Genomic DNA, 89,919 nt, shown 5'->3' with positions numbered 1-89,919 from the left:
AGGTTCGATCCACGCTTCCTCCCCACGGTCGGTCGCCCTTCCGCAGTTGCGCTTCACTTCGCTCGCCATGACCAGCTTACGGTGGGACTTCCACCCACAAGAATGCGCCCATGCTGGGCGCACAACAAGAAAGGGCGGCATCGCTGCCGCCCCACGGATTTCCGACAAGAAACCTCAAGCCGCCCGGGAAGCCTGCGGGCGCGAATGCTTTACGCCGTCGATGCGGAACTGCTGAACAAGTTGAAGCAGGGCGTCGGCCTCTTCGGCAAGACGGCGGCTCGCCTCGGTGGTTTCGCCGACCATTGCGCCGTTCTGCTGGGTCATCTGATCCATACGGTTGACCGAGTTGTTGATGTCCTGCAGGGCCGCCGATTGATCCTGGCTTGCGGTTGCGATCATATCGACATGCTGGCTGACGCCGGTGATCTGCTGACTGATGGCCGCCAACACCGCACCCGCCTGTTGTACCAGACCGGCCCCGGAGCTTACTTCCTGGCTTGACTGCGTGATCAGATCCTTGATCTCGCTCGCCGCTCCGGCGGATCGTTGGGCAAGCTCGCGGACCTCCTGAGCCACGACGGCAAAGCCCTTGCCGGCCTCGCCTGCGCGCGCTGCCTCGATCCCGGCATTCAGCGCAAGGAGGTTGGTCTGGAAGGCGATATCGTCGATCACCTCGATGATCTGTTCGATTTTCCGCGAGGCCTCCTCGATACGCCCCATGGCGGCGACTGCGTTGTTGACCACGGTGCCGGAATTGTCGGCGCTCTTCTTGGTCTCCGAAACGGCGTGATTGGCTTCGCGGGCACGCTCGGCCGAAGACCGCACCGTTACCGTGATTTGGTCCACTGCGGCAGCGGTCTCTTCCAGCGAGGCTGCCTGGGTTTCGGTTCGGCGCGAGAGTTCGGTCGATGAATGGCTGAGACCGGCACTGCTCTTCTGGATGGAGAGCGTGCTTTCGCGGATATCGGAAAGAGTATCGCGTAGCCGGACGATAGAGCCGTTGAAGTCGTTGCGCAGTTGTTCAAGCCTGCCTGAGAAAACAGTCTCGATCGTGGTCGAGAGATCGCCCTGCGCCAAGCGGGATAGAGCCGCCGCCAGCTCGCTGACCGCAATATCGATCTGCTGATCGACACGTTGCTTTTCCTCATCGCTCCGGCGACGTTCCGCCTCTGCTTCGCTGCGCTCCTCCACGCTTCGACTTTCGATGAGCCGTTTTTCGCGGGCTGCGTCGCGGAACACTTCCAGCGCACGAGCGATGTTGCCGAACTCGTTGCGGCGCGCGGTATAAGGGATCTCGACCGCATCATTTCCGCCGGAGAGCGTGCGGACCGTGCTGGTCAGTACACCGAGCGGGCGGAGCAAGCTCCTCAGCGTGAAGAAGCTCACAAAGCCGATCAGGACGAGTGCAGCAACCGAACTGCCGACAATGACATAAGCCGAGGAGGCGATGTGATCGAAGTAGACCTCCATGGGGATGCCAATGAACAGGAGGCCTGTAACGGCATTGGAGGCGTTGGTAATCGGAAAATAGCCGGTCATGAAATCGCGGCCGAACAAGACGGCCGGGCCGAAATAGGCTTCACCGCGGGCAAGGAACGGCTGCGCCGGGTGTTCCGCGGCAAGCTTGGTGCCGATAGCACGTTCGCCCTTCTCCGTTTTCACGTTGGTGGAGACGCGAACATAATCGCTGCCGCGCTTTTCGAAGAGGGTAGCAACGCCACCGATAGCTCCGGCCGTACGGTCCACCAGGTCATGGTCACTCAGAACTCCATCCCCCTGAAGCACGCGGGAAACGAAACCGTCGCGGATTTCGCTCTTGGCGCCGGGCAGCTCAAGCTCGTAGAGCAGGCTCATGGTGCGAACCGCCTTATGGGCATCTGCTTTCGCCGTTTCCATGATATCGCCGCGCAGATGCACGTAGGCGAGACCGCCAACCGCGGCAATCGCGACGAAGATCATGAACAGACAGAAGAAGGCGATCCGCGATACGACGGACGATGGAAAAAATCTCGACATGCCCCAAGCCTTCCCTGTGGGATAAAGACAGTCGGATTATTATGAGCAATCTTTAAAATTTTACTGAACCAGTGGAATTCAAGATGCGACACCGCTTCAGTGAGTCATGCAGAGCAATGGCTGCGGAGAGCCAGCTTCTTTAAATTGCTTTCAAGCGATTAGTGAAAAAACGCCGGAAGGGAGAGAAGAGCTGCCATAGCCCCGATCGAGATCACCAGAAGCCGCAACCGCTTCTGCCTGGCGTCGTCCTTGACGAGTGCGATTGCAATTGCGCGGGCACGGCGGGTTTTCTGCATGAATCCTGAACCCCAAAAACGGTTGCTCTCGACGTCCTGCCGCGACCCGACAGGCTGCGTATACCAGCTCTTAACCACAGGATTTTGCTGGCATTAAGGCAGGATGAGGGAGGTATATTAAGAAGTGCTGAATCACTCACTACGACAATGCTTCCCCGCAAACATGGCCTGATGCCCAGGCCCACTGGAAATTATAACCGCCGAGCCAGCCGGTCACATCAACGCATTCGCCGATAAAATAGAGACCGGGCACCACCTTCGCCTGCATGGTCCTGGAATCCAGTTCGGATGTATCGACGCCGCCAAGGGTCACCTCCGCCGTCCTGTAACCTTCCGAACCGGCAGGCCGGATCGTCCAATTCTGTATTGCAGCGGCAAGCCCTGCGATCGCCTTGTCCGAAAGATCCGCCAGATGTCCCGTCACGCCTCTCGTCTCGACAAAAAATTGCGCCAGCCGTTTGGGCAAAGCTTCTGCAAGCACCGTCTGCGCAGCCTGCCTGCCGTTGACCTTGCGCGCTGCTTTAAGCATGGACGCAACATCCAGGTCCGGTTCGATCACCAGGGTGATGTCGTCTCCTTCCCGCCAGAAGGAGGATATCTGCAGGATGGAAGGGCCACTCAGGCCGCGATGAGTAAACAGCAGCGCTTCCCGGAAAGCCGTCTTGCCGTGTCGTACCTCCGCCGCCACCGAGACGCCGGATAGCGGCGACAGTCTCTCCAACAGGTTCGGGTCGAGCGTCAGCGGCACGAGCGCCGGACGTGTTTCGATGACCTTCAGGCGGAACTGTTTCGCAATCTCGTAGGCAAAGCCGGTTGCCCCCATCTTCGGAATCGATTTGCCGCCCGTCGCAACGACGAGTGCTGCTGCTTCCACGGCACCTTCAGACGTTGCGATGCGAAAGCCATCCGGAGTCTTTTCGATCGAAGTGACCTGCTTCTGCAGTTCGAGGACCACTCCTGCCGCCTGCATTTCGATGAGCAGCATGCGAATGATGTCTTTGGCGCTTTCGTCGCAGAAGAGCTGCCCGAGCGTCTTCTCATGCCAGCCGATCTTGTGCGCCTCGACCATGTCGAGGAAATCGCGCGGCGTGTAGCGGGCAAACGCCGACTTGGCGAAATGCGGATTGGAGGACAGATAATTCCTGGCGCTGGCATGGATGTTGGTGAAGTTGCATCGCCCGCCGCCGGAGATGCGGATCTTCTCCCCCGGCGCCTTCGCATGGTCGAGCAACAGGACCGAACGTCCGCGGGCTCCGGCTCGGATCGCGCACATCATCCCTGCGGCGCCTGCGCCCAAAATCACCACGTCGAATTTTCGCGTCACCCGGCGCTCCATCGTTTCCCCGTTGGCTCTTCGCCATCCCCGGCGCCAAAGTCAATGACGCCCCCTCGCCAAGCGCCAATCCGTGGCTATGATGGGAACTTCGATCAACCTCACTCCGGTGTGTCATGCCGCGCAAAAAAGCCAATCCCGCCCCCGCAACCGGCACCGTGCTCAAAGCAGCCGCTGCCCAACCGACGCTCACCTCCCTTCGAGGCGTGGCGGACTGGCGGGAGGCCACCGCGTGGCTGAGAGCGCGGGGGATCGAGGATGTCGAATGCATCACACCCGATCTGGCCGGCGTTCCGCGCGGCAAGATGATGCCATCTTCGAAATTCACGTCGAATACTTCGCTTGCGCTGCCCTCCGCCCTTTACCGCCACACAATCTCAGGTGAATATCCCGAAGAAACCGGCACCTTCCGTTACGAGCCGCGGGACAGCGACCTGAAGCTGATGCCTGATCTGTCCACTCTCGCGGTCGTTCCGTGGGAGACGGACCCGACGGCGCAGGTGATCTGCGATATCGTCGATACGGATGGCAAGGCTGTGGCCTACACGCCGCGCAATGTGTTGAAGAACATTGTCAGGCTTTACGAAGAACGCGGCTGGAAACCTGTCGTAGCCCCGGAAATCGAATTTTACCTTGTCGCCAAAAACGACGACCCTGACTATCCCCTGCACCCGCCGAAAGGCCGGTCGGGCCGTTCGATCCTCGGTGGCCAGGGTTATTCGATTGCCGGCATCAATGAATTCGACGAGCTGATCGACGACATCTATCACTTTTCCGAAAAGCAGGGGTTGGAGATCGACACCCTCATTCATGAGGAAGGTCCGGCGCAACTCGAGATCAACCTGCGCCATGGCGATCCGATCGAACTCGCCGACCAGGTTTTCATGTTCAAGCGGACGATCCGCGAAGCAGCCCTGAAGCACGGGATTTACGCCACCTTCATGGCCAAACCGATGCAGGGCCAGGCGGGTTCGGCGATGCACATCCACCAGTCGGTGGTCGACATCAAAACCGGCAAGAACGTCTTCTCGAACCCGGACGGCTCCGCCTCGAAGGAATTTTTCCACTTCATCGGCGGCATGCAGACTTATGTGCCCAAGACGCTCGCCATGATGGCTCCCTATGTGAACTCCTACCGCCGCCTGACGCCCGACATGTCGGCACCGGTCAACAATGCCTGGGGCTACGATAATCGTACCACCGCCTTCCGTGTGCCAGTTTCGGACGCGAACGCCCGCCGCGTCGAAAACCGACTGCCGAGCTCGGACGCCAATCCTTATCTGGCGCTCGCGGCGTCGCTCGGCTGCGGCCTGCTCGGCATCATGAACGGGATTGAGCCGGCGCCGCCCACGGAAGATACGGCCAACGAAGGCTCGATCGATCTGCCTCGTGGCCTGCTCGAAGCCGTATCGTTGCTGGAATCAGAACCAGCCCTGGCGCAGGTCTTCAGCCCCGAGTTCATAGGCCTCTATGCGGGCGTCAAGCGTGGGGAATTTGAGACCTTCATGCAGGTCATCAGCCCGTGGGAGCGGGAATTCCTGCTTCTCAACGTGTGAGGGCTGGTGTTTTGGACAAGTGGCAGAGCCCGATAGCGCCGGGGGTTTCCTGGTATCAGGCAACCGTTGGCGAACGACCGACCTATCCCGCCCTCGACGAATCGAAGACGGTCGATGTCGCGATCGTCGGCGGCGGCTATACCGGGCTTCAGGCCGCCTACAACCTCGCCAGGAGCGGTATTTCCACCACCCTGATCGAGGCATATCGCCTCGGCGACGGCGCTTCGGGACGCAATGGGGGGCAGATGGGCACCGGCCAGCGCTGGTGGCCGGAAGAATTCGAGAAGGAGTTGGGCTATGAACGCTCGAAGGCGCTCTTCGATATGGCGGAGCATGCCAAGCGCCATCTTCTCGATTTTGCCGATGTTCACGGCATCGACATGGATTACATGCCGGGGCAGATGAATGTCGCCCACAAGCCGGGACACGAGAGGGAATATCGTGCGAATGCCGAGATTGCCGCCGAGCGCTACGCCTATCCCCATATCTCGTTCATGGAGGCCAGGGAAACTGCCGAACGGCTTGGTACAGGCGACTATTACTGCGGCGTCCGGGACACGGGCACGGGCCACATTCATCCCCTGAAGCTCTTGATCGGTCTTGCGCGTGTCGCCAAGGCGGCGGGCGCTCAGATCCATGAGATGACGAAGGCCAGAGCCATCCGGCGGGCAAGCGGTAAAATTATGGTAGACACACCGTCCGGAACGCTGACGGCCGACCGGGTGTTGATCGCCACAAACGCCTATGTCGGCGAACTGGAACCTGTCACGTCCGCACACATCATGCCGATCGGCTCCTTCATCGCAGCCACGGAACCGCTCGATGATTTTCCAACGGTCATTCCGGGCGGCGAGGCGGTGGCCGATTCGCGATTCGTCGTGAGATATTTCCGCAAGTCGCGCGACAACCGTCTCCTGTTCGGAGGGCGCGAGGTCTATTCCTCTCGCGACCCGAAAGATACTGCGCAGGCCATCCGCCAGCAAATCATCGCCACCTATCCGAGCCTGAAAAACATTGCGATCACGCATGCATGGGGCGGCAATGTGGGAATCACGATGCCGCGCCAGCCTTTCGTGCGCGAAGTCATGCCGGGTGTGACCTCGATCGGCGGTTATTCCGGTCACGGCGTCATGCTGTCAAACTATTGTGGCAAGCTCTATGCTGACATGATTTCCGGCAATGCGACCGAACTGGATCAACTTGCCGCACTGGATGTTCCCGCCTTTCCAGGCGGGCGTCATATGCGAACGCCGTTGCTTTTTCTGGCCCTCACGTGGTTTGCGCTGCGCGACAGGCTCTGACAAGCAAGCGACCCTACGAGGTCCTCAACATCAATTCGGGCTAGCCTTTTTAAATCGATTAGATTAAGTATGCCCCCAACCATCCAGGACGAAAGAACAGAGATGAGCAGCCAGATCATCCCAGTCGAAGCCTTTGATTGCGTCGTGTTCGGCGGAACCGGCGACCTCGCAGAGCGCAAACTCCTGCCGGCCCTTTACCACCGTCAGGTGGAGGGTCAGTTTACGGAACCAACCCGTATCATCGGCGCTTCCCGCAGCAATCTCTCACACGAAGATTATCGAAAATTTGCTCAGGACGCATTGAAGGAGCACCTGAAGAAGGGCGAATACGACGAGGCTGAAGTTCAAAAGTTCTGCCAGCGGCTCTACTACGTCTCGATCGATGCCAAGTCCGATCAGGGCTGGGATGCGCTCAAGAAGCTCATCGATGATGGAAAAGAACGGGTGCGCGTTTTCTATCTCGCCGTTGCGCCCGGCATCTTCGGAGCAATTTCCGAAAAAATCCGCGACCACAAGCTAATCACGAAAGCAACCCGGATCGTCGTGGAAAAGCCGATTGGCCGCGATCTCGCCTCAGCGCTCGAACTCAACGATACGATCGGCAAGGTTTTCCGCGAAGAGCAGATCTTCCGTATCGACCACTATCTCGGCAAGGAGACGGTGCAGAACCTGATGGCGCTGCGATTCGCCAACGCGCTCTACGAGCCGTTGTGGAATGCCGAGCATATCGATCACGTGCAGATCACGGTTGCGGAGGCTGTCGGGCTCGAAGGCCGCGCCGGTTATTACGATACGGCCGGCGCGCTGCGCGACATGGTTCAGAACCATATCCTGCAGCTTCTCTGCCTTGTCGCCATGGAAGTCCCTTCCTCGATGAATTCGGAATCGGTGCGCGACGAAAAGCTCAAGGTGCTACGGGCGCTGAAGCCGATCACCGAAGCCAATGTCGAACAATTCACGGTGCGAGGCCAGTACCGCGCGGGCGCTTCAGCCGGCGGCCCCGTTAAGGGCTATCTCGACGAGCTGGAAGGCGGCGTCTCCAATACCGAGACATTCGTGGCCATAAAGGCCGAGATCGGCAACTGGCGCTGGGCCGGCGTGCCCTTCTATATCCGTACAGGCAAGCGGCTCGCGAACCGCGTCTCCGAGATCGTCATCACCTTCAAGCCGATCCCACACAATATCTTCGACAATGCTGCGGGCCGAATTGCCGCAAACCAGCTGATCATCCGCTTGCAGCCGGATGAGGGGGTGAAGCAATCATTGATGATTAAGGACCCAGGTCCCGGCGGAATGCGGCTTCGCGAGGTTTCGCTCGACATGAGCTTTGCGGAAGCGTTCGCGGTTCGCAATCCCGACGCCTATGAGCGGCTCCTGATGGACACGATCCGCTCCAACCAGACCCTTTTCATGCGCCGTGACGAGGTGGAAGCCGCGTGGCGCTGGGTCGACCCGATCCTCAAGGGTTGGGAAGCAACCGGCCAGCAGGTGCAGGGCTATACCGCCGGAACCTGGGGACCCAGCCAAGCGATCGCGTTGATAGAACGGGATCACCGCACCTGGCACGAAGGCTGACGATAGGAAGGGCGAGACCGGGCAATGACCGCGAACCTGCATGACTTTCCCGATGCCGCAACACTTGCTGCCGCCCTGGCGGACGAGGTTGCGGCACGCCTGGCCGCCGCGATCCGCGAACGGGGGATCGCGTCCATCGCAGTCTCTGGCGGTTCCACACCGAAAAAGTTCTTCGAGACGCTGTCGGCGCGCGATATCGATTGGAGCAAGGTCACGGTCACTCTGGTCGACGAGCGTTTCGTACCGGCCGACAATCCGCGCTCCAACCATCTTCTGGTCGCGACGCATCTCCTGAAGGACAAGGCTGCGACGGCGAAGTTCATCCCGCTTTATTATGATCGACCCTCAATCGACGAAGCTGCGGTCGCGGCAACAGATAAGACGGCGGGCATTGGAAATCCTTTCGATGTCGCCATCCTCGGCATGGGAACCGATGGCCATACGGCCTCGTTCTTCCCGCACGGCAATAATCTCACGAAAGCGCTCGATCTTTCTGGCCCTCGCGGCGTTCTGACCATGGAGGCGGAAGGTGCTGGCGAGGAGCGGTTGACCTTCTCCTTTGCAAGCCTTTCGGACGCGCGTTTCCTGGTCCTTCATATCGAAGGTCAGGGCAAGCGGGACGTGCTGGAGAAGGCGAAGGCCGGTTCCGACGAAGCGGAGATGCCAATCCGCGCCGTGCTCAATCACGCTGCGTCGCCGCTAGAGATCTACTGGGCGCCGTAAAGGCGCAGGATTTTCAACAGGAGCAATCCCGGTCGGCTTTCGCCATTCCCAAGCCGGGCTTGACGGATGAGGACAACACCCATGGCCGCCCATTCCAGCATCGAGGCTATCACCGCCCGCATCGTAGAACGATCAAAGCCGCACCGTGAGGCCTATCTCGACCGCGTCCGGCGAGCGGCATCGCGAGGCCCGCACCGGTCGACACTCTCCTGCGGCAATCTCGCACACGGTTTTGCGGTCTGTTCCCCCGCCGAAAAGGATGCGCTCGCGGGCGACGTCGTTCCGAACCTCGGCATCATCACAGCCTATAACGACATGCTCTCCGCCCACCAGCCCTACGAGATCTTCCCGCCGATCATCCGGGAAGCCGCCCGGGAGGCAGGCGGGATCGCGCAGGTTGCGGGCGGCGTGCCGGCTATGTGCGACGGTGTCACCCAAGGGCAGCCGGGCATGGAACTATCGCTGTTCTCGCGGGATGCGATCGCCATGGCGGCCGGCATCGGCCTTTCCCACAACATGTTCGACGCAGCAGTCTTCCTCGGCATCTGCGACAAGATCGTACCCGGCCTGGTGATCGCAGCGCTGAGCTTCGGCCACCTGCCCTCCGTCTTCATTCCGGCAGGCCCTATGACTTCGGGTCTACCGAACGACGAGAAGTCGCGCATCCGGCAGCTCTATGCGGAAGGCAAGGTCGGCCGCTCAGAACTTCTCGACGCCGAGTCGAAGTCCTATCACGGCCCCGGCACCTGTACCTTCTACGGCACCGCAAACTCCAACCAGATGCTGATGGAAATCATGGGCTTCCACATGCCCGGCGCTTCCTTTGTCAATCCGGGTACGCCGCTGCGCGAAGCATTGACTCGAGAAGCCGCCAAGCGGGCGCTCGCCATCACCGCCCTCGGCAATGAATTCACACCAGCCGGCGAGATGATCGACGAACGTTCGGTGGTCAACGGCGTCGTTGGCCTGCACGCCACCGGCGGCTCGACAAACCACACGCTCCACCTCGTCGCCATGGCGCGCGCGGCCGGCATTCACCTGACATGGCAGGACATCTCCGACCTTTCGGATGTCGTCCCCCTGCTCGCCCGCGTCTATCCGAACGGTCTGGCGGACGTGAACCATTTCCACGCCGCCGGAGGCATGGGCTTCCTCATCAAGCAGCTCCTGAAGCAAGGCTTCTTGCATGACGACGTTCGCACCGTCTTCGGCCACGGCCTCGATGCCTATACCGTCGAAGCGAAACTCGATGCTCAAGGCCAGGTGGTGCGGGAGCCGGCACCGGCCGAAAGTGGAGACAAGAAAGTTCTGTCGACCATAGAGACACCTTTCCAGTCCACCGGCGGGCTGAAGATGCTGACCGGCAATCTCGGCAAGGCCGTCATCAAGATTTCCGCGGTAAAGCCGGAGCGCCACATCGTCGAAGCGCCGGCCATTGTTTTCCATGATCAACAGGGGCTGCAGGACGCTTTCAAGCGCGGCGAACTCAACAAGGATTTTGTCGCAGTCGTCCGCTTTCAGGGGCCGAAAGCAAACGGCATGCCGGAACTCCATCGTCTTACGCCTCCGCTGGGCGTGCTGCAGGACCGCGGCTTCAAGGTGGCGCTCGTGACTGACGGGCGCATGTCAGGTGCCTCGGGCAAGGTGCCGGCGGCGATCCATATTACCCCGGAAGCTTCCGACGGCGGACCCATCGCCAAGATCAAGGACGGAGACATGGTCCGGCTTGACGCCGTCGCAGGTACGCTGGAGGTACTGGTGGATGCGGGCGAGTTTGAAGCGCGGACGCCTGTTGTCGCCGACCTTTCGGGCAACGAGTTCGGCATGGGCCGAGAGCTCTTCGCCGCATTCCGCCGCAATGTCGGTCACGCGGACCAGGGTGCAAGCGTGTTTGCATAAATGAATGGGCGGCCAGAGTCGCCCATCGAAAATTTCCGACTTCACCAGGATCGGATGTCGAGCGTCCGGTCGCGATGGTTGGGATGGGTCGAAAACACGAAAATCCGGTCCATCTCCTTCTGCGTGAGAAGGCGCAGGAAACGGACTTCGATCGTGTTGTTGGCATTGGTGCGCATCAACAGGCAGCCGACCTTGGTGATCCGCGCATCCGGAATATCGAGGTAAAACTGCTGAGGCAGATTGTACTGGGTCAGGATACCGATAACGGCGCTGCTCTGGGAAATGCGCAGCACGTCGCAGCGGCGCTGCGCCATGTTCATCACGCCTTTTTCCGTATATTCGATGCGCGCCGCATTCATCGTGTCTTCCATCTTGAACCGGGCTTCCCGGTCGTACATGAAAGACTCTTCCTTACTCAAAAAGTGATTTTTGTTTTTTGGAGCCGCACTCACGACGTCCCTCCTTCGTTTATGAGAAGAAGGCTAGCCGGTGAAATTTAACAGAGCGTTTTGAAGTCTCAATCCAGAACAATTCCCAACAACGCTCGGTGGTTTATAGTAAACGGCGGCTTATCCCTTATTTCCGATAGCTCTTACCTTCTGCATCAAAAAGGTGCAGCTTCGCAGGGTCGGCGGCAAAGCGCATAGCGTTCCCCTTCTTCGCGTTCAGAATTCCGGGAATCTTGGCGATAATCGGTTCCTGGTCGGCAAGCCCCTCAATGTAAAGCAACGTTACTTCTCCGAGGGCTTCGACGATCGAGACCTGCCCTTCGAAAAGATATTCCTCGCCAGTCGCGATCGAAAGATCCTCCGGGCGCACGCCGAAGCTTGCAGCCTTGCCTTTTTCAGTAGCGGCAGTCGCGATCGGGAGACGCACCGACTTGCCGCCCCTCAGTGATACGGTGGTGGTCTCGCCAGTCTCGGTTATCGTTGCAGGAATGATGTTCATCGCCGGCGAACCGATGAAGCGTGCGACGAAGAGGTTGTGGGGACGCTCGTAAAGCTCGAGCGGTGCCCCCACCTGTTCGATACGCCCGGCCGAGAGTACAACGATACGGTCCGCAAGCGTCATCGCCTCCACCTGGTCGTGGGTGACGTAGATCATCGTGGTATCGGGCATCGCCTCGTTGAGTTTGGCGATCTCGATGCGGGTCGCCACCCGAAGCGCGGCGTCGAGGTTGGAGAGCGGCTCGTCGAACAGGAAGACCTTCGGATTGCGGCAGATGGCCCGGCCGATCGCCACGCGCTGCCGCTGCCCGCCCGAGAGCGCCTTCGGCAACCGGCCGAGATAGGGCGTGAGCTGCAGGATGTCGGCAGCCGAGCGGACGCGACGGTCGATCTCCTGCTTGCTTTCCTTGGCGATCCGCATGCCGAAGGCCATGTTGTCGTAAACCGTCATGTGCGGATAAAGCGCGTAGGATTGGAAAACCATGGCGATGCCGCGGCGCGAAGGCGGAACCTCGTTCACCAACTGATTGTCGATAAACATTTCCCCGCCTGTGATGCTCTCGAGACCTGAGATCATCCGCAGCAGCGTGGATTTTCCGCAGCCTGAGGGCCCGACGAAAACCACGAACTCGCCCTGCTTGATGTCAAGGTCGATGCCGTGCAGCACCTTCACCTGACCATAGGCCTTGCGGATATCCTTAAGCACGACACCAGCCATGTTTCCCTCCCGTTTTCGTTAGGCGTGGCGGGCGAAGAACGCCCCCCAGGCCGGTAGTTCGATGCGTCGGCCTTCGAGGCCGCTTTCAAATCCATGCCCCGTCAAAATCTCCCAGTCGCCGATAGGCAATTCCGTCGAGGTCTCGCTTGGGCTCATATTGAACAGGCAAAGCACGGTCTCGTTGCCGTACTGCCGCTTGTAGCCGAGCACCGGCCCATCTTCCGGCAGGAAGGCGATATCGCCCTTTGCAAAGGCCGGGTGCTGCTTGCGGAACGCCAGAAAGCGACGGTACTGCTCCAGCACGGAAGCGGGGTCGCCATATTGGGCGCCGACGGCGCGGAGCTGATGTTCGACGGGGATGGGCAACCAGGTTCGCTCGGCGGTCGAAAAACCGGCCTGCAACGCCTGTGCGTCCCACACCATGGGGGTGCGGCAACCATCCCGCCCCTTGAATTCCGGCCAGAACTGAATGCCGTAGGGGTCTTGCAGATCGGCATAGGCGATATCCGCCTCGGTGAGGCCGAGCTCCTCGCCCTGATAGATGCAGACCGAACCGCGTTGCGTCATGAGGATCGCAGCCGACATCTTTGCATAGCCGTCGCGGTCAAGAAGATCGTGGCCCCAGCGGCTGACGTGACGCACGACGTCGTGGTTCGAGAAGGCCCAGCATGCCCAGCCGTCCGGCGCGGCGACCGAGAAGGCGTTCTGCACTTCTGCGACACGCGCAGGCGTCAGCGGATCCGGCGCCAGGAACTCGAACGCATAGCACATCTGCATCTTGTCGGTGCCGGAGGTATATTCGCCAACGATCTCAAGGCCCCGCTGGCTGTCGCCGACCTCACCGACAGCGGCGATCGCCGGAAACTCGTCAAGCACGGCCCGAAAGCGTCTCAGGAATTCCAGGTTTTCAGGCCGGTTCTTGTCGTAGACATGTTCCTGGAAGTTATAGGGGTTTACTGCCGGTGCAGTGGATGCATTGCGCCGCGAGGGATCAAGCGCCGGGTTGTCGCGCAGTTCCTTGTCGTGGAAATAGAAGTTGATCGTATCCAGACGGAAACCATCGACGCCGCGCAACAACCAGAAACGGGTCATGTCCAGGAGCGCATCCTGTACTTCCGGATTGTGAAGGTTGAGGTCCGGCTGCGATGTCAGGAAGTTGTGCATGTAATACTGCATGCGCGTCGGATCCCAGGCCCAGGCGGATCCACCAAAGATCGACAACCAGTTGTTCGGCGGCGTTCCATCCGGTCTTGCATCGGCCCAGACATACCAGTCGGCCTTGGGATTGAAGCGGCTGGACCGGCTCTCGATGAACCATGGATGCTGGTCGGAGCTGTGGGACATCACAAGATCGATCATCACCTTGATGCCAAGCCGATGGGCTTCCGAGATCAGACCGTCAAAGTCGGAGAGCGACCCGAACATCGGATCGACATCGGTGTAGTTCGAGACATCGTAGCCAAAGTCCCTCATGGGTGAGGGGAAGAACGGCGATATCCAGATCGCATCGGCCCCGAGCGCGGCGACATGCGGTAGGCGCGCAGTGATACCCTTCAGGTCACCGATGCCGTCGCCGTTCGAATCCTGGAAGGACCGCGGATAAATCTGATAGATGACCGCCCCACGCCACCAATCCTTGTCCAGCTCCGCGGGTTTTTCGTGCGAAATGATCATTCAATATCCTGTAGTTGACACAATAAGCCTGCGGCTCAGCCGCCCTTGACCGAGCCGGCAAGCAATCCGCGGACGAGATACCGCTGAAGTGCAAAAAAGACGATAATCGGCACCACAATCGTGATGAAGGCGGAGGCGGTGAGAATTTCCCACTTTCCGCCCATGGAGCCCAAAAGCGCATTGAGAGCGCCGGTCAGGACAAGCTGATCCTTGCCTGTACCGAGAAAGACCATGGCGACCAGAAGGTCGTTCCATGTCCACAGGAACTGGAAGATGGAGAAGGATGCCAAAGCCGGAAACGACAGCGGCAGGATGATCTTCACGAAGATCTCGAAGTCGCTCGCGCCGTCAACCCGGGCGGATTCGATAATCTCCCTCGGCAGGCCTGCGATGTAGTTGCGCAGAAGGTAGATCGCAAGCGGCATTCCGAAGGCCGAGTGGGCAAGCCAGATGCCCGCATAGCTGCGCGACGGCACCCCGAACAAGTTGCCGATCTCGTTATACATCCTGAGAAGTGGAATGAGGGACATCTGCAAGGGCACGACGATCAGCCCGACCACCATAGCAATGATCAGCGCACGCCCGGGAAATTCCATCCAGGACAGCGCGTAGGCGGCAAAAGCGGAGATCAGGATCGGGATGATGGTCGCAGGGATCGCGACCGTCAAGGAGTTGACGAAAGACTGTCCAATGCCCTGCGAAGTCAGGACGGTCCGGTAGTTGTCGAGGGTAAAGGAGGGCGGCGCCGCAACGGAAAGATAGACGCGCTTTCCACGCTCGCCGTCGAAGGGAGCATTCTTCGTATAGACGTAGCTGCCGTCCTCGTTGATCGTCAGCATCTCGCCGTCGCCGAGGTCGGCCGCCTGCCCGGCTTCGAATTCCGTCGGCGCCGCGACGCGCGTGCCGAAGGCGCGAACCGCCCCGCTCTGGCCTTGCTCGAAGACTGAGCCGGAAATCACGTAGTTCGCCCCCTCCTGTCTGGCGGTGGACGGCTCGCCAAGGCGGGCAGCACTTGTCTCGGCAGCGCCGGTGAATGCCGTCCACCAGCCCGACGCGGCGATCTGGCCTGCATCGCGGAATGAGGTGACGAGGATGCCGATGGTCGGGATAAGCCAGATGATGCAGATCACCAGGACCGACAAATGGACGATGAGGCGCGGGAGCCCGATACGGCGGAGGCTGACGGCAGGGTTCATCTCAATGGCCTCCCATTTCCTTGTTCGCCTGGCGGATATTCCAGATCATGATCGGCGTTACGGCGGCCATGATGATGAGCGCGATGACCGCGCTTCGTCCGCTGTCCCCCCCGCCACGGAACATCCAGTCGAACATCAGGTTCGCCAGGACCATGGTGTTCCACTGGCCGTTCGTCATGGTCAGCACGATGTCGAAGACTTTCAGAACGAGAATCGTGATGGTCGTCCAGACGACGGCAATCGTGCCCCAGATCTGCGGCACCATGATTTTCCAGAAAATCTGCCAGCCGCTGGCGCCGTCGATGACGGCGGCCTCAATCGTCTCCTCCGGGATGCCGCGAAGCGCTGCCGACAGGATGACCATAGCAAAACCGGTCTGTATCCAGATCAGGATCGCCATCAGGAAGAAGTTGTTCCAGAAGGGAAGCGATATCCACACCTGCGGATTGCCGCCGAAGAACTGCACGACAGCATTCAGGAGGCCGATCTGAGTCTCGCTGCCGCCGCGATATTCGTAGATGAATTTCCAGATGACGGAGGCGCCGACAAAAGAAATCGCCATTGGCATGAAGATCAGGCTCTTGGCGAGATTACCCCACCAGATCCGATCGGTCAGCACGGCGATAACGAGGCCGAAGAAGGTGCAGGCCGCCGGTACCACCGCCAGCCACAGGATATTGTTGAAGATCGATTGGCGGAACTGCGCGTCTTGGATGGCCCAGCGATAGTTCGCAAGACCAACGAAATTTCCGCCCGACCGGTCGTAAAAGGACAAGACGAAGGTCGCGACTACCGGATAGACCAGATAGACGACCAGCAGGATGAGGGCCGGCCCCAGAAACAGCCAGGGGCGAACCACCGCCCGCCGGTTGAGGTTCACCGAGGCCGCATGGACATTATCCACCGGAACCGGAAACACGAGTTGCAGAATCTTGTCGGAGAGCCAGTAATACAAGGCACAGATGAAAACGCCGGCGATCACAACGCCGACGGCTGAAACGACCTGCGATATCATGCCTCTCCCCTTTTCACCGATTTTTCCGGATTTTTCTGAAGGCACCGCGCCGAAAAACCGGCGCGGCGAATTCTCGGATTTATGTTCGGAGGTTTACTTCAGGCCGTCCCAAGCCTTCTGTATGTCGGTCGCAACCGTTTTGGCGTCCTTGCCGCCGACATAGTCGACCATGCCGGTCCAGAATGCGCCGGCGCCGATCTTGCCCGGCATCAGGTCGGACGCATCGAAACGGAAGGTCGTTGCCGTGGTCAGAAGCTCACCCTGCTTCTTCATGACGTCGTTGGCGTATGCATCAGGATTAGCGCCCTTGAACGGCGTCAGGAACGACGACTGCGCCATCCAGACCTCGTGAGCAATCGGCGTCTTCAGGAATTCGATGAAGGCCTTGGCGGCTGGTGAATCCTTGGTGATGGCAAACATCGTACCGGCGCCGAGAACGGGCGTGCCAAGCTCGGGCTTGGAGGCGTAGGTCGGCAGGTAGAAGAAGTCGGCATCGGTGCCGAGCTTCGTATCCGGCGGGAAGAAGGACGGCACGAATGATGCCTGGTGATGCAGGTAGCATTTCGGCGGAATGCCGAAGAGACCCTTCGGGCTGTCGCGGAAGTCGGTGGAGGAAACTGCCGCAACACCGCCGCTGACATATTTCTCATTCTTGGCGAACTTGCCGAACTCTTCGATCGCGCCCACTACGGCCGGATCGTCAAACTTGATCTCGTTGCTTACCCACTTGTCATAAGTTTCCGGAGTCTGGGTGCGCAGCATCATGTCTTCGACCCAGTCGGTCGCCGGCCAGCCTGTGGCGCCCCCGGAGCCAAGGCCGATGCACCATGGAACGCCGCCATCCTCAACGATCTGGTCGCTGAGCTTGATCAGTTCCTCCATGGTCTTGGGTACCTCGTAGCCCGCCTCTTCGAAGTTTTCAGGCACATACCAGACCATGGATTTGAAATCGGCCTTGAATGGGAAGCCGAAATAGGCCTCCTTTCCATCCTTGCCCTTATAGGTGCCATACCGGATCCAGCCCTCGCCTGCACCGTAGTTCTGCTTCACCCAGTCGGCGTTTTCCTGGCCGAGCGGCGTCAGAAACCCTTTGGTGGCCAGATCGGCCAAAAGGCCCGGCTGAGGAATGATCGCGATATTCGGGGGCGAGCCCGCTTGCGTATCGATGACGATCTGCTGCTCGTAGTTTTCCGAGGAGGAATATTTGCCATTGATACCGGTCGCCGCATTGAAGTAGGCCAGAACGCTGTTGAACAGTACCTCGTCCTCGCCACGCCAAGGGCCGAATAGCGTCAGATTCTGCCCCTTGAGGTTGGCATTGGCGGCTTTGAAATCCTCGTAGCTCTTCCAGTTGAAGCGCGCGTCCTGACCCGGCGCAAACTTGAGTTCCTGGGCGGCTGCGCTTCCTGCGAGAACGACCGCGAGCGCCGTACCGATCCAAAATGGTGTCTTCATGAAACTACCCTCCCATTGTCCCGGCTTCTTCTACCCAACCGAGAGTTCCAAAACATGGAAAGAGATTTAACGCTCTTGCCGAGGAGTCAACCCCCTCCGGCAGCGGCATTCAGAATATTTTAAATCGATTAAAATCTGGGTGCGGTTTTTCCGGCGGCGCGATAGGCGGCGATTGCCGTGTTGGCCATCAGCATTGCGATGGTCATCGGGCCGACGCCACCGGGAACGGGCGTGATGGCTCCGGCGATTTCTGCTGCATCCACATAAGAGACGTCACCAACAAGGCGGCTCTTTCCGTCACCCTTGTCCGGGGCCGGCACGCGGTTGATGCCGACATCTATCACTGTAGCTCCCGGCTTCACCCAATCCGCCTTGACCATCTGCGGCCGTCCCACGGCAGCAACCAGGATATCGGCATTGCGGCAGACCGAGGCGAGATCCCTCGTCTTGGAATGCGCCATGGTCACGGTCGCATTGGCGGCCAGCAGCAACAGGCCCATCGGCTTGCCGAACAGGTTGGAGCGGCCGATGACGACGGCGTTGAGGCCGGAAAGATCTCGGCCGTGGATGCGGTTGACGAGCAGCATTGCGCCGGCCGGCGTGCAGGAAATAAGGCCCGTTTCCAAGTCTCCGGTCGCGATCTTGCCGGCATTGACGACATGCAGGCCATCGACGTCCTTTTCCGGTGAAATCGAAAGGATTACCGGTTCCGCCTTCAGATGCTTCGGCAGAGGAAGCTGCACGAGAATACCGTGGATCGCTGGATCGGCATTCAGCCCGGCGACGAGCTCTTCAAGTTCTTCCTGCGTCGTCTCTTCAGCAAGGCTATGCTGGATCGAGTTGAATCCGCACTGCTTGGCCATCTTGCTCTTGGAGTTTACATAGGCGTGGCTTGCCGGATCGTTGCCGACGATGACGACCGCGAGCCCCGGCTTAACGCCCGTTTCACTTTCAAGAGAAGCGGTCGCCTCGGTTACGGCTGCAATCACGGATGCTGCTGCCTCTTTGCCATCGATCACTACAGCCACGCGTCACCCTCCCGCTTGAAACCGCCGCCAATCTACAAAGCGGGTATCGGTCGGATTTGCCCGCCAACGCCCTATGCTGGTCGCAGACGGCAAATGCAAGCTGATTCGATGTCGCGGATGTCCGTTATTACAACGTCGACCCGCGGCGGGCGGAATAGAACTGAACCCTCTCCCGAAGCTCCGTCATGTTACGGCGCAATTCGCGAACCTCTTCAGCTTTTCGAATATCCTCAGGGGAGGATCGCGCCGCACTATAAGACGGCGGATAGGCACTCCCGCCCGACATAACGGCCGCGACCAGCGGCGGCAGGTCAATCTCGCGCGACGGTCTGCGGTTGGCGATCAGCATCTCGCGGATCTGCTCGGCAAGCGGCACGTCATTGGCAGGCGCCGCGTAGCGCGTTTTTCGGCGAAATGCCGGAAGATCCCGCTGAGGTTCGTAATAGTCGGCATCGTCCTCATCCTCGAGCGTCTCGACCAGGTCGACAGCCTCGAGCTCCCTGTGGGCTGGCTCGGGCTCTACGGCAAAATCGAAAGCGGGCTCCTCGTCCATCTCGTCCGACCCGGAGCTGCGACGCGTGAGGCCAGAGAGAGCAAGGCCAAAGCAAAGGCCAGCTACGGCACCGGCGGCTGATGCCTGCATCATCGACAGGCCCGCCGGCTGCGCGACCTCTGCCGTCGCCGGGCTTAGGATTTCGACCTTGGCGACCGGCAGCGCCGCCTGGCCTTCCGACCGGTGAAGAGCATCGAGATAGTTCTGGCGCGCCTCTTTTGCCGCTTCTTCAAGCGCTGCGAGTCTCGCCGCAGACTCGGCTATTTCCTTGTCATCCGGTTTTCGGGATTGCTTGTTCTTCAGTTCGGCTAGGCGCCGGGCAACAGCCGTCTCCTGTTGGCGAAGCGTCGAGGACAGTTGCTTCAGGGCCTTCTGGATATCCAGTCGAACCTCCCCCAGCGCAGCCTGCGCGGCGAGAAGGCGCGGGTGGCGCGGACCGAGATTGCCTGAGAGCTGGTCGACGGCGAGCTTCGCCTCGACATGCCTTTGGCGCTGGTATTCAAGGCCGGTATAATCCAGATTATCCGGCAGCGGCTTGTTGAGCACATCTTCCAGCGTCATGGCGGACGCTCGTGCAGCTGTGATCTTGAGGTCCGCGAGTTCCGCCTGCACCTCGGCGACTTCTGCGACCAGCTGCTTTTGTTCATTTTGGCTGCGACGCAATTCGGCCAGCTTCTGTCCGCCGGTCTCCTCTGCGAAACCGGCAAGCGCCGCCTCCGCGCGTTCGAGTGTCTGACGGAGCTTTTCGACCACGGGCTCCGACGTGGCGGCGCCTGCGACTGCAAGTTCGCCGCGGAATGTGTCTCCCAGCATGTTGGCGATTTTTGCCGCCTCGCCAGGATCCTCAACGGAGGCCGAGATCACAACTTGGTTCGTCCCTTGGTCATACCCGACCGTAAGCGCCTGCGAGAGCCGTTCACGCAGCCGGTTTTCGGCCTGCGAGACCGTCATTTCGCTACCGGAAACGATATCCGAGACGACCCGAACGACGCTCGGGCGATCCACCCCGAATTCGCTGTTATCCCGAAGGTTGAGTGCGCGGATAAGATTGTCGAGAACCTGTTTGGAACGGAGCGCTTTCAAGGCTCCCTCAACCGCGTCTTCGCTGGCTGCTTCGACTTTCAGCCGGGTGGTTGCTTCATAAGTTTGCGGGAGGCCATCGCCGAGCAGCAATGGCAGAGCTCCGCCAACCAGCATCGAGGCGCCCGTTTTCCACAGCGTCCACCGCATGCGGGAAAAGACAGAGCCAAGACCGGACCGCAAAGCGCCCGGCCTGGAATCCTGCTCTTCAACGATTTTCGCCGACTGGTACATGGGGCGACCGCAATAACCGTGCTCTCGGCATCCCCGAGGTTGCCGTTGATTAAGGCAGTCTAAATTTTTACGGCAAATAAAGAGTTAACTTCTGATGCCGATGAGGGACTGAGGCAGCAGCCCGCTGCTCCTGCGCCTGTCCCGAACTGGTTTGTTCTTGAGAAAATCGGTGAGACCGGCTCCTGCGAATATCGTCAGTCCAGCATGACCCGCTGCAAGCCAGCGCGCGATCCGGATTTCCTGCGCCGCGGTCGCTGCATCCACGATAATGAAGTCCAGAGCCGGAAGTACTTCCTGTCCCGGACTAACCACAATGATCTCATGCCATGGCGCATGGCGGGCAAAGTGCTCTCGCAATACCCTCAGGCGGGCAATGTCCTCGCCGGCAATACCGATCCGGTAACTCTTTTCGAGGAAAGTCAGGAGCGCAGGAAGGAAGGTGGTTGCCGAAAACCGTTCAGGCGCAGACCTCTCGCATATTCCGCTCGCCAACATCCCGAAAACACGGCCGCCACTCGGTAACATCAGACGATGGCCGAGCTCGCTTCGGTAGGCCGGATCGATGAGCTGGCGCAAGAAGCTGCGACCATCGAGAAAGGCAAGTGCAGTCCGGTTGCCTCGCAACGAGACTATCCCTTCGACAAGGCTGAGCGCTGCGTCCCAGCCAAGGTCACACACCTGCAGCCCGAGCAGGTTCCCGGGCCGAGGCGATATCTGGAATTCTCCCGATGCGTTCATTACTGCGCTCAACAATGGGAAGGCCAATCTCTTCCAACGTTAAACAGAGCGCTCTGAACCCACCTTTAAATTGATCGCTAAAATGCGAGAGATCCGTGCGTTTTCGGGAATCGTGGAACAAAAAAGCCGGCATGTCGGCCGGCTTCTTCTTCAATAATTTTAACCGAATTGGCTAATGGCCCGCAGATTTCGGCTCCTCGACCTTCACCCCTTCGACAATCTTCTTGCCGGGATTTGGGTTCTTGTTGCCACGGGAGGCGTTGTTGCGGATGTCTTCTTTAGAAAGGTAGTCGAGTTGCTCGACCAGCACTTCCGCCACAAGGCCATCACCCAGTCTCTTGTTCAGGTCGTCCTTGATCGTCGAACGAAATTTTTCGAGTTCGAAGGCGCCCGGTTTGCTGAGATCGACCATCTTGTTGCCGATCAGCAGCGTAAAAAGCTCGTCGGTGGTCAGCTCCGTCATTGGAAGCTTAACGCCCTTGATCTTCTCCTTGTCCATCATGAACGAGACACGGCTGAGGAAGTAGCCGCTTATCGCTCCCTCCGAAATGACCGGAATGGTGATCGATTCGCCCCGGACCAGTTCGAGAAGTTCCTTCTTCCTGGCTTCCTCGTCGACCGGCGCAGGCGCAGCCGACATCTGCACAGAGAAATACACCGCCCCGAGCGTGACGATGCAGACCCATAGACCGGTAAGAAGGAGTTTGACCATCAGACTTCGCCGTAGGTGAACTGTTCCTGAGTGTAGGTGCCGTCGCCATCCGCATCGCGCGCCGCATTCTTCAGGAGATCAGCAACCGTCCGCACCGCATGCAGATGCGCCTCGACCCGCCGCGCGTTCAGCGCCAGCTTGGCTTTCAATCCATGCATCTGGTCGATGTAGCCGATCGCAAGTTCTCTCGGATCCGTGCCGCGGAACAGCATCGTCAGCTCGTAAAGGCAGCGGCTCTTGTGAGCATTCGACACCTTGAGGTCGAATTCGGGATCACGACCGATCCGCTGATTCTCGTTGTCGATTATCATTTCCAACCGGCCAAGCACGGTCTTGATGCGATAATCATTCGAAACGACTTCCATATCTTCTGCCCCAGTCTGATTCATTGTCAGGCCTCGTTCGTCTTGCCGACGCCGAGAACCTCACGTTCGAAATCCGTAATCATGCTCATTGCGCGGCTCCGGTCATTTTCGTCGGTGGTCGCGTTTACCGCGCCCTGCCGCTCAGCCCGGTCGAGCGCCTGCGAATACATCTGTTCGGCAATGCCGATGCCGCCCTTCTGGGACATCTCGTCGGCGATCTTTTCCGCCATCATGCTCTTCCAGAATTCACCGGCAGAGCCCTTGCCGTAAACCTCTTCGGTTTCCTTCGGCAGCATGGAATTTACGAAGTTCTGCAGAATGGAGGCTTCGAACTTGCGATATTCGTCGGGCATCTCGGCCGCACGCTTCGGCGCTTCGGCATTCCCGAGACCGGCTTCAGTGGCCGGCGTATCGATCATCTTCATGGCCGCGCCGAAACCCTTGCCAACTTCCGCCAGGCTGGTCGCGGCGAAAGCCGCCTTGTTCGCCTTCAGTTTGGCCTGGGCTTCTTGCACGGCAGTCGGGTCCGCGGCACGTACGACGTCCAGGACCAGGTCGGTCGGAGGTGAAATCGCCACGCGAGCTCCTTTCGTAACGCCACGAGACGCATTCCAGGAACGCGCTCATCGACGGCTGCAATTTGAAACGGTGCAGTATCCCGTCCGAACCGAATTCGTGCCGGGTCATCTGCGTCATGAGGAGACTATGGCTCTCGAAGCTTGCTGGAGGCTGGCGCCTATTTGATCATCTGCGAGCCGAGGGTGATCTCGATGAGTTCATAAATGGAGTTGTCGGCGGCTTCGCGATCCTCATGATCGCGCGCATCCTTCATATTGTCTTGCAGGCGGTCCGCCTTGGTCCGCTCCTTCAGCACCTTCATTTCCTGAAGCTGCTGGACGCCAGCAAGCTGGCGCTCCTTGGTTGTCAGGCGCCCAAAGCGCTCGGCATATTGCTGCGAGAACTGACGGTGGATCGGATGCATGGACCCGATCGCGTCGATCACTTCTTCCATGGACTGATTGACCTCCGCGCGATGCCGAGTGGTCGCAGCGAGTTCATGTTCCGCCATCTTCTCGATATGCCGCTGGACCGCCACAAGGCGCTTGAGCTTTTCGGAACGCTTCACTGGACCGGCCATGCCGCTCTCCTAGAAAGACAGGAAGATCGGCGCAAACCCATCCGCGTATTGCCGGATGAGAGCCGCGATCGACAGATAGAGAAGGAAAAGCCCGCCCATGAGAAGGAAGGGCGTCGAGATGAAATACACCGGGATCTGCGGCGCAAGCTTGTTGACGAGACCGACCGCCACGTTGAACATCAGGCCATAGATCAGAAATGGGCTTGCCAGCCTCAGCATGATTATGGTCGAGGCGCGCAGGGTGTCGGTCAGCGTGATCAGCATCTTTTGCGAATCAATGACCGCGCCGACGGGCGTAGCCGTATAGGAGTCGATCAGCGCGCGGAACACCACGTGGTGGAAGTCCATCATGAACAGTAAGAGGAGACCGCTCAGCGTCAGCAGGTTCGTGAGCTGGTTTTCGTTCGTGTCTTCCAGGACATCATGCCCCCCTGGTGCCGTAAAGCCGATCGCCATGGTCAGGATCGAGCCCGTGAACTGCATGCCGAGCGTATAAAGCCGGGCAATCAACCCGTAAACGATGCCGACCATCGCCTCCGTGAAGATCAGCCCGATGAAAGTTGCACTGGGGGATGAGGCTTTCGGATAGATCGTATCCCACAGGACCGGCAACATCGCCATGGACAGGGCGACGGCTGCAAACAGTCGCACCTGAGGCGGCACGCGCGCGCTTCCAAAGCCCGGAAGTACCATGACGCACCCACCCATTCGGCAGAATGCCAGAAAAAGTGCGAGTATGGTCCCTTGCGGGTCGGTTATCATCTGAGAATCGTCCTTTGCGGACAGTCTAAGGGTTTTCGAGACGGAATAAAACGTTCCGCCTCGAAACGCTTCCTCACGAAATGGCGCCGAGGATCTTGATCTCAAGCCCCTTGGCGAGCTCCACATGGGAGAGGACCGGCAAGGTGGCGAACAGCCGCTCGATGATCATGCGCACATAGGAACGGGTCTCCGGCGAGGTGACGAGGACAAACGGCAGGCCGCGGTCCATGAATTCGCGGATGACCTTCGTGGCCTGCTCGCTAAACTCTTCGAGCGTTCGCGGATCGATATCGAATTCGATAACCTCGCCCTTGTTATCGCGCTTGAGCGCTTGATGGAAGAGCATGTCCCACTTGTTGCCGAGCCGGAGCACGCGCAACACGCCATTGTCTGCAAGATCGCCGCACAGTTGCTGCGCCATGCGCACGCGTACGTGCTCCACGATCTGCTCGGTCTTTCGGACGTGCGGTGCAAGTTCCGCCACGGCTTCGAGAATGAGATGAAGGTTGCGGATCGACACGCGTTCGGCCAGCAACAGTTTGAGCACCGCCTGGAGGCCCGAATAGGACATATGCGACGAACAGATCTCGTCGGCGAGCTTCTTGTATTCCGGATCGAGACGCTCGATCAGGATCTTGACGTCCTTATAGGACAGAAGCTGCGGCAGATTGTTGCGGATGACCTCCGACAGATGCGTCAGCACGACCGAGACGTTGTCGATCGGGTGGAAGCCTTCGCGTTTCAGGTCTTCTGCAAAAGTTTCCAGGATCGAAACCGCCGGCATGCCGAAGGCTGGTTCGCGGATTTCGTCCCCCGGAATGCTCGGCTTGCGGCCCGATCCGGTAACCACCAGGACGTCGCCGACACGCAGCGTGTTTGAAGCGATCGTCGTACCGTGAATGCGGATGCCATAGGACTTTTCCGGTATGGCGATATCGTCGGTAACCTTGATCTCCGGGACCACGAAACCATACTGGGTGGCGAACTTCTTGCGCATCTTGCCGACGCGGAAGGCGAGTTCCTGATGGGCACCGAGGAGACGCGTGGAAACCTGCTTGCCGAGGGCGAGCTCGATTTCCGCAGTCTTGAGGACCGACTTGACGGAATCCTTCTCCGCTTCCTTGGTCTGGACAACCTTCTTCTCCTCGTCTTCACGACGAGCCTTGTTTTCCGCCTCGATGCGCCGCGGCACGAGCCAGGCGCCGAAGCCCATAAGAGCACCGAGCGTCATGAATGGCAAAAGCGGCAGGCCGGGAACAATGGCGAGAAGCGCCATAAGGCCGGCAGACACTGAAAGAGCGCGCGGATAACCAGCCAGCTGATCGACGACGGCCTTGTCGGTCGATCCTGCCGTACCGCCGCGGGTGACCAGAAGGCCTGCTGCAAGCGAAACGATGAGTGCCGGGATCTGGGATACGATACCGTCGCCAACCGACAGCTTGACGAAAACGTCCGCCGCCTCGCCGATTTCCATCCCGTGGCGGAAGTAGCCGATGATGACGCCGCCGAAAATATTGATCGCGGTGATGATGAGACCGGCGATCGCATCGCCGCGCACAAATTTGGACGCACCGTCCATGGCACCGAAGAAGGAGCTTTCTTCCTCGAGCTCCGAGCGGCGGCGCTGCGCCTCTTTTTCATCAATGATGCCCGCCGACAGGTCAGCGTCGATCGACATCTGCTTGCCGGGAATGGCGTCGAGGGTGAAGCGGGCGCCGACTTCCGCGATACGGGTAGCACCCTTGGTGATGACGATGAAGTTCACCGTTACCAGGATCATGAAGACGATCACGCCGATGACGAAATCGCCCGACATGACGAGGCTGGAGAACCCCTGGATGACATTGCCTGCCGCCCCGTGGCCTTCATGCCCATGTGAGAGGATCACGCGCGTCGTCGCGATATTCAGCGACAAACGCACCATGGTGGCGATCAGCAAGATGGTCGGGAAGGAGGAGAAATCCAACGGCCGCTGGATCCACAGCGAGACCATCAGGATCAGCACCGAGAAGGCGATCGAAAATGCCAGCCCCACGTCGATCAGGAACGGCGGTATCGGCAGGAACAGGATACAGAGGATGGCGACGATGCCGAGAGCAAAGCCGACATCGCGGCCGCTCGGGGTTACCTTCGGAATGGATAAAGCAGGTGGTTGCGCCATGGAGGTCCCGTCTCTTCATGAGATGGCGGCAGGACATGCTCCTGCCAGTTTCACGTCATGACTAAACGGCGAAGCTTGCGCGAAGGTGGGGCGGCAAACCGAAAGCGGATGCAGCCGGTCAGAAACCGGACTGGACCCTCGAAAAAACCAGATTGGCAAAAAGATTGATCTGGCTACCGATGAATGGCGCGGTGATGCCGATCGTTACCAGGATGGCAACGATCTTCGGTACGAATGTCAGCGTCATTTCCTGGATCTGCGTCAGTGCCTGGAGAAAGGCGATCGCCACACCCACGACCATGGCTACCAGCACGGCCGGACCGGAGGCGATCAGGACCGTCCAGATAGCCGCCTGCATGATATCAAGGGCATCCGCCTCATTCATCGCGCTCGTCCGATTCGCGTGTGACTCGATCAGCTACTTTTATCGGTATCGTCGTTATCCGTCGAGCCGTCGGTCGTATCCTTGGTGCCGGCCGTCAATGGCGTGTCGGAAAACACGACGCCGGCCTGGAGCAGGATCTTTTCGTTCTTGTCGGTGATGGCAACGACGCCATCTGCGTAGACTTCGACTTCCTTGACCTTGCCGGTCATCGTGTCGTCGGCGCTCTTGACATATTTGCCGATGAGGTCGGTGGCGCGGGTCAGGGCTTCCGCCTGAAGCATGCTCTTCAGGTGGGTATTCGTCTGGATCGACTGTTCGACCTGCGAGAACGTTGCGAGCTGGGCGATCTGTTCGCTCGCATCCATCGGATCGGTCGGATCCTGATACTTCATCTGCGCAATTAGGAGCTGCAGGAAGTTGTTGTAGTTGAGGCTGGCCTTATCGGAGGCATTTGTCGACGAACCCGCATTCGCCCAAGGATTGGCGGTTGCCGAGGAAATTGGATCTACCGCCATGGCGCGATCTCCTTGCGGATGCGTTCGACGGTTGCCGGCGCGATTTCCTGATTGTTCAGAATGCGGTCTTCCACCGGATAGAGGGCGCGGATCGCTTTGAGTGCATCGAAGGCGCGGCCTGACGCGACCATGCCGTCAATCCGCTTCAGTTCCGCCAACACCTCATCGTCATGGAAGCAGGTCAGCAGCATGGCCACCGATTTGCGGAACAGCGTCATCGACTGCTCCTTGCCTTCGGGGTTGATCAGCATCATCTGAGCTATGAAGTAGAGCTGCCTGAGCGGCGTGGTCGCATCCTCCGGCTGAAGAACGTGGTTTTCCAGCAAGAACGTGACGTCGTTGAGGAATTCCAGCGCGACCTTTCGATCAACGCGCAGCACGGCGCCGTTGATGAAGATCCTTTCGCCGGACTTCAGAGAGATGCGAAGCGTACTTTTCATTTAAGTCCATCCCTGATGATGGTGGTCACGTCTATAATGCCCTGGAAATTCGTCGACTCGCGTTTCCGGATCTTTTCGCATTCCTTCAATATCCAGATAGCGATAGAGATCAGGTCGGCGCGCAGTTCCGTCGCCAATTCGTTGTCCGGTTGTTTCAGGTCCTCAATGAACCTGATCCACACACGCCGGGTATAAAAGAGAGCCTCGACCGTCGTGCGCGTATAATGCCCATCGTCGCGGGCCGCCGCCAACAATTCGATCGAACGATCGAGGGCCTGCCGTTCACGATCCTTGGCGTTTGCAACGCCATCCTCCATGATCTCGGCATATGAAAACTGGTACATTCATGTATCCTTCTTCATGAGCCTTCCTTTAGTCATCAAAGGAAGTTGGCAAGGCTCAACTGCTGTATCTTTGCCGTTACCGTATATGCGGTTTCCAGAAGCGTCTTCAGTGCGTTGAGACGAGTTGCAGCTTCCTCCGGATCGACATTCTCGAGGCCGATCAGGCCTTTCGTCAGAATATCTTTCTGCGCCTGCAACCTTTCCTCAGCCTTGGAGACGCGTTCGGTATAAATACCGATTGTAGTCCGCTGCTGGTTAATACTATCTACACCGTTCATCGCTTCGCTGATGACAGACCGTGTCCGCGCGCCAACCGCCTGGCGGGCCTTGTCGTCCATGTTCGGCTGCAGCAGCTCCAGCGACACGATGGAGGCGAAGGCGAACTTGCGCATGCCTGCCTTATTGGCGTTGGTGGAGCTTTCCACCACTTCGCTCTGGCTGATGCGGCTCTTCATGTTTTCGTCGCTGGCGTCCGAGAAAAAGGTCGTCCAGAAATCCTGGCCGGCAAGAGCCAGCGGATGCGGCGGGCTGGTGAGTGGAGCGGTGCCATCGAACTTCTTCCCGAGGTCGTCGAGGAAGGTATTCATCTCGGTCTCTGTCATGACCGACAGGCTCGCGATGCCGTTTGTCGTCATGTAGTGGTTCAGCTCGGTATCGAATGCCGCCTTGGCGGGCGATCCTGCTGCGAAATAATCCTCCATCGGCTTCACGTCGGTGTTGATGCCGGCAAAGATATACTCACCCTGGACCGAGGTATTCGCAAAATTGGTGAAGGCGTCGAGGGCGGACTGCATGGTCGTGCGGGCCGTGGCGAGGCTCGTCGCGTCCGTGGAGTTGCCAAGGGTCAGAATTGCGCCCTGGATATCGAGCCCCAGCTCGTTCATCTTCGACAGGGCCAGTTCGGCGCTTTCCAGCCGCTGAGTGGCGAGCGCTGCCGTGTTGTAGAGCGATTCGATGCGGGTGATGTCGCGAGACAGATCGAGGGCGCGGGACGTATTGGCTCCCAGCGCGACGCCGAGATCCGCATGCTTCTGCGTGACGGCTTCCTGGTTCGCTTTCACCATCTCGCGCTGGACGCCTGAAATGGCGTTTCGCATGGTCGTCTGAATGGACAAAGTGGAAATGAAAGAGGTCTTCATGATCAGCTCGCAATATCCAACAGGGCCTGCATCATCTCGTCGACCGTCGCCATCAGCTTGGTGCCGGCCTTGTAAGACTGTTCGATATCAAGCAGCAGCGACAGTTCCTCGTCGAGACTGACGCCCGTGCTGCTGGAATAGGCCTCCAACGTGCGGGTCAAAAGTGCGGTCTTGGTCTCATCGGAGGCCGTTGCTGTACTGCGAAGTTGTTCCAACCAACCCATGGAATCTGCGGCGAAGGAAAGAAGGTCCGGAGCGTCCGCGATTTCCGTGTTGGTATCGAAGGTCAACGGTCCTTCGAGGCTTTCATTATACTTGTCCAACAGGTCGGCGTAGCTGCTGCCGCCGCTGGTGTTGACAACGTAAGCAACGCCGTTGATGCCGCCATCACGCAGTTTGTCGGGTGTGCCCGCAGGAGGAACGACGATCGGATTGACGAAAATTCGCGATGCGATCCCCGAGACGATGGTGCCTGCAGCCGGAATGGCGGTCTGCTGAACCCCGGCACTATCCCTATAAGTGAAGAGACCGGTCTGAGGAACAAGGGCGCCGGTTGGCCCGGTCTCGGCAAAAACGGTGATCAGTCCCCTTGCGATTTCGTCAAGTTGGCACTGGAATATCGGGGCGACCGTGTCGCGGACCTGCATCAGCGCCTGGAGCGATCCTTTGGCTGTTGTATTGCCGGACACACCCGGCTTCAGCGCCACTCCGTCGATATAGACGCCGTTTCCGACCGTGGAGGCATCGAAAGCCGCGGTCGCCTGGAAGGTAACCTTGCGGGGCACGGCCTCGAACAGCGTCACGCCTGCCGAGGTGTAGAGCACCATGTCGTTGTCGCCGCGGACGTAGGAGGTTACGCCGACGATTTCGGAAATCTTCTTGAGAAGCCCATCGCGCTCATCGAGAGCGTCGTTTGCGTCAGCGCCGCTCGCGGTCGCGTTCTTGACCTGATTGTTGACCGCCTCGAACTTGGCAAGCAAAGCGTTCAGCGTATCGACGTCCTGCTTGATCTGGTCGTCGGCGTCCTTGCGAATCTGCTGAAGCTTGTCGGCCGCGGTGTTCAGACCGTTCGCAAGATCCTGCGCGGTGGAAATGACGGCGCCACCCAGGCCGGTATCGTTTGCCTTGGAGGCAAACGCGTCCAAATTGTTACGAAACGCGGTAATGAGTTTGGCGGGGGAAATCTCGTTGTCGTTGCCCCCCATCAGGTTCTTGATCTCGGTGAGACCAGCCAGAAGTGTCGCCTGGCCGCTTGCAACTGAAGAGCTCTCGATCGTCTGGCGCAGGAGCGGAGAGTTCTGGGCCCGAACGATCTCGTCGATCACCGCCCCGTTGCCGCCGGTCACGACCACCGCGGAGCGGCGGACGTAATCCGGGTTCTGTGCATTGGCAATGTTCTTCGACACCACACCGGACTGCGTGCCGGAGTTGGTGAAGATGGACTGCGCCGTGGACAATGCTGATGCAAGCGACATTTTTTACTAACCTCTTGAGACTTATTCTCTCGATCGTCCCGTCCGGTTATCTCTTCAGGTTGATGAGGACGTCCATCAAGTCTGAGCCGGTCTGAAATACTTTGGAGTTCGCCGTGTAGACGCGCTGCGATTCGATCATCTCGGTGAGCTCGCTGGCGATATCGACGTTGGAGCTTTCCAGAGCACCAGAATAAACCTGGCCGAAAGAGCCGCTTTGCGGGAAGCCAATGGTGACGACGCCGGAGTCATTGGTCGGCAGATAAACGTTGCCGTTCTGAGGCAGCATCTTGTCAATCGCCGGAACCGTGGCCAAAGCGACCTGGTAGATCGGGCGACGGCCCCCATCCTGATAGACCGCCGTGACAAGACCATCACCACCAATCTCGACGTCTGTGATCGGGCTCGGCGCATTGCCGTCGATGATGCCCTTGCCAGGCGTGAAGTCGCTGGCAAACTGCGTCATGTCGGACATATCGATATTGATTGTTTGCGCCGGGGTCGCACCATCGTTGGGATCGGTGATGGTGAGGGATGTAGGCGAGGCCGGTGCAGTCGTCTTCAGCTTGTTGGTGTTCGGATCGAACACCAACGTCACCGTCTGCTGCACGAGCGTCGGAGCCGTTGCGGTAGCTGCGTATGGGAAGCCGCCGTTCGTAGACTGATCCTGACGATAGACGCTGACTTCCCAGGTATTGGTAGCGGTCTTGGTGTAGTAGAAATCGTACAGGACCTTGGCACCGGCATGATCATAGGCGGTGAGCGAGCTCTTGTTGGTTATGACCGCGGTGGCGGTGTTCGCGCTTGGACGATTTGCAACGACGGCGACCGCGTCGGCTTCCTTGTCCAGGTTGGCCGGGAAGCTGCCCTGGCTGGATGGCGAAGAAACCAGACCAAAGTCATTGATGTTGATCGCTTCGAGACCATTGAAGCCGTTGACGACAGCGGCCGGCGGGTTCGAGCCGTAGGGATAGCCCATCAGCTGATAACCGGCAGTGTTGACGAGGTAGCCGTTGGCATCCTTCTGGAAGGCGCCGGCGCGGGTCAGATAGGGAGAGCCATTCTGGTCGCTGACGATGAAGAAGCCTTCGCCCTGGATGGCAAGATCGGTGTTCGACGTTGTGTACTGGATACCGCCCTGTTCGGCGATGCTGTAGCGGACATTGGTTTCCACACCGCCCGACGAATAGGAACCCTGGGTGGAGGGCAGAACCAACGAAGAGAATGCCGTTGATGCACGCTTGTAACCGGCTGTGCTCGAATTGGCGATGTTATCGCCTACCGTGCCGAGGCGATTGGCCTGGGCATTCATACCAGAGACGGCCGTTTTCATCGTGCCGAAAATGCTCATAGGAAATCTCCGCTTTATCTGATGGAGAGAGTAGGATGCGGGCCTTGCGTGAAGCTGTCTGCTTTCCGTGTCCGCTGAAAATAAGCGGCAAGGCCCTTCTGAAATATCAGTTCCAGTCGATGCAATAGCCAAGGAAACGCTTGGAATCGACCGGATCGAAGCCGAGCTTCTTACGCAGTTTCTTGCGCAGCTTGCTGATATGGCTTTCGACGACGTTCTCTTCGACTTCCTCGTCGAAGATGCCGTAGATGGCATTGAAAATCTGCGTCTTGGAAACACGCCGGCCACGGTTGGAGACCAGGTATTCCAGAATGCGCCGCTCGCGGCGCGGAAGTGCGAAAACTTCGCCTTCGATTTCCGGGTCACGACCATCGGAGAATACCCGGATGGGACCGATATCGGTGAAGTTCGCGATTGCCTTCAGACGACGGCGGATTGCTGCCGCACGTGCCAGGATTTCGCGGGGATGGACCGGCTTACGCACCACGTCATCGACGCCGCTATCGAAGAAGGCAAGGGTTGCTTCCAGGGACGGAGCGTCGCTGACTGCGATCACCGGCGCCATGGACCGGTCCCGGATTGCCCGCGGCAGTTCAAGCGTCCGCTCGCCCTGACCGATCAGAAAGGCCTCGACCGCCGCGATGTCCGCATCAGCTGCCGTATTGACCCATTCGCCGAATTCTTTTGGATCAAACCCCGTGGACGGAATTCCTTCGCGTCCAAAAAGAGAAGTGTATCCGTCTTTCACGAGCTCACGCTCATCAACCACTACGATCATTCGCCGCCTCCGAATCAGTTGTGGTACCTCGATTGACCTATGGGTACGAATCGCGGGAATCGGAGACAAGCTGTGTGAAATTAACCAAACAAATTAATAGTTGATTAACCATTGGCGTGCGATTTGCACTAGATATAGTGGGTAGGCACTTTTGCGGCACAAATTTTTAGTGGAAAAATTAACACCTCTTCAAGAAGTGCTTGCGCTGCCATTTTCGCCATATTTCGTCAACCGCACAATTTTGCGATTCTTTTCGCGAGGCGCTCGCCCTCAGGTTGCGGGGTTATTGCAGAAGCGAGAGGCGTTGGTCGTCCAGTTTCCGTACCCTGTGGCGACCAGATTGCTGATCACACGGCAGACATATCTCTTCTGAGCAGGATCATTGTTAGGTCCGGCGTGGTATCTTGCTACCGCCATTGTCCATGTCTCATGACGGTCGTGCAGGTTGCGCAGGAACTTTGCCGCATACTCCACATTGCGCCTCGGATCGAACATCTCTTCTGGAGACGAGAAGTTCTCGCCGTGGAAATGATGATTGATCTGCATGCAACCGATGTCGATCAACTTCATCCCCTGTCGCTTTGCCGCATAAAAGGCGGTGATAGCCTCCTGCTGGGAGGCAGAAAAATAGGCTTTGCCTTCCACGTTCATAGCGAACGGGCTGAGGCTCCCTTTGCGTCCCGTCTCGGTCAGTCCGACCGAGTAGAGAATGCCTTCCGGGATCCCATACTTGGCCGCCGCAGCTTGAATCTCGCGCTCGCAAGCTCCGGGGTTAACCGGAGCCCGGGGAAAGACCGGCGCGCTGGCTGCTGTCGGAGCCCGAGGAGCAACCTGCGTGGATGCGCTGAAAAGAGATCCGGCGGGCGCCTCAGAGGTAGAGATCGCCAGGGCGAGCGCTGCCAGAAGGCGCACCTGCCGTGCTGTCCGAAGCCGCATCATTCGTATTCCTCGCTCCTGGCTCAGCCGATTGGCGGTTTCCCGTCTGCTCCTGGCCGCGTCCGGCGGCAGAGCCCTGCCGACCGCCGTCAGCCTGGGCCTGCGGACCTGCCTGACCTTGCTGCCCCTGTTGGCCGCCGGCGGCTTCCGAATCCGCTGTTGGAGCAATGCTGATGGTTACCTGTTCGACGGCAAAGCCCTGGGCGCGAAGTGCGTCGAGGATACCGCTGCTGTCTTCGCTGAGCTGCATGTAGGCGGCTCGCGTCTCGACGGTGAGGTGCACGTTCAGCGCTTCCCCATGAAGCCTCAGCATGGCCGTCACCGATCCCAGATCATGCGGGTTCATCTGCAGCTTGAGCGTATTGACCACCGTACCGGTGCTGGTCTGCGCCGCGATGTTGGAGAGCTCGGAGCTCGGATGCATCGCCGCCGCCCATTCGGAATTGCCTGAAAGCATCGCCGTGAGATTGGCACTGTTCGAATTTTGTGCGAGGCCCAGGAACCGTCGCGACTCGAGTACGGTGACGTTCTCGGCAGCTCCATTCGATGAAGCCTTGAATTCCACGGTCGGACGCTCGCCGCTACGCTCGTCAACGGTCATATTGAGGCTCTGGCCGTCACCGCGGGCATTGGTGAAGCGGAACTGGCCGGTCCCGGGAACGCTCGTCTCGCCATCAGTCGGCATCGAAAGCGGATCCGAGGACGCGCTGGCCGCCAAACTGAAGCGTCTGGTTTCGTCAACGCCGCTAATCCCAGCAGCCTCGGCACGATCTTCCGCACCCTTCTGCCGCTTGCCCTGAGACCCCGCCGTGTTCTTCGGCATCGCGGCCTGAAGTTCACTCGCGGCTACCTCGCCGCCCAACAACGACAAGACGTCGGCAATCTTGCTGTCGTCGGCATCCAGAATGGAGAGATCGAGACCTGGGTCTGCCTCTTCAGGCTCAGCCTGTTCGCTCTTGCCGTCGGGTTTGCGGGCGGCGGCCAGTTCATCCGATTTTCGGACAATGGCCTTGGCGGTGACGAGCGCATCGCGAAGCTTCTTCTCCGCCGGCGTCAGCTGCTTTTCATCATTTGCCGTAGCAACCTTGCTCACCGCATCGAGCACGCTTTCGCTTCTCTCCAGCGTGCGCCGAAGGCTTTCGGGGCGGAGGTCGATGATGGGTTTGCGCGTTGCGGGCTTTTCACCAGCGGCCACGCGATCACCCTCAGCAGGCTCCCCGTCATCCGACATGTCGCCATGGCGCTGAGAAGGCACGTCTTGATCCAAACCCGAAAGGGCGTCGGAGAAGCCGTTCGGTGATGCATCGGCGCCCTTTCGGCCGGCGACAGCTTGTTTTGCCGACGAAGCCGCATCGGCTGCGCCGGTCTTGCCACCCAGAATGTCGGTAATCATTTGGACGGACTCTCCTCCATCAGCATTTCATCGATAGCATTCAATTTCGAACGACCACTATCGACGTATGTCTGGAAGGCCGGATCGAATTTGACAGCGGTGCCGGCCGTCGGATTTTCCGAGGCGGAGGCAGGCCCAGCGATCTCATTTCTGGGCAACGCGACTGGGGATTTCGCGTCTTCTGTGGTGGTCACTTTGATTGCTTCGTCTTGTGCGAAGCTTTCCTCTTCCGGCTTGCTAACGACCTGTTCGGCAATCGTTTTTGCCGCTCGGCGCAGGGCCTTGTCACGGACCGAAAGCGTCTCTTCGGGGACGTCGCTTATGGCCTTCATGGCTGCATGAACATCATTCGTCGGAATGCCGGCGAGCCCGCCGTAGAGCCGCGCGAGTGCCTCGGGCACGGGATTTCCCGCCAGTGCTTCGGCTTTTGTGGAGGCGAGGCGAGCAAGATCGTTATTGCCGGCGATGGCGGCTGCGCGGGCAATCCTGAGGAAGACCTCCCGGCGACGGTCTGCATCCATAAACTCGATCGCCCCGTCTACGTCATTTTCCGTGATCGCACCGAAATGGGAAACGACAAGCTGCACGAAGAAATCGGCGAATTGACTGGCATAGGGGGAATGAACGAAACGACGGGCGTATCGGCGCGAATAGGAAAGCGCCTCTTTCACCATATTGGCGTCGACCGTAATGGCCACCGAACGGCGAAGAGCAGCTTCCTCTATGATGGTACCGGGCGCCGTCAACCGTGCCCAATCGTAAAATCCGAGTGCTGCCTTCGGATCATTCACAACCGCCACATTGCCGCTGACCAAAGCGAGGTAGGGGCCGAGCTTCTCGTCGCGGTATTCCCTGGTCATCTCTCCCAGGCTCTTTGCGACCAGAGTGCCCTTGCCGCTGAGATATTTTCGGAGAGCCTCCGCCACGCGATTGTCGAAATTGCCGGCGATGTCGCGCGAGGCGAGATATTCGAGCGTTTCGGGATTGCCGCCGCTCATGGCATAGATCAAGGCGGCATCGACATTGCGCGGATCCTCGAAGACCGAGGGGTCGGCGGTTCTCAAGCGCTGGTCGATCGTGGCAAGCATGAAGCGCTGCATCTCCGCAGCGGAGTGATCGCCGAGGACAACGGAATCCTGCACGAACTGGAGCGAACGAAGCATGGCGTAGGGCGGCAGCTCGATACGGTCCTGCGCAAACGCCGGATGCGTAAGAGCTGAGCCCAGGACCAGAGCAGCCGTCAACAGGGACCGTATGCCCGCAAGCGCCATATTATCCCTCGTCCGCCTGGAGCAGGATTTCAATGCGGCGGTTCGCGGCGGCAAGGGGATCATCGGCCACCTGAAGCCGCCTGTCGGCAAAACCCGAGACCTGCTTGACGCGGTCTTCAGTCAGCCCGCCGTGCACCAGCATGTAATAAGCGCTATGGGCGCGGGCCATCGAAAGGCGCCAGTTGTCGTTCTGGCCACCTTTGAACTGGCGGCCGTCGGTATGGCCGCGAACGATGACGCTGCCTTTGCGATCCTTGAGGATCTGCCCGAGCTTTTCCATCGCCAGAACCATTTCCCGACGAGGCACGGCAGAGCCGACGTTGAACATCGGATCATCGGCCTGATCAGAAATGGTGACGAGCAGGCCACCCTCTGCCGGGGTCACGACCAGCCCCTCGGCAAGCTTACCTGCGACGCCCGAAATCTGCTTTTGGATTTCCTCGCGAAGCTTCTCGGCGGCCTCTTCTTCCGCCTTGGAGCTCTTGAGGGGTTCTCCGGGCTCGGCTTTCTCGGATTTATCGGCCTGGGTCTTGTCGAGTTGCGTCGGATCTGGCCGTGGCGTGGGTAGCGCAACAGCCATTTCTGTCGGCGGCACGCCCGCATCCTGTTGAGTTGCAGTTTGAACAGCTTCCGCGGTCGGACCTTCGACCGGGCTTCCCTTCACAGACTTGTCGGAACTGTCAGCACGCGCAACCTCGATTTGCCGCGTCCAGAAATCCGGATCGAACGGGTCGCGATAGGCTTCACCGCCGTCGGCTCCGGTCGCAGGGCCGGACTCGCTTGCGCCACCCTCACCTTTCGCGCTGACATTGGCCTGCTGGCCTACTTCCTGGGCGATCTCGGCGAGAACCGAATAGGGATTTTCAAAGAAGTCTGCTTCGGAATAGTTTGGTTCGTCGCCGGAAGTCGACGTCATATCTTCGCCGGTCGCGGCCGCCGACCCCTGCACGTCCGCATCCGCCTTGACCCGCGAACGCTCGCCGCTCTCCTGTCCCTCTGCCGCATCGACGGGCTTCTCGAGCCCTTTCTCGGCCGGCGTCTCGTCCGAGAGCTTTATGGGGTTGAAATAGCTCGCCATCGAGGCCTTCGTTTCCTCGTTGGCGGCATTGACCAGCCACATGACGAGGAAAAATGCCATCATCGCGGTCATGAAGTCGGCATAGGCGATCTTCCAGGCACCGCCATGATGGCCGTCGTCGTGCCCGCCGCCATGTCTCTTGACGATGACGACTTCGTTCTTGCCGTGATGGTGGTTCTCGGCTTCGCTCATGCCAGTACTTTCTTCAGACTTGCGGACCACGCCGACATGCGAGTCACAAGCGCCGACTCACCGATATCAACCGAGATATCCAGATCGGGCGCTTCAACATGGCGCAGAAGAGGCGCGGATGCGCCCAGTGCGGCCTTGAGCTTTTCGAACAGATGCAGCGGTCCACGAACGTTGACCGTTCCGACATCACCTTCGAGCACGGCATCTCTGAGGAGGTCGGCCATATCCGAAACCGCTTTGGCGACCAACGCTTCGTCGAGAAGCGGCGCCAGAATTCCCGCCGTCTGGTCGCTGACCGCCTGGGCTGTAGCCGCGGCGATTTCCTGAAGTCCGGCAGCGATCGAGGCCGCGGCTTCAGCCTCATATCTTTCGCGAAGTGCCGCAATCTCTTCGGCATGCGCTGCGATAAGCGCCTGACGCTCCTCCTCGAAACGCTGCTGCAATTCCTCAGACGCCGCCTCGTGACCCCTTGAATAGGCTTCCGCGCGTTCGGCCTCGATATCTACGGGGGCTTCAACCACAGCGGGAAGCGCCAGATCTTCGTCGAGGCTGCCAGCAAAACCATCCGCCATCAACGGCAAGGGAAGGGACTGCGGTTCACTGAAGTCCTTCAGGTAGCGTGCGAGAGAAGCGCTCATCGGGACACTCCCCCCACTGCCACGCTCCTTCGCGCGCCGCTCGTCATGAGCGGGCGGAAGAAGCCAAATGTCGCCGCTGCAATCATCGTATCATCCCGATAAAGTTGCTGTTCATTCATCCGCAGCAGGATCTCGCAAAATCCTCCGGATCGTAGCGAAACGGTAGGCAATCAAACTTGCGCGAGGATGAAGATGGCGCATCGCGTCAACCTCAAACGACCGGCTCGGCGAGACATCAAACGGATCGATCGCGACGTATTACTGCCGGAACAGCTGGAGAATGTTTTCGGCGTTGGTATTGGCGATCTGGAGCGACTGTATGCCGAGTTGCTGCTGGGTCTGGAGCGCCTTGAGGCGGGTCGATTCCTCGTTCATGTCCGCATCCACCAGACGGCCGACACCCTTGTCGATCACGTCCGTCAGGGAGGCGACGAAACCTTCCTGCAGGTCGATACGCTTCTGGATCGAACCGAGACTGGACGCCGCGCTGGTCATCGCCAGGAGCTGCTTGTCCAGGAACCGTTCCAGCATGTCGAGCACAGCTTCATTATCGGGAGCAGAACCCGGCACCATCGTGTTCATCTGTGACGCAACATCGGCCAACTTGTCCAGATTTACGGATACGACCGAAATATCGAGCTTACGATTGTCGAGGTTATTGGCGGGTAAAACAACGAAGTAGTAACTCGTACCCCCATTCTGGTGAACAGGAGTTGTGACTGCCGGTGCCGTGGCAGGGTCTGTCGTCGTGACCCGGGCCCACTGGCCCTCGGCAACTTTCATGTAGGAGTTGCCACCCACCGTATAGATGCGCGCGTCGGCAACGTTGGTGTCGGCACCCAATGCGGTCAACTGGCTTTCGGTGAAGAATGGAACGGCGTAGTCTGCTTCGGTCGAGACACCGGCATTCGTGGTGACGACGGTGACGGCCGTCTCGGTTTCGGCCACAAAGCGGACGGAGGAATCAAGAATACCAATCTTTCCGCCGTTCAGATCGAATAGAACGGTGCTCGAATCCAACGTATAATCGACGGTCTTGACGGCGACTTCACCCGATGCGGTTCGGGTAAACGACGCAACCACCTGTTTTACGACTGGCTTTTCCTGGGCATTGGTGCCGCCATCGCTGACATAGTCCTGGAGCCAGTTCTCGCCGGAGAAGGTGGCGGAATCGGCAATACTCTTCAACTGCTCCTGAAGCTGGGTGATTTCTTCCTGGATCTTGTTGCGGTTGGCGCCGACGCCATAGGCAGCGACGATCTTGGATTTGATTTCCATGACCGTATCGATGGCGCTTTCCATTGCGGCATAGGCGGTATCCACCTTTGCCGCACCGAGTCCAAGCGCGTCTTGAATCGTCGACAGTGCGTGGTTGTCGGAACGCATCGTCGTGGCAATAGACCAATAGGCCGCATTGTCTGCAGCCGTCTGAACCCGCATGCCGGAAGACACCCTTGCCTGGGTGATTTCCATGTTGCGGTCGATTCCGCGCAGGGTCTGCAGTGCCGCCATCGCGGCAGTATTGGTCAGGATACTCGTCATTGGCCGTGCCTCGGTCAGATATTCTGAGGGATCCGGAGTAGTTCACCGGAAACGACGAGAGGCATCATGCTTACCGCCTCTCCACATCAGTGATGGGGGCGGCCTGTCGTTCTTAACAAATCGTTAACGCGACAGTTATCAAAGGCAATCCTGAATTGGCAAGCTGTTAAAGCGCCGTCGAGGCCTTCGCCCGACGGTCGTGCAGGTTTCGCGCAAGCCACACGGCGAAATGGGAAAAACCGCGCCTCCTTCGAGACGCGGTTTTCTTTCCTGAATATTGCTGCTGCCGTGTCAGAGCGGGACGAACCGCTCCTAGCCAAGAGCGCCGCTTACTGACGGAAGAGCGACAGAATATTCTCGGAATTGGTGTTGGCGATCGAGAGCGACTGGATCGCAAGCTGCTGCTGGGTCTGCAGGGCCTTGAGCCTGGTCGATTCCTCGTTCATGTCCGCATCCACGAGACGGCCGATGCCGCTATCGATGGAGTCGGTGAGCTTGGAGACGAAGTCCTCCTGCATTTCGATGCGCATCGAGATCGAGCCGAGCTTTGCCGTCGTGCTGGTGAGCGCTTCAAGCTGGGCGTCGACGAAGGAAATCAGGGCATCCATGATGAAGGCGTCATCGACGTCCGTGCCCATGCCGAGGTAGGTCGCAGACGCGCTGTTGCGATAGTCGTCGAGCGTGGTGATGTCCAGTTCGGAGACCGAAACCCCCTTGGTGTAGGTGATCGACGCATTGGTGGCGACGAGGGCGTTCGTGTCGATGTCGTAGCCGCCGGCCGTGCCGTTGTAGACAGCGTCGACGAAGCCGCCGCCAATCTTGATCAGGTAGTCCGCGTTGGTGCCGCTCAGCAGGTTTCCGCTGGTATCGGCCTTCGCCCAGACATTGCCGCCGATTTCCACCCACTTGGCAGTGGTGTCGCTCATCGCATTTGTGTTGATCCTGGCGTAGCGATCGTTGCCGAGAGTATCCTGAACATCGCGGAAACCCTTGAGCATGTTGGCGTCGAGTAGGCCTGCGTCACCGCCGGAAAGGTCGAAGAGAACCGTGGTTTCGTCGAGCTTGATCGGGATAGGCTGCACGGCAACATTACCGTTGGCGTCGCGAGTGAACGAACCGATCACCTGCTTGAGAACCGGATCGCTCGCATAGATCTCGCCGGTCGTGGCATTGGTGCGGCCACCGATATCCGCCTGCAGCCAGTTCTCACCGGAGAAGGAAGCGGAAGAAGCAATGCTCCGGAGCTGGTCCTGCAGCTGAGAAATTTCCGACTGGATCTTCGACTTGTCGACACCGGCTTCGGAGGCGGCAACGAGCTTGCTCTTGATCTCGGTGACGACGTCGACGACGGTTTCCATGGCGGCGTAAGCGGTGTCGACCTTGGCAGCGCCGAGACCGAGAGCGTCCTGGACGGCAGAAAGTGCACCGTTGTCCGAACGCATGGTGGTCGCAATCGACCAGTAGGCGGCGTTGTCGGAAGCGGTTCCGACGCGCAGGCCGGTGGAAACGCGCTTCTGCGTATCTTCCATGTCGACGCCGAGCGAGCGGAGGGTCTGGAGTGCAGCCATAGCTGCGGTATTCGTAAGAATGCTGGTCATCTTGTGCCCCTTGATTGGCTAGAAGAAAGGGACATTCCGGATTTCACCGGTGAACGAAGGCTCGGCCTGATGCCTGTTAACCTCTTTTTCGTCTTGGTTAACCCTTCGTTTCGATGAGCCCAGTTAAGGGGCAAATGGTTAACAAAGGTTAAACCGTCTTTACCGAAGTTAATAAAAAATGGAGAACATATAAAAAAAACCGCGCCCCGGAGGGCGCGGCCTTTCAAGCGATAAGCTTCTGTTGCTTTTCCGATTAACGGAAGAGCGACAGGATGTTCTGCGAGTCCGAGTTGGCAATCGAAAGCGACTGGATCGCCAGCTGCTGCTGGGTCTGCAGGGCCTTGAGCTTGGTGGACTCTTCGTTCATTTCGGCGTCGACGAGGCGGCCGACACCGCTGTCGATCGAGTCGGAGAGCTTGGAGACGAAGTCTTCCTGCATGCCGATACGCATGGAGATGGAGCCGAGCTTTGCAGCAGCGCTCGTCATCTTCTCGAGCTGACCGTCCGTGAAGGAGATCAGGTAGTCCATGAGCTGCTCGTCGGAGACGTTGGTGCCGTCGCCCATGCCGAGGTTCTTGGTGTCACCGGCCTTGCGGTAGTCGTCAAGCTTGGTGATGTCGAGTTCGGAAACCGACAGACCCGAGGTGAGCGTGATCGAAGCGTTGGTGGCGATCAGGGCGTTGGTGTTGACCTGATATTCGTTGGCCGTTGCGCTGAAGACTGCATCGACAAAGCCGCCGCCGACCTTCATCAGGTAGGTGCCGTTCGAACCGTCGCTGTAGACGCCGAGCGTATTGCCCTTCTGCCATACGTCGCCGCCGATGTCTCTCCAGACAGCAGAGGTGTCGTTCAAGGCCGCAGTGTTGACCTTGGCGTAACGATCGGCACCGAGGGAGTCCTGAACCTGACGCATGCCCTTCAGAGCGTTGGCGTCGAGGATGCCGGCGTCACCACCGGAAAGGTCGAACAGAATGTTCGTTTCGTTGAGCACAACATTGACGGTCTTGACCGAAACGTTGCCTTCGGCATCGCGGGTGAAGGAACCGACGATCTGCTTGTTGATGTCGTCGGAAGCGTAGACAATGCCGGTAACAGCGTTGGTCTTGCCGCTGATGTCGGCCTGCAGCCAGTTTTCACCGGAGAAGGAAGCCGAAGAGGTGATGCTCTTCAGCTGCTGCTGCAGCTGCGTGATTTCTTCCTGGACCTTGGACTTGTCGACGCCCGGTTCGGAAGCGGCAACGAGCTTGTTCTTGATTTCCTGGACGACGTCGATCGCCGATTCCATGGCGGCATAAGCGGTGTCGACCTTAGCGGCGCCGAGGCCGAGAGCGTCCTGGACGGCAGAGAGAGCGCCGTTGTCCGAACGCATGGTGGTTGCGATCGACCAGTAAGCAGCGTTGTCGGAAGCAGAACCGACGCGCAGACCGGAGGAAACGTGAGCCTGCGTCTTCTCCATGTCGGAGCTGAGCGAGCGCAGGGTCTGGAGTGCAGACATGGCTGCAATGTTGGTGAGAATGCTAGTCATTTATGAGTGCCCCTTGAGTGGCTGATTACGAAAAGGGACATTCCGGAAACACCGGGGAACGGAGGGCAGCATCATGCTTGCTAACCAGTTAATTTGTTTGGTTAACTCACCGTTTCGATGGCTCTAGGTAACCTCAATATAGTTAATGAAGATTGAAGCCGATTTAGAAAAATAAAAAAGCCGCGTCCGAATTCGGACGCGGCCCTTTTCCGGGTCCATGGCGCGGTCAGCCTCCGCGCCATTTCGCCTGTTTCGATTAACGGAAGAGCGACAGGATGTTCTGCGAGTCCGAGTTGGCAATCGAAAGCGACTGGATCGCCAGCTGCTGCTGGGTCTGCAGGGCCTTGAGCTTGGTGGACTCTTCGTTCATGTCGGCGTCGACCAGGCGACCTACACCGCTATCGAGCGAGTCGGAGAGCTTGGAGACGAAGTCTCCCTGCATCTCGATGCGCTTGGAGACTGCACCGAGCTTTGCAGCGGCGCTCGTCATCTTTTCGAGCTGGTTGTCGACGAACGAGGTCAGAGCAGCGATCAAGTCATCGTCGGAGACGTTGGTGCCGTCGCCCATGCCGAGGTTCTTGGAATCACCAGCCTTGCGGTAGTCGTCAAGCTTGGTGATATCGAGTTCGGCGACCGAGAGGCCCGAGGTGAGCGTGATCGAAGCGTTGGTGGCGATCAAGGCGTTGGTGTTGACCTGATATTCGTTGGCCGTTGCGCTGAAGACCGCATCGACGAAGCCGCCGCCGACCTTCATCAGGTAGGTGCCGTTCGAACCGTCGGTGTAAGCGCCGAGCGTATTGCCCTTCTGCCATACGTCGCCGCCGATATCTCTCCAGACAGCGGTGGTGTCGTTCATGGCCGCGGTGTTGACCTTGGCGTAACGATCGGCACCGAGAGAGTCGGTAACCGTGCGCATGCCCTTCAGGAAGTTTGCGTCGAGGATGCCGGCATCGCCACCCGAAAGGTCGAACAGAACGTTCGATTCGTTGAGCGTGACGTTGACGGTCTTGACCGAAACGTTGCCTTCAGCGTCGCGGGTAAAGGAGCCGACGATCTGCTTGGCGATGTCGTCAGAAGCGTAGACGACGCCGGTTACAGCGTTGGTCTTGCCGCTGATGTCGGCCTGCAGCCAGTTTTCACCGGAGAAGGAAGCCGAAGAGGTGATGCTCTTCAGCTGCTGCTGCAGCTGGGTGATTTCTTCCTGGATCTTCGACTTGTCGGCGCTGGATTCGCCGGCGGTTACGAGCTTGTTCTTGATTTCCTGAACAACCTCGATCGCAGCTTCCATACCGGAATATGCGGTGTCGACCTTGGCGGCGCCGAGGCCGAGAGCGTCCTGGACGGACGAAAGAGCGGCATTGTCCGAACGCATGGTGGTTGCGATCGACCAGTAGGCTGCGTTGTCCGAAGCCGAACCGACGCGCTGGCCGGTGGAGATACGGCTCTGCGTGGATTCCATGTCGGAGCTGATGGACCGCAGCGTCTGGAGAGCGGCCATTGCGTTAACGTTGGTAAGAATGCTTGCCATGATTCAAGTTGTCCCTTTGAACGAAATACTGTGGGGGGACATACCGGGCTAAAAAATATACCGGTCACTTCGGTCCGGCATCATGCCAACTCGGTTCCTTCAGCGAAGAGATACCAAACCCGTCGTGTGAGGAGAAATCTGGCAGCCAATCCTTGCCAAGTTCTTTAATTCGGGTTCCAGCGTCAGGCCCTCTGTTCCCATGGTTAACGGGCGGTTATCGCCCTTCCCCTCCGTCAACAGGACGGCTTCAAGCAAGCTTCGCCGGTCATCATGAGCAAGGAGGCCGCTCCGCCCTTGCGGCTGTGCGGCTATGATTTGGAGTGCGAAGACTTGAAAAGCCTGAAGACACAACGGGAATATGTGGCCGCCCAAAAGAGCTTCGACAAGGCCGAATATTATCACGTGCTGGGCATCCTGAACCGATTGCTGGACGTCGACAAGGATCCGAGGCACTACGCATTGCTGGGCGCGACGCTGGTCAAGCTGCGCATGAAGACGGAGGCCGCACAGGCGTTCCAGGTCGCAGGCGAACAGGAATCCCGTCATCGGCTGAAATATCTTCGCGAGGCGATGCGGCTTCACTTCGCCAATAACGACGACATCAGCCTCTTGCGCATCGGCGCTAAGATCCTCAACGAGGCCCTTGCCGACCCGGACATGGCGATGTTGATGTCCGGCGCACTGATGCGCCAGGAGATGGACGGCATCGAGGCGTTCCAGAAAACGCTCGCCGAAAGCGACAATGCCGAGCACCGCCGCTTCTCGATCCGTTCGATCCGTCTTGCGACCAGGACGGAAGCCGAACACAAGCTCATCGTCGATACCTTCGAGCGCGAGCCGGAAGACAAAATCCTGCGCAACTACTACCTCACGATCATGCGCGATGTGAACAACTACGAGGTCATCGACAAATACGACCCGATCCTCGAAGAGGAAATCGCGGCAGGCCGGATCGAGCCCTTCCTCGACGAAATCTCGCTTTACAATATCCGCTGGTGCACCAATGAAAAGGTCAACGCGATCGCAGGCGCTGCGCGGGTCAGGAAGCCTGCGGGCATCACCGCCAGACGCCATGCGATGCCGCATAACTGGGGCGACAAGATCCGCGTCGGCTACCTTTCGGCCGACCTATGGACCGACCATGCGGTGATGAAGGCCTTCCGCGGCGTTCTCGAAGCACATGACCGCAGCAAGTTCGACATCACGCTCTTCTGCAATGCCAGCGAGAAGACCCTTAAGGACAGCAATGCCGCCGTGCGCGAAAACTGGGGGCGCATCGTTTCCATCCGCAACATGACGGACGACGAAGCGGTGGAGGCCGTCAAGGCCGCGAACATTGACATCCTGGTCGATCTCCAGGGCCATACCGCCGAAACCCGCGTCCCGATCATGAACCAGCTGACAGCGCCCGTTCATGTGACCTGGCTTGGATATCCCGGCACCGTGGTCAACGTCGACATCGACTACCTGATTGCCGACCGCACCGTCGTGCCTGAGACATCTTTCCCGAATTACTATGAAAAGATCTGCTGGATGCCGGAGACGTTCTTCCCGAATGATGCGATCCACCGGTCGCTGCCCAGGAAGATCGATCGCAGCATGTGCCGGATGCCGCAGAACGCCTTCATCTTCTCGTGCTTCCATACCCACTGGAAGATCAGCCGGACAACGCTCGATCTCTGGATCCGCATTCTCAAGGCGACCCCCGGCAGCTACCTCTTCCTGATCTGCAAGGAAACCTTCGGATCGCGCAAGAACCTGCTCAAGGGCTTCACTGACGCCGGCATCGCCAGCGAGCGCATCCTTTTCGGTGACCGTGTGCTGGATTATTCCGCATATCTCGACCGCATCGCGCTTACAGACCTCGGATTGGATACCTATCCCTACAACGGACATACCACCACGTCCGAAAAACTCTGGTGCGGTCTGCCGATGCTGACCTTCAAGGGCGTGAACTTCGCCTCGCGCGTTAGCGAGAGCCTGCTCAACGCCGTCGGCCTTCCGGAAATGGTCTGCGACACGACCGACGACTACGTGAACCGCGCCGTGCACTATTTCAAGAACCGGGAAGAGCTTCAAGAAATCCGCACACGGCTTGAGGAGAACCGCTTCATCAAACCGCTCTTCGATGCGGAGCGCTTCTGCCGTCATCTGGAAACGGGCTATGAAATGATGGTCGACCGGGCAAAGGCCAAGCTGAAGCCGGACCATTTTGCGGTTCCGGCCCTACCTCCGCGTGAGGCGCCTTTCAGCACACGCACCGCGTAAACAAAATGGCGGGGCCGTCCCCGCCATTTCTCTATCACCCGAAGGACCGGATAAGGCTTCCCACGAGCAGGTTCCAGCCGTCGATCAAGACGAAAAAGAGAATCTTGAAAGGGAGTGAGATCGATGTCGGCGGCAACATCATCATGCCCATCGCCATGGTGATGGCAGCAACGATCATGTCGATCACCAGGAAGGGCAGGATGATCAAAAAACCGATTTCGAAGCCGCGCCGGATTTCCGACAGCATGAAAGCGGGGATCAGGACGCGATAGTCGATCGCCTCAGGAGTACCGACCGACTGGCCCCGCTCGCGAGCGATCTCGACAAAAAGCTCCAGGTCCTTGTCTCTGGTATTGGCGGACATGAAAACCCGAAAAGGCTCGGCAATTCGCTGCACCGCCTCCGCTTCCGTTACCTGGTTCTGAAGAAGCGGCTGGACACCTTCGTTCCAGGCGCGATCAAATGTGGGCGACATGACATAGAAGGTCATGAACAGCGCCATCGAGATCAGCACCATGTTGGAGGGTGCCGTAGCAAGCCCCATACCTGATCGGAGAATCGAAAACGCGATCACGAAGCGCGGAAAGCTTGTGACCATGATCAGGATGCCGGGCGCGACCGACAGGACCGTCAAAAGCCCGAAGGTACGGATGATCCAAGCAGCAGCGGAACCATCCACCGGCAGATTGAGAAGATCCGCAGGTGATTGTTGGGCGAGCGCAAGCCCGGGTGTCGCGATCAGCGCGACGAGCAGATAGATCAGCCGAATCATGCGATCATGAGGGTCCTTTACACTCCCTTCGATAGTCACCCTCGCCAACCGCGGTCAACAGATTACCGGCCCGTACCTGCGGTCGTGAACAGGAAGATGGCCGTATTTGGCCGATCGACCCCGGTTCGTCTCTGTTTCGAGATCCCGTGAGGCTTCAGTTTTGCACAAGTCTCGACCGTTAGCGTCTGCTCAGAAATCTCATGATGGCGGGAGCCTGAACACGAATCAGTTGTGGAAATACTGCCGCTGTAAATCGCGACGCAGCGAGAACTTGCCGCAGTCCTGCATCATATCAACATCGCCAAGCCGCTTCCGGTCAGCGACAGACCAGGCGGCTTGAAACCCCCGATCGAGGAAATCTAAGTGAATTCCATCAAGCTCAGCATCTGCATCCCAACCTACAATCGCGCTGCTCATCTGCGCGCATGCCTGGGGCGCATCAAGGAATTTCAGTTCGACTTTCCCTATGAGATCATCATTTCGGACAATGCATCCACCGACAACACCGGCGAGGTGGTTCAAGAGCTCTCGGCCGAATTGCCGATCCGCTATTATCTGCGGGCGGAAAACAACGGCCCGTTCGTCAACGTGAACGGGACGTATAGACGCGCCCACGGCGAATATTCCGTGTACGTGGCAGATGACGACCGCCTGATCTTCGAAGGTCTCCTCAACGCGCTGAAGTTCATGGACGAGAATCCCACCGTCAACGTGTGCCACGCCCCGTGGTGGACCTATGACGGTATCCTCGAAAAGGACATGGATATCTTCTATCAGCTCGAGGAAGATACCATTTTCCGCCAGCGCAGTTTCGGTGAGGTATTCAACTTCATCTACAACAAGCACATATTCCCGGAAATCGCCGTATTCCGCACCAGCGCGCTCAGGACGACCTGGGTGCCACGCGACATCTGCTTCTATGCCTTCCCGCTTCTGGCGCATTTCCTGGATCAGGGCGACATCGCATTCCTGAAGCAGCCATTCTACCGGCAGGTGATTCGTTCCGAGATCGGCCGCGACCGCCCCCAGGGCGGCCACGAAATCGCAATGTCCGGCTGGGACCAGTATCGCGGCGGCCTGGAGTATTTCCTCTACTTCGGCATCAAGCGCGGGCAGATCTCCCGGGACGACAACGACAAGTTCACCCAGGAATATATGTGCCGGATGTTCACGCTGATCCGCATGACCGTGGCGCTCCGGCTGCTGGTCGCGTCGCGGCAATTCGTCAAGGCCTATGAAATCTACACCCGCATCGTCTTCGGTGGACTGGACAAGCATCCCGAAGTGGTTGCGGCGCGCGACGGGCTCATGCTCGCAGCCGCCCTCGAAACGCTTGCCTGGCAGGTCAACGCTGCCGGCGGCATCGAAAACCTGATATTGCACGGCTTCCTCGACACGATCATCCTCAAGGAAAGAATCCGCAAGGTGAACTTCCCAGCGCGGATAGAGATCATCGATGATCCCGTGGAACCGACCAAGGATTTCATCAGCAAGACGGCCGTCCTGGTGTTTTCGCCCGAACAGCGCGACCGTTATCTGGAGCAGGGATACGAGCCCAACCTTGTATTTGCCCAGGAAGACTTGATACAGACCATCCTCTTGTAAGATAGCCGGCCCGAAAAAGGCTGACAGGATATCGCGGGATCTCGATCGAGGGAGCGGATCCCGCCCCCTGCAGGCAGGGAGAGAAAGAATGAAAGCTGTTATTTTGGCCGGTGGGTTAGGGACCCGCATTTCGGAAGAGACACATCTCCGGCCCAAGCCGATGATCGAAATCGGCGGCCGCCCAATCCTGTGGCACATCATGAAACTCTATTCCGCCCATGGTGTGAACGAGTTCATCATCTGCTGCGGATACAAGGGATATGTCATCAAGGAGTATTTCGCGAACTACTTCCTGCACATGTCGGACGTGACATTCGACATGGCCTACAACGAAATGCAGGTTCACCGCCGCAGTGCCGATCCATGGAAAGTGACGCTGATCGACACCGGCGAAGCCACCATGACCGGCGGCCGCCTGAAACGCGTCGAGGAATATCTCCGCAACGAAGAGAGCTTCTGCTTCACATACGGTGACGGTTTAAGCGACGTGAATATCACGGAGGTGGTGAAGTTCCATCGCACCCACGGGAAGATGGCAACGGTCACCGCGGTTCATCCTCCGGGCCGCTACGGCGCCCTGGAGCGTTCCGGCAATCAGGTGACGGGCTTTGTGGAAAAGCCGCGGGGCGATGGCGGCCTGATCAATGGCGGCTTCTTCGTACTTTCGCCGAAATGCATCGAACTCATCGAAGGGGACAACGTGCCGTGGGAATCGGCGCCTATGTCCACATTGGCAGCGATGGGCGAAATGATGGCCTATGAGCATGAAGGTTTTTGGCAGCCGATGGATACGTTGCGCGAAAAGAATCTTCTCGAAGAGCTCTGGGCATCTGGAGATGCACCGTGGAAGATCTGGCCGTGACCGGAGGCGCACTCCCGAACCCCGGCTTCTGGGCAGGCAAGCGGGTCCTTCTCACAGGACATACGGGCTTCAAAGGCGCCTGGCTTTCCATCTGGCTGAAGCGGCTCGGTGCGGAGGTGACCGGCATTTCCTTGCCTCCGGAAACCCAGCCGAACCTGTTCACCCTTGCCCGTCCCGATCTTGCTGCAAGTCATTTCCAGGATATCCGGGACGCCGGGAAGCTCGCCGAACTGGTTAAAGCGGCTTCACCTGAGATCATTCTGCATCTCGGAGCCCAAGCCCTGGTTCGTCCGAGCTATCAGGATCCGATCGGCACATTCGCAACCAACGTGCTGGGGACAGCAAACGTGCTCGAGGCAATTCGCTTCGTGGAAACGGCACGCGTCGTCGTGGCGATCACCACCGACAAGGTCTATCGCAATCTTGAGCACGCCTTCCCCTATCGGGAAACCGACCATCTCGGCGGACACGACCCCTATAGCGCCAGCAAGGCCGCCTGCGAGATCGTGATTTCGAGCTATCGGGATTCGTTTTTGCGGGAAAAAGGCGTAGCAGTCGCCAGTGCTCGGGCCGGCAATGTCATCGGCGGCGGCGACTGGTCGGCGGATAGGCTATTACCGGATGCAGTCCGTGCCTGGCAGTCGGGCAGTGTATTGCAAGTGCGGCGGCCGGAGGCAAAACGCCCCTGGCAGCACGTCCTTGAGCCCCTGTCGGCCTATCTCGTATTGGCGGAGCGGCTCTGGGCCGATCCGTCACTTGCAGATGCATTCAATTTTGGGCCGGTCAGCCACGAGGCAGCACCCGTTCGCGAGGTTATCGAGATTGCCCGCGCCTCCTACGGCCGCGGCGATGTGCATTATGGCGACGGCACGGAAGGCCCGCACGAGGCCGGTTGGCTTGCACTGGAAACAGCCAAGGCGCGGCATATCTTGGATATCGAGCCGCGCTGGTCGCTGACAGAGGCCGTCGACCGGACCATGAAGTGGTATCGCGCGCAGCGGGATGGCGCCGATGCGCGCGTGCTCTGCGAAACCGAAATCGCCGAATACGAGGCACGCCCTTGAGCCGCTTTACAGTCACCGATCTGCCATTCGCCGGCTTGAAGCTCGTCGAGCGGCAGAACCTCGGTGATTCGCGAGGCTTCCTGTCGCGCATGTTTTGCGCGGAGGAGCTGGCGACTGCCGGTTGGATCAAACCGATTGCCCAGATCAATCTCACTATGACAGCACGCAAAGGCACCTTGCGCGGCATGCATTTCCAGCAACCGCCGCATTCGGAAATGAAGCTGGTCAACTGCATCCGCGGCGCGGTGTTTGACGTGGCCGTCGACCTGCGGGCGGGATCACCTACCTTCCTGAAATGGCACGCCGAAGAACTGTCGGAGGGCAACCGTCGCTCTCTTCTGATCCCCGAGGGTTTCGCGCACGGCTTCCAGGCGCTGACCGATGATTGCGAGCTTCTCTATCTTCATTCGGTGCCCTATGCTCCCGGCTCGGAAGGCGCACTGAATTCACAAGACCCAACGCTCCATATCAATTGGCCGCTCGCTGTCACCGAGATGTCGGAGCGGGACCGAAACCATCCATATCTGACAGAGAAATTTACAGGACTGATCTCATGAAATGCCGCCACTGCGGTAGCGCGCTTCGCTGCGACTTCCTCGATCTTGGCTTCGCGCCGCCGTCCAATGCCTATTTGGCGGCAGAGGACCTTTCCAAGCCGGAAGTCTATTTCCCGTTGCGGCTCAAGGTCTGTGAGGAGTGCTGGCTTGTGCAGACGGAGGATTACGCCTCTGCCGAATCGCTGTTCAGCCCCGAATACGCCTATTTCTCGAGTGCCTCCTCGAGCTGGCTCGTCCACGCGGCGCGCTATGTCGAGATGATCACCAGGCGTCTCGGCCTTGGACAGCAGAGCATGGTCATCGAGGTCGCTTCGAACGATGGATACCTGCTCAAGAACTTCGTGGCGGCCGGCATTCCCTGCCTCGGCGTCGAGCCGACCGACAGCACGGCGGATGCTGCCGAAAAGCTCGGGATACCGGTGCTCCGGGAATTCTTCGGGGAAGCACTCGGCAAGCGGCTCGCCGATGAAAGCAAAGGCGCGGACCTTATCCTTGGAAACAACGTCTACGCGCATGTGCCCGACATCAACGATTTCACCAAGGGGATCAAGGCGGCGCTCAAGGCCGGCGGCACGGTCACGCTCGAATTTCCGCATGTCATGCGGCTGATCGAGCAGAACCAGTTCGACACCGTCTATCACGAACATTTCTCCTACCTTTCCCTGTTCACCGTCGGAAAGATCTTCGAAAGCGCCGGTCTGCGGGTGTTCGATGTCGAGGAGTTGCCGACCCATGGCGGAAGTCTGCGCGTCTATGGATGCCATGCGGACGATCCGCGTCAGACGACCGACGCCGTCACGACACTGCTTGCCGAGGAAGAAACACGAGGCCTACGCAGTTCCGCAGTCTACGCGGACTTCCAGGTGAAGGCCGAGAAGGTCAAGAACGACGCCCTCGCCTTCCTCATCGAAGCCAAACGCGCCGGGAAGACGGTGGCGGCCTATGGCGCTGCCGCCAAGGGAAACACGCTCCTCAACTTCGCGGGCGTCAAGCCGGACCTGGTGCCCTTCGTCTGCGATGCAGCGGCGGCCAAGCAGAACAAGTTCATGCCGGGCAGCCATATCCCGATCCTCCATCCGGACGTAATCTCCGAGCGGCGGCCCGACTATGTCTTGATCCTGCCCTGGAACATCGCGACGGAGGTTCGTCAGCAGCTGGCGACTCTTGCCGAGCAGGGCACCAAATTCGTCACCGCCGTGCCGGATCTGAAAATTCAGTAACGCCGCTTTCCGTCTCCCTCAGCAGGGATAACGGAAAATCACGAAGGTAAGAACCGTGATCGAAATCCACCCGTCAGCACGAGTAAGCTCACTTGCGGATATCGAGGATTCGACGCGCGGCACGAAGATCGTGGTCGGCGAGAACAGCGTGATCGACAGTTTCGTCAAGATCAAGCCCGCCGGCGGCAATGGCGATCTCACGTTCGGCCGGTTCTGCTACATCAATAGTGGTTGCGTCTTCTATACCGGCAATGGCATCGAATTCGGCGATCATGTGCTCGTTGCGGCCAACTGCACCTTCGCGCCCGTAAACCATGCCTTCAAGGACAAGGATCGCCTGATTCGCGAACAAGGCTTTCAACCGACCCGGGGCGGCATCCGCATCGAGGACGATGTCTGGATCGGTGCCAATGTGGTGATTCTGGATGGTGCACACCTGCGCAAGGGCTGCGTGATCGCGGCAGGCTCGATCGTTCGGGGGGAAGTCGCACCCTATACGATCGTCGGCGGCAATCCGCTCAAGGTTCTGGGGCATCGCGAATGAGATTCACCGTTCTCGGCGCATCGGGATTTGTCGGACGGCACGTCGTACGGTTTCTGCGCGCGGCCGGTTACGAGGTAATGCCCGTTTCGCGGGACAATTTTGGCGAAGCGCGTGGAGATCTGGGGCACTGCATCTACGCCATCGGGCTAACGGCAGATTTCCGTACCCGTCCTTTCGATACGATCGAAGCGCATGTGACGCTTGCAGCAAACCTCCTGCGCGATGCCGATTTCCAATCGTTCCTCTATCTCTCCTCGACCCGGATCTACGCAAACAGCAGCGATACGCTAGAAGACGGCCTGCTTTCCGCACACCCTTCCAACCCTTCCGACCTCTACAATCTTTCCAAGATGACCGGGGAATCGATCTGCCTGTCGTCAGGGCGGCCGGGCGTACGCATCGCGCGGCTTTCCAATGTCGTAGGCCCGAACGAAGCGGGTTCTGACACATTTGTCGGCGAGCTTTGCCGGGAAGCACAGCAAGGCCATATTCAGCTCCGCACCGCGCTCGATTCTGCGAAAGACTATATCTGGATCGATGACGTGTCCCGCCTGCTGGCCGAGATCGCCATCGCAGGCAGGCAGGCAATATATAATGTGGCGAGCGGCACCGATCTCAGCCATCGGGCGTGGGTTTCTGCCATCGCCAATGCGACGGGTTGTTCCTTCGCCGTCGACGAGAATGCCCCGACCACCAGTTTCCCACCGATCTCCACGGCCAGGATCAAAGACGAATTCGGTTTTACGCCCTCGCCCGTCCTCGATTTCTTGCCATTGGTCCTCAACCGCGAAGCAGCGTAATAGTTGCTGCAAGGCGCACGATAGAGAAGGTAGACACACATGAACCCGATCGAACAATTTCAGCAGGAGCGCAGGGCGACCGCGGAAGGCTATGCCAATGATCAGGAATTTCTTGGGCTAAGCTCTGCCTGGCGCGAGATGTCCATGGCCAAGCGGTATGTCTATAACTTCGATTGGCTCGGGCGCCCGATCATTCAGTATCCGCAGGACATGCAGGCGATCCAGGAGCTCATCTGGGCGACCCGCCCCGACCTTGTGATCGAAACGGGCATTGCCCATGGCGGCTCGCTGATCCTTAGCGCGTCGATGCTTGCGCTGCTCGATATGTGCGATGCCATTGAAGCGGGCACGACGATCGATCCCAAGAAATCAGATCGCAAGGTGATCGGCATCGATATCGACATCCGCACCCATAATCGCGAGGCGATCGAGACCCATCCGATGGCAAGCCGCATCCAGATGTTCGAAGGATCGTCGGTCGCAAAGGAGATCGTCGATGCGGTGCGCGAAGCCGCGGCTCCCTACAAGCGGGTGATGGTCTGCCTTGATTCGATGCATACTCACGAACACGTGCTTGCCGAGCTCGAAGCCTATGCACCACTCGTGACGCCCGGCTGCTATTGCGCGGTGTTCGATACCTTTGTCGAAGACCTGCCGCGCGATTTCTTCAAGGATCGCCCCTGGAACCCCGGCGACAATCCGAAGACCGCCGTTTTCGAGTATCTGAAAAGCCATCCGGAATTCGAGATCGACAAATCCGTCGAAAACAAGCTGCTCGTCACCGTCGCTCCCGACGGTTTCCTGAAGCGGGTGCGATAGTCCGCTCTTCACAGCCCTTCCGGAACATCCGGAAGGGTATCCTTGGACAAAACAAAACCGGCCTGACGATGTCAGGCCGGTTTTGTCGTCGATAGTGGAATGGCGTTATTCCACCACGAAAGATCTGAGCATGATCTTGCTGACCTTGCCTTGCGAGCGAAGATCGACGCGTTCCTGGAGGTCGTCCTTCAGGTATTGGAAGCCGCGCGGCCCCTCGATCTGCTGCAATGAGACGGTCCGCATGTAGGCGAGAATATCCTGATGGATATCTTCAGCGAGGGGCAGTTCCGGCGCGCCCTTGAAGGCGAGCGCCACCTCGAGGCGGATCCAGTTCTCGGACGGATAGGCGAGATTGGTGGTGATCGGCTCAAGGAGAACGACGCCCGCAGCTTCCGTGGAGATATGAGGCAGCCCCTCCTCCTTCTTGCCTTCGCCATGTTCGCCGCCAGCGGCGGCTTCTTCATGCTGCGCTTCGGCCGCCGGATCCTTGGGCGCGATCATTTTGCCGACGAACCAGCCGCCGCCGGCGCCGACAAGCGTGAGGACGGAAAGGCCCGCGATCAGCATTACGGAGCCACCCTTCTTCTTGCCACCGGCTTCGCCTGCCTGTGCTTCTTCCGCCATGGTCTTCAAACCCTCAAAAAGAGATCTCTATACGATACCGTCAGAAGGGCGAGAACAGGTCGACGACCTGCTGGCCGACCGGAGGCTGCTGAACTTCCATCAGACGGCCGCGGCCGCCGTAGGAGATGCGGGCTTCGGCGATCTTGTCGTAGGAAATGGTATTCTGCGAATCGACATCCTGCGGCCGCACGATGCCCGCCACGTTCAGGATGCGGATCTCGTGGTTGACGCGGACTTCCTGGGAGCCGCTGATCAGGAGATTGCCGTTCTCGAGAATGCCGGTGACCACTGCCGCGACCAGCAGCTTGAGGGATTCGGACCGCTTCGTCTTGCCCTTTCCTTCCGAATCCGTGCTCGAATTCGACCCAAGGTCGCCGGTCGCTTCCGCTTCCGGCGTCCAGCCGAAGAGGTTGCTCACGCCGAGCTCCCATTTCAGCCCGGTCGAGTTGGTGCGGCTGCGTTCGGTCTCGTTGTCGAAGGTCGCCTTGTCGTTGATCTTGATGTCGACCGTAAGGATGTCACCGACGTTCAGCGCACGTGCATCCTTGAACAGCGCCGCCTGGCTATCGCTCCAGAGCGAATAGCCGCTTGCAAGCTGCCGCGGCTGCTTCGGATAGGAGGACATCTGCGGCGTCTGCGCATATTGCAGGCCGCTGCCGATCGGACTCATCGACGGCGCATTGCCGATCTCCCTGATCGTCTGGCTTTGGCAGCCGGCCAGAAGGAGAACGGCCATGATGGCTTGAATGCGTTTCGTCATGAGGGCGCTTTCGGAGTATTGGGACGTGCTTTCGAGGTATTCGGATCGGTTGCGCTGGAAATGATCGTGGAGATCATGCCGGCTTTTTCCGGATCCATTTCACTCAGGAAAAGAGCGGACTGACGCGCCGGGAGCTGCATGATGATCGCCGCGGCAATCTCCATTCGCATCTCCTGGAGCTGCGGAGCCGCGGCGTCGGGTTTCATGGTCTTGAACATATCAACGAGGCCGGCCTGGGCGCGCGCAAGGAAGTCGTTGCGGCGCTTCAGCCAGTCCTGGTATTCGGCGGTGCGCTGCTCGAGCGCCTCTATCCGGGCGTCCACGTCCGCCTGCAGCTTTTCGAGCTCCTGCTTCTGCAGCAGATAACGCTGGTCCCGCGCCGCATCGGCGATGTTGGTGCAGAACTTCTGGATCTCGTCGTTGGTGGACGCTTCAGAAATCGTCGCCGGCTGTTGCGCACCCACCTGGGAGACCAACGTAAGGACCGCCGCTGCCGTCAGGACACGTCGTGCAAGCGTCTTGGATACGGATATGGTGAACAGGGTCTCGGTCATTGCAGGACGAGCTCCGCTTGAAGGGCACCGGCAGACTTGATGCCCTGCAGGATGGCGATAATACCATCCGGCTTAACGCCGATGCTGTTGAGGCCGGCCACAAGGGTCCGCAGATCAGGGCCGTTCAAGATCGCGACCTGCCCGCCATCCTTCATCGCCATGATGTCCGTCTGCTCCTGAACTGCGGTCTCGCCGCGGGAGAAAGGCTCAGGTTGAACGATCTGCGGTGTTTCTGTGACCTGCACGGTCAGGGTGCCGTAGCTCACCGCCACGCGGGATACTTTGACATCCGCCCCGATGACGATCGTGCCGGTGCGCTCGTTGACGACAACTTTTGCCGGGGTATCGGTCTCGACCACCAGATTTTCGATCTCGGCCATCAGACGGGTCAGGTCCGCAGATTTCGGCTTCTGGACAATGACTTCCTGGCTGTCGCGCGGTTCCGCAACCGGACCGCCGTAGCGGCGGGACGCAAAGGCGTTGACGCTATCGGCAATTCGTACCGCTGTCGAAAAATCGGGATTGCGCAGCTGCAGGACAAGATTGACCGAGTCCTTGAACTTGGACGGCAGTTCACGCTCGATGATGGCACCGTTTGGAACGCGGCCGGCAGTCGTAACGCCTTCGGTCAGCGTCGCGGCCTGACCCTGGGCGGAAAAGCCGGAAACGATCAAGGCGCCCTGGGCAACCGCGTAAATCTGGCCGTCAGCGCCGGAAAGCGAAGTCATGACCAGGGTGCCGCCGCGCAGAGAGGTGGCGTCGCCGAGGGAGCTGACATTGACGTCGATGCGGCTGCCCGGGCTTGCGAAGGGGGGCAGGTTCGCCGTCACCATTACAGCGGCGACGTTTTTGGCGTTCGCCTGGCTGCCCTGCATTGAGATGCCGAGGTTCTGCAGCATCGCGCGCATCGACTGATCGGTAAATGGAGAGGAGCGCAGACTGTCGCCGGACCCTTGAAGACCGACGACGAGGCCGTAACCGATAAGCTGGTTGTCGCGGCCGGACTGCAGTGAGGCGATATCCTTGATGCGCGCGTTATCGGCGGATGCCGGCACCGCCCATAGAAGCGATCCCATCAGGACAAGAGCGGGGAATAGCCAGTTCTTTTTCATTTCGCCATCACCTGTACCGTGCCGTCAGCCATGACGGTGCCGCTGACCGTGACGCCCGAATCGGTGTTGCGCACGCGGATGACATCGCCGACCGCGGCATTCTCAAGCGGCGAACCCGAGGCCGAGATGGTCATGTTGCCGATTGAGAAGGTCAGGCGGACAGAGGAACCCCGCGTCACGGCAAATGCCTCGCGCAACGCAGAGACCGAAATGGTTCGCCCCGGCAGCAGGGTACGCTTGGCTACCATGCCGACAACTTCGTGGGAGGAGCGGGCGTAATCGCCCGAGAGATTCGGATTGGTGACCTCGACCTCTTCGACCTTGCCGGCGGAAATTTCCTCGCCCGGATAGATGGTCGAGGTCGGCACGACCGCCGTTCCCATTCCGGCAAGAGCGGGCGAACCCGCTCCGGCAAGGAGAGCAGCCAGCAAAGGCATAGCCAGCCTGGCCCCGATCGCATTCTTCCGGCGAAACCTCATGTCTCCCGTCTCCTGTTATTATTTCAGGTTCTTACTGACGATCTGCGCCATCTCATCCGCGGTGGTAATGACCTTGGAATTCATCTCGTAAGCACGCTGGGCTGAAATCAGGTCGGTGATTTCCTTGACGGCATCGACGTTCGACGATTCCAGATAACCTTGCTTCAGATAACCGAAGCCTGGATCTTCCGGCGCGGCAACGATCGGCTCGCCGGATGCCGCGGTCTGTGCAAACAGGTTGTCGCCGAGCGGCTGGAGGCCGGCCTCGTTCACGAAGTTGGCAACCGTCAACTGACCGATTTCGGTGAAATCGCTGGAACTACCGACGCGGACCATGACCTGGCCGGTACGGGTGATCTGGGTTTCACTCACATCCGCCGGAAAGGTGATGTTCGGCACGATCGCATAACCGTCGATCGTGACGAGCTGCCCTTGCGCATTCTTGTTGAAGGCGCCGGCGCGGCTGTAGAGCGTCGTGCCGTCCGGAGACTGGACCTGATACCAGCCGCGGCCGACTATCGCGACGTCGAGGTCGTTTTCCGTATGCGACAGTTCACCCTGGGTGTGGATGTTACGAACGGCGGAGGTTTGCACGCCAAGACCGATATTGGCGCCTTCCGGCACGATCGCCTGGTTGGCACGGTTCGGAACGCCCTGAGCCCGCTCGCTTTGATAAAGCAGATCGGAAAACTCGGCACGCGCGCGTTTATAGCCCGTGGTGTTGATGTTGGCGATGTTGTTCGCGATGACTTCGAGATTGGTCTGCTGGGCATCCATGCCCGTTGCTGCGACGGAAAGCGCTCTCATGTCTTCGTCCTCAAAACTTTAGATCTGCATTTTCGTGATTTCGAGATAGGCCGAGACGATCTTGTCGCGGAGCGACATGGCCGTCTGAAGCGATTGCTGTGCTTCCAGCACCGCATCGACGACTTCACGGGTGTTAGCCTTGCCCTGTATCCCCTTGAAGGACATTGCTTCGGCGCCCTTCAGACTATTCATGGTGTCGGTCGCCATGTCGCCCAGAACCTGGGCGAAGTTCATGCCGGTATTCTCGCCGGGCGTCAGCGATGTCGTGCCGAGCGCCGATCCCGTCGTGGAGCCGATCTCATCGATGCCGTTGCCGAGCGAAAGAGAGCTAACGTTTTGAATTTTTTCGATCATTGTCCGGCCTTCAGAAGGTCAATCGTCGCAGCGATCAATTCGCGCGTCTGCTTGATGGTCTGGATGTTGGCTTCGTAGGAGCGATTGGCTTCGCGCATGTCCGCCATCTCGATCAGCATGTTGACGTTGGGCATCTTGACCATGCCCTTCTCGTCTGCAGCCGGGTTGCCCGGGTCGTATTCCAGAGCGAATTTCGAATTGTCGACGCCGAGCTTCTCGACCTCCACCACGTCGACGCCGCTTGCCTTGTCGAGTTCGGCACCGAAGGTGATCGTCTTGCGACGGTAGGGGTCCGCACCGGGCGTATCTCCGGTCGAGCGGGCGTTGGCGATGTTTTCGGAAACGATGCGCAGGCGGGTCGCCTGTGCTTCCATTCCCGATCCAGCGATCTTCAGCGAGGCTGAAAGCGGATCCATTTGCTTACCTCTTCACTATCATCAGCATCATGCTGTGAAACGACTTCACCAGACCTGTGCTCAGTTCGTATTGGCGCTTGATTTCACCCGTCTTCGACAGCTCATCGGACAGCGAGACGGTATTGCCGGATTCCTGGACGCCGATCTCTTCGTTCAGTTCCGATTCCTTGATTTCGACCTCGTCGCTGATGTTGTTTGCAGCGAAGTGGGAGGCATGGGTGCGAGCCATCGGAACATATGTCTGCTCGAGGACGGCATCGAAGGGCGATACGTCCTTCGCCTTATATTTTGGCGTATTGGCGTTCGCGATATTGCCTGCAACCACCTCCTGGCGCACGGAAAGCCACTCGGCCTGACGTGATGCCATTTCAAAGAGCTGAATCGGTTGCATAGGCTTCTCTCCATTATTTGCCTGAAGCCTAGGCTGGTAACCTTGCGTCGGACTTACGGTCGCGACGTTTGCGTGTCCTGATAGACTTGTCCCGTGGATGTGATGATCACCCATTTGCCGTCACGCTGCTCGAGCGTGGCGAGCTTGCTGTTATCGGGCAGGATCGAACCGACGCGGACCATGTACATGCCCGCGCCGTCCTCGATCAAAGCACGGCCGTTGGCGACATGCAGCAGCTTGAAGCCGCTCTTTCCCGGAAACGGCTGCTCTTCGCGAAAAGCACCCCTGTCACGCGCTTCGCCCACCGATGAGGTGGTGGCGGTCGTCAGAGCATCGGTAGGTTCGGGTGGAGCCGGCCAGTCCTCCTTGGAGCTGTCCGTCATGGCGAGCGGCGAGACATTGACGACCGGACGTCCCGCGCCAGGAGGCAGGTCACGAGTGCGTCCGAGCTCCGTGGTGCGGATGCCGAACTTCTCCTCGTTGAAGAAGACATACCAGGGGAAAGAAGCGGAGGCCGCTGCAAGCGCCACACCAACGGCAATCAGGATCTTGTCGCCAAGCCGCGAGGCGGCCTTTGGCGTTCTGTGCGGAGGTGCGGCCTCGTCTTCGTGGTGTAAGTCGCTCATCCCACAATCACCTTCTTGCTATGGCGGATGGCGGAGTGCCCTGCCCCGCAGCAGCCCGCAGTGCGTTCGCCAGGTCCGCATAGGCGTCGAGAGCCGGCTTTTCCCCCGGCGTCTGTTTCAGGACCTCATAGATGACCGGCACCTGCTTGATCGCCATGTCGAGGTCCGGATCGCTGCCGGCGCGATAACCCCCGATCAGGCGCAGGTCGCGCGTTTCCTCGTAGCGATGCACGAGCGATTTCAGACGTGCGACCAGCTTTTCCTGGTCATCCGTCCACGCCTTTCGGGCCAGACGTGAGATTGAGGCAAGCGGATTGATCGGCGGATAGCGCCCTTCCTCTGCAAGCGAACGGTCGAGCACGATATGCCCGTCCAGAATACCGCGGGTAGAGTCCGCAATCGGGTCATTGTGGTTATCGCCGTCGACGAGGATCGAGATGATTGCGGTGATCGTGCCCGTTCCCTCGACGCCCGGACCGGCGCGCTCCAGCAGGCGCGGCAATTCCGTAAACACCGACGCCGGATAGCCACGGGCGATCGGCGGTTCGCCCGACGCGACGGCGACTTCCCGAATGGCATGGGCAAAACGCGTCACGCTGTCGGCGATGAACAGCACGTTGTCGCCCTGATCCCGGAAGTGCTCCGCAATCGTAATGGCAACCAGCGGCGCCATTTTCCTCAGCATCGGGCTTTCATCGCTGGTCGCGACGACAGCGATCGATTTCGCCATGTTGTCGCCAAGCGTATCCTCAATGAATTCACGCACTTCGCGGCCACGTTCGCCGACCAGCGCGATCACCACCTTGTCGAAGGCATCGGCCCGAGCAAGCATGGACAGCAAAGTCGATTTACCGACACCGGAACCGGCAAAGATGCCGAGACGCTGACCGAGGCAGAGCGGCGAGAAGATATCGATTGCCCTGACGCCGGTCTTGAAACCGGTCTCGACGCGGCTGCGCGTCATCGAGGGTGGCGCGGTGTTGGCGATAGAACGGGGATTGTGACCTTTGGAGATCGGCCCCTTGCCGTCGATCGGCTCACAAAGCGAGCTGATCGTCCGGCCGCACCAGCTATCGTCCGGAGCGACCCGAAAAGCGCCTTTGCGGATGACGGTGTCTCCGATGCCGATCGGTTCGCCCGGCTCGATCGGGCTGACATAGACGATATCCGGCTCGACACGAACGACCTCGCCCAGATGAATACCGGTCGCACTGCGGTGAGCGACGAATTCGCCAAGCCGCACATGCTTCGAAAGGCCGGCAACGGTATAGTGTCCTGCGGCGATGGTCCTGACATGACCACCATGCGCGACAGAAAAGGCAGGGTTGGCATAGCGCCCTACAAGCCCTGCAAGTTGCGCAAGCTTGCCGCCGTTGACTGCATCGAGGATAGCCGCTTCCATCATGGTGGGCTGTCTTTCCTATTAGCTGTTGGATCCGCCGAGCGTCTTGATGGCGGAGCTCATCGAGTTTTCGCTGTCGCGCATCAGAGCCGAAATGCTTTCGAAGGCACGATTGACCTGGATAAGCTGGGTCATCTCACTGATGCCGTTGACGTTGGACTGTTCGACGTAACCCTGCACCACGGAATTCTGCATGCCTTCCAGAACGGGCTGCGGATTGTCGGTCGGAATAACCCCTTCGTTCTCATAGCGAACGAAGCCCTTGGAAATGTCGGCGGTGAAAAGACCGAGAGTGGCGACTGGCTGGTTGTTCTGCATGACGATGCCGTCAGCCCCGACTGTCGGCGGTCCACCGTCACGGTTGAGCTGGATCGGTGCGCCGCCTGCATCCAGGACCGGATAACCCCGGCTGGATCGAAGTTGGCCGGCTTCATCCATGGTGAGACGGCCGTCCCGGGTGAGAACCTGACCCGCCGGCGTGTCGATGGCAAACCAGGCATCGCCCTTGATCGCAAAGTCCAGAGGATTGCCGGTGCGCTGCAGCTCTCCTGTGCGCGTCGACAGATAGTCGTTACCCTGCGTAACGAAGGCCACCTTTGCGTTAAGGTCGTTCTGGGTCTTGCTCAGAACTTCGTCAAATTTGACCTCCGTCGAGCGAAACCCGACGGTGTTCATGTTGGCCATGTTGTCGGCGATCGTGTTCAAGCGGCGCTCGAGCGCGATTTGCGAAGAAATGCCGACGTAAAGTCCGGACTGCATATCATTTGCCTCCGAGTTTCAAATTATTGATCGAGATCAGGAGATCGGTGGAAATCCCGCTCGAGGAAGAGGTGAACAGGCTTGCCGGGTCGTAGCTTTCGGAGGGGTTCTCCAGCTCCCACATGGCGGTGAACCGTTCGAGAAATTTGCCGACCTTGGCCGGATCTTGGAAATCCTCGATATCGACGACCTCTTCGATATATTTTGCCTGTCGGTCGAGGTCCGCGCCAACGATCTCATCGGGCAACTGCAGAGTGGTCCGCATTACTTCCGAGAGAGCATCGTCCGCCAGGATTTCCATGCCGGATTTGATGGTCGGCGCCATACGCTCGAAATAGAGCGCAAGACGCACGCCCATGTTTTCCGCGCCTGCCTCTTCTTCCAGCGTCTGACGCTGAAATTTGTCGACGACGCCCTTCTGGGCCTTTTCGAAGGATGTCGCAGCCGCGCCATGGGCTGCGAAGTTCAGTGATTCCACCAGCGAAGCGTAGCGGCTATCGGAGAGCTTGTTGGCAAAATCGGTATCTGCGTCGGTACCTTCAGCCAGGACCTTGCGGATGAAGGCCTTGGCATAAGCCATATCCTCCAGGCCGTGGGCTTTCAGCGCGTAGTTATAGACGCGGCTGTCGGCCATGAAATCGTCGAGGGTTTTGATGCTGCCGATCTTGGAAAGGTAATATTCCGTCTCGCGCGCAACATCCGGCTTTTCTGCGACCCGCGCCAGCGATTTCGGCAGGTCGCGGCTGATCATGGCATAGCTGGTATAGGTCGTGATCACGATGGCTCACCAAAGTCTGTGGAGCGGGCAATCCGGTCCGATCCTGGCGAGAACTATGCGCAAAGACTTGCGCGAAGCTGTCCGGCTCCCCTTCGTTCAAAGCGCCGAGAGCCAGCCTCACGCAAGCCAGAGACCGTATCCCGAAACCGAACGAAAACGATCGGCACAGGTTCACGATGAATATTATTATCGGCTTTATCATCTCGGTTGGCTGTATCCTCGGTGGCTTCATGGCCATGGGCGGCCACGTTGACGTTCTCGTTCAGCCCTTCGAGCTCATGATCATCGGCGGTGCAGGCGTCGGCGCGTTCATTATGGGCAACCCGATGAAGGTCGTGAAGGATTCGGGCAAGGCGCTTGGTGAAGCCTTGAAGAATGCAGTGCCGAAAGAACGCAATTATCTCGACGTCCTCGGCGTGCTTTATTCTCTGATGCGGGACCTGCGAACCAAGTCGCGCAACGAAATCGAAGCGCATATCGACAATCCAGACGAATCGTCGATCTTCCAGACCGCCCCGACGGTGCTGAAGAACAAGGAACTGACCGCGTTCATCTGCGACTATGTCCGCCTGATCATCATCGGCAATGCCCGTTCACATGAGATCGAGGCGCTGATGGACGAAGAGCTGGACACGATGTTCCAGGACAAGATGAAGCCCTATCACGCGATCACCGCGGTCGGGGATTCCTTTCCTGCCATCGGTATCATCGCGGCCGTTCTCGGGGTCATCAAGGCGATGAGCAAGATCAACGAGTCCCCCGAGGTTCTCGGCGGCCTGATCGGCGCGGCACTCGTCGGCACCATGCTCGGCATCTTCCTGTCGTACTGCGTCTGCAATCCCATCTGCTCGCAGATCAAGATCGTGCGCGGCAAGCAGCAGCGCCTCTACATCATCGTCAAGCAGACCCTGCTTGCCTACATGAACGGTTCCGTGCCGCAGGTCGCGCTGGAATACGGACGCAAGACAATCTCCAACAAAGAACGCCCTTCGATCGATTCGGTCGAGCAGGAAATGATGAATCCTGGCGGTGAAAAGGCGGCATGATGACGACTAGTGAAACGACCCCAACCCTCGCGCCGGGAATGGATCTGGCGCTTCTCGCGAAACTGACCGGCGGACTTGGCGACAAGAGGACCGTCGAAAAGATCAGCAGCGAATTTGCCCAACTCTACATGGAGTTCCTGCCGGATGTCTTTCACAGCGAAACCGGCATCCGCATCGGCGTGTCCTATGTCAGCTGCACATCCGGCCTAATGAACGACCTTGTCGCAGACCTCGGCGACGGGTTCGCGCTGACCGACGGCGGTCTTCGCAACTGGTCCCCCAACTTCGTGCTTGCCTGCGGCAACAGCTTCATCATCGCTCTCATGGAGTTGATGCTGGGAGCGGCACCCGAAACGATTACCCAGCCGATCGATCGTCCGCTGTCCGAGATCGAACTGGATCTCGCCGTGATGGTCTTCGAACGGATTGCTAACGTACTCCGCTCCGGCGTCAACGCGCCGGGCGGTTTTGAGGCAAGCCTCGAGCGTCCTCACAACGCTGAGGACCGACCGAAGCCGGAAGACGTTACCCGTCCTGAATTTGGCGTAGCAATCCGAATGGCGTTCGAACTCGGTTCGACCACCTCGGAATTCGCTCTTGTCATTCCGCAGCGCGCCTTTCTCAAAACCAAGGTGACGACTCCCAAGGCGAAAAACCAGGCTCCCAAGGCAAAACCAGAATGGACCGACCGCATGAATGACCAGGTGCGCCGCTCGAATGTTACGCTGGAAGCCCGTATTCGCCTGCAGAAACTTACTCTGGGCACGATCTCCCGGCTGGCGGCCGGCGACGTGATCGCCTTCCAGGATAAGCGGGATGTCCGCGTCCAGGTCAGTGCCAATGGCAAAGACATGTACTCGTGCGAATTTGGGCGATCGGGCGAACGTTATACAGTCCGCGTAAAGGATAACATCAGTACGGACGACGAGATTCTCAGGCATCTGATAGGTTAGACCCGCACCGGCCTGTACACTTCGGCAGGGCAGGCTGACGCAAGTTTCAACAGGAATAATGACCGCATGGCTACGAAGAAGACACCTCTCACCGAAGACGACGCGCTGATGCCTCTCGACAATGGAGTCGAACTGGATCAGGCCATCGACGATCTGCGCGGCGTCTTGAAGGCTGACGCCGATGGCGGTGTGCCGGGCTTCGACGCCGATTTTGGCGCGTCCGGAACCAGCGACTTTTCAGCAGACGCTCCGGCCTTTGGCGGCGGCTTCGAAGCCCAGACCGATAGCTTCGGCGGCGGTGCTGATTTTGCCGGCGGTACGACCTTCGGCGGCGACAGCAGTTTCGGCGGCAGCGATTTCGGCAGTTCTTCTGCAGGTACGGGTACGGGTTATCAAGAGCCGGGCAGCGCCCTGAACGCAAATCTCGATCTGATCATGGATATCCCGATCGACGTCGAGATCGTGCTGGGCACCAGCCGCATGCAGGTTTCCGGCCTGATGAGCCTTGAAGAGGGCGCCACGATCGCGCTCGACAAGAGAATTGGCGAACCGGTGGAAATCATGGTCAACGGCCGCCGCATCGGCAAGGGCGAGATCACCGTCCTTGAAAATGACGACACGCGCTTCGGTGTCAAACTGACGGAAGTACTGAGCACGAGAAGAACCTGATCCCTGTTCGGGACAGAGAGGGAAGACCATGATGGACTTTGAGGATTTCGGCGGTAGCGCGCTCTCTACAAAACCGTTGTCCCAGGCCGAAAAGGCTGCGGCGGTTCTCCTTGCCATGGGCAAGGGCATCGCCGGCAAACTTCTCAAGTATTTTACCCAGAGCGAGCTGCAGAACATCATCGCATCGGCGCAGACATTGCGGACGATTCCCCCCGATGAACTTCTTCAGCTCGTGAACGAATTCGAGGACCTGTTCACCGAAGGCACCGGCCTCATGGACAATGCCGCGGCAATCGAGGGTATTCTCGAAGCCGGCTTGACCCCGGAAGAAGTGGACGGACTGCTTGGGCGCCGCGCCGCGTTCCAGGGTTACGAAGCCAACATCTGGGACCGGTTGCAGGATGCCGAGCCGGCATTCATCGGCAAGTTCCTGTCACGCGAACATCCGCAGACAATCGCTTACATTCTCTCTCAGATGCCGTCGAGTTTCGGTGCGAAAGTACTACTGCAGCTTCCCGACAGCCGCCGCGCCGATGTCATGAATCGCGCGGTCAACATGAAGGAAGTCAGCCCGAAGGCAGCGCAGATCATCGAAAACCGCGTGGTCGAACTGATTGCCGCCGTCGACGCAGAGCGCAACTCCAACGGCTCCAACAAGGTCGCCGAACTTATGAACGAACTCGAGAAGAGCCAGGTCGACACGCTGCTCAACTCGCTCGAAACGATCAGCAAGGAATCGGTCAACAAGGTCCGCCCGAAGATCTTCCTCTTCGAAGACCTGCTGTACATGCCGCAGCGCAGCCGTGTCCTGCTTTTGAACGACGTCGCATCGGACATCCTGACCATGGCGCTTCGCGGTGCGAGCAACGAGATCAAGGAATGCGTGCTCTCGGCCATCAGCCCCCGCCAACGCCGCATGATCGAAAGCGATCTTCAGGTTCAGCCCGCCAGCCTCAACCCTCGGGAAGTGGCAATCGCCCGCCGCGCGGTGGCGCAGGAAGCGATCCGACTCGCCAATTCCGGACAAATCCTTCTCAAGGAAGAGAAGAAGGACGACGAGAAGCCTGCGGAAGCGGCCTGATCACGAGCAGTGCACGAGGAAGAGACCGGAGCGGGCGACCGCTCCGTTTTCGTTTGTACGTATGCAATCCGACCCCGCTCGCCCACAGTCTTTTTGTTGACTCGATTCGCGGCTAGCTGGCGATCGATTAAGATAGTCGGTGGCGGCGGACGATTCGTTTGAGCCGCGTCCCCGCAATTGGTCGATTGGTCCTGAACCGTGTCGGACGAAGATAAAGACAGTAAAACAGAAAACCCGACCGCCAAGCGAATGACGGAGGCGGCCGAGAAAGGCAATCTGCCCGTCTCGCGCGAGGTGCCGCTGTTTGCGTCGATCCTCGCCTTCTATGTCTTTCTTGTCTTTTTTCTTCCTTCGAGTGTCGCGAGGATCGGCGAAACGCTGAAGGACCTCTTCGAGCAACCGGATCAGTGGCGCCTTGAAAACTCTCCCGACGTCGTCTCGCTCAGCGCCCATCTCGGCTGGGCTGTGGCGGCCTTCCTGGTGCCGGCCATGCTGCTCTTCATCATCTTCGGGCTGGCCTCTTCCTTCGCCCAGAATATGCCGTCGATGGTGCTCGAGAGGGTACGGCCGCAGATGTCTCGTATCTCGCCGGTGAAGGGTTTCACCCGTATCTACAGCGTTCCGGGATTTGTGGAGTTCGGCAAATCGATCTTCAAGATCCTGATCGTCTCGCTCATCATGTATTTCACCCTCCGGGGAGAATATTTCGCCTCGCTCGACGCGATGTTCTCCGATCCGCAGGTGATTTTCGTCAAGCTGAGCTCGATCGTCAGCAAGATGGTGATCGTCGTCATGCTTTCCACGGGCGTGCTGGCTGCGGTCGACGTGATCTGGACACGCTATCACTGGTACCAGCAGCTCAAGATGACTAAGCAGGAGGTCAAGGACGAATACAAGCAGGCTCAGGGTGATCCGATTGTCAAGTCGCGCCAGAGATCGGTTGCCCGCGACCGGGCCCGCCGGCGCATGATCAACAATGTGCCGCGCGCCACATTGGTGATCGCCAACCCGACCCATTATGCCGTTGCGCTGCGTTATGTGCGCGAGGAAAACGATGCTCCGGTGGTGGTGGCCAAGGGTCAGGACCTGATTGCTCTCAAGATTCGCGAAATCGCGGAGTCGAACGGCATCCCCGTTTTCGAAGATCCGCCTCTGGCTCGCTCCATGTTTGCGCAAGTCTCGGTGGATAGTGTTATCCCACCTGCCTTCTACAAGGCGGTGGCAGAACTCGTGCACCGGGTCTACGCGTCCCGGTCGCTCAAGAAACGGACACGCTGAGCGCTATGAAAAAATGCACCTATTCCACCGAACGGGAAGAAATCGTCGCTCAAGCAATCAGCCCGGTGGCCACCGAGCTGCGCCTTCTCGACGCTGGTGACCTTATCTCGCTTCTCCGGTTGGAGTGCTACAGCAGCCTCGCCGATCTCGTCTCGTCCGCAGCCGAGCTGTATTTCCATCCGGGAACGGTGAGTTTCGGCGCGGGAGGCGACTATAAACTGGAATGGAGCGGTCAGCCCGAGGTCGTCCTTGACCTCGAAATCAAGCCGCGCGGCGTGTCGGTCTACGCGCGTTTGACGATTGCCGACCAGAAGGCCGGCCTGGAAATCGATCACATTTCCTTCCAGGAGCCCTCGGACGACCCGGACGATAATACCGCGTTCCTGGCAAGGAGCCTGCAGGAAGCGAAGTTCGTGAGAATGAGCACGTCACAGTGATCGCCGAGCGAGCGATCCCATGTTCGTCCCGCCATCAGTGAATGTAACCGAGCCGGATTGCTTTGGCGATCGCCTGGATGCGATTGACCGAATCGAGCTTGATCGTGGCAGAACCCAGATAGGCATTCACCGTGTGGACGGAGAGGCCTAGGTTTTCAGCAATCTCTTCGCTGATCCGCCCGTCTCCGGCCAATTGCAGGCAGGCAATTTCCCGCTCGCTCAGTGATTCGGCGGGTACGCTTCGCCGCTCATCCAGCGCCAGCAGATCCATCATCACTTGGCAGCTTCTGACGTGCTGGTCGATGACCATGTCGCTCGAGACGTCGATGGACGTGGAGACAAAGGCGACGTAGCCGTTTCCGAGCGCCCCCAGCCGCACCGGAAATGCGATCCCTGAAAAAGGAACGACAGAGGGTTCCAATCGGCGGGTCAGGGGCGAAAAATCCCCCGCGTCGGAAAAACTGGCATTCTCGGAGCCGTCCCAAATCAGAGGAAGGAGCGATACTTCTATGTGTTCGAGCAGGACATCGCCATAGCCGTCGATGAACTGGCTGCTGCCTTCGGTCGTACCGACGCCCCAGTTGTCGAGTTCGGAGACGAGCTTCCGCTTGTTTGGCAGACCCGCACCGGCAATGCGGAAAACCGCGAAGTTGCGCGCCTTCAGGTTCTTCTGCATGGCAACGAGCTTTGGAAAGATATCCGATCGGCTTGAGGCGCGCTGAAGGCGCAGATACTGGATGCTTCCAGGTCCGTCCGCCATGCCGCTGCGCGTATAACTCATCGAAATTCGATCCCTATACCAGGTTGTTCCGCACCGCATAGGCAATCGCCTCGGAGCGGGTTTTCGTTGCCGTCTTGCGCATCACGCTTGTGATGTAGTTGTTGATGGTGTTGCGCGATATGCCGAGGATCACCGCAATTTCATCGCTGGTCTTGCCCTCGGCAATCCAGAAAAGACATTCAAGCTCGCGTTCGGTCAGCTCGAAGTCGCGCTCTGTCCGGGCGTCGGCGTTTTCGGCGAAACTGGCGCCATAGGCTGCCAGCAGTCCCACCTCCTTCAGCCGTTCTTGCGAAAGGATGATCCCCTCCAGAAAGAGAAGCATCAGTGAAAAACGCGTCCTGCCCACGCAGAAGGTCAGCGAGCAATATTGCCGGCTGATATCATCGGGCGGCATCACGTCATCCGGCAGGAGCGAGAAACTGGGCGTCAGGAGCGAAAGACACTTCTCCAGCTCGGTGGAGCGAGCGTAGCCGCTGGCAAGTTCCGACCCCAGGCGACGGACAAGATCGAAAGGCCAGTTGGAAGTCACGATGAAATCGAGGCCCTGCTCCTGGATCAGGTCATATCGGGCAAGAAGAAAGTGGGAAGCGCCAACGTAGTCAGCAAGAAGCCGCATCACTGCCTGGACATTGTTGGAACCAGCCAACACCGAAAGGCGACGAACCAGTTGTTCGCGCGACAGGACCCTGGACCCGACGGATTCCATATAGGGCCGTCCCTCCATCGCCATGTCTATTCCCGACAACTCCATCAGCTACTTGCTCCCAACCACACGACGCATTCCTCATGAACGCGCGCAAGCGGTATTGTCACTGACGCACAACCGTTACCTTGACAAAACGATCCTCGATTTTCGGCAAAACGTCAAAAGTTACTTTCCGCAACCCTTTGTTTTCAGCCGGACAAGGACTTCATTGCTGGCCACCTCCCCGGCCTCGGAAACTCTGCGCGAATCAGGCCATTGTAGGAGAGGCCCGGCGAATTACCATTGGGACCCGCATGGATTTCCCCAACTCCAACCCGGTCCAACTGATTCGTGCATCAGAGGAATGAGCCAAGTCTGTGGCAAGGCTGAAAAAGAAAGGGCCGGACAAGTCCGGCCCTTGGTGATCATATTTTCGTGATGGGGTATCACGCTGCCTTCTCGAGGGCCCATTTGCGGAGAATTTTCGCGGCACGCTCTTCGGAGATTTCCACCATGCGGGCAAGGCGTTTTTCCGGGCCTTCCTTGACACGCCGGTTGAACCCGTCGCCCTCGTCGCCGCCAAGCATATCGCCTGCGCTGTCGAACCCGAAGTCCGAACCGAAGCCATCCATAAGTGCGGGACCGCCTCCGACCGGAGAGAAGTCCGGCAGTTCGAGACCTGCCCCTTCGGTGGCCGCCTCGCCTGCAACTCCGTTGCCGCTGACGGTGCGGATGAGCGGGCGGAGGCCGAGCCAGACCACCAGGAAGGCAACTCCCACGAAGGCCAGCGAGTTGATGATGCCGCCGATGTTGCGGGTCAGCACATCCATCAGGCCGGGACCGTCTGCGGCCTCTTCGAGCAGCTGGTTCTCGAGGAAGTCCATCGCAGTCAACGTGACCACGTCGCCGCGGTTGGAACTGATACCAGCGGCCGACGAGACGATCTTCTGCATTTCGGCAAGATAGGCATCGATCTTCGCCTGGTCGACCGGCTCGCCGACCATCTTGGCGATCCGGCCCTTGTTGACCACCACCGCAACCGAGACCTTTTCGATCTGATAGCTGTTGCGCGTCGTGGCCGTAGTCTTCTGGTTGATCTCGTAGTTGGTCTGCTCTTCCTTCTTGTCGGACTGGTCGGAAGATTGCGGACCGTTGGCGCCACCCGGCTCCGGCGCCGCCTGAGGAACGTTCTGTTCGACGGTAGTTGCGTTATCGTTCTGGGTCTGCTGAGACTTCGAAACTTCCTTGGTGGTGCGCACCGAACGCTCGACGCGCGAATTCGGATCGAAGACTGTCTCCTGGACCTGTTGGCTGTCCGTATTGAGAGAAGCCGTTACGCTTGAACGGAAGTTGTCCATTCCGAGGAACGGCGCGAGCGCCTTGTCGATATTATTTTCGATTTCCTGCTGAACATTTTGAATGATGCTCAGCGATTTGTTCATCTCGCTGCCGCCGAAATCGTCGCCGGAAGCAAGCAGCTGGCCGGTCGAATCGAGGATTGTGACATCGTCGACATCAAGGCCGGGAACGGCCGATGCCACGAGGTGACGAATGGACGATGCGGCCTTGCGGCCGGCCGTCGTACTGGCGCGGATCATCACCGACGCGGACGGCTTTTGTTCGCCCCTGCGGAAATTGCCGACATCCGGCATCACGATATGAACACGCGCGGCGGAGACGCCGCTGATTTGCTGGATCGACCGGCCGATTTCGCCCTCGAGTGCCCGGACCCGCGTTACTTCCTGCATGAAGGAGGTCAGGCCGAGGGAGCCGACATTGTCGAAAAGCTCGTAACCGGCATTCGTGCTGTTCGGAAGACCCCGTTCGGCAAGCAGAAGGCGAGCCTTGCTTGTGGTACCCACCGGAACCTGAATGCTCGATCCATCGCCGCCGACTTCGAAGTCCATGTTCGCTTCAGCCAGCGCCATGGTGACCTGGTTCAGGTCGGCAGTGTCCAGATTGACATAGAGGGACTCATAGGAGGGCTTGTTTACAAAGATGGCCGCGGCAAGGACGATTGCAATCGAGACAACGCCGACGGCACCCAGAGCAATAAGTCGCGTCTGGCCCAGATTGGCCAGATTTTTAAAGACTTGTGAAAATTGAGCCAACAGATTCATTCTGTTCCCACACCGCCAAACAAGGAAATAGAGCTTTCGCTCAAGCCGACCCTAGGGGGCGAAGCTTGTGCGAGCGTTTCGCAGGCGATGGGAATGAAAATTGCAGGCGGAAGGGTAAACCGCGACGGTGTGAGGGGCCGAAAAAGGCCGTTAGAAGAAGTCGAAGTCGCCTGCGGCCTTGCTCAGGGGCTGGGAATGGCCGTGGCGCATACCGTTCGCCAGAGCCTTCTGCATGTCGGCCAGCTTGACGAGGCTGATCGCGGTCGAGACATCGACGGTCCAGCTTTCCGGAATGGTGCCGGTAATCGTATCGATAAATTCGGCAATACCGCGCGTCTTCTGCACGGCCAGATCGATGCCCTGCAATACTTTGATGCTGTCGGGAGATTCCAGGATGGCCATGCCCCCAAGTTCCAGCAGCTGGGGCTCGATGCGTTCGATCAGATAGGCGACGTCGTGAAGCTCCGACACCAGCCGCATCAAAATCTCGGGTAGCGCCTCCTCCAAGGGAGCGCCTGGCGGCTTCGCGTTGTCGGTCATATTGTTCCTCGTGCCTAAAAGAATTCGATCGAACTTTCGACGGGCTTCGGCGCCGCACGAGCCGGGCGCATCTCCAGTGCCACGGTCCGTTGAGCCTCAGCGCCGGTCAGCGGATACTGACGTGCCCGCCCGCTGATGGGCCAATATTCCAACTTGCGCCCGTGCTCCCCTCCGGTGGAAGAGCCAACAACCGGAATCCCTTCATCCTTGAGAAACTGCATCGCGAATGCTGCATTCTGTTCGCCGACGTTCGAGAAGCTCGCTATCGTCTTTGCGCCACCGAATATTTTTGCTTCCAGCCGGTCGCGTCGCGCCCCCTGCTTGAGGAGACCGTTGATCAGGAGCTCCATCAGATGCACGCCATACCGAGTGGCATCGCCGCCCGATGCCATGGCGCCACCCGAACCGGGAAGCAGGAAATGGTTCATGCCGCCGACGCCGGCGACAGGATCACGAAGACATGCAGCCACGCATGAGCCCAATATCGTCGAAAGTACGACATTCGGATCGTTTACGACCTTGTACTCCCCCTGAATGATATGGACACGCTTGGCCGCAATGGCATCGTTCATTTCAATGCTCCAAACACCGCCTCGATGGCGGCCTTCATCTTCTCGATCGTGAACGGTTTGGCGAGGACGTTGTTTGCCCCGAGTTGGGCTGCCCTCTGCACCAGTGCGCGATCGCCTTGAGCGGTCAAAATGATAAAGGCTGCTTTTTTCGTGTTCGGATTGCTGCGGACGGCTTGCAGGAAGCCGATGCCATCCATCTTCGGCATGTTGAAGTCCGAAATCACGAGATGGTGCGGCTGCTCGGCCATGATCTTCATACCCTGCTCACCATCACCGGCCGCAGTGATCTGCTTGAAGCCGAGCTGTGTCAGGGCGTCGCTGAGCAGCAGGCGGCTGGTCACCTGATCGTCGACGATCAGAACTTTAATTTTTTCAGCGAGAGACATTATTCGGTACCTTCTTTTCGGGCGGCTGTTAACTTCAACACTTCTTCTCCTATGGAGCCTAACGGCAGCTGTTGCTCGACGGCCCCAATTTCATGGGCGACCCTCGGCATGCCGTAGACCACACAGGTCTTTTCGTTCTGTCCGACCGTGCGCGCGCCCGCATTGCGCATCTTCAGCAGACCGGCAGCTCCGTCGCGCCCCATGCCTGTCAGGATAACCCCGACCGCATTGCGGCCTGCCAGATCGGCAACCGAGTCGAAGAGAACATCCACGGAAGGCCTGTGGCCATTCACCGGATCTCTTTCGACCAGCCGACAACATGGCGCCGACGGATTGGCTACCTGCAGGTGCCGGTCACCACCGGGCGCGAGATAGATCTTGCCGATCTCCAGCCGCGCGCCATCGGTCGCTTCCTGCACCACAGGAGCACAGATACGATTAAGACGTTCAGCAAAACTTTTGGTAAACGTCGAAGGCATATGTTGAGTAATAACGGTCGGCGGGCAGTTCTGCGGGAACTTTTGTAGGACCGTAATGAGCGCCTCTACACCACCAGTTGACGAACCGATCGCCACAACCTTTCGTCCGACCCGATATTCGGTCGCCGGGGTCACCGCCGGGGACGGAGCGGCTGCGCTCCGGCGATGACCGGACCGGGCAGCGGCCTTCACCTTTTCGGCGAGATCCATGAAGGGACGGGAATCTCCGGGGCTCGGCTTGCCGACACAGTCGAATGCGCCGATCTCCAGTGCGGCAAGCGTTGCGTTGGCACCCTGATGCGTCATGGCAGAAACCATGATCACCGGCATCGGCCGCAATCGCATGATCTTCTCGAGGAATTCCAGCCCGTTCATATTGGGCATCTCGATATCCAGGGTCACGACGTCCGGATTGAGCTGTTTGATCGCCGCACGCGCTTCCAGTGCATCACCGGCCTGGCCAACGACATTGACCTCGGGATCGGAATTGAGAACCGCGGTGATCAATCCGCGCATGGTGGGCGAGTCGTCAACGACGAGAACGCGAGCCGGAGCGCTCATGCTTTCCTCCCTGCGTTCTTGCCGACATACCGATAGGTGGTGATGCCAATGTTATCGAACAGATTTTTCGCCTCGCCGGAGACCCGTTCGGAGTGACCGATATAAAGGTGACCGCCATCGCATAGCTGCGAAGCGAAGCGCGACCAGATCTTCATCTGCGTCGGCTCATCGAAGTAGATGACGACGTTGCGGCAGAAGATGACGTCGAAACTTCCCTTGAAAGGCCACTGCGCCATCAGGTTCAATTCGTTGAAGGTGATGAGCTTCTTGACCTTGTCGTCGATCTGCAGCTTGCGTCTGCCGCCTGCGTCAACCTCGCGAAACCACTGCTTGCGCATGGCCGGCGTCATGGTTTCCGTGGCGTTTTCGTCGTAGATGCCGGCTCGGGCGGCAGCCAGGATCTTGGGGTCGATATCGGTCGCAAGAATCCGGAAATCGTAGTCTACGGCGTTCGGCAAAAGCGACAATACCGTCAGCGCGATGGAATAGGGCTCCTGACCGTCGGAACAGGCTGCCGACCAGATGCGCACACGACCGCCGGTCTTGGCCCTGTTGATAAGCCCCGGCAGGACTTCGTCGCGCAGGTGCTCGAAATGATGGTTCTCGCGGAAGAAGCGCGTGAAGTTGGTCGTCAGATGCGAAAGCATCTCGCGGCGCGCCGCCGCACCTTCCGGCGATGCCACAAGCTCACAATAGTCCCTGAACCCGCGCAATCCCAATGCACGGATGTGCTTGGACAAACGAGAGTAGACGAGCGACGCCTTGGAATCGTTGAGATAGATACCTGCATCCGAATAGATCATCGCCGCAATGTCGGACAGGTCGCGGCGCGTCAGTGGATATTCTCCACTGGCCAGCACCTCGTCCGGTGACTGTCGGCTTTCAATGGCCCCCAAAGGCTTCATGCAGCTTCGCTTTCCTTTTCCGGGAATAGGGCATCCAGCTCGATCATGCAGATCATCCGCTTGTCGATGGCAAGAATTCCCCGGGCATATTGTTTCTCCAGATCGGACGAAATTTCCGGAACCGGCTGGATATTCTCCTCGGTGATCGTAAGGATATCGGAAACTGCCTCGACAAGCAGGCCGACGACGCGGCTCTTGACCTGCGCCACGATGATCACGTGGCGCGCCGTTGGCTCTGCTTCCTGCATCCCGAGACGAGCCGACAGATCGACAATCGGCAGAACCGCGCCGCGCAGGTTGATGACGCCCAAAACATAAGCCGGCGCATGCGGCATCGGCGTGGCTGGCGTCCAACCCCGGATTTCCCGGACGGACATGATGTTCACGCAGAATTCCTGATCACCGATACGGAAGGCGATCAGCTCCCGGCTTCCCTGGACAAGGTTTTTCACGGCGTACGACATACCAATTAACCCGTGGCTGCAAGTGACATTTCAGGCTTCAGTGACTGGCCGCGCGAGGCCGAAACGACCGCATCGACGTCAAGGATCAGGGCGACGCGGCCATCACCGAGGATGGTGGCGGCGGCAATACCTGGAACATGGGTATAGTTCGCTTCGAGCGACTTGATGACGACCTGACGCTGGCCCTGAATGGCGTCGACCATCAAAGCACGCTGGCCGCCGCCTTCTGATTCCACCAGTAGCGCGACACCTTCGACCGGATTGGCCTGGGTGGCGCGATAGTTGAGGACGCGGCCCACATCGACCAGCGGGCAGAAGGAATTGCGGATCGAGATCAGCCGTTGGTTGGCGCCGAACGAATGGATGGCGGAGGCTTCCGGCTGCAGGGTTTCCACGATCGCCGTCAGCGGAACGACGAGCGTCTGGCCGGCAACCGTCACCACCATCCCGTCGAGAACGGCGAGCGTCAGCGGCAGGCTCATCGTGAAGGTCGAGCCGTAACCCGGCCGCGACGAGATCGAGATGCGACCACCGAGCGCCTGGATCGACCGCTTGACGACATCCATGCCGACGCCGCGGCCGGAAATGTCGGAGATTTTGTCGGCAGTCGAGAAGCCGGCCATGAAGATCAGGTTGTCGATTTCGTCGTCCGTGAGGTTGGCGTCGGCGGCGATGATATCGTTGTCGATCGCCTTCTGGCGGACGCGCTCGCGGTTGATGCCAGCGCCGTCGTCGGCAAGCTCGATCAGAATGCGGCCGGAACGATGCTTCGCGGTGAGCTTGATCGTGCCTTCCGGGTTCTTGCCGGCGGCTTCGCGTTTTTCGGGCGATTCGATACCGTGGTCGACGGCATTGCGGATCATGTGGGTCAGCGGCTCGGCAAGCTTGTCGATGACCGTCTTGTCGACTTCGGTGTTTTCACCCTCGGTGACCAGGCGGATCTGCTTGCCGACCATGTCGGCCACTTCGCGGACGATACGCGACATGCGCTGGAAGACCGGCTTTACCGGCTGTGCGCGGATCGCCATGACCGAGTCCTGGATCTCGCGGGTAAGCTGCTGCAGCTCTTCGAGGCCCATGTTGACGGCCGACGTGCCGGTCGCATCGTTTTCGATGACGCTCTGAGAGAGCATGGCCTGGTTGATGACGAGCTCGCCGACGAGGTTGATAAGGCGGTCGACGCGATCGAGATCGACGCGGATCGTCTGGCCGGCTGAAGCGGCTGCGGCAGCCGCATTGTTCTGCGCCGCTGCTGCTGCGGCGGCGGCAGCCGATTCCTTCCGTTCCGCAGCGCGAGCGGCAGCACCGGCGGCCTTCGTGACGCTGGTCGCGGTTTCGGCGGCCGACACGGCTTCGGCAACGGTCTGATCGGAGCTCTGTTCGGACTGCTTGTCCCCATCCTCGCCGGAGGTGTCATCGTCAAGGATCGAGAGATCGAAGGGCACCGGCTTCATCGGCTGTTCTTCATCCGATGAAGCCCCGTCGGCGAATTTCACCTCGAGATCGCAATCCCATTCGGCAAATTCAAAAACGATGCGGATATCGTCTTCGCTCTTGGTGGTTTTGACCGAAATCTTCCAGCTGAAATAGGACTCTTCCGGGTCCATCTTGTCGAGGTCCGGCAAGGCGTCCGTGTCGCAGGCAATGCTCATCTCGCCGACACGGGAGAGATCGCGCAGCAGGAGCGCTGCTTCATTGCCCTTGGAATAGAGCTCGCGGCGTGGCTTGAAGAGGACTTCGTAGGTAGAGCCCTCGATTGCCGGCTCCTCTTCCTCTCCGAAACCGTCGAACGTGAAGGGGATCGGCTGAAAGCCGCTGTCGTCGGTAGGCTTCGGCGTTTCCACCTTCGGCGCAGCGGCAGCAGCCGGGGCCGGTTTCGGCGCGTCATGAGCCGCATTTGACGGCATCTCGCCATGCGCCAAGGCTTCCAGCTCCTTGACGAGGCCGCGTGTCCTTGATTCGTCCACACTGCCGCCATCACGGGACGCGCTGACCAGATCGGCGAGCACGTCGGCAGACTTAAGCATGACCTTCAGCACGTCCTGGCCGGGTTCCAGCTTGCCTGAACGGACGCAGTCGAGGGTCGTCTCGAAAACATGGGCAAAAGCGACCAGGTCGTCGAGACCGAAGGCACCCGCTCCGCCCTTGATGGAATGAACGGCACGGAAAACGGCATTCACCGTCTCGGGGTCACGATCCCCGTCGTTCAGCTTGAGAAGACCCGACTCCAGTTCAGCGAGCTGCTCTTCGCATTCCTGAAAGAAGATCTCTTTGATTTCGTTCATATCCATCGGAGGAATTCCTGGCTCAGGCAGTTACACGCTCGATCGCATCAATCAGTTTGGCTGGATCGAAGGGCTTGACGATCCAACCCGTCGCGCCGGCCTGCCGGGCGCGGTTCTTCTTTTCCGCGTCGCTTTCGGTCGTCAGGACGAGGATCGGCACGGCGCGATATTTTTCGTTGCGACGAACGCCTTCGATAAAGCCGAAACCGTCGAGGCGCGGCATATTGATATCGGTGACGATGACGTCCGGGTTGGCATCTTCCAAGACTTCGAGGCCCTCGACACCGTCTTCGGCCTGAATGGTTTCAAAGCCTGCATTGTTCAGGGTCACCAGAAGCATGTTCCGGATGGTCCGTGAATCGTCCACCGTCAGTACTTTTTTCTTCATTGCTAGATCTCCTTAGCAACCAAATTATCGATATTGATGCCGATCAGCTGCATCGTCTTCTCAAATGCGTCCGAAGCCTTTTCCACGACGAAGGACTTCTTGTCTTTTTCCCAGGCACGAGCGCCTGCGACCAGGACCTGCGCACATTGCACGCCGACCCGATCGACGTCCGAGGCGTCGAGCACAATGTCGCTGCCGCGCATGGAGATCAGCTTGCCGTGCAGAACCGATGCCTCGTTGAGGTCCAGCACCGCGGCCAGCTTCAAATTCTCCGGTCCAGCCTTCTTTGCTGCCATCAGCTTAATCCTTGTCGTTTTTGAAGGAGATGTTCTCGCTCGCCCGGGCCTTCGTCCGGCGCCCCGGCGATCGCGACGAGCGCCGGTGGATTGCGTGGGGCTGCAGGCCGACGTGTCTCCGCATAGCGGTTCTGCCGTTCGATCCGAAACTCCCGGACCGTGCGGCCGAGTTCCAGGATCACGGTGTGCAGATCATCCGCCCCTTCGCCTGCCTGAAATGCTAGATTGCCGTTTGCGGCGACGCTCTCGCTCACCGATCCGACTTCGGCGGTCAGACGGTCGAGGCCCTGGGCATGATCACCCGTTTCCCGCGCGATCCCGGCAATCACGTCGTTGATCGCCGAGACCTGGCGCACGATGCCGCCGATCGCATCCTGCGTGCGATGAACCATTTCGACACCGGCATCGACCTGCGACTTCGTGCCGTTGACGAGCGTCTTGATTTCGCGGGCGGCCTCTGCGGAGCGCTGCGCAAGAGCGCGCACTTCCTGCGCGACGACAGCAAAGCCGCGACCGCTGTCGCCGGCCCGCGCCGCCTCGATGCCGGCATTCAGAGCAAGCAGATTGGTCTGGAACGCAATGTCGTCGATTACCCCGATAATCTGGCCGATCTTTTCGGCGGAGCTTTCGATATCTGCCATGGCGGTGATGGCGCGGCCGACGACCTCACCGCTTGCCTCGACCGAACGGCGCGTCTCAGCCGCGGCCTTTTCGGCGGCAACCGTTTCCGCAGCACTCCCCTTGACCTTGACCGCTATGTCGGTCAGCGCCCGCGTCGCATCCTTAAGACGCACCGCCTGCTGTTCGGAAGCCGCGGCAAAGGACCGTACGCCCTCGGACAGCGATTGCGCGATGGCACCCGCTTTCTGCCCGTGGCTGTCCGATTGCTCCACGGAGCTGCGGATACCGGCGACTGCCTGGTTCAGAAGATCGGCCAGCTCGCGATAGGCTTCCGGGACGTCGGCGGGAAGGCAGGCCGTGAGGTCGCGGTCGGCAAGCGCCCTGATCACTTCGGAGAAGGTCTCGATCGCCTGCGCGTGATCGGCCTCCCGCTGTTCGGCAAGGGCCCGCTGATGCTTCTGACGCAACTCGTTGAAACGGAGCGAGACAGCGATCTCAACATCCACCATGACGAGGCGGGTGATGGCACCGACAAGATCGAGAAGCTCCTGTTCGCGCTTGCGCCCGCCGGGCAGCAGCGATTTTGGAGCCAGGTCGGCGATCGCGCCTGCAATGAGGTGCTCCAGCATGACCCCGTGACCGGCGACATGCCAGCGCGGGTCCAGACCCATGCGGCTTTCCGTGTCGGAAAGGACCTTTACCCGTTCGGCGTACAGCGCATCGAAGCGAGCGTCCGTCAGGACACCCCAGTGGGATGCCTGAAGATCATGGAGCCGCTCGATCTGCTGTTCGCTGTCGAAATTCCGGGCGGCTTCGGGAAAGGATTGGAATCGATGAAACAGGTCGCGCAGACCGGTCTTGAGGTGGCGCTCCATCTGCGGGCGGCAACGGCGCAGCAGATCGCGCAGTTCGCCGTCGAGGCCGGCAAATGCCAGTCTCTCGCCCAGGCTGCCCGCCTGGTTCCGTCGCGCCTGATCCGATGGCGTTTCCTGCACCAAAACCATCCCCAAATTCGTCAAAGCCAACCCGGAGGATTGGCGGCATGCGGCTCCTGTCGGCCAGGCGCCAGAGATGAATCGGAGATGCTTGCCGATACGGATCAATATCCGCCGGGCATGGGCAACGCGGCCACCGCAGGCTTTCCTGGATTTTCATGAGCGGATACCGGATTGTCACCGGTACGGCTTTGCGGCTTCATGCCTGGTGAGAGACCGCAGTCATCCCATTTCGCCGTGGTTTCCAATTTGTATGGTTAATTCCTTGCCTGAAGGTTAATAGGGGCAGGAGAGCACCAGTTTTAGCTCAATAAGAGACACAATACCCGCATGACGCGCATCTCTCGCGGAATGCACCGCAAAAGCTCTTTTATCAGTTCATGGCCTCGATATCGGCCAGCCCGCGGAGACCCGCCTTGTTGCCCATATCTGCCAACGCCTGGAAAATACGGCGGGCATCGCCAAGCCTGCCGAGATTCATATGCGCATATGCTCGCAGCGCCATCAGATCCGTCTGTTCGGGGGCAATCTGCGCCCGCTGATCGAGTACAAGCAGAGCCTCGCGGTAGCGTCCGAGCTTGAAGGCGTTGAGCGCCCGGTCCGCCAGAATGGCAGTCTGAAGCTCAACCGCTCGTTCGTTCGCCTGTGGTGCGGTGGCGGCAGCGACAGAGGCCTGGTCGGTCAGGCCTACCCGCAGATATGCCAGACTCTTGCCATAGGCAGCGTCGGAGCGCACCGTCTCCGACGAACTCGCATCGGCCGCGTCGAAAGCTTTTGCTGCCTCCAGGGGCCTATTGATGTCCATGAGACACCAGCCCCTCGCAAGCGCTGCTTCCGGCGACATGCGGCGCGGATCCTGAGTTGTCCAGCATTGCCCCCTAACCGCCGTGCCCTGAACGCGAGCGACCCTTCGCGTTGCAGGCATGTCGGCACGCGTCTCACGGGTCTCTACCCGCGTCGTTCGGGAAGTGCTTTCGCGCGAAACTTGAGATTGCTCTGGAGCGGATCGCCGGACCGGCGCTTGCTGTTCCGATCCGTCGGTTTCCGCGACCTCGCCGAGCCTTGCGATGCGCTCCGAGCGCCCAGCCCAGTCGCGTTGGATTTGCGCGGTGCCGGCCTTGTCGCCAAGGTCGTTGCGGGTCAACGCCAGGCCATAAGCCGAGGGTTCGTCGTCCGGCTTCCAGGAGAGTGCTGCCTGAAACCACTCGGCGGCCGTTTCGAGCTGCCGCATCGCGCGGGCATACCAGCCGAACTGCTGGGCGGCAGCAGGATTGCGGGAGGTGATGACCACCGGCGCCATGCGCTGCAGGACCTCCTGCTGCAATACCGGAGGAGGATCGAGAGCCAGCAGATTGGCAACCGCCGCCAGATAGGCATCCTTGGCCCCGGGTGAGGACTCGCGCCAGCGATAGAGCACCGATTCCGCCTCGACGGGCGAATTCTGCGCGATCAACGTCAGTGCCAGACCTTCAGCGGCGGATGCCGTTTCCTCTTTGGCAAAGGCCCTGCGGAACCAGCGTTCGGCCCCGCCCAGGTTATCGCGCCGGTAGAAATACCAGCCGAGCAGCAATGCATCGGATGCCAGGTCGGCGGTTTCGGCCTGACGTTCAAGGCGGGTAAGGTATTTTTCCGGGAGGACCAGCTTCGGATCGTCGTTGCCCTGGGCGACAAGGCGGCGGGCGATATCGTCGCGTAACGGCTCGAATTCCGGCTTGCCATCCGATGAGACACGCTCTTTTGCAAGCACCTCCTCCAGCATATCGGCCGGCAGCAACTCGCTCGCCTTCTGAGCGGTCGCATAACGTTCGGAGGCATTGTCGCAGTTTTCGAGAATATAGAGATAGGCGTCGCGCGCCCTGCCGTCTTTCTCCGTCTTGGCAAAGGCTTCGGCCACACGCCAGAGAACGTCAACCTCGCTGCAGGTCAGCAGGCTTGAGTTTTCAGCCGCGATCCGGATCACCGCATCGAAGCTTTTGGCATCCGATGCCACAACGAGAGCAGCACGCGCCTCGGCGAGTTTCAGGCGGTCCAACAAATCCGCCGGCGGCTGCCACTCGGGTTCCGCAGCCTGGCGGTCGGAAATTGCCTTACGCACGTCCGCATAACGGGATTGGGCATAGAGCTGCCACATGTTCTCAAGCTGACGGTCGGTCGTAACCCGCGCGGCCAGAGGATCGGCAGGCGGGGTCCAGTCCGGATAGAGCGCTCTCAACCGGGAGATTTCGGCCTGCAGACGAGCGTTGTCTCCGCGCGCAGCAAAATATCTGAGTGCGCTTTCGTCGACCTCCGGCCGGTTCTCTACAGGTCGAGTATCTGCAGAGGGATCCGGCTCGGAACGCGAAGCAGGCGGTAGGGGATTGGCCGGAGCCTGAGCGACAACGACCGGAGACGAATCCGGCCGCACTTCACCTGGGCGCTTCGGCTGAATGAGTTGGGCAACGATTCGCTCCGTCTTGGCAGCGAAGGTCGTGGCCGGCGGCGGTCCCGTTTCGTCCTGCACCGGATTCGGCGTCACCGAACTCGTCAAAGTGTCCGGATCGACCACCGCAGGACGATTCAGGCCAAGGGCTCCCACGGCCACAGCGCCCAGGATCGTCAATGCAATGAGCGAAAACCGCATAGCCACTCCGCGATCGTCCACAATCTCCGTCAGCGCCTCATGCGGACGAACTTCGGCTCCCTGCGCCAATAATTCCAAAGGAATGAACGGATATGGTTAACGAACAATTTAGATTTAGCTCATCAAATGCCTGAGTCGGCTCTTTGAAGGCTGATGCGCAGGGATGAGTTTGCGTATCGACCTCCTGGAACGACTCAGCGGACGATGTACGTCTGCCATTTGCGATATTGCTCGGCATGACGGAAAAGCAATGAATGGGAAACAGAAAATGACCGGCCTCGGCTCTCTGAGAGCGGCGATTCTGAGCTTCCTGCTGCCGCTCGTTGCTGTCGGCTGCGCGGGGCAGCCGGTGCAGACCGGTACGTTTGCGCGAAATCTTTCCAGCGAACAGGCCATGGCGCTACCCCCTCCCGGCGGGCCGGCGATCGTGAGCGTCGTCGAAAGGCGCTTTGACAATGCCGTGGAACAGGACGTTTTCCTTGCCACTTCCGCCCTCACGCCGGGCCAGAATTCAATCAAGGCGCAGTTCTTTGGCACAACCAGCCCCTTCAAGCTCAGCGACAACAAGCTGACTTCCACGCCGGTCACGGAGGCCGGCATCGCATCCGAGATGCGCCGCGCACTGCCGGGCATCCGCATGGCGCGGTCCTCGTTCTTTGTCCAGAACAACTACGGTCCCTTCGGCTACGCCTTCGGACGAGGCGCCCGCAGCGACCTTTGCATGTACGCCTGGCAACAGATCCGCTCGCCGTCGGGAACTATCTCACCGCTTGCGAATTACGGTTCGATCCAGATCCGCCTCAGGCTTTGCCAGGCGGGCGGAACTGAGGAACAGCTTCTCGCGGTGATGTACAACTATACGATTGTCGGCTCCGTAGATGCCGGCGGGTGGAACCCCTATGGCGAGCCAAGATCCGTCCCGTCCTCTCTCGGCGGCGTCGGCGCGCCGATCTATCCGCGACCGGCAAGCTCCGAGCCGATCGTTCCGATCATACAGCCGAGGACGACCACATATACGAGCTCCGCACCCGTCACCCTGCCACAAGCTCAGTCTGTGACTCGGAAAACAGGTTCCGTCGTGTCGGCTTCGGCAGTATCGGTGCCAGGTCCTGCATCTGCAGGAAGTCGACCGAATAGTGTTTCCACGCCGGCCGTATCAAACGCCATCCCGGCGCCGCTTGTGCCTTCGCCTTCCGCTGCGATGGGAGCGCGGGAGGTAACCATACCATCGCCTTCCTGCACCGACATGACGAGCGGAGCCGCCAATGCATGCCGATAAACCGCACGCGACACACCGACTGCCGACCGTTTTTTCCGACCGCTGGAGATAGCCACCCATGCGGATGATCCTGTCTGCTGTCGTCTGGGCGCTTGCAAGTGCGCTGATCATCGTCCTGGTAACCCTGCCGATCAATACGCGCACGCAGCTCATTACCAGCCTGCTGGTGGTCGGAGTGATGATGGTGATCCGGGCGCTGAAAGCCGAGGGCCAGTGGCGCCTCGTTGCGCTTGCCTTCGGTACGGCGATGGTCTTCCGTTATGTCTATTGGCGCACGACGAGCACTCTGCCGCCTGTCAACCAGCTCGAGAATTTCATCCCCGGCCTGCTCGTCTATCTTGCTGAGATGTACAGCGTGCTGATGTTGGGTCTCAGCCTCTTCGTCGTCTCGATGCCGCTGCCCCCTCGCCCGCCCTATGAACGGAAGGGCCGAGAGTTGCCCACCGTCGATGTCTTCGTACCGACCTATAACGAGGACGAAGAACTGCTCGCCAATACGCTTGCCGCGGCCCGTAATATGGATTATCCGCCGGAGAAGTTCACGGTCTGGCTGCTTGACGATGGCGGCACCGTGCAAAAACGCACGTCCGGCAAGATTGCCGAAGCCCATGCCGCAGAGACACGCCATCGCGTGCTGCAACAGCTTTGCGAAGAGCTCGGAGTCCGCTACCTGACCCGCGAGCGCAACGAGCACGCAAAGGCAGGCAATCTCAACAACGGCCTCCAACATTCGACGGGAGCGCTCATAGCCGTCTTCGATGCCGACCATGCGCCCGCTCGCGATTTCCTGCTCGAAACCGTCGGCTATTTCGACGAGGATCCGAAGCTCTTCCTCGTCCAGACGCCGCACTTTTTTCTGAACCCCGATCCGATCGAGCGCAATCTACGCACGTTCGAAAAAATGCCGAGCGAGAACGAGATGTTCTACGGCGTCATCCAGCGTGGGCTCGACAAATGGAACGCCGCGTTCTTCTGTGGCTCGGCAGCCGTTCTAAGCCGGAAGGCGCTCGAAGTTTCCAAGGGATTCAGCGGCGTCAGCATCACCGAAGACTGCGAAACGGCGCTCGACCTGCACGGCCTCGGCTGGCACAGCATCTATGTCGATCGGCCGCTGATCGCCGGCTTGCAGCCAGCCACTTTCGCGAGCTTTATCGGCCAGCGCAGCCGTTGGGCGCAAGGCATGATGCAGATCCTGCGTTTCCGCTTTCCGCCTCTGAAGCGTGGGCTCTCCATCCCGCAGCGCCTTTGCTACATGTCCTCCACGCTTTTCTGGCTATTTCCCTTCCCGCGGACCGTCTTCCTCTTCGCGCCGCTCTTCTATCTCTTTTTCGACCTTCAGATATTCACCTCTTCAGGCAGCGAGTTCATGGTCTATTCGCTTGCCTATATCGTCGTAAACCTGATGATGCAGAACTATCTCTACGGATCGTTTCGCTGGCCCTGGATTTCCGAACTCTATGAATATGTGCAGACCGTGCATCTTCTGCCGGCTGTCGTGTCGGTCATACTCAATCCGCGAAAGCCCACCTTCAAGGTCACCGCCAAGGATGAATCGGTGTCCGCCAGCCGCCTGTCGGAGATCAGCCGCCCCTTCTTCGTCATCTTCTTCGTCTTGCTCGTCGCCTTCGGCATCAGCGTCTATCGCATCTATACCGAACCCTACAAAGCCGATGTGACGTTGGTGGTGGGCGGCTGGAACGTGCTGAACATCATTTTCGCCGGCTGTGCGCTCGGTGTGGTGTCCGAGCGCGGCGAACGCCAGGCTTCACGGCGGGTCAAGGTGAGCCGGCGCTGTGAACTGGGCGTCGACGGCCGCTGGTTTGCCGCCACCATCGAGGACGTTTCCGCTCATGGCGCGGCCCTTCAGATCTATGCCGAGGGCTTCAAGGACCTGGCAGTCGGCAAGGCAGCCAAACTGCGTTTCCAGCCCTACAGCGACATGCCGGTCAGCGAACTGCCGATCGAAATCCGCCATTTCAGCACGGCTGGTGACGTTACCTCGGCCGGTTGCCGCTACATGCCGCAAAAGCCCGCGGATCACCGCCTTATCGCAGACCTGATCTTCGCCAATTCGACGCAATGGACGCAGTTTCAGATATCGCGCCGGCGCAATCCGGGATTGATCTGGGGCTCTCTCTGGTTCCTGGGTCTTGCGGCCTACCAGACGGTGCGCGGTCTTTCCTACCTATTTCGCAACACCGCCCACGATACGGCTGCAAGCGTGCGAAAGTAGGAGAGCGTCATGAAAAGAACCCTCATGTTCGCGCTTCTTCTTGCTGTTGCAGGTATCGCCTCTGCCCAAAGTCCGGCTCCCTTCGACATGAATCAGGAACGGGGGCCGGAACGTCTTCCGTCAGCCCCTCCCGTCACCACTCCCGGTGCACGACCGTTCCCTCCAGCTCCACCTGTCAGCGGTGATGCGCGTACTCCCGCCGCCGGGCAACCCACTCCGGCCCGGCCGCCCTCCGCATCGTCGGAGCTTGCTGCGCGCCGCTATCTCGTGCCCGACAGGACATTGCAGCTGCGCGGCGAAGGAGAACAACGCTCCTGGTCGATCTATCTCACGCCGGATCAGGCAGCCGCGCCGGCCAAGCTCCACGTCGGCTACCAGAACTCCATTGTGGTGGCGCCGGAAACATCGCGTCTGGCCGTTGTCATCAACGATATGCCGATCCACAATGACCCAATTTCATCCCCGGAAGGCTATCGCGACCGCGTGATCGACATCCCCGCCGGAACGTTGAAGGCCGGGTCCAATCTCATTCGCTTTCGCGCCGACCAACGCCATCGCACTGATTGCACGATCGAGTCGACATTCGAACTCTGGACAGAGATCGACCCGCAACGAACGTTCCTCGCTTTTGACGCTCCGAATGCGGGCCGGTTTTCGCGTCTGGACGACATCCGCGCCGTGGGTGTCGACAACAAAGGCAATACTCGCTTCCGCTTGATCGTACCCGCGCTCGATCAGCTGGGCGCAACGGACGTATTGATGCGGCTCTCCCAGGGGCTGGCGTTGATGAGCGGTATGCCGAACCAGTCCTTTACCTTCGAAAAGACGCCAAGCGCCCCGCCGCAGCCGGGAGAACTCGCGATCTTCGTCGGCACCCATGACGAGTTGAAACCGATACTCCCGACACTGCCGGACTCGACCAGAAACGGCGGCGCGGCAAACTTCCTCGACTATCCCGGCGCGGCCGGTGTTTCGACATTCGTCCTTTCCGGCCCAGGCTGGCCGGCAATCGAAGGGCTGGTGAACAGCCTGATTTCCTCCACGAACGGCGCGGCGACCCAAAGGCGCGAGACGCTTGCCACCCAATCCTGGCACGGAATAGACACACCCTTCCTTTACTCCAACGCCGTTGCCGACTTCACGCGCCTCGGCATCGAAAGCCAGGAGTTTTCGGGCCGCCTCTTCCGCACCCGCTTCACGGTCGGCGTTCCCTCGGATTTCTATGCAAATGCCTATGGCGAAGCTCGCATCCTGCTCGATGCCGCCTATACGTCCGAGGTTCAACCGGGCAGCCATATCGACGTATTCGTCAACGGCAACATCGCTTCGACCGTACCAATCACCTCCGACCGAGGCGGCGTATTTCGACATCTCCCGATCAAGATGACGCTTCGGCACTTCAGGCCCGGCGTCAATACGATCACCATCGAAGCGGCGCTCCTGACCCCGCAGGATGCGGTCTGCGCACCCGGCATGCCTGCCGATCCCAAGGCGCGTTTTGCGCTCTTCGGCAGTTCGCAGTTTCATATGCCGAATTTTGCCCGCATCGCCCAGGTCCCCAACCTCGCTGCCACCGCAGGAACGGGATTCCCGTATCGGACCAGTCCGCCGCCCGTTTCCCTGTTTTTAGGCCGCATCGACGAACAGACACTCGCCGCAGCCGCTACTTTCCTCGGCAAGATGGCCGAGGCCGCGCAATACGTCATCCCTGTCGACGTCACCACATCGGCAGCGCGGGTTTCCGGCGTCAATGCCCTGTTCGTCGGCGCCATATCCGAATTTCCGGCAAATGTGCTGGCCCAGCTGAAGATCGACCAGGACAGCCGCAGCAACTGGACGCGCTCGGGCTCCTCCCCAAAGACCGCCGGCGACCAGTCCCTGACGCTGCAGGACTGGCAGCAGCGTTCCGGAACGAATTTCTTTGCACGCCAGTTCTCGACAATCGGCGACTGGGCAAAGGAGAATTTCGACCTTTCGCTTGCAATGCTGCGTTTCGCGCCCGCGACCGAAGAATTCTACAAACCGCCACCGACAGCGCGGCTGATCGTCGCCCAGCAAAGCGATCCGACAGA

86 protein-coding genes (1 of these 86 only partly in view) are annotated in these 89,919 nt (G+C 59.3%); 23 read left to right on the top strand and 63 right to left on the bottom strand.

Going from position 1 to position 89,919, the window contains the following annotated elements:
• Positions 1–174 precede the first annotated feature (174 nt).
• From C5L12_RS03945 to C5L12_RS03935, 3 genes are all read right to left on the bottom strand, one after another.
• On the bottom strand, positions 175–2,016 hold the full coding sequence (locus C5L12_RS03945; protein WP_105370698.1) for a methyl-accepting chemotaxis protein: 1,842 nt from the start codon (positions 2,014–2,016) through the stop codon (positions 175–177).
• Between the two features lie 158 nt (positions 2,017–2,174).
• The gene (locus tag C5L12_RS28345) at positions 2,175–2,312 is read right to left on the bottom strand and encodes a hypothetical protein (protein WP_165924093.1); all 138 of its coding nucleotides are present in this window, start codon (positions 2,310–2,312) and stop codon (positions 2,175–2,177) included.
• 139 nt (positions 2,313–2,451) lie between these two features.
• Complete coding sequence (locus C5L12_RS03935) at positions 2,452–3,648, bottom strand: BaiN/RdsA family NAD(P)/FAD-dependent oxidoreductase (RefSeq protein WP_105370696.1); 1,197 nt, start codon at positions 3,646–3,648, stop codon at positions 2,452–2,454.
• Between the two features lie 113 nt (positions 3,649–3,761).
• On the opposite strand from C5L12_RS03935, the gene C5L12_RS03930 reads away from it, so the two are divergent.
• The 5 genes from C5L12_RS03930 to edd all read left to right on the top strand — a co-directional run bounded on the left by C5L12_RS03930 (position 3,762) and on the right by edd (position 10,699).
• On the top strand, positions 3,762–5,201 hold the full coding sequence (locus C5L12_RS03930) for a glutamine synthetase family protein (RefSeq protein WP_105370695.1): 1,440 nt from the start codon (positions 3,762–3,764) through the stop codon (positions 5,199–5,201).
• 11 nt (positions 5,202–5,212) lie between these two features.
• Entirely contained in the window at positions 5,213–6,502 is a 1,290-nt protein-coding gene (locus C5L12_RS03925; RefSeq protein WP_105370694.1) for an NAD(P)/FAD-dependent oxidoreductase, read from the top strand.
• A gap of 102 nt (positions 6,503–6,604) precedes the next feature.
• Positions 6,605–8,077 (top strand): glucose-6-phosphate dehydrogenase, encoded by a 1,473-nt coding sequence (gene zwf / locus C5L12_RS03920; RefSeq protein WP_105370693.1) that lies wholly within the window; start codon positions 6,605–6,607, stop codon positions 8,075–8,077.
• Positions 8,078–8,101: 24 nt separating this feature from the next.
• A complete protein-coding gene (gene pgl / locus C5L12_RS03915) occupies positions 8,102–8,800 on the top strand; it encodes a 6-phosphogluconolactonase (protein ID WP_105370692.1) in 699 nt (232 codons plus the stop codon).
• Between the two features lie 81 nt (positions 8,801–8,881).
• Complete coding sequence (gene edd, locus C5L12_RS03910; protein ID WP_105370691.1) at positions 8,882–10,699, top strand: phosphogluconate dehydratase; 1,818 nt, start codon at positions 8,882–8,884, stop codon at positions 10,697–10,699.
• A 41-nt stretch (positions 10,700–10,740) separates the two neighbouring features.
• Here edd and C5L12_RS03905 read toward each other — a convergent pair whose 3' ends face one another.
• From C5L12_RS03905 to C5L12_RS29015, 32 genes are all read right to left on the bottom strand, one after another.
• Entirely contained in the window at positions 10,741–11,097 is a 357-nt protein-coding gene (locus tag C5L12_RS03905; protein WP_105370690.1) for a hypothetical protein, read from the bottom strand.
• A gap of 178 nt (positions 11,098–11,275) precedes the next feature.
• Positions 11,276–12,364 (bottom strand): ABC transporter ATP-binding protein, encoded by a 1,089-nt coding sequence (locus tag C5L12_RS03900; protein WP_105370689.1) that lies wholly within the window; start codon positions 12,362–12,364, stop codon positions 11,276–11,278.
• An 18-nt stretch (positions 12,365–12,382) separates the two neighbouring features.
• Positions 12,383–14,038, bottom strand: coding sequence for a beta-galactosidase BglA (gene bglA / locus C5L12_RS03895; RefSeq protein ID WP_105370688.1), 1,656 nt, complete (start codon positions 14,036–14,038; stop codon positions 12,383–12,385).
• A gap of 35 nt (positions 14,039–14,073) precedes the next feature.
• On the bottom strand, positions 14,074–15,234 hold the full coding sequence (locus C5L12_RS03890) for a carbohydrate ABC transporter permease (RefSeq protein ID WP_105370687.1): 1,161 nt from the start codon (positions 15,232–15,234) through the stop codon (positions 14,074–14,076).
• Between the two features lies 1 nt (position 15,235).
• Positions 15,236–16,249, bottom strand: coding sequence for a carbohydrate ABC transporter permease (locus C5L12_RS03885; protein ID WP_105370686.1), 1,014 nt, complete (start codon positions 16,247–16,249; stop codon positions 15,236–15,238).
• A 93-nt stretch (positions 16,250–16,342) separates the two neighbouring features.
• A complete protein-coding gene (locus C5L12_RS03880; protein ID WP_105370685.1) occupies positions 16,343–17,704 on the bottom strand; it encodes an ABC transporter substrate-binding protein in 1,362 nt (453 codons plus the stop codon).
• Between the two features lie 128 nt (positions 17,705–17,832).
• Complete coding sequence (gene folD / locus C5L12_RS03875; protein ID WP_105370684.1) at positions 17,833–18,732, bottom strand: bifunctional methylenetetrahydrofolate dehydrogenase/methenyltetrahydrofolate cyclohydrolase FolD; 900 nt, start codon at positions 18,730–18,732, stop codon at positions 17,833–17,835.
• A 127-nt stretch (positions 18,733–18,859) separates the two neighbouring features.
• A complete protein-coding gene (locus C5L12_RS03870) occupies positions 18,860–20,599 on the bottom strand; it encodes a GumC domain-containing protein (protein WP_105370683.1) in 1,740 nt (579 codons plus the stop codon).
• Between the two features lie 84 nt (positions 20,600–20,683).
• On the bottom strand, positions 20,684–21,337 hold the full coding sequence (locus tag C5L12_RS03865; RefSeq protein ID WP_105370682.1) for a hypothetical protein: 654 nt from the start codon (positions 21,335–21,337) through the stop codon (positions 20,684–20,686).
• 172 nt (positions 21,338–21,509) lie between these two features.
• Positions 21,510–22,049, bottom strand: a complete 540-nt coding sequence (locus tag C5L12_RS03860; RefSeq protein ID WP_105370681.1) for a hypothetical protein — start codon at positions 22,047–22,049, stop codon at positions 21,510–21,512.
• Positions 22,049–22,414: a hypothetical protein gene (locus C5L12_RS03855; RefSeq protein WP_105370736.1), complete on the bottom strand. Its 366-nt coding sequence runs from the start codon at positions 22,412–22,414 to the stop codon at positions 22,049–22,051. The genes C5L12_RS03860 and C5L12_RS03855 overlap by 1 nt, the downstream gene beginning before the upstream one ends.
• 26 nt (positions 22,415–22,440) lie before the next feature.
• On the bottom strand, positions 22,441–22,992 hold the full coding sequence (locus C5L12_RS03850) for a rod-binding protein (RefSeq protein WP_105370680.1): 552 nt from the start codon (positions 22,990–22,992) through the stop codon (positions 22,441–22,443).
• 158 nt (positions 22,993–23,150) lie between these two features.
• A complete protein-coding gene (locus C5L12_RS03845) occupies positions 23,151–23,552 on the bottom strand; it encodes a hypothetical protein (protein WP_105370679.1) in 402 nt (133 codons plus the stop codon).
• 9 nt (positions 23,553–23,561) lie between these two features.
• Positions 23,562–24,314, bottom strand: coding sequence for a flagellar biosynthetic protein FliR (fliR, locus tag C5L12_RS03840; RefSeq protein ID WP_105370678.1), 753 nt, complete (start codon positions 24,312–24,314; stop codon positions 23,562–23,564).
• A 73-nt stretch (positions 24,315–24,387) separates the two neighbouring features.
• Positions 24,388–26,475: a flagellar biosynthesis protein FlhA gene (gene flhA / locus C5L12_RS03835; protein WP_105370677.1), complete on the bottom strand. Its 2,088-nt coding sequence runs from the start codon at positions 26,473–26,475 to the stop codon at positions 24,388–24,390.
• A gap of 118 nt (positions 26,476–26,593) precedes the next feature.
• The gene (gene fliQ / locus C5L12_RS03830; RefSeq protein WP_105370676.1) at positions 26,594–26,860 is read right to left on the bottom strand and encodes a flagellar biosynthesis protein FliQ; all 267 of its coding nucleotides are present in this window, start codon (positions 26,858–26,860) and stop codon (positions 26,594–26,596) included.
• Positions 26,861–26,889: 29 nt separating this feature from the next.
• Positions 26,890–27,375, bottom strand: coding sequence for a flagellar hook assembly protein FlgD (gene flgD, locus C5L12_RS03825; RefSeq protein WP_105370675.1), 486 nt, complete (start codon positions 27,373–27,375; stop codon positions 26,890–26,892).
• Entirely contained in the window at positions 27,366–27,815 is a 450-nt protein-coding gene (gene flbT / locus C5L12_RS03820; RefSeq protein WP_105370674.1) for a flagellar biosynthesis repressor FlbT, read from the bottom strand. The genes flgD and flbT overlap by 10 nt, the downstream gene beginning before the upstream one ends.
• Positions 27,812–28,159 carry a flagellar biosynthesis regulator FlaF gene (flaF, locus tag C5L12_RS03815; protein WP_105370673.1) on the bottom strand — a complete coding sequence of 116 codons (348 nt, stop codon included), beginning with the start codon at positions 28,157–28,159 and terminating at the stop codon, positions 27,812–27,814. The genes flbT and flaF overlap by 4 nt, the downstream gene beginning before the upstream one ends.
• 35 nt (positions 28,160–28,194) lie before the next feature.
• Positions 28,195–29,298, bottom strand: a complete 1,104-nt coding sequence (locus C5L12_RS03810; protein WP_105370672.1) for a flagellar hook-associated family protein — start codon at positions 29,296–29,298, stop codon at positions 28,195–28,197.
• A 2-nt stretch (positions 29,299–29,300) separates the two neighbouring features.
• The gene (flgK, locus tag C5L12_RS03805) at positions 29,301–30,773 is read right to left on the bottom strand and encodes a flagellar hook-associated protein FlgK (RefSeq protein WP_105370671.1); all 1,473 of its coding nucleotides are present in this window, start codon (positions 30,771–30,773) and stop codon (positions 29,301–29,303) included.
• A gap of 46 nt (positions 30,774–30,819) precedes the next feature.
• Positions 30,820–32,121: a flagellar hook protein FlgE gene (locus tag C5L12_RS03800; protein ID WP_105370670.1), complete on the bottom strand. Its 1,302-nt coding sequence runs from the start codon at positions 32,119–32,121 to the stop codon at positions 30,820–30,822.
• Between the two features lie 106 nt (positions 32,122–32,227).
• Positions 32,228–32,899, bottom strand: a complete 672-nt coding sequence (gene rem, locus C5L12_RS03795) for a transcriptional activator Rem (protein WP_105370669.1) — start codon at positions 32,897–32,899, stop codon at positions 32,228–32,230.
• 270 nt (positions 32,900–33,169) lie between these two features.
• On the bottom strand, positions 33,170–33,835 hold the full coding sequence (locus C5L12_RS03790; protein WP_105370735.1) for a transglycosylase SLT domain-containing protein: 666 nt from the start codon (positions 33,833–33,835) through the stop codon (positions 33,170–33,172).
• Positions 33,768–35,228 carry a flagellar hook-length control protein FliK gene (locus tag C5L12_RS03785; RefSeq protein ID WP_105370668.1) on the bottom strand — a complete coding sequence of 487 codons (1,461 nt, stop codon included), beginning with the start codon at positions 35,226–35,228 and terminating at the stop codon, positions 33,768–33,770. Before C5L12_RS03785 ends, C5L12_RS03790 begins: the two co-directional genes overlap by 68 nt.
• Positions 35,225–36,499 carry a chemotaxis protein MotC gene (gene motC / locus C5L12_RS03780; RefSeq protein WP_105370667.1) on the bottom strand — a complete coding sequence of 425 codons (1,275 nt, stop codon included), beginning with the start codon at positions 36,497–36,499 and terminating at the stop codon, positions 35,225–35,227. The genes C5L12_RS03785 and motC overlap by 4 nt, the downstream gene beginning before the upstream one ends.
• Position 36,500: 1 nt before the next feature.
• Positions 36,501–37,769 carry a MotB family protein gene (locus tag C5L12_RS03775; protein ID WP_105370666.1) on the bottom strand — a complete coding sequence of 423 codons (1,269 nt, stop codon included), beginning with the start codon at positions 37,767–37,769 and terminating at the stop codon, positions 36,501–36,503.
• Entirely contained in the window at positions 37,766–38,407 is a 642-nt protein-coding gene (locus tag C5L12_RS03770; protein WP_105370665.1) for a hypothetical protein, read from the bottom strand. The genes C5L12_RS03775 and C5L12_RS03770 overlap by 4 nt, the downstream gene beginning before the upstream one ends.
• A gap of 258 nt (positions 38,408–38,665) precedes the next feature.
• The gene (locus C5L12_RS03765) at positions 38,666–39,949 is read right to left on the bottom strand and encodes a flagellin N-terminal helical domain-containing protein (RefSeq protein ID WP_105370664.1); all 1,284 of its coding nucleotides are present in this window, start codon (positions 39,947–39,949) and stop codon (positions 38,666–38,668) included.
• A gap of 329 nt (positions 39,950–40,278) precedes the next feature.
• Positions 40,279–41,547, bottom strand: coding sequence for a flagellin N-terminal helical domain-containing protein (locus C5L12_RS03760; RefSeq protein ID WP_105370663.1), 1,269 nt, complete (start codon positions 41,545–41,547; stop codon positions 40,279–40,281).
• A 253-nt stretch (positions 41,548–41,800) separates the two neighbouring features.
• Positions 41,801–43,072, bottom strand: coding sequence for a flagellin N-terminal helical domain-containing protein (locus tag C5L12_RS03755; protein WP_105370662.1), 1,272 nt, complete (start codon positions 43,070–43,072; stop codon positions 41,801–41,803).
• A 256-nt stretch (positions 43,073–43,328) separates the two neighbouring features.
• On the bottom strand, positions 43,329–44,600 hold the full coding sequence (locus C5L12_RS29015) for a flagellin N-terminal helical domain-containing protein (RefSeq protein WP_105370661.1): 1,272 nt from the start codon (positions 44,598–44,600) through the stop codon (positions 43,329–43,331).
• A gap of 330 nt (positions 44,601–44,930) precedes the next feature.
• Here C5L12_RS29015 and C5L12_RS03745 point away from each other — a divergent pair, with 330 nt between their 5' ends.
• Positions 44,931–46,868, top strand: coding sequence for an O-linked N-acetylglucosamine transferase, SPINDLY family protein (locus tag C5L12_RS03745; protein ID WP_170109041.1), 1,938 nt, complete (start codon positions 44,931–44,933; stop codon positions 46,866–46,868).
• 34 nt (positions 46,869–46,902) lie between these two features.
• Here the strand turns inward: C5L12_RS03745 and fliP are convergent, their stop codons facing one another.
• Positions 46,903–47,640: a flagellar type III secretion system pore protein FliP gene (gene fliP / locus C5L12_RS03740; RefSeq protein WP_105370659.1), complete on the bottom strand. Its 738-nt coding sequence runs from the start codon at positions 47,638–47,640 to the stop codon at positions 46,903–46,905.
• 363 nt (positions 47,641–48,003) lie between these two features.
• On the opposite strand from fliP, the gene C5L12_RS03735 reads away from it, so the two are divergent.
• From C5L12_RS03735 to C5L12_RS03700, 8 genes are all read left to right on the top strand, one after another.
• Positions 48,004–49,245 (top strand): glycosyltransferase family 2 protein, encoded by a 1,242-nt coding sequence (locus C5L12_RS03735; protein WP_105370658.1) that lies wholly within the window; start codon positions 48,004–48,006, stop codon positions 49,243–49,245.
• A gap of 88 nt (positions 49,246–49,333) precedes the next feature.
• Positions 49,334–50,107 (top strand): glucose-1-phosphate cytidylyltransferase, encoded by a 774-nt coding sequence (gene rfbF / locus C5L12_RS03730; protein WP_105370657.1) that lies wholly within the window; start codon positions 49,334–49,336, stop codon positions 50,105–50,107.
• On the top strand, positions 50,089–51,171 hold the full coding sequence (rfbG, locus tag C5L12_RS03725) for a CDP-glucose 4,6-dehydratase (RefSeq protein WP_105370656.1): 1,083 nt from the start codon (positions 50,089–50,091) through the stop codon (positions 51,169–51,171). The genes rfbF and rfbG overlap by 19 nt, the downstream gene beginning before the upstream one ends.
• Positions 51,168–51,728 (top strand): dTDP-4-dehydrorhamnose 3,5-epimerase family protein, encoded by a 561-nt coding sequence (locus C5L12_RS03720; protein ID WP_105370655.1) that lies wholly within the window; start codon positions 51,168–51,170, stop codon positions 51,726–51,728. The genes rfbG and C5L12_RS03720 overlap by 4 nt, the downstream gene beginning before the upstream one ends.
• The gene (locus C5L12_RS03715; RefSeq protein ID WP_205839301.1) at positions 51,725–52,948 is read left to right on the top strand and encodes a class I SAM-dependent methyltransferase; all 1,224 of its coding nucleotides are present in this window, start codon (positions 51,725–51,727) and stop codon (positions 52,946–52,948) included. The genes C5L12_RS03720 and C5L12_RS03715 overlap by 4 nt, the downstream gene beginning before the upstream one ends.
• Before the next feature lie 55 nt (positions 52,949–53,003).
• Positions 53,004–53,492: an acyltransferase gene (locus C5L12_RS03710; RefSeq protein WP_105370653.1), complete on the top strand. Its 489-nt coding sequence runs from the start codon at positions 53,004–53,006 to the stop codon at positions 53,490–53,492.
• Positions 53,489–54,292, top strand: a complete 804-nt coding sequence (locus tag C5L12_RS03705; protein WP_105370652.1) for an NAD-dependent epimerase/dehydratase family protein — start codon at positions 53,489–53,491, stop codon at positions 54,290–54,292. Before C5L12_RS03710 ends, C5L12_RS03705 begins: the two co-directional genes overlap by 4 nt.
• Before the next feature lie 39 nt (positions 54,293–54,331).
• Positions 54,332–55,111 carry a cephalosporin hydroxylase family protein gene (locus C5L12_RS03700; RefSeq protein ID WP_105370651.1) on the top strand — a complete coding sequence of 260 codons (780 nt, stop codon included), beginning with the start codon at positions 54,332–54,334 and terminating at the stop codon, positions 55,109–55,111.
• Positions 55,112–55,216: 105 nt separating this feature from the next.
• On the opposite strand, the gene C5L12_RS03695 is transcribed toward C5L12_RS03700, so the two are convergent.
• From C5L12_RS03695 to C5L12_RS03635, 13 genes are read right to left on the bottom strand one after another with little or no spacing between them, the layout of a single operon-like run.
• The gene (locus C5L12_RS03695) at positions 55,217–55,735 is read right to left on the bottom strand and encodes a flagellar basal body-associated FliL family protein (protein WP_105370650.1); all 519 of its coding nucleotides are present in this window, start codon (positions 55,733–55,735) and stop codon (positions 55,217–55,219) included.
• Between the two features lie 40 nt (positions 55,736–55,775).
• On the bottom strand, positions 55,776–56,495 hold the full coding sequence (gene flgH, locus C5L12_RS03690) for a flagellar basal body L-ring protein FlgH (protein WP_105370649.1): 720 nt from the start codon (positions 56,493–56,495) through the stop codon (positions 55,776–55,778).
• Positions 56,492–57,049 carry a MotE family protein gene (locus tag C5L12_RS03685; protein WP_105370648.1) on the bottom strand — a complete coding sequence of 186 codons (558 nt, stop codon included), beginning with the start codon at positions 57,047–57,049 and terminating at the stop codon, positions 56,492–56,494. The genes flgH and C5L12_RS03685 overlap by 4 nt, the downstream gene beginning before the upstream one ends.
• Entirely contained in the window at positions 57,046–58,161 is a 1,116-nt protein-coding gene (locus C5L12_RS03680) for a flagellar basal body P-ring protein FlgI (protein WP_105370647.1), read from the bottom strand. The genes C5L12_RS03685 and C5L12_RS03680 overlap by 4 nt, the downstream gene beginning before the upstream one ends.
• The gene (flgA, locus tag C5L12_RS03675) at positions 58,158–58,640 is read right to left on the bottom strand and encodes a flagellar basal body P-ring formation chaperone FlgA (RefSeq protein WP_105370646.1); all 483 of its coding nucleotides are present in this window, start codon (positions 58,638–58,640) and stop codon (positions 58,158–58,160) included. Before flgA ends, C5L12_RS03680 begins: the two co-directional genes overlap by 4 nt.
• An 18-nt stretch (positions 58,641–58,658) precedes the next feature.
• Positions 58,659–59,447: a flagellar basal-body rod protein FlgG gene (flgG, locus tag C5L12_RS03670; protein ID WP_105370645.1), complete on the bottom strand. Its 789-nt coding sequence runs from the start codon at positions 59,445–59,447 to the stop codon at positions 58,659–58,661.
• Between the two features lie 18 nt (positions 59,448–59,465).
• Positions 59,466–59,801, bottom strand: a complete 336-nt coding sequence (gene fliE / locus C5L12_RS03665) for a flagellar hook-basal body complex protein FliE (protein ID WP_105370644.1) — start codon at positions 59,799–59,801, stop codon at positions 59,466–59,468.
• Complete coding sequence (flgC, locus tag C5L12_RS03660) at positions 59,798–60,217, bottom strand: flagellar basal body rod protein FlgC (protein WP_105370643.1); 420 nt, start codon at positions 60,215–60,217, stop codon at positions 59,798–59,800. Before flgC ends, fliE begins: the two co-directional genes overlap by 4 nt.
• Positions 60,218–60,221: 4 nt before the next feature.
• Positions 60,222–60,608 carry a flagellar basal body rod protein FlgB gene (gene flgB / locus C5L12_RS03655; protein WP_105370642.1) on the bottom strand — a complete coding sequence of 129 codons (387 nt, stop codon included), beginning with the start codon at positions 60,606–60,608 and terminating at the stop codon, positions 60,222–60,224.
• Positions 60,609–60,661: 53 nt separating this feature from the next.
• Positions 60,662–61,234, bottom strand: coding sequence for a flagellar protein (locus C5L12_RS03650; RefSeq protein WP_105370641.1), 573 nt, complete (start codon positions 61,232–61,234; stop codon positions 60,662–60,664).
• 7 nt (positions 61,235–61,241) lie between these two features.
• Positions 61,242–62,639, bottom strand: coding sequence for a flagellar protein export ATPase FliI (fliI, locus tag C5L12_RS03645; RefSeq protein ID WP_105370640.1), 1,398 nt, complete (start codon positions 62,637–62,639; stop codon positions 61,242–61,244).
• Positions 62,640–62,657: 18 nt separating this feature from the next.
• A complete protein-coding gene (gene flgF, locus C5L12_RS03640; RefSeq protein ID WP_105370639.1) occupies positions 62,658–63,395 on the bottom strand; it encodes a flagellar basal-body rod protein FlgF in 738 nt (245 codons plus the stop codon).
• Position 63,396: 1 nt separating this feature from the next.
• On the bottom strand, positions 63,397–64,173 hold the full coding sequence (locus C5L12_RS03635; RefSeq protein WP_165924092.1) for a DUF1217 domain-containing protein: 777 nt from the start codon (positions 64,171–64,173) through the stop codon (positions 63,397–63,399).
• A gap of 176 nt (positions 64,174–64,349) precedes the next feature.
• On the opposite strand from C5L12_RS03635, the gene motA reads away from it, so the two are divergent.
• The 6 genes from motA to C5L12_RS03605 all read left to right on the top strand — a co-directional run bounded on the left by motA (position 64,350) and on the right by C5L12_RS03605 (position 69,637).
• On the top strand, positions 64,350–65,219 hold the full coding sequence (gene motA / locus C5L12_RS03630) for a flagellar motor stator protein MotA (RefSeq protein ID WP_105370638.1): 870 nt from the start codon (positions 64,350–64,352) through the stop codon (positions 65,217–65,219).
• The gene (locus tag C5L12_RS03625; RefSeq protein ID WP_105370733.1) at positions 65,219–66,172 is read left to right on the top strand and encodes a FliM/FliN family flagellar motor switch protein; all 954 of its coding nucleotides are present in this window, start codon (positions 65,219–65,221) and stop codon (positions 66,170–66,172) included. Before motA ends, C5L12_RS03625 begins: the two co-directional genes overlap by 1 nt.
• A 66-nt stretch (positions 66,173–66,238) precedes the next feature.
• Positions 66,239–66,841, top strand: coding sequence for a flagellar motor switch protein FliN (gene fliN / locus C5L12_RS03620; protein WP_105370637.1), 603 nt, complete (start codon positions 66,239–66,241; stop codon positions 66,839–66,841).
• Between the two features lie 28 nt (positions 66,842–66,869).
• Complete coding sequence (fliG, locus tag C5L12_RS03615; RefSeq protein ID WP_105370636.1) at positions 66,870–67,922, top strand: flagellar motor switch protein FliG; 1,053 nt, start codon at positions 66,870–66,872, stop codon at positions 67,920–67,922.
• A gap of 198 nt (positions 67,923–68,120) precedes the next feature.
• Positions 68,121–69,200, top strand: coding sequence for a flagellar biosynthesis protein FlhB (gene flhB, locus C5L12_RS03610; RefSeq protein ID WP_105370635.1), 1,080 nt, complete (start codon positions 68,121–68,123; stop codon positions 69,198–69,200).
• Positions 69,201–69,205: 5 nt separating this feature from the next.
• A complete protein-coding gene (locus tag C5L12_RS03605; protein WP_105370634.1) occupies positions 69,206–69,637 on the top strand; it encodes a hypothetical protein in 432 nt (143 codons plus the stop codon).
• 34 nt (positions 69,638–69,671) lie between these two features.
• Here C5L12_RS03605 and visR read toward each other — a convergent pair whose 3' ends face one another.
• The 14 genes from visR to C5L12_RS03535 form a co-directional block, all read right to left on the bottom strand.
• Positions 69,672–70,418, bottom strand: coding sequence for a transcriptional regulator VisR (gene visR / locus C5L12_RS03600; protein ID WP_105370633.1), 747 nt, complete (start codon positions 70,416–70,418; stop codon positions 69,672–69,674).
• 13 nt (positions 70,419–70,431) lie between these two features.
• Positions 70,432–71,169 carry a transcriptional regulator VisN gene (gene visN / locus C5L12_RS03595; RefSeq protein WP_105370632.1) on the bottom strand — a complete coding sequence of 246 codons (738 nt, stop codon included), beginning with the start codon at positions 71,167–71,169 and terminating at the stop codon, positions 70,432–70,434.
• Between the two features lie 380 nt (positions 71,170–71,549).
• The gene (gene fliF, locus C5L12_RS03590) at positions 71,550–73,223 is read right to left on the bottom strand and encodes a flagellar basal-body MS-ring/collar protein FliF (protein WP_105370631.1); all 1,674 of its coding nucleotides are present in this window, start codon (positions 73,221–73,223) and stop codon (positions 71,550–71,552) included.
• A gap of 150 nt (positions 73,224–73,373) precedes the next feature.
• Positions 73,374–73,763, bottom strand: coding sequence for a chemotaxis protein CheT (cheT, locus tag C5L12_RS03585; protein WP_105370630.1), 390 nt, complete (start codon positions 73,761–73,763; stop codon positions 73,374–73,376).
• A 14-nt stretch (positions 73,764–73,777) separates the two neighbouring features.
• Positions 73,778–74,335: a chemoreceptor glutamine deamidase CheD gene (gene cheD, locus C5L12_RS03580; RefSeq protein ID WP_105370629.1), complete on the bottom strand. Its 558-nt coding sequence runs from the start codon at positions 74,333–74,335 to the stop codon at positions 73,778–73,780.
• Positions 74,332–74,721, bottom strand: a complete 390-nt coding sequence (locus C5L12_RS03575) for a response regulator (protein WP_105370628.1) — start codon at positions 74,719–74,721, stop codon at positions 74,332–74,334. The genes cheD and C5L12_RS03575 overlap by 4 nt, the downstream gene beginning before the upstream one ends.
• Complete coding sequence (gene cheB / locus C5L12_RS03570) at positions 74,721–75,761, bottom strand: protein-glutamate O-methylesterase CheB (protein WP_105370627.1); 1,041 nt, start codon at positions 75,759–75,761, stop codon at positions 74,721–74,723. The genes C5L12_RS03575 and cheB overlap by 1 nt, the downstream gene beginning before the upstream one ends.
• On the bottom strand, positions 75,758–76,666 hold the full coding sequence (gene cheR / locus C5L12_RS03565; RefSeq protein WP_105370626.1) for a protein-glutamate O-methyltransferase CheR: 909 nt from the start codon (positions 76,664–76,666) through the stop codon (positions 75,758–75,760). The genes cheB and cheR overlap by 4 nt, the downstream gene beginning before the upstream one ends.
• Complete coding sequence (locus C5L12_RS03560; RefSeq protein ID WP_105370625.1) at positions 76,663–77,130, bottom strand: chemotaxis protein CheW; 468 nt, start codon at positions 77,128–77,130, stop codon at positions 76,663–76,665. The genes cheR and C5L12_RS03560 overlap by 4 nt, the downstream gene beginning before the upstream one ends.
• Positions 77,131–77,135: 5 nt before the next feature.
• Positions 77,136–79,421 (bottom strand): chemotaxis protein CheA, encoded by a 2,286-nt coding sequence (locus tag C5L12_RS03555; RefSeq protein ID WP_105370624.1) that lies wholly within the window; start codon positions 79,419–79,421, stop codon positions 77,136–77,138.
• 16 nt (positions 79,422–79,437) lie between these two features.
• Entirely contained in the window at positions 79,438–79,803 is a 366-nt protein-coding gene (cheY1, locus tag C5L12_RS03550; protein ID WP_105370623.1) for a chemotaxis response regulator CheY1, read from the bottom strand.
• Positions 79,804–79,805: 2 nt separating this feature from the next.
• Positions 79,806–80,099, bottom strand: coding sequence for an STAS domain-containing protein (locus tag C5L12_RS03545; RefSeq protein WP_105370622.1), 294 nt, complete (start codon positions 80,097–80,099; stop codon positions 79,806–79,808).
• Positions 80,099–81,718 carry a globin-coupled sensor protein gene (locus tag C5L12_RS03540; protein WP_105370732.1) on the bottom strand — a complete coding sequence of 540 codons (1,620 nt, stop codon included), beginning with the start codon at positions 81,716–81,718 and terminating at the stop codon, positions 80,099–80,101. Before C5L12_RS03540 ends, C5L12_RS03545 begins: the two co-directional genes overlap by 1 nt.
• A gap of 370 nt (positions 81,719–82,088) precedes the next feature.
• On the bottom strand, positions 82,089–84,335 hold the full coding sequence (locus C5L12_RS03535) for a cellulose synthase (RefSeq protein WP_105370621.1): 2,247 nt from the start codon (positions 84,333–84,335) through the stop codon (positions 82,089–82,091).
• 268 nt (positions 84,336–84,603) lie between these two features.
• On the opposite strand from C5L12_RS03535, the gene bcsN reads away from it, so the two are divergent.
• The 3 genes in view from bcsN to C5L12_RS03520 are tightly spaced (at most 58 nt apart) and all read left to right on the top strand, a layout consistent with a single transcriptional unit that may run on beyond the window.
• Positions 84,604–85,614: a cellulose biosynthesis protein BcsN gene (bcsN, locus tag C5L12_RS03530; RefSeq protein WP_157948983.1), complete on the top strand. Its 1,011-nt coding sequence runs from the start codon at positions 84,604–84,606 to the stop codon at positions 85,612–85,614.
• Between the two features lie 58 nt (positions 85,615–85,672).
• Entirely contained in the window at positions 85,673–87,847 is a 2,175-nt protein-coding gene (bcsA, locus tag C5L12_RS03525; protein ID WP_105370619.1) for a UDP-forming cellulose synthase catalytic subunit, read from the top strand.
• A 9-nt stretch (positions 87,848–87,856) separates the two neighbouring features.
• Positions 87,857–89,919, top strand: the 5' portion of a protein-coding gene (locus tag C5L12_RS03520; protein ID WP_105370618.1) for a cellulose biosynthesis cyclic di-GMP-binding regulatory protein BcsB. The gene runs 325 nt beyond the window's last position; 2,063 of the gene's 2,388 nt are visible here — the first part of the coding sequence; the start codon lies at positions 87,857–87,859; the stop codon falls past the right edge of the window.

This window comes from Neorhizobium huautlense, from assembly GCF_002968575.1.
Lineage (GTDB): Bacteria > Pseudomonadota > Alphaproteobacteria > Rhizobiales > Rhizobiaceae > Neorhizobium > Neorhizobium huautlense.
The sequence above is the reverse complement of the archived record's forward strand: the minus strand, read 5'-3'. Positions and strand labels throughout refer to the sequence as shown.

Excerpts from the sequence above, each read along its gene's own strand:
- flgK (WP_105370671.1), bottom strand. The coding sequence starts at position 30,773 with ATGTCGCTTGCATCAGCATTGTCCACGGCGCAGTCCATCTTCACCAAC.
- flgF (WP_105370639.1), bottom strand. The coding sequence starts at position 63,395 with ATGCAGTCCGGACTTTACGTCGGCATTTCTTCGCAAATCGCGCTCGAG.
- fliG (WP_105370636.1), top strand. The coding sequence starts at position 66,870 with ATGATGGACTTTGAGGATTTCGGCGGTAGCGCGCTCTCTACAAAACCG.
- fliQ (WP_105370676.1), bottom strand. The coding sequence starts at position 26,860 with ATGAATGAGGCGGATGCCCTTGATATCATGCAGGCGGCTATCTGGACG.
- pgl (WP_105370692.1), top strand. The coding sequence starts at position 8,102 with ATGACCGCGAACCTGCATGACTTTCCCGATGCCGCAACACTTGCTGCC.
- visN (WP_105370632.1), bottom strand. The coding sequence starts at position 71,169 with ATGGAGTTGTCGGGAATAGACATGGCGATGGAGGGACGGCCCTATATG.
- cheR (WP_105370626.1), bottom strand. The coding sequence starts at position 76,666 with ATGAAGCCTTTGGGGGCCATTGAAAGCCGACAGTCACCGGACGAGGTG.
- C5L12_RS03790 (WP_105370735.1), bottom strand. The coding sequence starts at position 33,835 with ATGCGGCTTCGGACAGCACGGCAGGTGCGCCTTCTGGCAGCGCTCGCC.
- C5L12_RS03625 (WP_105370733.1), top strand. The coding sequence starts at position 65,219 with ATGACGACTAGTGAAACGACCCCAACCCTCGCGCCGGGAATGGATCTG.
- flbT (WP_105370674.1), bottom strand. The coding sequence starts at position 27,815 with ATGAAAAGTACGCTTCGCATCTCTCTGAAGTCCGGCGAAAGGATCTTC.
- cheY1 (WP_105370623.1), bottom strand. The coding sequence starts at position 79,803 with ATGAAGAAAAAAGTACTGACGGTGGACGATTCACGGACCATCCGGAAC.
- flaF (WP_105370673.1), bottom strand. The coding sequence starts at position 28,159 with ATGTACCAGTTTTCATATGCCGAGATCATGGAGGATGGCGTTGCAAAC.
- C5L12_RS03905 (WP_105370690.1), bottom strand. The coding sequence starts at position 11,097 with ATGTACGACCGGGAAGCCCGGTTCAAGATGGAAGACACGATGAATGCG.
- C5L12_RS03700 (WP_105370651.1), top strand. The coding sequence starts at position 54,332 with ATGAACCCGATCGAACAATTTCAGCAGGAGCGCAGGGCGACCGCGGAA.
- flgH (WP_105370649.1), bottom strand. The coding sequence starts at position 56,495 with ATGACGAAACGCATTCAAGCCATCATGGCCGTTCTCCTTCTGGCCGGC.
- C5L12_RS03575 (WP_105370628.1), bottom strand. The coding sequence starts at position 74,721 with ATGTCTCTCGCTGAAAAAATTAAAGTTCTGATCGTCGACGATCAGGTG.
- C5L12_RS03605 (WP_105370634.1), top strand. The coding sequence starts at position 69,206 with ATGAAAAAATGCACCTATTCCACCGAACGGGAAGAAATCGTCGCTCAA.
- visR (WP_105370633.1), bottom strand. The coding sequence starts at position 70,418 with ATGAGTTATACGCGCAGCGGCATGGCGGACGGACCTGGAAGCATCCAG.
- C5L12_RS03880 (WP_105370685.1), bottom strand. The coding sequence starts at position 17,704 with ATGAAGACACCATTTTGGATCGGTACGGCGCTCGCGGTCGTTCTCGCA.
- edd (WP_105370691.1), top strand. The coding sequence starts at position 8,882 with ATGGCCGCCCATTCCAGCATCGAGGCTATCACCGCCCGCATCGTAGAA.
- flgB (WP_105370642.1), bottom strand. The coding sequence starts at position 60,608 with ATGCAACCGATTCAGCTCTTTGAAATGGCATCACGTCAGGCCGAGTGG.
- fliF (WP_105370631.1), bottom strand. The coding sequence starts at position 73,223 with ATGAATCTGTTGGCTCAATTTTCACAAGTCTTTAAAAATCTGGCCAAT.
- flgA (WP_105370646.1), bottom strand. The coding sequence starts at position 58,640 with ATGAGGTTTCGCCGGAAGAATGCGATCGGGGCCAGGCTGGCTATGCCT.
- C5L12_RS03890 (WP_105370687.1), bottom strand. The coding sequence starts at position 15,234 with ATGAACCCTGCCGTCAGCCTCCGCCGTATCGGGCTCCCGCGCCTCATC.
- bcsN (WP_157948983.1), top strand. The coding sequence starts at position 84,604 with ATGACCGGCCTCGGCTCTCTGAGAGCGGCGATTCTGAGCTTCCTGCTG.
- C5L12_RS03555 (WP_105370624.1), bottom strand. The coding sequence starts at position 79,421 with ATGGATATGAACGAAATCAAAGAGATCTTCTTTCAGGAATGCGAAGAG.
- flhA (WP_105370677.1), bottom strand. The coding sequence starts at position 26,475 with ATGGCGCAACCACCTGCTTTATCCATTCCGAAGGTAACCCCGAGCGGC.
- C5L12_RS03930 (WP_105370695.1), top strand. The coding sequence starts at position 3,762 with ATGCCGCGCAAAAAAGCCAATCCCGCCCCCGCAACCGGCACCGTGCTC.
- C5L12_RS03765 (WP_105370664.1), bottom strand. The coding sequence starts at position 39,949 with ATGACGAGTATCCTGACCAATACTGCCGCGATGGCGGCACTGCAGACC.
- C5L12_RS03680 (WP_105370647.1), bottom strand. The coding sequence starts at position 58,161 with ATGAAAAAGAACTGGCTATTCCCCGCTCTTGTCCTGATGGGATCGCTT.
- C5L12_RS03545 (WP_105370622.1), bottom strand. The coding sequence starts at position 80,099 with ATGGCAGCAAAGAAGGCTGGACCGGAGAATTTGAAGCTGGCCGCGGTG.
- C5L12_RS03785 (WP_105370668.1), bottom strand. The coding sequence starts at position 35,228 with ATGATTACCGACATTCTGGGTGGCAAGACCGGCGCAGCCGATGCGGCT.
- C5L12_RS03810 (WP_105370672.1), bottom strand. The coding sequence starts at position 29,298 with ATGAAGACCTCTTTCATTTCCACTTTGTCCATTCAGACGACCATGCGA.
- rfbF (WP_105370657.1), top strand. The coding sequence starts at position 49,334 with ATGAAAGCTGTTATTTTGGCCGGTGGGTTAGGGACCCGCATTTCGGAA.
- cheB (WP_105370627.1), bottom strand. The coding sequence starts at position 75,761 with ATGAGCGCTCCGGCTCGCGTTCTCGTCGTTGACGACTCGCCCACCATG.
- cheT (WP_105370630.1), bottom strand. The coding sequence starts at position 73,763 with ATGACCGACAACGCGAAGCCGCCAGGCGCTCCCTTGGAGGAGGCGCTA.
- fliN (WP_105370637.1), top strand. The coding sequence starts at position 66,239 with ATGGCTACGAAGAAGACACCTCTCACCGAAGACGACGCGCTGATGCCT.
- flgD (WP_105370675.1), bottom strand. The coding sequence starts at position 27,375 with ATGGCGGTAGATCCAATTTCCTCGGCAACCGCCAATCCTTGGGCGAAT.
- motC (WP_105370667.1), bottom strand. The coding sequence starts at position 36,499 with ATGGCGCTTGCGGGCATACGGTCCCTGTTGACGGCTGCTCTGGTCCTG.
- C5L12_RS03770 (WP_105370665.1), bottom strand. The coding sequence starts at position 38,407 with ATGAGCGCTTCTCTCGCACGCTACCTGAAGGACTTCAGTGAACCGCAG.
- C5L12_RS03535 (WP_105370621.1), bottom strand. The coding sequence starts at position 84,335 with ATGCGGTTTTCGCTCATTGCATTGACGATCCTGGGCGCTGTGGCCGTG.
- flgC (WP_105370643.1), bottom strand. The coding sequence starts at position 60,217 with ATGGATCCGCTTTCAGCCTCGCTGAAGATCGCTGGATCGGGAATGGAA.
- C5L12_RS03650 (WP_105370641.1), bottom strand. The coding sequence starts at position 61,234 with ATGAGCGACTTACACCACGAAGACGAGGCCGCACCTCCGCACAGAACG.
- C5L12_RS03755 (WP_105370662.1), bottom strand. The coding sequence starts at position 43,072 with ATGACTAGCATTCTCACCAACATTGCAGCCATGTCTGCACTCCAGACC.
- C5L12_RS03560 (WP_105370625.1), bottom strand. The coding sequence starts at position 77,130 with ATGTCGTACGCCGTGAAAAACCTTGTCCAGGGAAGCCGGGAGCTGATC.
- bglA (WP_105370688.1), bottom strand. The coding sequence starts at position 14,038 with ATGATCATTTCGCACGAAAAACCCGCGGAGCTGGACAAGGATTGGTGG.
- C5L12_RS03860 (WP_105370681.1), bottom strand. The coding sequence starts at position 22,049 with ATGGTCAAACTCCTTCTTACCGGTCTATGGGTCTGCATCGTCACGCTC.
- C5L12_RS03945 (WP_105370698.1), bottom strand. The coding sequence starts at position 2,016 with ATGTCGAGATTTTTTCCATCGTCCGTCGTATCGCGGATCGCCTTCTTC.
- C5L12_RS28345 (WP_165924093.1), bottom strand. The coding sequence starts at position 2,312 with ATGCAGAAAACCCGCCGTGCCCGCGCAATTGCAATCGCACTCGTCAAG.
- fliP (WP_105370659.1), bottom strand. The coding sequence starts at position 47,640 with ATGATTCGGCTGATCTATCTGCTCGTCGCGCTGATCGCGACACCCGGG.
- motA (WP_105370638.1), top strand. The coding sequence starts at position 64,350 with ATGAATATTATTATCGGCTTTATCATCTCGGTTGGCTGTATCCTCGGT.
- C5L12_RS03685 (WP_105370648.1), bottom strand. The coding sequence starts at position 57,049 with ATGACCGAGACCCTGTTCACCATATCCGTATCCAAGACGCTTGCACGA.
- C5L12_RS03900 (WP_105370689.1), bottom strand. The coding sequence starts at position 12,364 with ATGGCTGGTGTCGTGCTTAAGGATATCCGCAAGGCCTATGGTCAGGTG.
- C5L12_RS03775 (WP_105370666.1), bottom strand. The coding sequence starts at position 37,769 with ATGAGCGAAGCCGAGAACCACCATCACGGCAAGAACGAAGTCGTCATC.
- C5L12_RS03800 (WP_105370670.1), bottom strand. The coding sequence starts at position 32,121 with ATGAGCATTTTCGGCACGATGAAAACGGCCGTCTCTGGTATGAATGCC.
- C5L12_RS03845 (WP_105370679.1), bottom strand. The coding sequence starts at position 23,552 with ATGGCCGGTCCAGTGAAGCGTTCCGAAAAGCTCAAGCGCCTTGTGGCG.
- C5L12_RS03885 (WP_105370686.1), bottom strand. The coding sequence starts at position 16,249 with ATGATATCGCAGGTCGTTTCAGCCGTCGGCGTTGTGATCGCCGGCGTT.
- C5L12_RS03865 (WP_105370682.1), bottom strand. The coding sequence starts at position 21,337 with ATGAACGCATCGGGAGAATTCCAGATATCGCCTCGGCCCGGGAACCTG.
- C5L12_RS29015 (WP_105370661.1), bottom strand. The coding sequence starts at position 44,600 with ATGGCAAGCATTCTTACCAACGTTAACGCAATGGCCGCTCTCCAGACG.
- fliE (WP_105370644.1), bottom strand. The coding sequence starts at position 59,801 with ATGATCGAAAAAATTCAAAACGTTAGCTCTCTTTCGCTCGGCAACGGC.
- fliI (WP_105370640.1), bottom strand. The coding sequence starts at position 62,639 with ATGATGGAAGCGGCTATCCTCGATGCAGTCAACGGCGGCAAGCTTGCG.
- C5L12_RS03715 (WP_205839301.1), top strand. The coding sequence starts at position 51,725 with ATGAAATGCCGCCACTGCGGTAGCGCGCTTCGCTGCGACTTCCTCGAT.
- flgG (WP_105370645.1), bottom strand. The coding sequence starts at position 59,447 with ATGAGAGCGCTTTCCGTCGCAGCAACGGGCATGGATGCCCAGCAGACC.
- C5L12_RS03855 (WP_105370736.1), bottom strand. The coding sequence starts at position 22,414 with ATGGAAGTCGTTTCGAATGATTATCGCATCAAGACCGTGCTTGGCCGG.
- fliR (WP_105370678.1), bottom strand. The coding sequence starts at position 24,314 with ATGATAACCGACCCGCAAGGGACCATACTCGCACTTTTTCTGGCATTC.
- C5L12_RS03695 (WP_105370650.1), bottom strand. The coding sequence starts at position 55,735 with ATGGCGGAAGAAGCACAGGCAGGCGAAGCCGGTGGCAAGAAGAAGGGT.
- cheD (WP_105370629.1), bottom strand. The coding sequence starts at position 74,335 with ATGAACGATGCCATTGCGGCCAAGCGTGTCCATATCATTCAGGGGGAG.
- C5L12_RS03760 (WP_105370663.1), bottom strand. The coding sequence starts at position 41,547 with ATGACCAGCATTCTTACGAATACCGCAGCTATGGCTGCACTCCAGACC.
- rem (WP_105370669.1), bottom strand. The coding sequence starts at position 32,899 with ATGATCGTAGTGGTTGATGAGCGTGAGCTCGTGAAAGACGGATACACT.
- C5L12_RS03870 (WP_105370683.1), bottom strand. The coding sequence starts at position 20,599 with ATGTACCAGTCGGCGAAAATCGTTGAAGAGCAGGATTCCAGGCCGGGC.
- bcsA (WP_105370619.1), top strand. The coding sequence starts at position 85,673 with ATGCGGATGATCCTGTCTGCTGTCGTCTGGGCGCTTGCAAGTGCGCTG.
- C5L12_RS03935 (WP_105370696.1), bottom strand. The coding sequence starts at position 3,648 with ATGGAGCGCCGGGTGACGCGAAAATTCGACGTGGTGATTTTGGGCGCA.
- zwf (WP_105370693.1), top strand. The coding sequence starts at position 6,605 with ATGAGCAGCCAGATCATCCCAGTCGAAGCCTTTGATTGCGTCGTGTTC.
- C5L12_RS03705 (WP_105370652.1), top strand. The coding sequence starts at position 53,489 with ATGAGATTCACCGTTCTCGGCGCATCGGGATTTGTCGGACGGCACGTC.